Raw genomic sequence first — 115,343 nt, forward strand, 5'->3', positions numbered from 1 at the left:
AGCACGGCGTGCTTCGAAGAACTCGACGTTTTTCTTGGTAGCAGGAACAGCTTTGCCCTGTGGTACCAGGAAGTTACGGGCGTAGCCCGCTTTAACGTTAACTTGATCACCCAGGCTGCCCAGGTTTGCTACTTTATCAAGCAGAATAACTTGCATTACCTTATCCTCTCAAAGTCGTTAATGGACAGTGGCCGATTACTGATGACGATCAGTGTACGGCAACAAAGACAGGTAGCGCGCGCGCTTGATAGCACGGGCGAGCTGGCGCTGATATTTTGCACGAGTACCGGTGATACGGCTCGGGACAATTTTACCACTTTCAGTGATGTAGTTTTTCAGCGTAGCGATGTCTTTATAGTCAATCTCTTGAACGCCTTCCGCGGTGAAACGGCAGAACTTGCGACGACGGAAATAACGTGCCATTTGGCTAGTCTCCAGAATCTATCAATTCAATCTGCTCGGCATGCAGGACCAATTTGTTCAGGCCGTTGCGCCCTTGATGGCAGCTAACAAAACCTTGAACGGTAACCTGACTGCCGACCGTTAATCTTTGAGTCAGTGCTTGTGACTGTTGTCCGCTGACAACCACGGGCATGCGGCACCATGCTTGTCTGCTGAATCCGGCCTCTGTCTGCGTCGATCTGTGCTCAAGCACAAACTGGCAGTGGGGAATGCCGGAAGGACTTACCTTTCGCACCGGTTGCTTGCACAGCGTGCCAGACAAAACCAGACGATTAGTCGTCACGGCGGCAATTACTCTTCAGAATCCCCAGCATCTGCTTCTTCAGTGGTTTCGTTAGAGAACTCTTCGCGGCGCTCGCCACGACGTTCGTCTTTCGCTTTAACCATTGGAGATGCTTCAGTTACCGCGTGCTTAACGCGCATAACCATGCTGCGGATAACGGCGTCGTTGAAGCGGAAGTTAGTTTCCAGCTCATCGATCGCTTCCTGCGGCGCTTCAACGTTCAGCAGAACGTAGTGAGCTTTGTGCAGTTTGTTGATCGGGTAAGCCAGTTGACGGCGGCCCCAGTCTTCCAGACGGTGAATCTGACCTTGCGCGTTAGTGATGGTAGCACTGTAACGCTCGATCATGCCCGGAACCTGTTCGCTTTGGTCAGGATGGACCATAAAAACGATTTCGTAATGACGCATCGAATTGCTCCTTACGGATTATTCAGCCTCCTGTCAGGGTCAACCGCGGCCCATGGAAGCAAGGAACGTGTTTGTGTGCGGCTGAAAAATGACGCGTAATCATACTGGCGCAGGGGCGGAAACTCAAGAACAGAGTGGGATTTATTCGTCGCCGGGCGGCGGAACAGGCCAAAGCGCACGATTTGCCGCGGACGGTAACCGGGGCATACGGCAGGAATCTTTCAATAAAATCATCATCAACCGCGACGCTTTATTCATATTTTTTGAAAAACCCCATCAAATAGCTGCGCTTTTTTATCTGTGAGAACGGACTAGAATTAAACATATCCGCCGCAGACAGCGCGACGAAAAGATTCAAGGTTATTCAAGACAGACAAATAACTTTTTGCCCCACGATCATCGCTGCCGGACCGACCGGGTCAAAGAGTTAAGCGAGGCTTTATGAAACACGCCACTCTCGCCATGCTTGCAGCATTACTGTTTTCCAGCGGTACGATGGCCGCGGAAGAGATTGACGCCCATCAGGCGTCACAGCGCCAGAGCATGGGCTTTATTACCCTGAACCGCAACGTGGTGTCTCCCGACGACGCCGAGGCGCAGGTCAGACAAATCGCCGAACGGCGCGGCGCCGGCGCTTATCGCGTCATCGCCCTGCATGAGCCGGGCAGCAACGCGTCGATTCACGTCAGCGCCGAACTGTACCGCTAACCGAACGATCAACACCAGGGAACCAAGCCGCAGCCAAAAGCGGCAGTCTAAAATGGTAATCCAACCCAACGCCCCCTGCTTGCAGGGGGCTTTTTTATAACGCGACGCGGAAAAAACCCACGCAGGCGTCCAGCGCCGCCGGCGTAATGCGGTGCTTCACGCCCGCCTCAACCGCCACCGTCAGCCGCTCGGCCAGACCGCGCTCGCGCAACACCTGCGCCAGTCGCAGGCTTTCCGCCGCGGGCACCACATCATCGGCTTCGCCGTGCCACAGCAGCAGCGGGCGTTCGGCCAACTTATCCCACTGCCGCTCAAACTCATCATCCGCCAGCGGCGCCAGGTATGCGGCATGCTGTGCGTCAGCCAGCGGTTGCCCGTGCGCATCCAGCGGCGGAAACAGCGTGCGTGATAGCGAGGTAAACGAACCGGACCCCATCAGGCTGGCCGCCGCGGCGATCCACGGATAGCGCGTCAGCGCTCCCAGCGTGGTCATGCCGCCCATCGACGCCCCGGCAACGCCGACGCGCGCACCGTCAATCAGCCCGCGCTGTGCAAAATGCGTCCGCAGCGCCGGCAGTTCGTCGATATTGCTTTTCAGGATGTCCCAGAACTGCGCCAGCCGCCGCTGTTCATCGCCATGATAGCGTGCGCCATGCTGGTCGGCGTCCGGCAATATCACGCGGAATCCGGCCTTCGCCAGCGCATAGCCAAAATAGGCATACACTTCTTTCGATGAGCAGTAACCGTGATAAAAGAACACCGTCGGCAAGGGGTGCTCATATTTCCCGGCCGGCACCGCATGAATAACCGCGGTTTCCCCAACGCGTTCGTCAAATAGCTCAACCATTGATAAACCTCTTATTGCTCCGCAAGCCGCTCTATCATGGCAAAAAAACGCCGTGAGCATTAGCTCATTCTGTTCCAGCTTATGCTTAAGCATTACACTTGTGAGACTGCGATAAAAATAGCGAGGTCGCCGATGACTCTTACACGCACTGCCGCCCTGCTGACGCTGCTGGCCGCGTTATCCGGCTGCGGCCTGATGACCACCACGCCCAAACCGCCACCGCCGCCGATTGCCGGACAGGCGCAGGAGGTCACCCGGGCGCAGACCTTTGGCCTGGAAAAGATGACCACCGTCAGCGCGCTGGTGCACGGCAGCCCGATGAACGTGGAAGACGCCATCCAGAAAAAGGCTACCGCCAGCGGCGCCCGCTACTACCTGATTATTATGAACAGCGAAACCGTGGTGCCCGGGCAGTGGTACTCACAGGCCATTTTGTATCGCTAAGCGATAAAGTGCGGCACAAAGCGTGACGTGTCTTTGGTGATCGGCGAATTATCCTCCCGCAGGCCGATGCCCGCCGCTCGGTCGCCCACCAGCCAGCTGCCGATCAGCGTATAGTCATCGCCAAAACGCGGCAACGGCGCGCAGGCCTGCCAAATCTGCGCTTCCTGCGCATAGTCGCCGCCGGTCATCGCCTCACAGCGCAACCCGTCCCGATCGCTGAACATCGCCACATTGGCGCCTTCGCGGGAATACAGCGGCTTACGCACAAAACCACGCCACTGCGCCCCCATCTCTTGCGCCAGTCGCCAGCCCGGCCGCTGCACCTCCTCAGCAAAATAGGCCGGCAGCAGGTTCGGATGGCCGCGGTACCAGCGCCACAGCAAGGGCAGAATCCCCTTGTTGCTCACGATGCTTTTCCACAGCGGCTCCAGCCATTGCGTACGCCCGCCGCGCAGCGCGGGGCCGAAATCGTCGCGCATCATCCATTCCCACGGATAGAGCTTAAACGCCTGACGCAACGTCCGATCCTGCAGGTCGGTGAATACGCCGCCAACGCCGAGACCAATCTCCTCCATATGCAGAAAACGGGTATCCAGCCCGGCCTGACGCGCGCAGTCCTCCAGATAACGCACGGTACCGCGATCCTCCTGCGAATCGCGACAGCAGCAAAAGTAGAGCGGATCGGCGCTGCGCCACAGCGCAAAGCGCTGGATCAGCTGTTCCTGCAGGGAGTTAAACTGGTCTGCCCCTGCCGGAATGCGCCCGGCCGCCACCGAGTCCGCCAGCCAGAGCCACTGGAAAAATGCGCTTTCGTACAAAGAGGTCGGGGTATCGGCGTTATACTCCAGCAGCTTCACCGGCCCGCTGCCGCCCCAGGCAAAATCCATCCGGCCATACAGCGACGGCTCTTGCCGCCGCCAGCTGGCGGCGATGGCATCCCAGTACAGTTCAGGGATCGCCAGCTGCGTCAGCAGGGCATCGTCCGCCACCACCCGACCGACCAGATCCAGACACATGGCGTGCAGCTCTTCGGTCGGTGCTTCAATCCCCTGTTCTATCTGTTGCAGGGTAAAACGGTAGGCGCGCGACTCATCCCAATAAGGCTCGCCGTCGATGATATGAAAGTGGAAACCGTAACAGGCGGCGATGTCTGCCAGGTTGCGGCGCGGCGTCATCGGTAAACGTAGCACCGTTAACCACCCCAACTGCGCGATGAAGAGCCAAAACCGCCGCGTGAGACCGTCTGCGCCGACGCCGGCTGAACGTTGCCCGCGCTTTTCAGGCGCCAGCTTTCGCGGTCGCCCGGCGTTTGCAGCTCATTGAACCTGTCGCGCGAGCGGAAGAAGGGACGCGCGCGCGAACTTGCACCGCCGCCGTAATAGCTACCACCGGACGAGGAGGAAGACGCGCCACTTTCATCATCCTGAGCATTCGTCGCCAGCGTAAAGCCCGCCATCCTCGGAATAAAGTGTTGCGTCGGTAAATCATAGGTGCAGTTATACGCGCCATAGTGGGACTCGCAGCTGTCTATCCGGGTAAACCCCAGGCTGTCGAGCCGCAGCGCTTCCTGCGCCTGCTGATAGCTGTTCTGGCACACTGCCCGACTATTGCCGGCATCCACGCAGGCGGACACCGAATGATAAATCACCGCCTGCTCGGGCGCGGGATCATCCAGGCTATACCACACCGCTCCGGCTGCGCCGCCCATCAACACCAGCGTCAACAGCTGCGGCGACTTGCGTGTGGTAGACGGTGATGAATAACGCTTGAACGCGGGCGTACTCTGCGTGTTGCGCGCCGTCTGCGCGCGCCGTTTGCCGGCCATGGCCTGTACCTTCCGTTTTCGATAATTGATTAATATGTCATGCACGCCGCATTCAATACGCCGCCGCTGATGGAGACGCCGCCGAGGAAAATCCCCGCCGCCAGATGGTTGGCCTCAATTTTATCGCTGATGCGCGGCATATAGACTTTCACTGCGGCAAACAGCAGCAGTTGCACCACCAGCGCGACCGCGCCCCAGATCACGTAATCCAGCAGGCTGACCGAGTTGATCGCCGCACTGGCCAGGGGAATCACATACCCCAGACAGGCGCCGACGAAACCGAATGCGGCAGACTGATTATTCTGTTTAATCAATGCCCATTCGTCATGCGCCGTGATGCGGGTGTAAATAAACAAAAAGACCAGCACCATGGCAAAACCGCTGAAAAAGTAGGCGGCAAACGCCGCCAGTGCGCTAATGATATCCATATAATCCTTCCTGAACGAGAGTCGTTATCCCTTTACGGGCCGATGCCGTGTGACAAAATGTTTCACGCCGGCGCTACTTTATGCCTAGCCGCCCATCGCTCTGTCAAGCAGCGATGCGCACAGCGTCTCCGGCAGTACGCGATCGCCGCGCGCATCCAACGCCATCTGACACCAGGCCTCCGCCAGCGACGGCGCTGCGCTGCGCAACAGCTGCGCCGCCGCAAGCAGATTAAACAGCTGCGCCGTCATGCTCCGCCCCTGCGCCTCCTGTCCCTTACGCAGCTGCTGCATCAGCTGTCGCCACTGGCGATCGAAGTGGCGGTTCTGCCCTTTGACCTCGCTGAACTCCTGCTGTACCGCCTCCTGTACCGCGCTGCTTTTCGTCCAGGCGCGCAGCACGTCCAGGCTCATAATATTGCCCGAACCTTCCCAGATGCTGTTGACCGGCATCTCGCGATACAGACGCGGCAGTTCGCTCTCTTCGCAATAGCCGATGCCGCCCAGCGCCTCCATCGCCTCGGCGACAAAAGGGCTCCCCTGACGGCAGACTTCAAACTTCGCCGCCGACGTCATAATGCGGCTCAGCCCCTGCGCCAACGGGCTGCCAACGTCGCCATAGGCGCGCGCCAACCGCATCAGCGCCGCGACCTGCGCCTCTAGCCGTAGCGCCATACGCGCCAGCTGCTGGCGCATCAGCGGCAGCTGGATCAGCGTTTTGCCGAAGGCCTGGCGCTGATGGGCGTGATACAGCGCCACCGACAGCGCACGACGCATCAGCCCGTGGCTGCCGAGCGCACAGTCAAAGCGGGTCAGCGCGCCCATTTTGAGGATTTGCCGCACGCCATCGCCCTCGTCGCCCAGCAGCCAGGCGCTGGCGTCAAGAAACTCCGCCTCGCTGCTGGCATTTGAACGGTTGCCGAGCTTGTCCTTCAGCCGCTCCAACCGCACCGCATTACGCGTGCCGTCGGGCAGGATACGCGGCAGGAAAAAGCAGGACAGCCCGCCGCCGGCCTGCGCCAACACCAGATGCGCATCGCTCTGCGGCACCGAGAAAAACCATTTATGCCCCACCAGGCGGTAAAGCTCGCCGTTGCCACGTCCGGCCAGCGGCGTCGCCGTGGTAGTGTTACTCAGCACGTCGGAACCGCCCTGCTTTTCCGTCATACCCATGCCGATCAACAGACCGCGCTTCTGCGCCCCCGGCAGCAGATGGGCATCATAACGGTCGGACAGCAGCGGCGGCAGCCAGTCGCTGAACACCGCCGGCAGGGTGCGCTGCAACAGCGGCGTGGCGCCGTAAGTCATGGTGATGGGACACAGCGTGCCGGCCTCCACCTGCGCATGCAGCATAAAACGCGCCGCACGGGCGACCACCGAACCGACGCGCGCTTCCTCCTCCCACGGCAGGTTGTGTACCCGGTTAGCCACCAGCCCCTGCATCAGAATGTGCCAGGCGGGATGGAAGCGAACGTCGTCAAGCCGTTGGCCGCAGGCGTCGTAACGCAATAACTCCGGCGGGTTGGCGTTGGCCAGCCGCCCCAGCTCTAACGATTCCTGGGTGCCCAGCTGTTGTCCCAGCGAGGCCAACACCTCGCTGTCCCAGCCGGCCTGCTCGCGCTGCACCGCCTCGCGCAGCGGCGTATCGGAAAGAAAAAGGTTGCTGTTGCCCAGCGGTTTGGGCTGATTAAAGACATCGTGCGTATGCCAGACCATAGACCTGCTCCCTGTTCAAGACCTCAGCAAACAGTATGGCCGACGTGACGATTTCTGCCGCGGGGCGGCGCACAGGATGGGATATAGGCGGGGAAAACAGCGGGCCAGACGATGCCTGGCCCGCAGGGATCAGCTGCGCTGGCGCACCGCTTCGAACAGGCAAACGCCGGTGGCGACCGACACGTTCAGCGAGGAGACGCTGCCCGCCATCGGAATGCTGATCAGCTCATCGCAGTGCTCGCGCGTCAGACGGCGCATGCCTTCGCCTTCTGCGCCCATCACCAGCGCCATCGGCCCGGTCAGCTTGCTCTGATACAGAGTATGATCGGCTTCGCCGGCGGTACCGACAATCCACACGTTCATCTCCTGCAGCAAACGCATGGTGCGCGCCAGGTTGGTGACACGGATCAGCGGCACGCTTTCCGCCGCGCCGCAGGCCACTTTCTTCGCCGTCGCGTTCAGCTGCGCGGAACGATCGCGCGGTACGATCACCGCATGTACGCCGGCAGCGTCGGCGCTGCGCAGGCAGGCGCCAAGGTTGTGCGGGTCGGTCACGCCGTCCAGAATCAGCAGAAAAGGCGTATCGACGCTTTCCAGCAGCCCCGGCAGGTCATTTTCCTGATACTGACGACCTTCGCGCACGCGGGCGACGATCCCCTGGTGCACCGCGCCTTCCACCTTGTCATCCAGCCACTGCCGGTTCGCCACCTGAATCACAATGCCGGTGGCCTCCAGCTCGGCGATCAGCGGCTGCAGACGACGGTCGTCGCGGCCTTTCAGGATAAACACTTCCAGGAAGCGTTGCGGGTCACGTTCCAACAGGGCTTTAACGGCGTGGATACCGTAAATAATTTCGCTCATGATGCTCTTTTAACCGTGCGGCCGACGTCGGTCGGCCGGTGATAATTACCGTGCGGCAGGTCAGCCCTGCTCCGCACCTTTCGTCTTGCCGGCACGCTTGGCCTTGGTGGCCGCGGCAATCTTTTTGGTTTTGGCCGATGCTTTCTTCGCTTTGGCCTTCTTGTCTTTCTTCACTTTGCCCGCCGGCTTGGCGTCATCCTTACGGAAGGCGCTGTCCGGCTCAAAGTTGGCCGGCGCTTTGCCGCCGCGACGCTTACGGCCATTGCCGTTGCCGTCGCGCAGCGTACGCTGCCCGCCTTTCTTCGCCCGCTCGCGTTCGGTTTTACCTTCGCCGCGCGGCTTGCGGGTGCTGGAGATCAGCACGAAATCAATCTTGCGCTCATCCATATGCACCGCCTCAACGCGGATTTCCACCGTATCACCCAGACGATAAACCGTTCCGGAAGATTCGCCGATCAGCCGCTGACCGATATTATCGTAGCGGTAGTAATCGTTATCCAGCGTCGAGACGTGCACCAGACCATCGATAAACAGATCGTTCAAGCGGACGAAGAAGCCAAAGCCGGTTACGCTGGCGATAATGCCGGTAAACTGTTCGCCGACGTGGTCTTGCATAAAGTCGCACTTCAGCCAGTCGGCCACATCGCGCGTGGCTTCATCGGCACGGCGCTCGGTCATCGAGCAGTGCAGGCCCAGCTGCAGCATCTCGTCGAGATCGCTGTGCCAGCCGCCGGTCGGCGTCCAGCGATGCTGAGGCTCGCCGTGCTCTTTCGCCAGTTGGTATTTAATCGCCCGGTGCAGTGCCAGATCGGGATAACGACGGATCGGCGAGGTAAAGTGACCGTACGACGACAGCGCCAAACCAAAGTGGCCGCGGTTTTCCGGATCGTAAATCGCCTGCTTCATCGAACGCAGCAGCATAGTCTGCAGCATTTCATGATCCGGGCGATCGGCCACTTCATCCATCAGCGTAGCGTAATCCTTCGGCTGCGGTTTATTGCCGCCGCCCAGCGTCAGTCCCAGCTCGCCCAGTACGCTGCGCAGTGCGGAGATATGATCGTCGCTCGGACGATCGTGCACGCGGAACAGCGCCGGCTCGTTACGCTTCTCAACAAAGCGCGCTGCGGCGATATTCGCCAGGATCATGCACTCTTCGATCAGTTTGTGCGCGTCGTTACGCACCGTCGGCTCCACGCGTTCAATGCGGCGCTCGGCATTGAAAATAAACTTGGCCTCTTCGGTCTCAAACGCGATGCCGCCGCGCTCGGCGCGCGCCTGATCCAGCACCTTGTACATGTTGTGCAATTCCTGCAGGTGCTTGACCAGCGGATGGTACTGCTCACGCAGCTCCTGGTCGCCCTGCAGAATGTGCCACACCTTGGTATAAGTCAGACGCGCATGGGAGCTCATCACCGCCTCATAGAACTTGGCGGTGGAGAGGCGCCCCTGCGCGGAGATGGTCATTTCACACACCATGCACAGGCGATCGACCTGCGGGTTCAGCGAGCACAGCCCGTTGGACAATACTTCCGGCAGCATCGGCACCACCTGCGACGGGAAGTATACCGAGTTGCCGCGACCGCGCGCTTCGTCATCCAGCGCGGTGCCCGGACGCACGTAGTAGCTGACGTCAGCAATGGCTACCCACAGCCGCCAGCCGCCGCCGCGTTTTTTCTCGCAGTAAACGGCGTCATCGAAATCACGGGCGTCTTCGCCGTCGATGGTAACCAGCGGCAGCTTACGCAGATCCACGCGCCCCTGTTTGGCCTCTTCCGGCACCTGCTCGCTGAGATCGGCCACCTGTTTCTCCACCAGCGGCGGCCAGGCATGAGGAATTTCATGGGTGCGCAGCGCGATATCCACCGCCATGCTGGTGCCCATTTTATCGCCGAGGATCTCGACGATTTTCCCTACTGCCTTGGTGCGGCGCGTCGGACGCTGGGTCAGCTCAACCACCACCATATAGCCCATGCGCGCACCGGCTACCGCATCGTTCGGGATCAGGATGTCAAAGCTCAGGCGGCTGTCGTCAGGCACTACAAAACCGGTGCCGGCATCCATAAAGAAACGGCCGACAATCTGGCTGGTCTTCGGCACCAGTACCCGCACAATACGCGCCTCACGCCGCCCTTTGCGGTCCGCACCCAGCGGCTGCGCCAGCACCACGTCGCCGTGGATCGCCATCTTCATCTGCTCAGCGGAGAGATACAGGTCGTCTTTACGTCCTTCAACGCGTAAAAAACCATAGCCGTCGCGATGGCCAATCACCGTGCCGCGCAGCAGATCCAGCCGCTCCGGCAGCGCGTAGCACTGGCGGCGGGTAAACACCAGCTGGCCATCGCGCTCCATGGCGCGCAGGCGGCGACGCAGCGCCTCCAGATGTTCATCACTGGTCAGGTTCAGTTCTTTCGCCAGCTCTTCGCGGCTGGCCGGCGTCTCACGCTTGGCCAAATGGGCAAGGATGAATTCGCGGCTCGGGATTGGGGATTCGTATTTTTCTGCTTCTCGTTCCAAGAATGGATCTTGTGACATTGCGGTTCCTCCGTTGTCATCAGCAGGATGTCGCTGAGCCTTGTCTTCTCAACGACGTTTTATTCGACAAGCAATAGCTTGTAGAGCGGCGGATTATCTTCAACCATATCGGCCAAAGTGTAGTTATCCAACTCTTCAAGGAAATTCTGTACCCCTTGTTGCAGTACCTGCTTCAGTCGGCAGGCCGGGGTGATGTGGCAAAAATCGCTGCTGCAGTTAACCAGGGCGAGCGGTTCCAGCGCCCGCACCACGTCGCCAAGACGGATGGTTTCAGCCGGTTTGCCCAACCGGATGCCGCCATTTTTACCGCGTACGGCCGTGACCAGGCCAATACGGCTCAACTGGTTGATTATTTTCACCATATGGTTGCGGGATACGCCATACACCTCGGTCACTTCCGAAATGCTGGTCATTTTATCCTTCGGGAGCGATGCCAGATAAATCAGCGCCCGCAGGCCATAATCAGTAAAACTTGTTAACTGCACGTTTACCTCTGGGCGCGATAGGGCCCGTTTGCGTTTGATGTGCCGCTTTTCGGCATTTTTCAAAAGATTGCTATTGGATAATAAACCAGCCGGCGAGTTTGCCGCTAATTATTTAGCGCATGAAAGACTTTATGACAGAACGGTGGCAGTGTTTTTGACGGGAAACTGCAGAAAGTGGGAATAACCGCTATCCTCAACGTTATGTGCGCTGCGCTGACACCGCTCAGTGATGCGGGGACAGCCAACCAGAGCGCAAGCCGGAAAAAAAAACAAACCGGGACTCAGCCCGGTTTGTTTAATGCAGAAAAACCGATTATGCGTCGAACGGGTCGCGCAGAACCATGGTTTCGCTACGGTCCGGGCCGGTAGAGATAATGTCTACCGGTACGCCGGTCAGCTCTTCAAGACGCTTGATGTAGTTCAGCGCCGCCTGCGGCAGTTTGCTGTACTCTTTCACACCAAAGGTGGTTTCGCTCCAGCCCGGCATGCTTTCGTAGATCGGTTCAATACCTTCCCAACCTTCAGCCGCCAGCGGCGTGGTGGTCATTTCGCGGCCGTCCGGCATGCGGTAGCCCACGCAAATTTTCACTTCTTTCAGGCCGTCCAGCACGTCCAGTTTGGTCAGGCAGAAGCCGGACAGGGAGTTGATCTGCACCGCACGACGCACGGCAACCGCATCCAGCCAGCCGGTACGACGACGACGACCGGTGGTGGCGCCGAATTCGTTGCCCTGCTTGCACAGGTACTCGCCGGTTTCGTCAAACAGTTCGGTCGGGAACGGACCTGCGCCAACGCGGGTCGAGTAGGCTTTCACGATGCCCAGCACGTAGTCGACATAACGCGGGCCAATGCCGGAACCGGTGGCAACGCCGCCAGCGGTGGTGTTGGACGAGGTGACGTACGGATAGGTACCGTGGTCGATATCCAGCAGCGTACCCTGCGCGCCTTCGAACATGATCAGATCGCCACGCTTGCGCGCGCCGTCCAGCAGTTCGGACACGTCAACCACCATCGCGGTCAGGATGTCGGCGATGGACATCACGTAGTCCAGCGTAGACTGGAAGTCGACCGGTTCGGCTTTGTAGTAGTTAACCAACTGGAAGTTGTGGTATTCGATGATCTCTTTCAGCTTAACCGCGAAAGACTCTTTATCGAACAGATCGCCAACGCGCAGACCGCGACGGGCGACTTTATCTTCATAAGCCGGGCCAATGCCGCGACCGGTGGTGCCGATGGCTTTCGCGCCGCGCGCTTTTTCACGGGCCACATCCAGCGCAACGTGGTAAGGCAGGATCAGCGGACAGGCTTCGGACAACAACAGACGCTCGCGTACCGGGACGCCGCGCGCTTCAAGTTCGCCCATTTCTTTCATCAGCGCGTCAGGCGCCAGTACAACACCGTTGCCGATGATGCTGGTGACGTTTTCACGCAGGATGCCAGAGGGAATCAAATGAAGAACGGTTTTTTCACCGTTGATAACCAGAGTGTGGCCAGCGTTATGGCCACCTTGGTAGCGCACAACATATTTAGCCCGTTCAGTCAGCAGGTCTACGACCTTGCCCTTACCTTCGTCACCCCATTGGGTGCCCAGTACGACGACGTTCTTACCCATTTTCGAAATCACCGATTGCTTAAAAATGGATTCTAGCACCGTAATTTCAGAGTTTCAGCACTTTTCGCATACGATTGCGTATTTTTTCGGCTACACTTCAGCCACCAAGGCGCGTGCTCAACATATAGTAGATCACGATGCCGGCAACCACTATTCCACCACCGAAACGACGCAGCGTGGCGTCCGGCAATTGCGAGATCGTCAGGATCATTTTACGCCAGGCGCGCGGAAACAGCATCGGTCCCAGACCTTCCAACACCAGCACCAAACCTAACGCTAGCCAAATTGTTACATTCATGCCCTACCCCAAAAAAGAAGGGGCCCGTGCTAACACGGACCCCCCGGTCACTGTTTTAACGCCTTATTTACGCGACGAATCCGGCGATTTCATATAGCGGAAGAAATCGCTGTCCGGGCTAAGCACCATCACGTCCTGGTTCTCTTTGAAGCTGGCTTCATAAGCACGCAGGCTACGGATAAAGGCATAGAAGTTAGGATCCTGGCTGAACGCATTGGCGAACAGTTTGGCCGCTTCGGCATCCCCTTCACCGCGGGTGATACGCGCCTGACGCTCGGCTTCCGCCAACGTACGCGTTACCTCGTAGTCCGCGCTGGCACGCAGCTTCTCGGCTTCTTCCTGGCCCTGCGAACGCAGACGACGTGCTACCGCTTCACGCTCCGCGCGCATACGCTGGTAAATGGCATCGGACACTTCCGCCGGCAGGTTGATCTGCTTGATACGCACGTCAACCACTTCAATACCCAGCGCCGCCATGCTGTTCGGATTCACCTGCGGCTGTTTGCCGGTGGTTTCACGCTCAACACGCGCCGCCGCAGAGGCGATAGCGTCATCGGCTTCGGTCTTCGGCAACTCTTCGCCGTTGTTCAGCGTACCGGTGTTCAACGCATCACGCACGTCGGACATCAGCTTGCCGCGTGAGTCGGTCACGATGTCTTTCACATCCAGACGACCGATTTCAGAACGCAGACGGTCACTGAACTTACGCTTCAGCAGCACCTCGGCCTGGGAGACGTCGCCGCCGCCGGTCGCCAGATAGTAACGGCTGAAGTCGCTGATGCGCCACTTCAGGTAGGAGTCAACGATCAGGTCTTTCTTCTCGCTGGTCACGAAGCGATCGGCCTGGTTCTCCATGGTCTGAATACGCGCATCCAGATTTTTCACCGATTCAATAAACGGGATCTTGAAGTGCAGGCCCGGCTCATAAATCAGCGGTTTGTTTTCGTCATCACGCAGTACCTTGCCGAAGCGCAGAACGATGCCGCGCTGGCCTTCCTGCACCACAAACAGTGAAGCATAAAGCGCTACCAGCACCACGAGGAGGATAACTACAAAAGACTTACGCATTGATTATTGTCTCCCTACGCGAGTGGTATCGTCACGCTGCGCATTCGCCCGGCGTTGGTCCATAACCGAACCGCTGTTCTGCGGTTTGCTGCCGGCGTTGTTGCCGGAAGTCGACGGCGCAGGGTTGAGACGAATCAGGCTGGTATCTTTGTTGCCGCTGTCGCTGGATGCGCCGGCCTGGCCGCGCAGCATCTGCTCCAGTGGCAGCACCATCAGGTTGTTGCCTTTGTCATTCACCAGCACCTTGCGGGTATGGCTCAGGACTTTTTCCATGGTTTCGATATACAAGCGCTCACGGGTAATTTCCGGCGCGGACTTGTATTCCGGCAACAGTTTGGCAAAGCGCGCCACCTCACCCTGAGCTTCCAGGACGGTACGGTCTTTATACGCCTTGGCGTCTTCCAACAGACGCTGCGCCTGACCGTTCGCACGCGGCTGAACTTCGTTGGCGTAGGCTTCCGCTTCACGGATGTACTGCTGCTCGTTCTCACGTGCGGCGATGGCATCATCGAACGACGCCTTCACCTCTTCCGGCGGACGCGCCGCCTGGAAGTTGACGTCCAGCAGCGTGATGCCCATTTTGTACGGACGCACGGTCTCTTCCAGCATGCGTTGGGTATCGTTACGCACCACGGTACGTCCTTCAGTCAGGATGCGGTCCATGGAATACTTGCCGATCACGCCGCGCAGGGCACTGTCGGTCGCCTGGCTCAGGCTGTCGTCAGCGTTCACCACGCTGAACAGGTAGGCTTCCGGATCGGTCACGCGATACTGCACGTTCATCTCGACCCGCACCACGTTCTCATCGGAGGTCAGCATCACGCCGGATGCCGCCAGTTCGCGCACCGATTCCACGTTCACCGGACGCACTTCATCAATAAAGGTCGGCTTCCAGTTCAGACCCGGCTGCACCAGATGGCTGAACTTGCCGAAGCGCGTGACCACGCCGCGTTCAGCTTCTTTAATGGTATAGAAGCCGCTGGCCGCCCAAATCACCACCACAGCAACCGCCGCGATGCCGATGATACGGCCGCTGAAGCCCGCGCCGCTGCCGCCGCTATTGCCGTTAGAGCCTTTGCCTCCGCCCAGGCCGCTCAATTTCTTGCTCAGCTTGCGGAAGATATCGTCTAAATCAGGTGGCCCTTGATCACGACCGCCTTTGTTACCGCCAGAGTTGCCGCCATTATTATTGCTGCTCCCCCACGGGTCGCGGTCCTGTCCGTTATTACCGGGCTGATTCCACGCCATGTTTTAGCTCCATTATTCTGTGATTGGGTACTTCAGGTTCACGCGCGGGCCACAGCAAAAATTTGCCGCCCCTATAACGCCCGCAGACCGAGTGCACAAATGTAACAGGATATGATCATACTATAAAGTTAATCAGATCGTGTTCCTGTTTACACAGGCGACGCCACTCCACTATCGGCATACGCACCACCATGCCAATGCTGCCGTCTTCTTCGTTCCACTCTTTTTCGATTGCCTGAAGCTGGTAAAAACGGCTACGAAGACGGCCTGCCCGTGGCGGTAAGCGCAGCTCATGATGCGCGATTTCCCCCGATAAGCGCTCCGTCAACGCCTGATACAACAACGGAATACCTTCCCCGCTGACGGCGGACAGCCACACGCGGATCGGTAAATTTTCATCGTTGCGGTCGATACGCGGAACAAAATCATCCAGCATATCTATTTTGTTCATCACCAACAGTGTAGGTATCTCGTCCGACTCGATCTCTGTCAGCACGCTGTTTACGGCTTCCATGTTCTCGTCAACGCGGCTATCTGCGGCGTCGATCACATGCAGCAGCAACGATGCCTGCCGCGTTTCCTGCAGCGTCGCCTTAAAGGCGGCGACCAGGTCGTGCGGAAGATGTCGAATAAACCCTACGGTATCCGCCAACACCGTATCGCCGACGTCTGCGACGTCGATGCGTCGCAAGGTGGGATCCAGCGTGGCAAACAGCTGATCCGCCGCGTAAACCTCGGCGGATGTCATACGGTTGAACAGGGTGGACTTGCCGGCGTTGGTATAGCCGACCAGTGAGACGGTCGGCACGTCGGCGCGGGTACGCGCCCGTCGGCCTTGTTCACGCTGCTTCTCTACCCGCTCCAGGCGGCGCAGAATCAAGCTGATACGATCGCGCAACAAACGACGGTCGGTCTCTAATTGGGTTTCCCCCGGCCCGCGCAGGCCGATCCCCCCTTTCTGGCGCTCCAGGTGCGTCCAACCGCGCACCAAACGCGTGGCGATATGGCGCAACTGCGCCAGCTCTACCTGCAGCTTGCCTTCATGAGTACGGGCGCGCTGGGCAAAGATGTCTAGAATCAACCCGGTGCGGTCGATAACCCGGCATTCACACAGACGCTCAAGGTTTCTTTCCTGCGCCGGGGAAAGGGCATGATCAAACAGGACAACAGACGCGCCGCTGGCTTTCACCGCATCTGCAATTTCTTCGGCCTTTCCTTCACCGACAAAGTACTTCGGGTGCGGGGCTTTGCGGCTGCCAGTCACCACTTGCAAAGCCTGAACACCGGCTGAAGAGACCAGCGACTCGAATTCGCTGAGATCTTCCGTATCTTTGTCCTGCGAGAAATAGATATGAACCAGTACGGCCTGCTCACCGGCTTCATAACGGTCAAACAAGCGTGCAACCTCTCAAACGGATATCAACCGCGAGTGTGGGGGACATAAACAGCGCAAGGCTGCTTACGTTCCCCGTCATGGTTGTCTTGCAATGCGCCTTATTCAGCGTCATCGCTTTCCTGCTGCGGCTGTTGCTGCGCAGACGGATTATTACCATGGTGATAGTTATTGCTGCCGCCGCTCGGATTGTTGCTGTGATGCGAAACCGGGCGCGATGGGACAACGGTAGAAATAGCGTGCTTATACACCATCTGGCTTACTGTGTTTTTCAACAGAATGACAAACTGGTCAAAAGACTCAATCTGGCCTTGCAGCTTAATACCATTCACCAAATAAATAGAAACCGGAACACGTTCACGACGCAATGCGTTCAGGAACGGATCTTGCAAAGATTGCCCCTTAGCCATTCTATCTTTTCCTTATTTGCTTGTTGTTTGTAACTAAGAACCTGTCGGCTCTAAAATGTACGACCTAAAAAAATTTGCGCGCTGAATACTCATCAATTGTACACAATCAATCAGCCTATGCACTAACAACCTGTGTCACCGACGCCAAAGCCTCTCCCGGCTTTTCGCTGTCCAGCCAGCGGACTGACTCCCAGCCCCGTAACCAGGTCATTTGACGTTTGGCCAACTGACGCGTTGCGCAAATACCACGATAAACCATTTCATCGTAACTAATTTCGCCAGACAAATATGACCACATCTGGCGGTAACCGACACAGCGAATGGAAGGCAAATCCGTATGCAAATCACCCCGCGCGAAAAGTGCGCGCGCTTCCGTCTCAAAACCTGCCGCCAACATTTGATGGAACCGCAGCTCAATGCGTTGATGCAACAACTCACGGCTGTTCGGCGCTATCGCAAATTGGTGAACATGATACGGCAACGATTCACCCGAAATTTTAGTCAGTTCCGTTAAAGTTTTACCCGAAATAAAAAAAACTTCCAGTGCTCTGGTCAGTCTCTGCGGATCATTCGGATGAATTCTTAACGCCGCTACCGGATCTATCTGCTGTAACTGCTGGTGCAGCGCCTCCCAACCTTGCTCCGCCGCCTGCTGTTCAATACGTTCGCGCACCACCGCATCAGCGGACGGCAGCGGGGAAAGCCCCTCCAGCAACGCCTTGAAATACAGCATGGTGCCACCCACCAGCAGCGGAATGCGCCCGGCGGCGGTAATCTCGGCCATCTCTTTCAGCGCGTCGGCGCGAAAGTCCGCGGCGGAATATGCCTCGGAGGGATCGCGGATATCTATCAGCCGATGCGGCGCCTGCGCCAGTTCTTCGGCGCTCGGCTTGGCGGTGCCGATATCCATCCCGCGATAAATCAGCGCCGAATCGACGCTAATCAGCTCTACCGGCAGTTGCTCACGCAGCGCCATCGCCAACGCGGTCTTGCCCGACGCTGTCGGCCCCATGATAAAAATCGCCGGAGGCCGCGGCGTTATTGCTGTTTCAGTCATGTGTAAGGGCTGCCAGTGCAGCCTGTAAATCAACAGGTTGTAAGAGACCGCTCGGTGGCGCTTTGACCAGCAGCGGGCAAAGTCGTTCAACGTCGGTCAGTAATTGTATCGCTTGCGAGGCGTTCCACTGTTCATGTTCACTGCCAAGATGGCGGGCAAACCAGGTGGCCAGCACCTCAGGCGACATCGCTTTATGGTCGGCCAGATAGCCTAACAGTTCCGGAATCAACTTTTGTAAATTTTGTTGGCGTAACGGTAAAGGCACTGCGCGCAACGTCACACGCCCGTGATCGACCTGCAGCTCCATCCCCATTTTCACCAGCAGCGCCTGATGCGCCGTGCAGGCGGCAACCTCCGCTTTTTCCAGCGTCAGTTTTACCGGGATCAGCAGCGGCTGCGGGCGCAGCCCCTCTTCCGGCGGCGTCAGCTGCGCCTGGCGCAGCCAGCGCTCGGCCACCGGCAGGTTCAGCAACGACAGATGCTGTTGCTGCTCCATCAGCGCGTAGCACGGCGGGTACACCATCAATACCCGGCCGAAACCATGCTGGCTGCCGGCCAACGCCGGCTCCTGCGGTGCCTGTGTCGTTTTCGCCGACGGGAACAGCGGCGGTTTCTCTTTGGCAGCGGCCGGCGCCGGTTCAGGCGTCGCCTGCATCAGGCGCCCATACAGCTCGCCTTCGCGCTTCTGGTAGCCGGAGCCGCCGTGATAGCCCTGCGACCCCCGCTCGCTCGCCGGTGCGGAAGGCGCCGTTTCACGCCGTGCCGTGCTCTCCGGCGCCGGCTGAGAAAAATGATTGCCGCCGGCAGCGACGCGGTTTTCCGGCTGCCAGGCCGGCGCGGGCTCCTGCTGTTCCGCTTCTTCCGCCAGCGGCAACGGCGCCTGCCCCACCTGCTGCAGCACCGTAGTCACCGCCTGGTAGATAAAGTCATGCACCAGACGTGCCTGATGAAAACGCACCTCATGCTTGGCGGGGTGCACGTTGACGTCCACCTGATGCGGATCGACGTCCAGATACAGCACGTATGCCGGCTGCTGCTCATCCTGCAGCTGGTCCTGATACGCCTGGCGGATCGCGTGGTTGATCAGCCGGTCGCGCATCATCCGGCTGTTGACATAGCAGTACTGCATATCGCCAAGCGATCGCGCGCCTGCAGGGTCCGCCACCCAGCCGCGGATGGTTAAATCGCCGTGCTGCCAGGAAACCGCCAGCGCATGCTGTAAAAACGCCGGGCCGCAGATGCTGGCAAGACGGCGTTCATGCTGGCTCTCTTCTTTCGCCGCACGATACTGACGCATCAGCTTGCCATTGTGGCTGAGCGTGATTGCCACATCGAAACGCGCCAGCGCAATGCGTCGCACCACTTCGTCGATATGGCCGAATTCGGTTTTTTCGGTGCGCATGAATTTACGCCGCGCCGGCGTATTGTAAAACAGATCCAACACCTCCAGCGTGCTGCCTACCGGATGCGCCGCCGGCTTGACCGTCACCGCCTGCTCGCGCCCTTCGGCATAAGCCTGCCAGGCTTCCTGCTGCTGGGCAGTGCGCGAAGTCAGCGTCAGGCGCGATACCGAGCTGATACTGGCCAGCGCTTCGCCGCGAAAGCCCAGGCTAACGATCGCTTCCAGATCGTCGAGGGTGGTGATTTTACTGGTGGCGTGCCGCGCCAGCGCCAGCGCCAGCTCTTCCTTACCAATACCGCAGCCGTTATCGCGAATACGGATCAGCTTGGCGCCGCCGCGTTCAATCTCAATATCAATGCGCGTGGCCCCGGCATCCAGACTGTTCTCCACCAGCTCCTTCACGACCGACGCAGGCCGCTCAACCACTTCTCCGGCGGCGATCTGGTTGGCAAGCTGTGGCGGTAACACCTGGATTGACATGCGGGCTCCCCTTGATGGTTCAGGTATGCGGAATGGTCAGCGTCCGATCCAGCGGCGCGACGTCCGACTTCAGGCGATTGGCGCTTTTCAGGGCACTGACGCTAACGCCATAGTGTACGGCAATGGAAGACAGCGTATCACCGCGCACCACTTTATGCCGCGACGGTTTGCTCACGCCGCCGCGCGTTTTGGCGATGTGCTGACTGCCGGCAGCGGCGCCCGCCGCCGGCACTTTCAGGCGTTGTCCTACCCATACGCCGTCTTTCTTCAATTTGTTGAGGTTATGCAACGCCGTCATGCTGGTGCCGTAACGGCGGGCAATCGCAGAGAGCGTTTCCCCTCTGCGCACAACGTGAATCTGCGTTTTACCCCGGTAACTGCTGCTAACGTCTGGTGAAGCCGTGTTAACCGCCGCTGCGACGTCCAGCGGTCGGTTTTCCACCTTTGGGTCGGCTTGTAGCGGATGCGACAGGAAGTAGCTGCGCAGGCCGCGATGAATCGCCTTGGCTAGCTTTTCCTGATAGTCGCTACTGCCCAGCAGTCGCTCCTCCGAAGGGTTGCTGATAAAGCCGGTTTCCACCAGCAGGGAAGGAATATCCGGCGAGCGCAGCACGCCAAGACTGGCCGGCTGCGGACGGCTCTTGTGCAGCACGCCGATAGTCTGCATTTCACTCAGCACCTTCACCGCCACATCATAGCCCACGCGCTGCGAATGGCCGAACTGCAGGTCCAGCACCGCCTGGCTGAGATACGGATCGGCCTGATTGCTGGCCAGCAGATCGCCCGCGCCGCCCAGCAGCTCGGACTGTTTCTCATGCTGTTCCAGCCAGTTGGCCATTTCACTGTTGGCACGGCGGTTATTCAACACCCACACTGACGCTCCGGTCGCTCTGCGGTTTGGCGCCGAGTCCGCGTGGATCGACACCAGCACGTTGGCCCCTTGCTTACGCGCCACTTCCGAACGCCCCATTACCGACACAAAATAGTCGCCGGTACGCGTCAGCACCGGTTTGAACATCGGATCTTTCTCCAGCAACGTCTCCAGACGGCGGGCAACGGCAATGGTTACGTTCTTTTCACGCAACCCGTTTTGCCCCAGCGCGCCGGGATCCTGGCCGCCGTGGCCGGCGTCGATCGCCACCACCACGCGGTTGCCCGAACCGGCGGACACGCGGCTGCTGCGCGGCGTTTCCGCCGTTGCTGTGCCGGCCACCACGGTCGGTTTTTCCTTAAACGGATTGCTGCCGGATGAGCGGGTAGACGCCACACGGCGCACCGGCTCTTCTGTTTTCGTCACTACCGGCTTGCTGACCAGCGGCTTACTGGCCGCCGGCGCGGGCGCCTGGCGCACGACGTTATTGCTGCCCGTCGCGGCAATGGTAAACACCACGGTATACACGTTGCCGTTCTGCCGCGTGACCGCGCGGGTTTTCGCGCGCTGCGTCAGCTCAAACACCAGGCGCACGCTCTGCGCGTCTTTCGGCGCGCTGGAGCGGATGCGTTTCACCAGATTCTGGCCGCTGAAGTTAAGCGGCAGGCCGCTGACTTTGCCGCTCTGATTGACGTCCAGCACTACGCGCTCCGGCCCGTGCAGCGGGAAGAACGCATAGGCCGGCGGGCCGTTAAAGCTGACCGCGACGGTCGCCTCGCGCTGGGCGTTGGTGACTTTGATATCCGCCAGCGACGATGACGCCGCCTGCGCCAGCGACGGGCCAAACAGCCCCATCGCGACGATCAGCGCCATGCCGAGGATTTTCTTTAGTCCATACATCATGTTGGCGTCATCCCTGTTACCCGTGGATTCGGTCGATGAGTTGGCTGCCATAGTCGGACAGCGCGTCCAGACGCGCTTCCCGGCCTTGATCCTGGTAGCTAAGATGCAGCGCCAGGTCCGGCGCCGGCAAGACGCCCGCGCCCTGCTGCGGCCATTCCACCAGGCAAATGGCATTCTGCGCGAAGTAGTCGCGAATGCCCATAAATTCGAGTTCTTCAGGGTCGGCCAGCCGATACAGATCAAAATGATAAACCGACAGCGGCTCCAGAGCATAAGGCTCCACCAGCGTATAGGTCGGGCTTTTCACATTGCCCTGATGGCCCAGCGCCTGCAGGAAACCGCGGCTGAAGGTCGTTTTACCGGCGCCCAAATCCCCATACAGGTAAATGACGCTGGCCCGATCGCACGCCTGCGCCAACGCGGCTCCCAATTCAACCGTCGCTGCCTCATCCGGCAGAGGTAACACGAGTTCTTTCATTCGATAATATCTATTTTGCCAACTGAGGATTAACGTAATAGGGGATCGCCGGCAGTAAATCGGTCGCCAGCAACCCTCTGGTGCCCTGTTTTTCCGCCACGCTATCTGCGGCAACGCCGTGGACCACACAACCGGCGCAGGCGGCATCATACAGCGAGAGCTTTTGCGCCAGCAATCCGCCGATAATACCCGCCAGCACGTCGCCCATACCGCCGGACGCCATACCTGGGTTGCCGACATCGGCAATCGCCATCGCGCCGTGCTCATCGGCGATCAGCGTCCCCGCGCCTTTCAGCACCGCAACGCCGCCATACTCCGCCGCCAAACGTCGCACGGCAAGTAAGCGATCACTTTCAATGTCAGCGGTGCTACAGCCCAACAGCCGCGCCGCTTCGCCGGGATGCGGCGTAATAACACGATTCTGACGCTTCTCGGGATTTAATGCCAGCAGGTTAAGCGCATCAGCATCCCATAATGTTGGTTTATCGCTGGATTGGAGAACTTTCAGCGCATTCTGACCCCACGCCTCCAGCCCAAGACCCGGGCCAATTACCGTGACATCAGCCCACGCCTGCGCCCGCTGCAGGGCCTCGTCATCCAGCGCTTGCACCATCAGCTCGGGACGCGCCGTCAGCAGCGGCGCCACATGCTCATAGTGAGTAAGTACTCGCACAAGACCTGCACCGCTGCGCAGCGCCGCTTCAGCGGCCATACGTATCGCACCACCAAAGCCGCGATCGCCACCGACCAACAGCAGGCGCCCGTGTTCGCCTTTATGAGAACACGGACGGCGCGGTGGCAGCCATCCCGCCAGATCGGGCGCACTAACGCGCTGAATCTGCACCGGTTGCTGCGCCAACCAGTCAGATAATCCTAGCGTACTCTGATGAAGTTGCCCGACCCAATCGCGCGCCTGGCCGGTCAGCAGGCCCGGCTTCAATCCGATAAAGGTGATGGTGTGCGCGGCGCGGATCGCCGCACCGGGAACGGCGCCGCTGGCCGCCAGCAGTCCGGAGGGAATATCCAGCGCCACAATCGGCAGCCCGCTGTGATTGGCCGCCTCGATTAATGCCGCCACCGGTGCACGCGGCGCGCTCGTCAGCCCGCTGCCCAACAGGCCATCGATGATCAGGTCGATATCCACCGGCCAGCGGCTGTCGCTCGCCAGTTCCAGACCGCCGGCATCCAGCCAGGCCTGGCGCGCCGCCGCCGCTTCCGGCGGTAAGGGGCGCGCACCTGTGCCGGCGATCAGCGTCACCCGCACGCCGGCTTCGGCGGCCAGACGCGCGACCACATAGCCATCACCGCCGTTATTGCCATGCCCGCACAGCACCAGCCAATGACGCGCAGCCGGATAGCGATCGCAAGCCAGTTGGTAAGCCGCCCGGCCTGCGCGCAGCATCAGTTCGTACAGCGAAATCCCGGCCGCCGCCGCCGCTAACGGCTCCGCCTGTCGGATCCAGTCCGCAGGCCAGACAGAGTGTGGTAAACTGACAGCGTATTGTTTCTCACTATGGCCCGTCATGACTCACCCTCTCGATCTCAATCAACTCGCCCAACATATCAAGCAATGGGGGCAATCGCTAGGATTCCAGCAGGTTGGTATCTGCGATACCGATCTGAGCGCAGAAGAGCCCAAATTGCAGGCGTGGCTTGATAAGCAGTACCACGGTGAAATGGAGTGGATGGCACGCCACGGCATGCTGCGCGCCCGGCCTCATGAACTGCTGCCCGGCACTCTGCGGGTGATCAGCGTGCGCATGAACTACCTGCCGGCCAAAGCGGCGTTCGCCAGCACGCTGAACAATCCGCAGCTCGGCTATGTCAGCCGCTATGCGCTGGGGCGTGATTACCACAAACTGCTGCGTCAGCGCCTGAAAAAGCTCGGCGAACAGATCCAGCAGTACTGTGGCGAACTGAATTTTCGTCCGTTTGTCGATTCGGCACCAATTATGGAACGCCCGTTAGCCGCTAAAGCCGGGATTGGCTGGGTTGGTAAACACTCACTGATTCTCAATCGGGAAGCCGGTTCATGGTTTTTCCTCGGCGAATTGCTGATTGATTTGCCCCTGCCGGTCGACCGCCCGCAAGAGGAGCAGTGCGGACGCTGCGTAGCCTGCATCACCACCTGCCCGACCGGCGCCATCGTCGAGCCATATACCGTTGACGCCCGGCGCTGTATCTCTTATCTGACCATTGAGTTGGAAGGCGCCATTCCGGAAGAGTTTCGTCCGCTCATGGGCAACCGCATTTACGGCTGTGACGACTGCCAGCTGATTTGCCCGTGGAACCGTTTCTCACAGCTGACTGACGAAGCAGACTTCAGCCCGCGCGCGGCGCTGCACGCTCCGCAGCTGATCGATCTGTTTGCCTGGAGTGAAGAGAAATTTCTGCGCATCACCGAGGGCTCGGCGATTCGCCGCATTGGCCATCTGCGTTGGCTGCGTAACATCGCCGTCGCACTTGGCAACGCGCCGTACCAGGAAGAGGTCATCACCGCCCTGCGCACGCGGCAGGGGCAAAACGAACTGCTGGATGAACATATCGAGTGGGCGTTACAGCAACAACTTGCCCGCCGCGCCGAACACCGCGTTGAGGTACAAAGCCCGCAGAAAAAACGATTAATACGCGCTGTGGAAAAAGGATTACCGAGGGATGCCTGAGGCCAATGGCAGACCTATCATCCACCCCTCCCCGTTGCCTGTGGACTTGTGCATAAAAATAAAAACCCGTTGTCTTTCAAACGTCACAAAAAGAGCAAGTGATCGGGGTAACGTTTTCAAATAAATAAATATGATTAAAAATCAAAAAGATAAATATTTCATTCTGAAGGCGTTGTTTTTTTATCCAAGAGGTATTACTCGTTCGGCCTGTGGATAACTCTGTTTACAAGATTTTTCGCAAGGATAGGAGAGAAGACGTGTTACCGCACCTTTTCAGGCGGTATGGATACATTCAGGGGGGAGAAAATTGGAGCGGGAAACGAGGCTCGAACTCGCGACCTCAACCTTGGCAAGGTTGCGCTCTACCAACTGAGCTATTCCCGCACACAAGAGATGCTTTACAGCATCCGGCCAAAAATGAAGATGGCCTTTGAAATTTTGGAGCGGGAAACGAGGCTCGAACTCGCGACCTCAACCTTGGCAAGGTTGCGCTCTACCAACTGAGCTATTCCCGCGTCGCATGGTTACTGCTGGTACTGCTTGTTACTCATCATGCCGCATAGTGCGACATTGCTGAATTTGGAGCGGGAAACGAGGCTCGAACTCGCGACCTCAACCTTGGCAAGGTTGCGCTCTACCAACTGAGCTATTCCCGCGTCGTATCGATAGCTGAACTTTTCGAAATTCTTCATCGGTACGGGGTGCGCATTATACGAGAATTCCTTTTTGCCGCAAGCCCCTAAACGCAAAAAATCGCTTTTTTTGTTTGATTGCTGCTTAATGCGCCAATATGGCGAATTAAGCGGCGAAAAGCGGCATTTTCTGAACGTCTAACGGCTATCTGCAGCTTACAGCTGAATAAAATGCTCGCGGTAATAGGCCAGCTCCGCCACCGATTCACGGATATCGTCCAGCGCCTGATGGGTGCCCTGCTTTTTAAAGCCGGTCAGAATTTCCGGCTTCCAGCGGCGCGCCAACTCCTTCAGCGTGCTGACATCCAGATAGCGGTAGTGGAAGTAGGCTTCCAGCAACGGCATATAACGGAACAGAAAACGCCGGTCCTGGCCCACGCTGTTGCCGCAAATCGGCGATTTGCCCGCCGGCACCCACTGCTCAAGAAACGCAATGGTCGCCAGTTCCGCTGCCCGGTCGTCAACGGTGCTGGCCTTCACCCGTTCCACCAGCCCGCTGCCGGTGTGGGTGCGCACGTTCCAGTCATCCATGAGCGCCAGCTGTTCGTCTGACTGATGCACGGCGATCACCGGCCCTTCCGCCAGAATGTTCAGATTGGCGTCCGTCACCAGCGTTGCGATCTCGATAATACGATCGCGCTCGGGATCCAGACCGGTCATCTCCAAATCGATCCAAATCAGGTTATTTTCGTTTGCGGTCATGATAGTTCCTGCCTGTAAGCCTCAAGACAGCCCTGCGCCGGCCGGCGGCGGCAAATATTCCGCAACGGCGCACGGCAGCCAACAACGGTTATTTAATATAAAATAGCGTGTATCATAGTCTTTTTAGTCGCAACGAGCGATAGAGCGATATAAAGCCGAAGAGTGAGGCGCAGTGAGCAAAAACAAACTGTCTAAAGGTCAACAACGCCGTGTGCAGGCGAACCATCAGCGTCGCCTGAAGCGCACTGATAACAAACCGGAACTGGACGATAGCCAATTGGGTGAACCGCAAGAGGGGATCGTCATCAGCCGCTTTGGCATGCACGCCGACGTTGAAGCAGCAGACGGTAGCCAGCATCGCTGCAATATTCGTCGTACCCTGCGTTCGCTGGTGACCGGCGACCGCGTGGTCTGGCGTCCCGGCCTTGGCAACCATGAAGGAGTAAAAGGCATCGTCGAAGCTGTGCATGAACGCAGCTCGGTGCTGACGCGCCCGGATTTTTACGACGGCGTCAAACCGATCGCCGCCAATATCGATCAGATCGTGATCGTGTCAGCGATCCTGCCGGAGCTGTCGCTGAACATTATCGATCGTTATCTGGTCGCCTGTGAAACGCTGGATGTCGAGCCGCTGATCGTGCTGAACAAAATCGACCTGCTGGATGATGAAGCGCGCCAGCTGGTTGACGGCATGATGGATATTTACCGCCGCATCGGCTACCGGGTGCTGGAGGTTTCCAGCCGTACCCGCGAAGGCATGGCGGAATTCGAGCAGGCGCTGGCAGGGCGCATCAGTATTTTCGCCGGGCAGTCCGGTGTAGGGAAATCCAGCCTGCTGAACGCCCTGCTGCCGCCGTCCGACGAACAGATTCTGGTGAATAACGTTTCCGATGTCTCCGGCCTCGGCCAGCACACCACCACCGCGGCGCGGCTGTACCATTTCCAGCACGGCGGCGATGTTATCGACTCTCCAGGGGTGCGCGAGTTTGGCCTGTGGCACCTGGAGCCGGAACAGATTACCCAGGGCTTTGTCGAATTTCGCGATTACCTGGGCGGCTGTAAATTCCGCGACTGCAAACACGACAACGATCCCGGCTGCGCCCTCCGCGCGGCGGTGGAGCGCGGCGATATCGCCGAAGAGCGCTTCGACAATTATCACCGTATTTTGGAAAGTATGGCGCAGGTCAAGGTTCGCAAGAACCTGCTGGACGCCAACGGTTAACGCAATCGGGCGAACGTTGACAGCGATCTGCGGGTCGTTACAATGCGCGCCTTTTACCCCCTTTTTAAGAGGTTAACGTGCTGGATAGCATCAAAATCAAATTACAATACTGGCTGCCGAAGTTGGCGCTGACCCGTCTGGCCGGCTGGGGTGCAGACAAAGAGGCCGGCTGGCTGACGCAGCAGGTGGTAAAACTGTTCGCCCGCTATTACCGCGTGGATATGCAGGAAGCGCAGAACCCGGATTTGACCTCATACGCCACCTTCAACGAATTCTTCGTTCGTCCACTGCGCGACGGCGCGCGTCCCGTCGTCAGCGAAGCCAACGTGCTGGCGCTGCCGGCTGACGGCGCCATCAGCCAGCTTGGCCTGATCCGCGACGATCAAATCTTCCAGGCCAAGGGGCATCACTACAGCCTGGAGGCGCTGCTGGCCGGTAACTATCAGTTGGCGGACACCTTCCGCAACGGCCTGTTCGCCACCACTTACCTGGCGCCGCGTGACTATCACCGCGTGCATATGCCGTGCGACGGCGTGCTGCGCGAGATGATCTACGTGCCGGGTGACCTGTTCTCGGTCAACCCGCTGACCGCCGCCAACGTGCCTAACCTGTTCGCCCGTAATGAACGCGTGATCTGCGTCTTCGACACGGCGTTCGGGCCTATGGTGCAAATACTGGTCGGCGCCACCATCGTCGGCAGCATTGAAACCGTGTGGGCCGGCACCGTTACGCCGCCGCGCGAAGGTATCATCAAACGCTGGGCCTACCCGGCGGCCGGTGAAGACGACGCCATTACGCTGGCAAAAGGCGCTGAAATGGGCCGCTTTAAGCTGGGTTCGACGGTGATCAACCTGTTTACCGCCAACAGCGTGCATTTCGAACCGCGCCTGAACAACGGCACCGTGACCCGTATGGGCGAAGCCTTTGCCGAAGCGGCTACCGCGCGTGATGCGGCAGAAGCGCCGCAAACCTAAAGGAATGATGCCGTGCGCCTGATTATCACCACATTATTGCTCGGTTGTTTACTGGCTCAGCCGGCGCTGGCGGCGGCGCTGCCCAGCGAGTCACAGCTCAAACAGGAGCTGAAACAGGCAGAAAGCAATAAGAACGCACCCAATCAGGCGGAAACGGTTGAGGCGCTGCAAAGCGCCCTCAACCGGCTGGCCGAACGCGCAGAATCCCTGACGCGTACGGAACAGTACCAGAAAGTGATCGACGACTTTCCCAAGATGGCGCAGCAGCTGCGCCGTCAGTTAACGGTCGAAAACGCCAAAATCCTGCCGAACGGCGACAATCTGCCCACCAGCGAGCTGGAACAGCAAATTCTGCAGACCAGCAGCCAACTGTTGGAACAGGCGCGCCTGATGCAGCAGGAGCAGGATCGTTCGCGCGAGATCAGCGACTCACTCGGCCAGTTGCCACAGCAACAAACTGAAGCCCGGCGCACACTGACGGAAACCCAGCGCCGCCTGCAGGCACTGCCGCCAAACCCAACCAAGCCGCCGGCGCTGGCGCAGCTGTATCTGCTGCAGACCGAAGCCGCCGCGCGCAAGGCCAAGGTCAATGAACTGGATCTTGCACAGCTGTCGGCCAATAACCGGCAGGAGCTGGCGCGCATGCGCGCCGAAGTGTTTAAAAAGCGCCATGAAAAGCTGGATATTCAACTGCAGGCGCTGCGCAATAACCTGAATAACCAGCGTCAGCGCGAAGCCGAGCTGGCGCTGAAAAAAACTGAACAACTGGCCGAACAGAGCGGCGAGCTGCCGAAAAGCATCAGCGAACAGCTGCAAATCAACCGTGAATTGTCCACCGCTCTGAACAACCAGGCGCAGCGCATGGACCTGATCTCTTCGCAGCAGCGCCAGGCCGCCTCGCAAACCCTACAGGTGCGTCAGGCAATGAGCACCATCATCGAGCAGGCACAGTGGCTGGGTTCGTCGCCGGTGCTGGGCGAAACGCTGCGCGCACAGGTGTCAACGCTGCCGGAAATGCCTAAACCTCAGCAGTCGGACAGCGATATGGCGCAGCTGCGCGTACAGCGCCTGCAGTTTGAAAACCAGCTGGAAAAGCTGCCGCAGCGTGCGCAAAGCCTTAAACAGGACGACGGCTCCGACCTGACGCCGGGGCAGCAACAGATTATCGACGCACAGCTGCGCACCCAGCGCGAACTGCTCAACTCCCTGCTGTCCGGTTGCGACACGCAAATCCTCGAGCTGACCAAGCTGAAGGTGGCCAATACCCAGCTGGTCGACGCACTCAATGAGATTAAGGACGCCACCCACCGCTATCTGTTCTGGGTGCCGGACGTCAGCCCGCTGACGCTTTCCTATCCCATCAACGTGGCGCACGACCTGACGCGTCTGCTGTCGTTGGACACCCTGGCGCAACTGAGCGGTGCCTTTGTGATGATGGTGACCAGCCGCAGTACGCTGGTGCCCATTTTCGGCGCTTTGTTGCTGGTGATATTCAGCATCAGCACCCGCAAGCACTATCACGCATTTCTGGAACGCTCGAGCAGTAAGGTCGGCAAGGTCACTCAGGATCAGTTCTATCTGACCCTGCGCAACGTCTTCTGGTCGATTCTGGTGGCGCTGCCGCTGCCGGTGCTGTGGGCGGCGCTGGGCTTCGGCCTGCAAAATGCCTGGCCTTACCCGGTCGCCGTGGCGATCGGCGACGGCGTGACCGCCACCCTGCCGATCCTGTGGGTCTGTATGATCAGCGCGGCCTTTGCTCACCCGCGCGGGTTGTTTATCGTGCATTTCGGCTGGCCGGTGAAGCAAGTTTCACGTGCCATGCGCTATTATAAAATGTCGATCTGGCTGATCGTGCCGTTGATCATGGCGTTGATCACCTTCGATAACCTCAACGATCGCGAGTTTTCCAACACGCTGGGACGTTTGTGCTTTATCCTGCTGTGCATCGCCCTGCTGCTGGTGACCAGCAGCCTGAAGCGCGCCGGCATCCCGCTCTACCTGGATAAAAAAGGCTCCGGCGAAAACATGGTGAATAGCGCACTGTGGGGGGTGCTGATGTCTGCGCCGCTGCTGGCAGCGCTGGCGGCCGCTATCGGCTATTTCACCACCGCACAGGCTCTACTGGCGCGCCTGGAAACCTCGGTCGCCATCTGGTTCTTCCTGTTGGTGATCTACCACATCATCCGCCGCTGGATGCTGATTCAGCGCCGGCGCATCGCCTTCGACCGCGCCAAACAGCGACGCGCCGAAATTCTCGCCCAGCGTGCGCGCGGGGAGGAGGAAAGCGCCTCAACGCCCATCACCAGCAGTAATGAGGGCAGCATGGAAGTCGATGAGACGGAGATCGATCTGGATGCGATCAGCGCCCAGTCGCTGCGGTTGGTGCGTTCAATCCTGACGATGATCGCGCTGGTGTCGGTGATCTTTCTGTGGTCGGAAATCCATTCCGCCTTTGCCTTCCTGGAAAACATCTCGCTGTGGAACGTCACCTCGTCCAGCAACGGCGTTGACAGCGTCCAGTCAATTACTCTCGGCGCAGTGCTGATCGCCGTGCTGGTGCTAATGGTGACCATGCAGCTGGTACGCAACCTGCCCGCATTACTGGAGCTGGCGGTGCTGCAGCACCTGGATCTAGCACCCGGCACCGGCTATGCCATTACCACCATCACCAAATATCTGCTGTTGCTGTTCGGCGCCATCCTCAGCTTTTCCTGGATCGGCATCGAATGGTCGAAACTGCAATGGGTGGTTACCGCGCTCAGCGTCGGCTTAGGCTTTGGCATGCAGGAGATCTTCTCCAACTTCATCTCCGGCCTGATCATTTTGTTTGAAAAGCCGATCCGCATCGGCGATACCGTCACGATCCGCAACCTGACAGGCAGCATCACCAAGATCAACACCCGCGCCACCACGATTTCCGACTGGGACCGCAAAGAGATCATCGTGCCGAACAAGGCGTTTATCACCGAACAGTTCGTCAACTGGTCACTGTCCGATGCCATCACCCGTGTGGTGCTGACCGTACCGGCGCCGGCGGAAGCCAACAGCGAGGAAGTGACCAAAATCCTCACCGACGCCTCCCACCGCTGTTCGCTGGTGCTGGACAACCCGCCGCCGGAGGTCTATCTGGTCGATCTGCAGCAGGGTATTCAGATCTTTGAACTGCGTATTTACGCCGCCGAGATGGGCCACCGTATGCCGCTACGTCACGAGATGCACCAGCTGATCCTGGCCGGTTACCGCGAACACGGCATTACCCTGCCTTATCCGCCGTTCCAGGTGCGCACCGACACCCTGTCGCGCATTACCAACCACGACGGCCGTGCGGTGTCTTCTACGCCGGCCCCGAGCACCAAGCGCGACTCCGGCAGCCTGTAAGCATAAAAAAGGCCGACATCATCATGTCGGCCTGTTTATTTCATTGCGGACAACGCTGCCAATCAGGCGCGCGTCACCGGGAACGCAATCACTTCACTCAGGCTTTCCACCCCCAGCGCCAGCATCACCAGACGATCGACCCCCAGCGCCACGCCGGCGCACTCGGGCATACCGTGACTTAACGCATCCAGCAGGTGATAGTCAATCGGCTGCTGCGGCAGGCCGCGCGCCGCGCGTTTGCGGTTATCCTGCTCAAAACGCTGACGCTGCTCATTGCTGTCGGTCAGCTCGCGAAAGCCGTTCGCCAGTTCGATGCCTTTAAAGTACACCTCAAAACGCTCCGCCACGCGGTGATCTTCCGTACTGATCTCCGCCAGCGCCGCCTGTGACGCCGGGAAATGGTAGACGAACGCCGGCTTCTCACGGCCGATGTGCGGCTCTACGCCGAAGGTAAACAGCAGCTGCAGCAGCGTATCGCGATCCTCTTCCGTATCGGCGATATTGCTAAGATCCAGCTTAGCGGCGGCTTCGCGCAGCTGCGCCTTATCCGCCGACAGCGGGTCAATCTCCAGATGGCGCTGGAACGCCTGTTGGTAGGACAGCGTTTCCGCACTGTCGCAGTCCAGCACCTGCTGCAATAAGTCATCCACTTCATTCATCAGCCGGTACATATCGTAATGTGGACGGTACCACTCCAGCATGGTGAATTCAGGATTGTGGTGGCGTCCGGCCTCCTCATTGCGGAAAGCGCGCCCCAACTGATAAATCGGGCCGCTGCCGGCTGCCAGCAAACGCTTCATGTGATATTCCGGGCTGGTCATCATGTACAGCGTCATGCCATCCGCCGCGCTCGGGCCGACAAACTGCGTCTGAAACGGGACCAGATGGACATCGGTGACGGTCGCCTGGCTCATCGCCGGCGTTTCCACCTCTAATACGCCGCGATCGGCGAAAAAGCGCCGGATCTCAGCGAGGATCGCTGCGCGTTTCAACAAATTGGCGATGGGTGCACTCGGCTGCCAGCTTGCCGCTTCGCTCATGGTAATTACTCCGAAATCAAACAGGGCATGCAGTCTACTCGCATCCCGCCGGGCAAACAAATGCTTGCAGCGGCCGACCGCCATCAGCCAATTAAAAACATAAAAACAGTAACGGCTATATAAACCGCTGTGAATAAGGCAAATAGAAGTGAAATGAGAGCAAGACGCCGTTTTTTACAGTAAGGCCTCCGGCAAGCGCATTAAACGACAAAATAATCGATCACATCAAATTTCACCTACTCAACTTTGGGTATATTAATCCCCAATATTTGCCGGGGGTTATCTGTGCATGGGGGCCAATTCCATCAATTACCGGCGTTTTAATTAGCATCCGAATGATTCCTGAATCTTAAGCATTGAAAGTTAATCAGCCGTTCTGACAAGAATACTGGAGGAGTGCAGTGCAAACCTTTAACGCCGATCTCGCCATTATTGGCGCCGGGGGCGCGGGTTTACGTGCGGCGATTGCCGCCGCGGAAGCCAACCCCACTTTAAAAATTGCCCTGGTGTCAAAAGTCTATCCCATGCGCAGCCACACGGTGGCCGCCGAGGGCGGTTCCGCCGCCGTGACCCAGGAGCACGACGCCTACGATTATCACTTTAACGACACCGTCGCCGGCGGCGACTGGCTGTGCGAACAAGACGTGGTGGATCACTTCGTGCATCACTGCCCGCGTGAAATGGCCCAGTTGGAGCAGTGGGGCTGCCCGTGGAGCCGTAAACCGGACGGTTCGGTCAACGTGCGCCGCTTTGGCGGCATGAAAATCGAACGCACCTGGTTCGCCGCCGATAAAACCGGCTTCCATATGCTGCACACCCTGTTCCAGACTTCGTTGAAATACCCGCAGATTCAGCGTTTTGATGAACATTTCGTTCTCGATATTCTGGTCGATGACGGCCAGGCGCGCGGCCTGGTTGCCATTAATATGATGGAAGGCAACCGGGTACAGATCCGCGCCAACGCGGTGGTGATGGCCACCGGCGGCGCCGGCCGCGTTTACCGCTACAACACCAACGGCGGTATCGTCACCGGCGACGGTATGGGCATCGCCTTCCGTCACGGCGTACCGCTGCGTGACATGGAGTTTGTGCAGTATCACCCTACCGGCCTGCCCGGCTCCGGCATCCTGATGACCGAAGGCTGCCGCGGCGAAGGCGGCATTCTGGTGAACAAAGACGGCTACCGCTATTTGCAGGATTACGGCATGGGGCCGGAGACGCCGCTCGGGGAGCCGAAAAACAAATATATGGAGCTGGGGCCGCGCGATAAAGTCTCTCAGGCTTTCTGGCATGAATGGCGCGCCGGCCGCACCATTGCCACGCCGCGCGGCGACGTGGTCTATCTGGACCTGCGCCACCTCGGTGAGAAGAAGCTGCTCGAACGCCTGCCGTTTATCTGTGAGCTGGCCAAGGCCTATGTCGGCGTCGATCCGGTGAAAGAACCAATCCCGGTGCGCCCGACCGCGCACTACACCATGGGCGGTATTGAAACCGATCAGAATTGCGAAACCCGCATCAAAGGCCTGTATGCAGTGGGTGAATGCTCCTCCGTCGGCCTGCACGGCGCCAACCGTCTCGGCTCCAACTCGCTGGCGGAACTGGTGGTGTTCGGCCGAGTGGCGGGCGAACATGCCGCGCAGCGCGCACTGGAGAGTACGCCGGCCAACGGCGGCGCGCTGGAGGCGCAAAGCCGCGATGTCGAGCAGCGCCTCCATGCCCTGATGGCGCAGGAGGGCGACGAAAGCTGGTCGGCAATCCGCGACGAAATGGGCCTGTCGATGGAGGAAGGCTGCGGCATCTACCGTACGCCGGAACTGATGCAGAAAACCATCGACAAGCTGGCGGAGCTGAAGGAACGCTTTAAACGCGTCAGGATTGCCGATCGTTCCAGCGTCTTCAATACCGACCTGCTGTACACCATCGAACTGGGCCACGGCCTGAACGTGGCGGAATGCATGGCGCACTCCGCCTTTAACCGCAAAGAGTCGCGCGGCGCCCACCAGCGGCTGGATAACGGCTGCACCGAGCGTGATGACGTCAATTTCCTCAAACATACGCTGGCGTTTCACCACGCCGACGGCGCGCCGCGCCTGGAATACAGCGATGTGAAAATTACCAAACTGCCGCCGGCCAAGCGCGTATATGGCGCAGAGGCCGATGCGCAGGAAAAAAAGGAGAAGGAGCAGGCGAATGGCTGAGATGAAAACGCTGAAAATCGAGGTCATGCGTTATAACCCGGAAAGCGATGACGCACCACATTTCGCGACCTATAGCGTGCCTTATGACGAGCAGACCTCGCTGCTGGATGCGCTGGGCTATATCAAGGACCACCTGGCGCCGGATCTGTCCTACCGCTGGTCCTGCCGCATGGCGATCTGCGGCTCCTGCGGCATGATGGTCAACCGCGTGCCGAAGCTGGCGTGCAAAACCTTCCTGCGCGACTACACGGGCGGCATGAAGGTCGAGGCGCTGGGCAACTTCCCGATCGAGCGCGACCTGGTGGTCGATATGACCCACTTTATCGAAAGCCTCGAAGCGATTAAGCCGTATATCATCGGCAACGATCGCAAGCCGGAAGACGGTCCCAACGTGCAAACGCCGGCGCAGATGGCGAAGTACCACCAGTTCTCCGGCTGCATCAACTGCGGTTTATGCTACGCCGCCTGCCCGCAGTTCGGCCTGAACCCTGAGTTTATCGGCCCGGCCGCCATTACGCTGGCGCACCGCTATAACCTCGATAATCGCGACCACGGCAAAAAACAGCGTATGCCGCAGCTCAACGGTCAGAACGGCGTCTGGAGCTGCACCTTTGTCGGTTACTGCTCTGAAGTCTGCCCGAAACACGTCGACCCGGCCGCCGCAATTCAACAGGGTAAAGTTGAAAGCGCTACCGACTTTATGATCGCCATGCTGAAGCCGCAATAAGGGAGAGGAGAGTGCAATGACAACACAACGTAAGCCTTATGTGCGCGCCATGGCGCCCAACTGGTGGCAAAAACTGGGGTTCTACCGCTTCTATATGCTGCGTGAAGGCACCTCCGTGCCGGCGGTGTGGTTCAGCATCCTGATGATTTACGGCGTCTTTGCCCTGAAGGGCGGCGCGGAGAGCTGGGCGGGGTTTGTCGGTTTCCTGCAAAACCCGCTGGTGCTGCTGATTAATATCATCGCCCTGCTGGCGGCGCTGCTGCACACCAAAACCTGGTTCGATCTGGCGCCTAAAGCGGCCAATATCGTGGTCAACGGCGAGAAAATGGGCCCCGGCCCGATCGTCAAAGCCCTGTGGGCGGTGACCATTCTGGTCACGCTGGTCGTTCTCGCCGTCGCGCTACTGTAATTGGGAGGAAATATGATTAATCACGCACCTAAACGCTCCGACGAGCCGATTTTCTGGGGACTATTCGGCGCCGGCGGCATGTGGGGCGCCATCGTGGCCCCGGTGATCGTGCTGCTGCTGGGTATTTTGCTGCCGCTGGGGCTGTTTCCGGGCGATGCGCTGAGCTATGAACGCGTACTGACGTTCTGCCAGAGCCTGATCGGCCGCCTGTTCCTGCTGCTGACGATCATTCTGCCGCTGTGGTGCGGCCTGCACCGTATCCACCACGCGATGCACGACCTGAAAATCCACGTGCCGGCCGGTAAGTGGGTGTTCTACGGCCTGGCGGCCATCCTGAGCGTCGTCGCGCTGATCGGCGTCGTGACGCTATAGCCACCAGGGGCGGCCGAGCTATCCGGTCGCCCCTGGTATTTACCGCATCAGTGACTGCTGAATTTCAGCCCCAGAATACCGGCAATAATCAGGCACAGGCTGAGAATGCGCATCATGTTGGTCGATTCGCCCAGCAATATCATGCCCATCACCGCCGCGCCTACCGCGCCGATGCCGGTCCATACCGCATAGGCCGTGCCGGCCGGCAGCGTTTTCATCGCATTCGCCAACAGCAGCATACTCACCACCATCGCAGCGATGGTAATAATGCTTGGCGTCAAACGGGTAAAACCGTGGGTATATTTCAGGCCTATCGCCCAGACAACTTCCAGTAAACCGGCAAAAACAAGAATGATCCACGCCATGAAACGGCTCCAGGATTAGGTGGGGTCGTCCCCGGACAGCAGGAAGCGCAGGGAGGTCGTCCAACCTGGCTGAGTGAAGTTATGGATTATATCGCCAAAATGGCGTCTGCGGAACATACCGTTGCCGCACAGAAGCTATGCATACAGGGTATTCCACCGCCAGGGAACAGAGAACAACGCCCGTGATTGCTAATGGAATACCACAGACATTAGAGCGTGACGCTATTGCGCGCTGCGTTGAATCGCTTCGCCGCCGGCCTGTACATCCTTACCGATGCCTTCGGTGGTATTGCACGCGGTCAGCGAAAACAGGAACAGCACGGAGCACATAGCAAGGATACTTTTCTTCAGCATAAGACTTCCTTATTTATCAGTGATGAAAAGATACGGCTCTCTAAGCGTAGTCAATATTGGCGGGCGTTGCGCAAGAAATGATGTGTGCTATGGACGGCAGCTTAGCTCGCGCCACGGGAGATCGCGCCGCCAAGATGCTGAACGTCCTGGCCAAAGCCACGGAAGGTGTTGCAACCGCTCAACGACAGCAGCAGCGTCAAGGAAATAACGGCCAACAGAGTTTTCTTCATCATGCAAATTCTGCCAACTATCAAGGGAATAAAATAAAACGGGGGAATCCGATGACTCCCCCGCTTTGATGCTTACTTAACGCGTGACACGTATTCGCCAGAGCGGGTGTCAACTTTGATCACTTCGCCAATCTGTACGAACAACGGCACTTTAACCACGGCGCCGGTAGACAGCGTAGCAGGTTTACCGCCGGTACCTGCGGTATCGCCTTTCAGGCCTGGATCGGTATCAGTGATTTCCGCTTCGATGAAGTTCGGCGGCTGAACGGCGATAGCACGGCCATCCCACAGGGTGATGATACATTCCGCATTGTCCTGCAGCCATTTTGCCGCGTCGGATACGGTTTTGCCGTCAACCTGATACTGTTCGAAGGTTTCAGGGTGCATGAAGTAATAGAACTCGCCGTCGGTGTACGAGTAGTTCATGTTGGTATCTACTACGTCTGCGCCTTCGCAAGAATCGGTAGATTTAAAGGTTTTTTCCACGCGGGTGCCGGTCAGCAGACGGCGCATTTTTACGCGGGCGAACGCCTGACCTTTACCTGGTTTCACGAACTCGCTGGATTCCACAGCATAAGGTTCGCCTTCAAACATGATTTTAAGACCCGAACGGAAATCGTTGCTAGAATAAGTCGCCATAATGGCCCTCTGAATTTTAAATTGGTAGCTTAGCCAAAAAAATGGCACATATTGTAACCCAAAACATCGCAGATAGAGAAGATTGGTTGCATCAACTCGCCGATGTTATTACCGACCCCGATGAATTGCTGCGGCTTCTGTCACTGAACACGCATCCGCAACTGCCTCAGGGACGCGATGCGCGCCGCCTGTTCCCGCTGCGCGTGCCGCGCGCGTTTGTCGCCCGCATGCGCGCCGGCGACGCCGGCGACCCGCTGTTACGTCAGGTGCTGACCGCCAGTGAGGAGTTTGTGACCGCCGCCGGCTTTACCACCGATCCGTTGGATGAACAGCGCAGCGTGGTGCCCGGCCTGTTGCACAAGTATCGTAACCGCGCCCTGCTGCTGGTAAAGGGCGGCTGCGCCGTCAATTGCCGCTACTGCTTCCGTCGTCACTTTCCTTATCAGGATAACCAGGGCAATAAGGCCAACTGGCGCCAGGCGCTGGACTATATCCGCCAACACCCTGAGCTGGACGAGATCATCTTCTCCGGCGGCGACCCGCTGATGGCGAAAGATCATGAGCTCGACTGGCTGATCGGCGAGCTGGAAACCATTCCGCATGTAAAGCGCCTGCGCATCCATACCCGTTTACCGGTGGTGATCCCGGCGCGCATCACCCATGAACTCTGCCAGCGGTTGTCCCAATCACGCCTGCAGGTGCTGATGGTGACCCATATTAACCATGCCAATGAAATTGATGCGGCGCTGACGGCCAGCATGGTGCAGCTGCGCCGTTCCGGCGTCACCCTGCTCAATCAGAGCGTACTGCTGCGCGGCGTCAACGACCATGCCGATACGCTGGCGGCGCTGAGCAACGCCCTGTTTGATGCCGGTATTCTACCCTATTATATTCACGTGCTGGATAAAGTGCAGGGCGCCGCCCACTTTATGGTCAGCGACGATGACGCGCGCCATATCATGCAGCAGTTGCTGAGCAAGGTGTCCGGCTATCTGGTGCCGCGCCTGACGCGGGAAATCGGCGGTGAAGCCAGCAAAACGCCGTTGGATCTGCGGCTGGCGCAGGACGGGCCACAGCCATAAGCGAAAAAAAGAGGAATGCGCAGGCATTCCTCTTTTTTATCTCTGACCCGTCCTAAATAGCGTTGACACATTTTACTCACGAACAGAGGAAAGTGTGATGAACCAGTATGTTAAACGCACGCAACGCGATTACCCTCTATCCTTTAAATTGGCCGTCGTCCAACAGGTCGAAAAAGGCGAGATGACTTACCGTCAGGCACAAGACCGCTACGGTATCCAGGGCAGTCATACCGTCATGAACTGGCTGCGTAAATATGGCCAACTCGACTGGCGTTCGTCCTCTTCAACCAGACTGTGCGGAGATGATATGCCCAAGTTACCCCTGACTCCTGAACAGCGCATCAAAGAACTCGAACAGCAACTGGCTGAATCTGAAGTCAAAGCGCAGTTCTTTGAAGCCGTCGTAAAAGTGATGAATACCGAGTTCGGAGCTACCCTGACAAAAAAGCAGTTGGCTGCCTTATCGCGCAAACACAAGCGCCACGACTCACGGTAGCACGCGCCTGCCGGTGGATGGGTATCAGCCGGCAGGCATGGTATCAGTCCTTGCAACGTGAACGTGGAAGAGAAGAGCAAGCCCACCATATAGTGGAGCAGGTGACCGCTATCCGCTTACACCAGCCCCGACTGGGTACACGCAAGCTGCACCACTTACTGCGACAGCAGCCGGAAGCCCCCGTGCATGTGGGGCGAGACCGCCTGTTCCGGATACTGCGCTGCGCCCGTTTACTGGTGATGCCTAAACGGGCGTATCATAAGACAACGCACAGCCATCATCGTTTTTACCGTCATCCCAACTTGCTGAAAGCGGGAGAACATCAGGTTATAGCCAGCCGCCCGGAACAGGTGTGGGTAGCGGATATCACCTATCTGCCGCTGAAAACAGGAACGGCGTATATCAGTCTGATAACGGATGCGTGGTCGAGAAAAATCGTGGGGTATCATGTGCATGACAGCCTGCATACCCGGCATGTCGCCTGTGCGTTCAAAATGGCGCTGGCCAGCAGGCGCACCGCAGCTCCGTTGGTACATCACTCGGACCGGGGGATCCAGTACTGCTCGCAGGAATATCAGACGTTACACAAGCGACATGGCGTCACCTGTTCGATGACAGACGGGTATGACTGTTACCAGAATGCGCTGGCGGAGAGGATAAACGGGATACTGAAAACGGAATACCTGCTTGGCAAACCGAAAGACATCGTGCAGGCAAGAAAGATGGTCAGGCAGTCTGTGGAAATCTACAACGCACGGCGACCGCATCTGTCGCTACAATACAAAACGCCCGATGAGGTTCATCGGGCGTTATAAGGCTGAAAAGTGTCAACCTATATCAGGACTAGTCACTCACGGGTTAACGGCGCGGAGCCGTTATGGGCATTTATAAACCTGACCCATCATTTTGCTGTCCAGAGGCGCAAAGCTGGAAAGCAGATTCTGGCTTGGGCTGGTCGCACCGTAAATCACGTTGCCGCCCATTTCAGCCGCCTTGTTACGCAGATCATTGGCCGCGCCGCGCAGGCCGCCGCTTTCTGCATTACTGCCGGACAGCCAGTTGCTCTGAGTGCCGGTGACTTCCCCCACCAGCTGACATTCCGCCGCCGGTTTGGTATCGGTAAATTTAACCTGCTGACCTGCGCTGGTCAGTTGATGAGTGGTGCTGCATCCTGCCAGCAGCAACGCCGCCGAAAGTCCCAGTAAGGCTTTAGTCCGCATCTTGTTCCCCATATAATGTTGAGAATTACGCAAAAGCTTATCAGAAAGCAATGCTACCTCTTAAGCTTCCGTTGCCACGTATACTTGGTCAACGCATAGAGCGACAGTTGATGAGGTAACAGTTTACACGCTAAATCCGTCTGGCCGGTAAAAATATCGCCAAACACGGTGCGCCAATGCACGAAAAAACGCCCCCATAAAAAAACCCCGGCGCCAGGCCGGGGTTTTCACTCACGCAAGCGTGAAGGGGGATGATTACATCATACCGCCCATACCGCCCATGCCGCCCATGCCGCCCATGCCTGCAGCGCCCATGTCGGCTTTATCTTCTTTCGGCAGGTCGGTAACCATGCACTCGGTGGTGATCATCAGGCCAGCCACGGATGCCGCGAACTGCAGTGCAGAACGGGTTACTTTGGTTGGATCCAGGATGCCCATGCCGATCATGTCGCCGTACTCTTCAGAGTAAGCGTTGTAGCCGTAGCTGCCTTCGCCCGCTTTCACGCTGTTGGCGATAACGGAAGCTTCTTCACCGGCGTTGACCACGATCTGGCGCAGTGGCGCTTCCATCGCGCGCAGCGCAACTTTGATACCCACGTTCTGGTCTTCGTTGTCGCCTTTCAGCTCGGCAATTTTGCTAGCCACGCGGATCAGCGCAACGCCGCCGCCGGCAACCACGCCTTCTTCAACCGCAGCACGGGTCGCGTGCAGGGCATCTTCAACGCGGGCTTTCTTCTCTTTCATTTCAACTTCGGTAGCTGCGCCAACTTTGATAACGGCAACGCCGCCTGCCAGTTTAGCAACACGCTCCTGCAGTTTTTCACGATCGTAGTCAGACGTCGCTTCTTCGATCTGCTGGCGAATCTGCGCAACGCGGCCCTGAATGGTCGCTTCGTCGCCGATGCCATCGATGATGATGGTGGTGTCTTTGTTGATCACAACGCGTTTGGCCTGGCCCAGATCTTCCAGGGTCGCTTTTTCCAGCTCCATGCCGATCTCTTCAGAGATCACGGTGCCGGCAGTCAGGGTAGCGATATCCTGCAGCATGGCTTTACGACGGTCGCCGAAGCCTGGCGCTTTAACCGCAGCCACTTTCACGATGCCGCGCATGGTGTTCACCACCAGCGTAGCCAGCGCTTCGCCTTCAACGTCTTCAGCCACGATCAGCAGCGGTTTGCCGGCTTTAGCTACGGCTTCCAGTACTGGCAGCAGTTCACGGATGTTGGAAACTTTTTTGTCAGCCAGCAGGATGAACGGGCTTTCCAGCTCGACAGAACCGGTTTCCGGCTTGTTGATGAAGTATGGGGACAGGTAGCCGCGGTCGAACTGCATACCTTCAACCACGTCCAGCTCGTCCTGCAGGCCGGTGCCTTCTTCAACGGTGATAACGCCTTCTTTACCGACTTTTTCCATCGCTTCTGCAATCAGTTTACCCACGGTTTCGTCGGAGTTTGCAGAAATGGTGCCGACCTGTGCGATCGCTTTGGAATCAGAGCAAGGCACGGACAGTTTTTTCAGTTCTTCTACCGCTGCAATAACCGCTTTGTCGATGCCGCGCTTCAGATCCATCGGGTTCATGCCCGCAGCAACGGCTTTCAGACCTTCGTTCACGATAGCCTGCGCCAGAACGGTGGCGGTGGTGGTGCCGTCGCCAGCAGCGTCGTTCGCTTTGGAGGCAACTTCTTTCACCATCTGCGCGCCCATGTTTTCGAACTTGTCTTCCAGCTCGATTTCACGCGCTACGGATACGCCGTCTTTAGTGATGGTTGGCGCGCCGAAAGATTTGTCCAGCACTACGTTACGGCCTTTCGGGCCCAGGGTGACTTTTACCGCGTCTGCCAGAATGTTCACGCCGTTAAGCATTTTTACGCGTGCGTCATTGCCGAATTTTACGTCTTTAGCTGCCATTGGTATTTCCCTTCAATTCTTTTCAGTTCAGAAGATAAAGCGTAATTACGCTTCAACAATTGCCAGGATGTCGCTTTCGGACATGATCAACACTTCTTCATTGTCGATCTTCTCGGCTTTCACGCCGTAACCGTCGTTGAAAATCACGATATCGCCGATTTTCACATCCAGCGGTTGAATATTTCCGTTTTCCAGAACGCGCCCTTTGCCAACGGCCACTACTTCGCCACGAGTGGATTTACCCGCCGCAGAGCCAGTCAGTACGATGCCGCCAGCAGATTTTGATTCAACTTCTTTGCGCTTGACGATAACGCGGTCATGCAATGGACGAATACTCATTGAACGCTCTCCTGTAAGAAGGTCTGTCTCAGATTTAGGGTTGTACACCGGATTATCATGTTTACCGGCCTCGTGGGTTTTGAGATGGGGGCATTCCAACCCCCTTCAAGGGGGTGGGGGAAAAAATTTTTTAACCAATGGAGTAATTGCGATCGCCCACACAAAAACGCGGCCAGAAGGCCGCGTGGTGATTCACTGTGAAATATGACAGACGTCCGTTAACGATCGTCACGTTTGTCATGCTCGTCCGGGCGATGCTCCAGCGTATGACGATCGTTGTCCTTACGCTGGAATTCCCCGTCAAAGGTGTTGCCGTTGGCTGCATCACCGCCTGGCCCCCGGCCGCCGGGACGATAAACCGACAGATGCGGCATCAGCTTCAGGGTCAGCGTTTTCTGCACCGGCGGCAACAACAGCAGCAGGCCGAGGAAATCGGTAAAGAAGCCCGGCACCAGCAGCAGGAAGCCCGCCATCACCAGCGAAACGCTTTTCACCATTTCGGCCGCCGGGCTTTCGCCGGCCGCCAGCTTCTGCTGCATCTGTACAAAAGTTTTCATCCCCTGGTTACGCACCAGCGATATCCCGACACAGGAGGTGAAAATCACCAGCAGCAGGGTGACGGCGACGCCCAACACGGCGGAGACTTTGATAAATAACGATATTTCAATGTATACCAGCAGAAATATCAGCAAAAACGGTAACCAGCGCACCGTGTTCTCCTATCAGATAGCTTCGCGTACCCGCCCCCGGGCGCATACGAGAATAATAAAGTGGCCTGATAAAACAGGTCGAGTTAATTACAATGAGGGTAGCCGAGCGGCTTTTCAACCGGTCTGTCTCTTTTAAATGGCTACACTGATAAACGTGAATCAGATCACGGAATGCAAAAGCTGTGGTTTTTGAACATTCAGATAGTGATCTGTGTTCATTCATTTATTGCGAAGCAGCATATGATCGGCGCAGCTCCGATCGTTTAGGTTGATACTGCGGCGGTTGGCGCTCACGGCGACATAAATTAACTAACAAAATAAATAATTCGGTAGCTACATAGAGAAGGTTCTCATGTCAAACAATATTCGTATCGAAGAAGATTTGCTCGGAACACGTGAAGTACCCGCAGATGCCTACTACGGTGTTCACACTCTGCGTGCGATTGAAAACTTTTATATCAGCAACAGCAAAATCAGCGATGTTCCTGAGTTTGTCCGCGGCATGGTGATGGTGAAAAAAGCGGCCGCGCTGGCGAATAAAGAGCTACAAACTATCCCGCGTAAGATCGCCGACACCATTATCCTGGCCTGTGATGAGGTGCTGGATAAAGGCAAATGCATGGATCAGTTCCCGGTGGACGTCTTCCAAGGCGGCGCGGGCACCTCGCTGAACATGAACACCAACGAAGTGCTGGCAAATATCGGCCTGGAGCTGATGGGGCATCAGAAAGGGGAATACCAGTATCTGAACCCGAACGATCACCTGAATAAGAGCCAGTCCACCAACGACGCTTACCCGACCGGCTTTCGCATTGCGGTTTACGCTTCGGTGATGAAGCTGATCGACGCCATCAACCAGCTGGGCGAAGGCTTCGAACGTAAAGCCAAAGAATTTGAAAATATCCTGAAGATGGGCCGCACCCAGCTGCAGGACGCCGTGCCAATGACGCTCGGCCAGGAGTTCCACGCCTTCAGCGTGCTGCTGAATGAAGAGACCCGCAACCTGCGCCGCACCGCGGAGCTGCTGCTGGAAGTCAACCTCGGCGCTACCGCCATCGGCACCGCGCTGAATACGCCGGACGGCTACCAGCAGCTGGCAGTGCAAAAGCTGGCGGAAGTCAGCAACCTGCCGGTTGTGCCGGCCGAAGATCTGATTGAGGCCACCTCGGACTGCGGCGCTTACGTCATGGTGCACAGCGCGCTGAAGCGTCTGGCCGTGAAAATGTCCAAAATCTGCAACGACCTGCGCCTGCTCTCCTCCGGCCCGCGCGCCGGCCTGAATGAAATCAACCTGCCGGAACTGCAGGCTGGCTCCTCCATTATGCCGGCCAAGGTCAACCCGGTGGTGCCTGAAGTGGTCAATCAGGTGTGCTTTAAAGTGATCGGCAACGATACTTGCGTTACCATGGCGTCCGAAGCAGGTCAGCTGCAGCTGAACGTGATGGAGCCGGTGATCGGCCAGGCGATGTTCGAGTCTATCCACATCCTCACCAACGCCAGTTATAACCTGCTGGAGAAATGCATCAACGGCATTACCGCCAATAAGGAAGTGTGCGAACACTACGTCTTCAACTCTATCGGCATCGTGACCTACCTGAATCCGTTTATCGGCCACCATAACGGTGACATCGTCGGTAAGATTTGTGCGGAAACCGGTAAAAGCGTGCGGGAAGTGGTATTGGAGCGCGGCCTGTTGACGGAAGCCGAACTGGATGACATCTTCTCCGTCGAGAACTTAAAACATCCGGCCTATAAAGCAAAACGCTATACAGATGAAAACGAACAATAACAGATACATCCGGTAGCCTGAAAGGCACGCTAAATCCTCTGGATAGCGTGCCTTTTTACTTTCTAGCGCCCACAAATTTTTAACGTTTCATTTTCATATAACCAAAGTTATTCGGGTTGTCGCCCCCCGTCACGGCGCAGCGAACACGCCGATGGAACGGCGGATACGTACGGCCGGGCAAACGACAGCCTGAAAGATGGCGAATATAAAAACTTTATTGCGAGGAGCAACACTATGTTAGCGGTGGAATTGATCATCGTTCTGCTGGCCATTTTTCTCGGGGCCAGACTGGGCGGTATCGGCATTGGCTTTGCAGGGGGCCTTGGGGTTTTAGTTCTGGCGATGATCGGCGTAAAGCCGGGCAATATCCCCTTTGACGTAATCTCCATCATTATGGCGGTGATCGCCGCCATCTCCGCGATGCAGGTCGCGGGCGGTATGGACTACCTGGTCCAGCAAACCGAGAAGTTACTGCGTAAAAATCCAAAACACATCACCATCCTGGCGCCGGTGGTCACCTACTTCCTGACCATCTTTGCCGGCACCGGCAATATTTCCCTCTCCGCGCTGCCGGTGATTGCCGAAGTGGCGAAAGAGCAAGGCATCAAACCCTGCCGACCGCTCTCTACCGCCGTCGTCTCCGCCCAGATCGCCATTACCGCATCGCCGATTTCCGCCGCCGTGGTTTATATGTCCTCGGTGATGGAAGGCCACGGCGTCAGCTATCTGCATCTGCTGATGGTGGTCATTCCGTCGACCTTCCTGGCGGTGCTGCTGATGTCGCTGCTGGTCACCTGGCTGTTCGACTCCAAACTGTCTAACGACCCGGTCTACCTGAAACGACTGGAAGAAGGCCTGGTTACCCTGCGAGGCAACAAGGTCATGGAGATCAAACCGCGCGCCAAGTCATCAGTGTTGCTGTTCCTGCTGGGCGTACTGTGCGTGGTGGCCTACGCCATCATCAACAGCCCGGGGCTGGGGCTGGTCGCCAAGCCGCTGATGAACACCACCAACGCTATTCTGATCATCATGCTGAGTGTCGCCACCCTGACCACGTTGCTGTGCCGCGTCGATACCGACGCCGTGTTGAACTCCAGCACCTTCAAGGCCGGCATGAGCGCCTGTATCTGTATCCTGGGCGTGGCCTGGCTGGGCGACACCTTCGTACAGGCCAACCTGGACTGGATCAAAGAGACCGCCGGCAGTGTGATTCAGGCGCACCCATGGCTGCTGGCGGTGATCTTCTTCTTCTGCTCGGCGCTGCTCTACTCCCAGGCCGCCACCGCCAAGGCGCTGATGCCGATGGCATTGGCCCTGAACGTCAGCCCGCTGACGGCCGTCGCCTCTTTCGCGGCGGTATCCGGCCTGTTTATTCTGCCGACCTATCCGACGCTGGTCGCCGCAGTGCAGATGGACGATACCGGCACCACCCGTATCGGCCGTTTCGTGTTTAACCACCCGTTCTTTATTCCCGGCACCATCGGCGTCATCCTCTCCGTAGTGCTCGGCTTCCTGCTGGGCGGCATCATGCTGTAACTCTCCACGGGGCCGTCAGGCCCCGTTTTTCCTGCGATAACTGCGCTGTTGATAAACTCGCCTTCTAGCCGCCAGGCCTTCAGGGTATAGTGCTCTGCAGAGAATCGGGTTGAGAGGGAGTCAAGATGTCTGATTGCGAAGCCGTCGTCATACTTTGTACCGCACCGGATGAGGCCAGCGCTCAGGAGCTGGCGGCCCGCGTGCTGGGTGAAAAGCTGGCCGCCTGCGCCACGCTGCTGCCCGGCGCGTCATCGCTGTACTACTGGGAAGGGAAACTGGAACAGGAGTACGAAGTCCAGATGCTGTTCAAAAGCAATCGCCAGCATCAACACGCCCTGCTCAGCTATCTGAAACAACATCACCCGTACCAGACGCCCGAGCTGCTGGTACTGCCGGTGATGGCCGGAGATAAAGACTATTTGTTATGGATCAACGCATCATTAAACTGATTTTCCTGCTGTGCAGCCTGTTCTTCCTGCCGCAGACGGTGCAGGCCTCGCTGTTCAGCAACGGCGGCGGCAGCCAGTTTGTGCCGGTCGATCGGGCGTTTGCCTTCGACTTCCAGCAAAAGGGCCAGCAACTGACGCTGAACTGGCAGATCCGCCCCGGCTATTATCTGTATCGCCAGCAAATAAAACTGGTGCCGCAGCAGGCGCAGTTGGCCGACATCAGCCTGCCGAAAGGGATAAGCCATAAAGACGAATTCTTCGGCGAGACCGAGATTTATCAACAGCAGTTGCAGCTACCGCTGACGCTGCAGCAGGCCTCGGCGAACGCCAGCCTGAGCGTCACCTATCAGGGCTGCGCCGCCGCCGGTTTCTGCTACCCGCCGGAAACCCGTGTGATTCCGCTGGACGCCGTGGCGGCGTCATCCCCGCCAACGCCGGCCAGCGCGACGCCGGCAACGCCCGTTCCCGCCAGCCTGCCGTTTTCACCGCTGTGGGCGCTGCTGATCGGTATCGGCATCGCGTTTACCCCCTGCGTCCTGCCGATGTACCCGCTGATTTCCGGCATTATCCTCGGCCGGGAGCGACCGCACAGCAGCGGGCGCATCCTGCTGCTGGCGCTGGTGTATGTGCAGGGTATGGCGCTGACCTACACGCTGCTGGGCCTGGTGGTGGCCGCCGCCGGCCTGCAGTTCCAGGCGGCGCTGCAGCATCCGTACGTGCTGATTGGCCTCTCCGCCCTGTTTATCGCCCTCGCACTGTCGATGTTCGGCTGCTATTCGCTGCAGCTGCCTTCCTCACTGCAGACGCGGCTGGCCAACTGGAGCAACACCCAGCGCGGCGGCTCGCTGTTCGGCGTCTTTGTGATGGGCGCGCTGGCCGGGCTGATCTGTTCGCCTTGCACCACCGCGCCGCTCAGCGCCATCCTGCTGTATATCGCGCAAAGCGGCAATATGTGGGCCGGCGGCGGCACGCTGTACCTGTACGCGCTGGGGATGGGTATTCCGCTGATTATCGTCACGCTGTTCGGCAACCGACTGCTGCCGCGCAGCGGGCCGTGGATGCAGTACGTGAAAGAGGCCTTCGGCTTTGTCATCCTGGCCCTGCCGGTATTCCTGCTGGAGCGGGTGATCGGCGATCTGTGGGGGCTACGCCTGTGGAGCCTGCTCGGCCTGACGTTCTTCGGCTGGGCCTTCGCGCTGAGTCTGAAGAGCTCACGCGGTTGGGCCCGCGCGCTGCAACTGCTGTTGCTGGCCGCCGCGGTGATTGCCGCCCGCCCGCTGCAGGACTGGGCGTTCGGCCCCGGCGCCGCACAGCAGGCCGCCCAGCCGCATCTGGCGTTCACCCGCATCAGCAATGTAGAACAGTTGAATCAGGCGCTGCGGCAGGCGCAGGGTAAGCCGGTGATGCTGGATCTGTACGCCGACTGGTGCGTGGCCTGCAAGGAGTTTGAGAAATACACCTTCAGCGACGCCAACGTTCAGGCCAGCCTGGCCGACACGGTGCTGCTGCAGGCTGACGTCACCGCTAACAGCGCCGAACAGGCGGCGCTGCTGAAACATCTACAGGTCTTGGGATTGCCCACCATTTTGTTCTTTGACCGTAACGGCCATGAGCAAACGGCCAATCGCGTTACCGGTTTTATGAATGCCCAGACGTTTAACGCACATTTGCAGAAAACTGTGCAGTAAACGACACTGAGGTGCAGAAGCAGAATTTGGAGGGGAACACAGGTGCAACGCGAACATGTTCTTGATACCGCGCTGGGGTTGCTGGAACAGCAAGGTCTGGCGAACACCACGCTGGAAATGCTGGCAGAGAAGCTCGGCGTACAACCTGCTGATTTCAAGCCCTACTGGCCGGATGCGGAAGCCTTGTTGTATGACTGCCTGCGCCATCACGGGCAGCAGATCGACGCCTGGCGCCGGCAATTGCAGCTGGATGAGTCGCTGACGCCACAGCAAAAACTGCTGGCGCGCTATGACGTGCTGGCGGAATACGTACAGAACGGTCGCTACCCCGGCTGCCTGTTTATTGCCGCCTGCAGCTTCTTCCCGGAGGATGACCATCCGATCCACCAGCTCGCAGAACAGCAGAAGATGAGTTCGCTGACGCTGACCCGCGATCTGCTGCGGGACATGGACGCCGACGACGCCGATATGGTGGCTCAGCAAATTGAGCTGATTCAGGAAGGATGCCTGAGCAAATTGCTGATCAAACGACAGCTTCAGGATGTTTCTGTCGCCAAACGCCTGGCGGAAGACATTCTGCAGGTGGCCCAGTGCCGCAAACACGGCGCCTTGAGCTAGGTGATTTACAGCGCCACCCGGCCATATAACACGCTGATTATCCTGCTTAAGGATAAACTTCGCGCAACCTGAATGAAATGCCAGCAGGCGACGCTGTTTTTTCATGTTTATGTCATAAAGCGATTGACGCCAACCGGGCTTTACGGTTTAATGCAGCCCGTTGCCCGGATAGCTCAGTCGGTAGAGCAGGGGATTGAAAATCCCCGTGTCCTTGGTTCGATTCCGAGTCCGGGCACCATATTCAGAAAAACCCGCCTATGGCGGGTTTTTCGCTTTCTGGACTCTCCGTCGAATATCGCTCACATCAGTCCAGCGTTTTACGGTAGGTGCGCAGTCCGATAAAAATCACCGCCACCGCCAGCCCCAACAGCGGCAGAAAATCCGGCAGCAGCTCCGCCAGCGTATACCCTTTCAGCATCACCCCCTTGAGTAGACGTATAAAGTAGGTCAGCGGCAGGCATGAGCCAATCACCTGCGCCCATACCGGCATGCTGATAAACGGGCTGATAAAGCCGGACAGCAGCACCGAGGGAATAAAGTAGAACGACGACATCTGCAACGCCTGCAGCTGGCTTTGCGCAATGCTGGAAATGGTGATGCCGACCGACAGGCAAAGAAAAATATAGACCGTCAGCACCGTCAGGAGTAAAAACACGTTCCCCAGCAGCGGAATGTTAAACAGATATACCGCGCACAGCAGGATCATTACCGACTGGAACATGCCGATCAGCACATAAGGCGTGATCTTGCCGACGATCACCTCCAGCCCGGTCACCGGCGACACCAACAGGTTTTCGATCGCGCCGCTCTCACGCTCGCGGGTGATCGCCAGCGCGGTCATCAGGATCATGGTAGTGCTCAGGATCGAGCCGATAATTCCGGGAATGGTATTGTACTGTGTGATCCCTTCCGGGTTGAACATACGGTGCACCACCAGCTCGAAGTTCTCCGTCCCTTCCCTGCCCCGCAGCGACTCCGGCAGATCGTACTGAAACATATTTTTTGACGCCTGCGCGATGGCACTCAGCGCGTTGCCGCCGGCGATCGGATCAATCGCATCGCTCTGGATCAGCAACTGCGGCTTTTCACCACGCAAAATCTTCTGGCTGAAGTCCGCGGGGATGGTCACGATGAAGATCACATCCCCCCGCACAAAAGCCTTTTCCGCCTCCTGCTCCGAGGCTGCCGGCTGCAGGGAGAAATATTGAGTATTCTGTGCTGCACTGATAAACACCTGGCTCAGATGCCCCGAGTCATAGTTCAACAACGCCGCCGGCACATGGCGCGGATCCATATTCACCGCATAGCCCAGAATGATCAGTTGGAACAGCGGCGTCAGGAACACCATGCTGAAACTCACCCGATCCCGGCGCAGTTCATGGATCTCCTTGATCACCACCCCCAGCCAGCGCGTGAGCGAAAAGTTAATTATGGTTTTTTTCATCGCTACTCTTCATCAGGTAGGTAAACGCATCCTCAAGCTGAGTCGGCACCTGACACAGTTCATACCCCACCGGCAACCGTGCCGTCAGTAAACCGTGCAGCCGTTCGCCGTTGCAGGCGGTAACATACAGCGCATTGCCGAAGATGACCGTCTGCTCGATCTCTGGCAGGGCTTGCAGCCGGCTTTCCAACTCCGTCAATCCCTTGCCGCGCACCTGGATCGTGGTGAGATTTTGCGCCTGGATAATATCTGCGATGGCGCCGCTGGCCAGCAGGGTGCCATAAGAAAGGTAAGCCACTTTATGGCAGCGCTCCGCTTCATCCATATAGTGCGTGCTGACCAGAATGGAGATGCCGGCGTCAGAGAGGTGATGCAGCGTTTGCCAGAACTCGCGCCGCGCCTTGGGATCGACGCCCGCCGTCGGTTCATCCAGAAACAGCAGCTCAGGTTCGTGCAGCATACAGGCGGCCAGCGCCATCCGCTGCTTCCAGCCGCCGGACAACACCTTCGCCAGCTGATGCTGGCGGGACGCCAGCCCCATCTCCTCCAGTACGCGCTCAATACGCTGCCTGCGCCGGTCAAGGTTATGCAGACGCGCAATGAACAATAAATTTTCCCGGATGGTTAAATTGCCCCACATCGAAAAGTGCTGAGTCATATAACCGATGCGCCGCTTAATCGCTTCACGCTGGGTAAATATGTCCATCCCCAGGCAAGAGCCGTTGCCGGAATCTGGCGTGATCAAACCGCACATCATACGTATCGAAGTGGTTTTACCGCTGCCGTTCGGCCCCAGAAAACCGTAAATCTCGCCTTTGCCAATGCATAAAGAAAAATCCCTCACCGCATGATTGGCGCCAAAGTGTTTATTCAACTTGTGAACATCAATGCACCAGTCATTCATCGTGAACCAGCCTCACCTGCACCGGCTGGCCAATCTTCATCCGCTGCGCCTGCACAAGTTCCGGTCGCGCCTCAGCCATGAACACCAGTTTTTCACGGCGTTTGGTGCTGTAAATCACCGGTGGAGAGTATTCCGCCTGCGGACTGAGATAGTGAACCGTCCCCGCGATCGGCTCTGCGCAGCCGTCGCACAAGATCTCGATGCGTGAACCCACGCACAGCGCTCCCAGATCCTTTTCCGGTACAAAGAAGCGAACCTTGATATTTTCCGGCGGCAGCAGACTGATGATGGGTTTACCGGCGGCGGGACGCTCGCCGGGCCGATAGATAACGTCATAAACCAATGCCGACTGCGGCGCGACAATCTGGCTTTGCTGCAAATCCCAACGCGCTTTGTCCAGTTGCAGCTTGGCGGATGCCACCCGCGCCGACTGGTTGTTAATACGCTCTTGCCGCGCCGGTAGCGCCTTGGCGCTCAGTTGATGCGACAGCTCATTAACCTGCGCAATCTTCTGTGCATAATCCGCCTCCATTCCCTCCCACTCCGTGGCGGAGATAACATGCTTGGTATAAAGAGGCTGATTTCTTTCCAGTTGGCGTTTTGCCAGTTTGGCTGCGGCACGCGCCCGCGTTAACTGCGCACGCACCACATCCAGCTCCTTATCACGATCGCCAGAACGCAAATCCTGCAGCAGGGCGCGTTCAGCCATATAATTTTTCTCTGCAATACGCAGCGCATTATCGGCGTTAAAAGACTCCATAGCGGCCAAGGGTTGTCCCTTCTCGACCCAAGTGCCCTTATTAACCAGGACCTTCTCAATCTTTTCACTGGTGTGATAGGAGAGATAGATAAATTCACCGTTAGCATAGCCGGAAAACGTATCGGACGACGTATCCCTGCAACCCGAGCACAGCAAAGAAAAAATAACAATCAGCACAGCCTTACCAGTAAGGTTCATTAAAGATATTCCTATATACCCAGAAGCACCGGCGTATTTCCCTCGATAAATCATTACGCCGCTTTAATATAGTGTGATTGATAACTTTTCTTCAGCGCCGCCAGTTTGCAAATACTCAATCCGGCAATAGAATTAAAACCCTGGTCGTCCTTGAACCCAAGCAGCCTTGCACCACCAAGGTAAAACCAGCGCGCCATCTGCTTAAATGGCCATGGCAGTTGATAACCCGCTTCATCCAATAGCGTATTCAGCCGCTTCCAGTCGGCGCGAAAGTCATCGCCGGAAAACAGCGTGCCGGATGTGCTGTCCGGCCAGAGCGCCTCTCCCGTCATTAAGCCGTCCTGATGCGGCGCGGAGAAATAGCATTGGTAGAAATCAATAATCAATCGCTGTGCAGAAATAGAATAGTTTTTTGGAATCGTTAATACCCCCAGCAGATTTTTATAATCAGGATAACGCTGAGAAAAACAGAAAATACCTTTCCACAATGCATCCAGCGCATTGGTTTTTTGATATTTCTGCTGAATAAACCCACGCCCGACCTCAAAACTTTCGGCGACGTCATCCGTTAAGGAGCGGGTATACTGGAAGAGGGAATAGCTGTACAGGCCTTCTACGCCACGCCTGGCGATCTGCTCACCTGCCGGCACAATACGGTAGGCGCCGGCAATTTCCAATGCCTGCGGATCCCAGAGTATCACATGGTAATAGTCCGGATCGTAAGCGTCATTATCGCGCTTTTCCCCGGTTCCCATCGCCAGGGCGCGGAATGAGGCTTCACGCAGCCGGCCCAGCTCCTGCAAAATTGGCGAATACGCCTCGTCCTGATAACGATACAGGTATATCCGTTTACCATCACCAAGCGTTTTCAACACTTCACACCGAGCCAGTGCGTTAGCCAGCAGGCTTCTCGGTTCCGGAGCGGCAAGCGCCGGCAGCGTAGGCACCACTCCCGGTTTCCCCTTACCGACGCTCAAAAGATGGGCGCGGCAATCGGCAGCCAACGTCTCCAGCGTTTCATCCGTCTTTAGGGCTGAAACACTGATGGGCCGACAAATTCTCATACGCAGCGTACTGCCCTGATGTCGGGCTATTTCGCGGAAAATCATTAAATTAGACAGGGGACGCCAGGCAAGCGCTGCCATGTAATACCAAACGCTGTTGATGCCGCGAATATGCACAGGCAACAGCGTCGCCCGGGTACGACGCGCCAGGTGAATAAACCCCGGATGCCATGGCGACTCCCGCAACCCGTCCAGCGACAGACCAGCCAATCGCCCGGCCGGGCAAATCAGCAGAACGCCCCCCTGTTCCAGATGGTCGCTCATCTCCTTGAATTGCCGATGGCTCATCTTGCCGTGCATATTCTTAATGCCGATGGAGATATTTTTTATTTGCGGAAATAGAAAGGTTAATACATGGTTAGCAATAATCTTCACATCTTTACGAACTCGTGAAATAGTGCTCATTAACGCCAGGCCATCGATAACCGTAGGATGGTTGGCAATCACAATCAATGGCCCCTGGCTGGGAATATTATCGTAGTCACCACTGTGAATCTCGAAACGCAACTGCAAATTATCGATGACAGAATCAACCCAATCAAGCCCTTGCTTACCCATAGCACTCTGTAATACGGGCGCAATCTTTTCTTCGCCAAAAACCCATTTAATTAACTTACGCTGACGAAGAGAAATATTTCGCCCAGGAAAAAACTCCTCGACAACCCTGCCTATTGTGTCCATACAAGCACCTTCGATTATCCAATCCGCTTTACGATACCACGATTAAAATCAGCGAAATAATTTCGCCGAATAAAAACACAGAAAATAAATACCAAGGCAAACATAACCACAACTTATAATTAGCGGGGCGCAAACGCTAACCACCAGCCAATGCCATAATTATAATAAATATAACCGGGCGAATGTTTCAAAGTCCAGAAGTAAATAACCCACTTACACTCGCCATCACGCAAGGATATTTCTAATTATAAACCAGGAATCATCATAAAATACTCCGCACACCGTGTTTTATGTTGATTTTAATTCCCTCTTGAATGAAAGTAGTCGACGAAATATCTTGCGCAGCCAAATTGAAGCTTGAATGCCATGTATTTCTTTATGTTAAAAATACAAACCTGTCATATAAAAAGGATGATGAAAATGAGAGAATTAAATCAAATCGAAATGCAGGAAATTTCTGGTGCAGGTCCTATCACTGATGCAGCAACCGCTCTGGGTGCTGGTATCGGTTCAATCATCGAAAGCGTTGGTGTTAAAGGTGCTAAAGATGCAGCTGCTAGCCTGGGTGCTGGCATCGGTCAGGTCATTGAAGCTGGCGTAAACATTCTGAACTCTATTTTCGGCGGCATCTTCGGTCGCAGAAAATAAGTCATTGCTGACTAACGAGTAGCTCTCCAACCATAGGCTCCGGTATTCCCGTAGCCTATGGTTTTTTGTCGCTAATACCCGGTTTACGCGTGTTTCACGGCAGTGTTAATTATACTGGCCAACGATTCAACGTAATACCGCGCGTTGCCGCACTAGCACCAAAATCTTCCAGCATGGCACGCACGTCAGGATCGATATATTCCGCATTATCGCACTCTGCAATGACCACACAGTTATCTGGAATCTGCGCCAACAGGCTCTGCAGTCGCGGATTATGCAGGAAGGTCAGATTCTGGTGAAAACGCACCACATAGTGATCGTCATACTGCGCCAGCTGCAGCGCATTGTGATGGCTTTTATACGTGCTACACAGAACCTGCGCCATCAGACCAATTGCGATTCCCGCCAGCATGCCGAAGACAATAATCCCGCCAACGGTGACGATAAACGGCACGAAGTGCGCCAGTCCCATACGCCACTGCACGGCAAACAACGCCGGAGAAGCCAGTTTATAGCCGGTATACAACAGTACCGCCGCCAGGCTTGCTAACGGAATGACGTTCAGCAAATCGCTGAAGAACACACCGCACAACAGCAACAGCACCCCGTGCAGTAAAATAGAAACTTTACTGCGTGCTCCCGCATTTACGTTGACCGAACTCCGCACGATAACGGCGGTGATGGGCAAACCGCCCAAAAATCCGCTCAGCATGTTACCGACACCCTGCGCACGCATTTCTTTATCCGGCGATGGCGCTGGTGTCTGCGATTTAAGCTTTTTCAACGCTTCCTGACTGAGCAAGGTTTCCAGGCTGGCCACCAGCGCTAACGTCACCGCGATCACATAAACGGCGGGGTTACTCCATGCCCCCTGCCAGTCCGGCCGGCTGAACTGTGCGCCTAATTCGTCAACGCTGTCGAATTGGGGTAGGGCAATGCGCGAGATATTGCCCATAAACTCCGGCATCAGGCGTTCGCCGAATACCACGGCCAAACCGCCCCACAGTACCGCCACCAACGGTCCGGGGATATACGTCATCATTTTGATGCGCTTCACCGGCGCCGTCGTCCAGGCCCAAAGAATAAACAGCGCGCCCAACGCTACCACAACCGAAGCCGGCGACAGCATCTGGGCACCGGCGCTAAACAGCCCTGACAGGCCCTCTCCGCCCTGATAACCCAGCGCGACTGGTATCTGTTGCATAATCAGCAGCAGACCAATCGCCGCCAACATGCCCTGGATCACCGTCCCGGGAACCAATGAAATAAAGCGTCCGGCGCGCAACAAACCGAAAATAAGCTGTAGTACCCCCGCCATGATCAGCGCGACCAGCAGCAAAGAAAATGATCCGAGCGTTTCCATCGCGCCGACGACGATGGTTACCAATCCGGCGGCCGGCCCGCTAACCGCATAACGCGACGGGCTAAGTAATGTGACCACCAGACCGCCAATCACACCGGTCAGCAGTCCGACAAACGGCGGCACGCCACTCGCCTGAGCAATGCCCAGACTAAGCGGTAAAGCCACCAAAAACACGACGATCCCTGCGGGAATATCATTACGCAGAGTGCTTAAGCTCATTATGCACCTCCGCACTGTCCTGATGAATCAGCTCCTTCAAATGCCCGTCATGCAAATCGTAAACGCAGCCGAATACATCCAGAATGCGGCCCTGCTGCCAGACCTGTTGCACCGGCTGGCAGTCGACAAGATGAGCAAACTGGGTCACCACGTGCGCGTCGATCACGCGATTCAAGCGCTGCGTCTCATCCTCTTCACTCTGCTGGTACTGCGGCAGTTCGCTCGCCAGCGACTGACGCAAATTTTTCAGACGCCTTGCCAGCGCACTGTTCTCCTGCGACAGCGGCAGATCGGGCAGATTAACCGCGGCCTGCACGCCGCCACAGCCATAGTGGCCGCACAGCACGATAGCGGAGACATGCAGATAGTCCAACGCGTACTGCAATACGCTCATCAGGCTATCGTCATCCTGTAAAACCATATTGGCGATATTGCGGTGTACAAACAATTCACCCGGGTGTGCGCCGGTCAGCACCTCTGCCGGAACCCGGCTATCGGAACAACCTATCCACAGCGCATGTGGCTGCTGACCGGCGATATGCTTACGGAAATAATGAGGATTGCGCTGGCGCTGTTGCAACGCCCAGCTGCGATTCCTGGCTATTAGGGGTTTGAGTATTGTCACAGCATGCTTCTCTCTGTTGGGGACAAACAGGCTTTCGCCTACCCGCCCAGGGCCAATAACATAAAAAAAACTTATGATGTCAATAACGGCTTGAAGCTAATACATGACATTTTCATGTCATGCAGGATCGTGCCTAAAGAAGGAAAATCCTTTATTAAAAATAGAGGCAGCGAGGATTAAGGCAAGTAAAAAAAGGTGGGAACTTTTAACAAACGTTACTAATCACAATGATTTTTAACAATAAAAAAATGATACCGTAGTATTAAAAAACTAAAGTAAGTGCTTACTGAAGAAACTTTACACTCAAAGGGCAATCGCTGGCATCACATCACAAAAAAAGCCCGCCAATGGCGGGCTTTTTTAATAATTAGCGAAAGGCAATATTAAGATTGTCTTGCTGTTTTTACTTTGCCTGCAAGGAATTCCTTCTCATAGGCCAGCGCTTTACTGCTGTCGAACTGCCGCTCCCACTTGGAGACGACCAGCACAGCCAACGCATTGCCGACAACGTTCAACGCCGTACGCGCCATATCCAGGATGCGGTCGACGCCGGCGATAAAGGCCAGCCCTTCCAGCGGAATCCCCACGCTGCCCAGCGTTGCCAGCAGCACCACGAAGGAAACGCCCGGTACGCCGGCAATACCTTTTGACGTCACCATCAATGTCAGCACCAGCACGATTTCCTGACCGATTGACAGTTCAATACCGTAGAGCTGGGCAATAAAGATAGCGGCAATGCTCTGGTACAGCGTGGAGCCATCCAGGTTAAACGAGTACCCGGTCGGCACCACAAAGCTGGTGATCGATTTCGGCGCACCGTAGGCTTCCATTTTTTCAATAATGCGCGGCAACACCGTTTCCGAACTGGCAGTGGAATAGGCCAGAATAAGCTCGTCCTTCAGAATGCGGATCAGCGTCCAAATGCGCAGTTTGCACATACGCGCCACTGTTCCGAGCACCACCAGGGCGAAGAAGGCGATGGCCACATACACCAACAGCACCAGCTTGGCGAGCGGCAGTAACGAGGCAAAACCAAAGTTTGCGACGGTTACCGCAATCAGGCCAAAGACCCCGACCGGCGCATAACGCATAATCATATGCGTAACTTTGAACATGGTCTCAGAAACCGCCTTAAAGACGTTCAGCAGCGGCTCTTTCGTTTCCTTCGGCAGGGAAGAGAGGCCTAAACCAAACAGTACCGAGAAGAAGATAATCGGCAGCATGTCGCCTTTCGCCATCGACGCGAAGATGTTGGACGGGATCAGCGATAAAATGGTACTCACCAGGCTGTGAGAGCCACTTTGTACCTGTTCAGTGGTTTTTTCATACTGGGAGATATCGACGGTGGTCAACGTCGACATATCGATGCCGTGACCAGGTTGGAACACATTCGCCAGCGTCAGCCCTACCACAATCGCGATGGTGGTAATCACCTCAAAATAGAGAATGGTTTTCAACCCGATGCGGCCCAGCTTCTTCGCATCACCGACGCCGGCAATGCCGACGACTAATGTAGAAATAACGATTGGCACAACAATCATTTTAATCAGGCTGATAAAAATATTCCCGGCGGGGCTAAGAATATTATTAACGAGCCATTCGCGAGATTCCGTTTGGTTATGCAGGATCGCTCCGACAGCAATCCCCAGAAACAACGCAATCAAGATTTGCCAAGCAAGGCTGATTTTCACACTTCTCATACCCAAAAAATTCCTCAAAGCATCCCTCCGGAGTATTTTTCACCAACGGCTCCAGATGGAATACTTAATCAATTCAATACAGGTTTATGTTAATTTAATGTAACGTTCACTTGCCCTGTCAGTGTTGCGGGTTAAATCTGTACCATCTGAAGCCCATGCTCTGCAAGCCTTGTTTCACCTGCAAAAAGCGCGCCGCTGCAGGAAGTGTGAGCTTCTCAATAATTTCCATTAACATAATTCGTTGTTATTAAATACATATTTCACTATACGGTAAGCCAGAAAACAAACAGATCGTTCGATTTATCGGCAATAAGGAAATGCGTGACCCATCACGTAATATGCATATTTAAGCGCGCGGTTGGAACTTCCATGAGCTTACATAAACTTACAAATTTTAATACTAAAACAATAAATTGCATTTGCCAGCATGGCGAATGAGTGATTGTCAAAAGAAGGGAATCCTTACAGAGACTGGACGTATTTATTGCATAATTCACGGTGTTTTTTTATTGCGTTATGTTTAACGTTTAAGAAAAAACAATCCATAGATATCATGCCTAATTAATACCGAATAGGAATATTAATAGCCATGTTATTACAAAACAGTTTTAGCCGTGCTAAAAGCAATATCTCATGTCGTTTTTAACACCTCTTGCTTTATGTTTTTTTGTTCTTTAAGAACGAGTTTGTTGTCAAAAACTGTGAACTCCCCCGTAAAGACACATTAACCTCGCAGATCTCCCCGTCAATCCGCCAGTAACTATTACAAATCAATATCTTCGTTGCGTGATCTATCGCGCAAAAAAGGAACAAAGAATCATAGCAAACTATACTTAACCATCAGTTGACATATCATTAACAACTTATAACAAGGAGTAAAAGCTATGAGCCAACTGCACAAACATGCGATTCCTGCCGCAATTGCGGAACATGCCCTGATTAGCCCGGCACAATACCAGCAATACTATCTGCAATCGGTGCAAGACCCGGCGGCCTTCTGGGGAGAACACGGCAAGATTGTTGACTGGATCAAGCCTTATACTCAGGTAAAAAACACCTCTTTCGCGCCGGGGAATATCAGCATCCGTTGGTTTGAAGACGGCACCCTTAACCTGGCGGCCAACTGCCTGGATCGCCATCTGGCCACCCGCGGCGACCAAACCGCCATTATCTGGGAAGGTGACGATCCGAACCAATCCAAGCATGTGACCTATAAGCAACTGCATCACGATGTCTGCCAATTTGCCAACGTGCTCAAAAGTCTGGGGGTGAAGAAAGGCGACGTCGTGGCGATTTATATGCCCATGGTGCCAGAGGCGGCGGTAGCGATGCTGGCCTGCGCCCGTATCGGGGCGGTGCACTCCGTGATCTTTGGCGGCTTCTCACCGGAAGCGGTGGCCGGACGCATCATCGACTCTAACGCCCGCCTGGTGATCACCGCCGATGAAGGCCTGCGCGCCGGCCGTTCCGTTCCCTTGAAAAAGAATGTGGATGACGCGCTGAAAAATCCAGGGGTGACCAGCGTCGACAATGTGGTGGTTTTCCAACGTACCGGTAAACCCGGCTACTGGCAGGAAGGCCGCGACCTCTGGTGGCACGAGCTGACCGTCGGAGTCTCTGCTGAGTGTCCGCCGGAAGAAATGAATGCCGAAGATCCGCTGTTTATCCTCTATACCTCCGGTTCGACCGGTAAACCGAAGGGCGTACTGCATACTACCGGCGGCTATCTGGTCTATGCGGCGATGACCTTCAAATACGTCTTCGACTACCATGATGGCGACATTTACTGGTGCACCGCCGACGTCGGTTGGGTTACCGGCCACAGCTATTTACTGTATGGCCCGCTGGCCTGCGGCGCCATTACCCTGATGTTTGAAGGCGTGCCGAATTATCCCGGAGTTAATCGTCTGTCGCAGGTCATCGACAAGCATCAGGTTAATATTCTGTATACCGCACCGACAGCGATCCGTGCGCTGATGGCGGAGGGCGACAAAGCGATTGAAGATACCAAACGCGACTCGCTGCGCATTATGGGCTCGGTGGGCGAACCGATTAACCCGGAAGCCTGGGAGTGGTACTACGAAAAGATCGGCAACGGCCAATGCCCGATCATGGACACCTGGTGGCAGACCGAAACCGGCGGTTTTATGATCACCCCGCTGCCCGGCGCTACCGAGCTGAAAGCCGGTTCCGCCACGAAGCCGTTCTTCGGCGTACAGCCGGCGCTGGTCGATAATGCCGGTACGCCGCAGGAAGGCGCCTGCGAAGGCAATCTGGTGATGGTCGACTCCTGGCCTGGCCAGGCGCGGACGCTGTTTGGCGATCACGCGCGCTTTGAACAGACCTATTTCTCGACCTTTAAAGGGATGTACTTCAGCGGCGATGGCGCACGACGCGACGAAGACGGCTATTACTGGATTACCGGCCGCGTCGATGACGTACTGAACGTTTCCGGCCACCGTCTGGGAACGGCAGAAATCGAATCTGCGCTGGTTGCCCACCCGAAAATCGCCGAAGCTGCGGTGGTGGGTATACCGCATAACATTAAAGGCCAGGCCATTTATGCCTACATCACGCTGAATCACGGCGAAGAACCAACGCCGGAGCTCTATACCGAAGTACGTAACTGGGTGCGTAAAGAGATAGGGCCAATCGCCACACCGGATATCCTGCACTGGACCGACTCTCTACCGAAAACCCGCTCCGGCAAAATCATGCGGCGTATTCTGCGCAAAATTGCCGCCGGCGATACCAGCAATCTGGGTGATACCTCGACGCTGGCAGATCCGGCGGTTGTCGACAAGCTGTTGGAAGAAAAACAATCAATGAAAGTACCGTCGTAATTTTTTGCCGTTCCCGGCCGCCCGGTGCATGTCCGGCCGGCGGCCGCTATCTCCGAAAGTGTTCAGGTTGCAGTCTGCGTCTGAATGAATTACCCGGTATCTGCCTGAAACAAATGCCGGAACAGATGTAGGTATCCTGAAAGGCTGCGGATATAGCGCGGCGTTCGCAATCAATGCCTTTTGGAGACATACAATGAATGACACCATTTACCAGGGAATTGAGCAAAACCCGCGCTTTAAGGAGCTGGTGCGCAAACGTGGCCGTTTCGCCTGGCTACTGTCGTTAATCACGCTGGCGCTATACGTCGGCTTTATCCTACTGATCGCCTTCGCGCCGCAGTGGCTGGGTACCCCCATCGCCGCCGGCTCCACCATCACCCGCGGTATTCCCGTCGGCGTCGGATTGATAGTCATCTCTTTTGTCTTGACCGGTATCTACGTGTTCCGTGCCAACGGCGAGTTTGATCGCCTGACGGCAGAGATTCTGCGTGAGGTGAAACAATGAGATACTTACTTGCCATTGCCGCCCTGCTGCTGCCAACACTGGCCAATGCCGATGCCATCAGCGGTGCGGTGCAGCGCCAGCCGTTAAATATTCAAGCCATCGTGATGTTTGTCCTGTTCGTCGGTGCGACGTTGTATATCACTTACTGGGCCTCCAAGCGCACCCGCTCCCGCCAGGATTACTATACCGCCGGCGGTCGTATCACCGGTTTTCAAAACGGGCTGGCGATCGCCGGTGACTTTATGTCCGCCGCCTCGTTTCTCGGCATTTCCGCATTGGTTTATACCTCCGGCTACGACGGACTGATCTATTCCATTGGTTTTCTGATTGGCTGGCCGATTATCCTATTCCTGATCGCCGAACGGCTGCGTAACCTGGGGCGCTATACCTTTGCCGACGTCGCATCGTATCGACTGCAGCAAAAACCGATTCGTCTGTTGTCAGCATGCGGTTCTCTGGTGGTGGTTGCGCTCTATCTGATTGCCCAGATGGTCGGCGCCGGCAAACTGATCGAGCTGCTGTTCGGGCTGAACTACCACGTAGCGGTTATTTTGGTCGGTATTTTGATGGTGATGTACGTTCTGTTTGGCGGGATGTTGGCCACTACCTGGGTACAGATTATCAAAGCCGTTCTGCTGCTGGCCGGCGCCAGTTTTATGGCACTGATGGTGATGAAGTCGGTCAATTTTGATTTCAATACGCTGTTTGCCGAAGCCGTGAAGGTGCACCCGAAGGGAGGCGATATCATGAGCCCCGGAGGACTGGTCTCTGACCCCATATCAGCGCTATCGCTGGGCCTGGCACTCATGTTCGGCACCGCCGGCTTGCCGCATATCCTGATGCGTTTCTTCACCGTCAGCGATGCCAAAGAAGCGCGAAAAAGCGTATTCTACGCAACCGGTTTTATTGGCTATTTCTATATTCTGACCTTCATTATCGGCTTTGGCGCCATCCTGCTGGTCAGTGCCAATCCGGCCTTTAAAGATGCCACCGGCGCACTGCTTGGCGGCACCAATATGGCCGCCGTTCACTTAGCCAATGCGGTTGGCGGTAATTTCTTCCTTGGTTTTATCTCTGCCGTCGCGTTCGCCACCATCCTGGCGGTTGTTGCCGGTCTGACATTAGCCGGGGCTTCTGCGGTATCGCACGATCTCTACGCCAGCGTGGTCAAAAACGGCAAGGCGACCGAGAAAGAAGAGCTGCGGGTGTCGAAAATTACCGTGGTACTGCTGGGGATCGTCGCCATTGGCTTGGGGATCCTATTCGAAAAACAAAATATCGCCTTTATGGTCGGGCTGGCCTTCTCCATCGCCGCCAGCTGTAACTTCCCGATCATTATTCTTTCTATGTACTGGTCGCGTCTGACAACCCGCGGCGCCATGATCGGCGGCTGGCTCGGTCTGCTGACCGCGGTGCTTCTGATGATTCTGGGGCCAACGATCTGGGTAGAGATTCTGGGCCATGAGAAGCCTATCTATCCGTACGAATACCCGGCGCTGTTCTCCATGATCGTAGCCTTTATCGGTACCTGGCTGTTCTCTGTCACCGACAGTTCATTGACGGGTCAGCAGGAGCGTGAGCGCTTCCGCTCCCAGTTTGTTCGTTCGCAAACCGGGCTCGGGATTTCCCAGGGAAGTTCTCATTAGTCGGTAAACACCTGTGACTCAAAGGCCCTACGGGGCCTTTTTAATGGTCGATAGAGTTAGATACAGATAAATAACGCAGAAACGCAAAAAGCCTCATGCTTTCGCATGAGGCTTCTTACTTTGTTTGATGCCTGGCAGTGTCCTACTCTCGCATGGGGAGACCCCACACTACCATCGGCGCTACGGCGTTTCACTTCTGAGTTCGGCATGGGGTCAGGTGGGACCACCGCGCTATTGCCGCCAGGCAAATTCTGTTTCAATCAACCCGCAGCGCATTCACGCCGCCAGTCAATCCAATCTCGGAACTTCGCTGAAAATTATTCGTATCATCCTGATACTCCCCCCTTCGGGGCCAACGCTCCGCGTTGTTCAAAATCGTTCCCGACGATTTTGTCATCCGTCTCTAAAACACCTTCGGTGTTGTAAGGTTAAGCCTCACGGTTCATTAGTACTGGTTAGCTCAATGCATCGCTGCACTTACACACCCAGCCTATCAACGTCTTAGTCTTAAACGTTCCTTCAGGGGCCTTAAAGGCCCAGGGAAGACTCATCTTGAGGCAAGTTTCGCGCTTAGATGCTTTCAGCGCTTATCTTTTCCGCACTTAGCTACCGGGCAATGCCATTGGCATGACAACCCGAACACCAGTGGTGCGTTCACTCCGGTCCTCTCGTACTAGGAGCAACCCCTCTCAATCTTCCAACGCCCACGGCAGATAGGGACCGAACTGTCTCACGACGTTCTAAACCCAGCTCGCGTACCACTTTAAATGGCGAACAGCCATACCCTTGGGACCTACTTCAGCCCCAGGATGTGATGAGCCGACATCGAGGTGCCAAACACCGCCGTCGATATGAACTCTTGGGCGGTATCAGCCTGTTATCCCCGGAGTACCTTTTATCCGTTGAGCGATGGCCCTTCCATTCAGAACCACCGGATCACTAAGACCTGCTTTCGCACCTGCTCGAGCCGTCACTCTCGCAGTCAAGCTAGCTTATGCCTTTGCACTAACCTCACGATGTCCGACCGTGATTAGCTAACCTTCGTGCTCCTCCGTTACTCTTTGGGAGGAGACCGCCCCAGTCAAACTACCCACCAGACACTGTCCTCACCCCCGATTAGGGGGCCGAGTTAGAACATCAAACATTAAAGGGTGGTATTTCAAGGTTGGCTCCATGCAGACTGGCGTCCACACTTCAAAGCCTCCCACCTATCCTACACATCAAGGCTCAATGTTCAGTGTCAAGCTATAGTAAAGGTTCACGGGGTCTTTCCGTCTTGCCGCGGGTACACTGCATCTTCACAGCGAGTTCAATTTCACTGAGTCTCGGGTGGAGACAGCCTGGCCATCATTACGCCATTCGTGCAGGTCGGAACTTACCCGACAAGGAATTTCGCTACCTTAGGACCGTTATAGTTACGGCCGCCGTTTACCGGGGCTTCGATCAAGAGCTTCTGGTTACCCATAACCCCATCAATTAACCTTCCGGCACCGGGCAGGCGTCACACCGTATACGTCCACTTTCGTGTTTGCACAGTGCTGTGTTTTTATTAAACAGTTGCAGCCAGCTGGTATCTGCGACTGGCTTCAGCTCCATCCGCAAGGGACTTCACCTACGCGCCAGCGTGCCTTCTCCCGAAGTTACGGCACCATTTTGCCTAGTTCCTTCACCCGAGTTCTCTCAAGCGCCTTGGTATTCTCTACCTGACCACCTGTGTCGGTTTGGGGTACGATTTCGTGTTACCTGGAGCTTAGAGGCTTTTCCTGGAAGCTTGGCATCAACTACTTCTGCACCGTAGTGCATCGTCATCACGCCTCAGGGTTAGCAAGCAACCGGATTTACCAGGTCACTCCCCCTACACGCTTAAACCGAGACAACCGTCGCTCGGCTAGCCTAGCCTTCTCCGTCCCCCCTTCGCAGTAACACCAAGTACAGGAATATTAACCTGTTTCCCATCGACTACGCTTTTCAGCCTCGCCTTAGGGGTCGACTCACCCTGCCCCGATTAACGTTGGACAGGAACCCTTGGTCTTCCGGCGTGCGGGTTTTTCACCCGCATTATCGTTACTTATGTCAGCATTCGCACTTCTGATACCTCCAGCATGCCTCGCAGCACACCTTCAACGGCTTACAGAACGCTCCCCTACCCAACAACGCATAAGCGTCGCTGCCGCAGCTTCGGTGCATGGTTTAGCCCCGTTACATCTTCCGCGCAGGCCGACTCGACCAGTGAGCTATTACGCTTTCTTTAAATGATGGCTGCTTCTAAGCCAACATCCTGGCTGTCTGTGCCTTCCCACATCGTTTCCCACTTAACCATGACTTTGGGACCTTAGCTGGCGGTCTGGGTTGTTTCCCTCTTCACGACGGACGTTAGCACCCGCCGTGTGTCTCCCGTGATAACATTCTTCGGTATTCGGAGTTTGCATCGGTTTGGTAAGCCGGGATGGCCCCCTAGCCGAAACAGTGCTCTACCCCCGAAGATGAGTTCACGAGGCGCTACCTAAATAGCTTTCGGGGAGAACCAGCTATCTCCCGGTTTGATTGGCCTTTCACCCCCAGCCACAAGTCATCCGCTAATTTTTCAACATTAGTCGGTTCGGTCCTCCAGTTAGTGTTACCCAACCTTCAACCTGCCCATGGCTAGATCACCGGGTTTCGGGTCTATACCTTGCAACTAGACGCCCAGTTAAGACTCGGTTTCCCTACGGCTCCCCTATTCGGTTAACCTTGCTACAAAATATAAGTCGCTGACCCATTATACAAAAGGTACGCAGTCACACCACGAAGGTGCTCCCACTGCTTGTACGTACACGGTTTCAGGTTCTATTTCACTCCCCTCGCCGGGGTTCTTTTCGCCTTTCCCTCACGGTACTGGTTCACTATCGGTCAGTCAGGAGTATTTAGCCTTGGAGGATGGTCCCCCCATATTCAGACAGGATAACACGTGTCCCGCCCTACTCATCGAACTCACGACCTGTGCATCTTCGTGTACGGGACTATCACCCTTTACTGTGCGACTTTCCAGACGCTTCCACTGACACACAAGCCGATTCAGGTTCTGGGCTCTTCCCCGTTCGCTCGCCGCTACTGGGGGAATCTCGGTTGATTTCTTTTCCTCGGGGTACTTAGATGTTTCAGTTCCCCCGGTTCGCCTCGTTAAGCTATGTATTCACTTAACGATAGTGTGTCGAAACACACTGGGTTTCCCCATTCGGGTATCGTCGGTTATAACGGTTCATATCACCTTACCGACGCTTTTCGCAGATTAGCACGCCCTTCATCGCCTCTGACTGCCTAGGCATCCACCGTGTACGCTTAGTCACTTAACCTCACAACCCGAAGGTGTCTTTCGACATCGTCGCATTGCTACATTTGAGAGACTCTATGACAGGTTACTCCTCATCCCGAACTTCTACGGGGGACAAGTTTCAGCTGCCATGTTTCAATTTTCAGCTTGTTCCAGATTGTTAAAGAGCAAATATCTCAAACATGACTCGCAAGTCAGTTTTGAGATATCGTTTGATACCGTCTTTCACCCGATATCAGCAAATGGCGTCCCCTAGGGGATTCGAACCCCTGTTACCGCCGTGAAAGGGCGGTGTCCTAGGCCTCTAGACGAAGGGGACACGGTATATGTCGGCTTCGCAGACGCTTTGCTCGTTCTTTTCATCAGACAATCTGTGTGGACACTGCACAGTCAGGATATCTTTAGGTAAGGAGGTGATCCAACCGCAGGTTCCCCTACGGTTACCTTGTTACGACTTCACCCCAGTCATGAATCACAAAGTGGTAAGCGCCCTCCCGAAGGTTAAGCTACCTACTTCTTTTGCAACCCACTCCCATGGTGTGACGGGCGGTGTGTACAAGGCCCGGGAACGTATTCACCGTAGCATTCTGATCTACGATTACTAGCGATTCCGACTTCATGGAGTCGAGTTGCAGACTCCAATCCGGACTACGACGTACTTTATGAGGTCCGCTTGCCTTCGCAGGTTCGCTTCTCTTTGTATACGCCATTGTAGCACGTGTGTAGCCCTACTCGTAAGGGCCATGATGACTTGACGTCATCCCCACCTTCCTCCAGTTTATCACTGGCAGTCTCCTTTGAGTTCCCGGCCGAACCGCTGGCAACAAAGGATAAGGGTTGCGCTCGTTGCGGGACTTAACCCAACATTTCACAACACGAGCTGACGACAGCCATGCAGCACCTGTCTCAGAGTTCCCGAAGGCACCAAAGCATCTCTGCTAAGTTCTCTGGATGTCAAGAGTAGGTAAGGTTCTTCGCGTTGCATCGAATTAAACCACATGCTCCACCGCTTGTGCGGGCCCCCGTCAATTCATTTGAGTTTTAACCTTGCGGCCGTACTCCCCAGGCGGTCGATTTAACGCGTTAGCTCCGGAAGCCACGCCTCAAGGGCACAGCCTCCAAATCGACATCGTTTACGGCGTGGACTACCAGGGTATCTAATCCTGTTTGCTCCCCACGCTTTCGCACCTGAGCGTCAGTCTTCGTCCAGGGGGCCGCCTTCGCCACCGGTATTCCTCCAGATCTCTACGCATTTCACCGCTACACCTGGAATTCTACCCCCCTCTACGAGACTCTAGTCTGCCAGTTTCAAATGCAGTTCCCAAGTTAAGCTCGGGGATTTCACATCTGACTTAACAAACCGCCTGCGTGCGCTTTACGCCCAGTAATTCCGATTAACGCTTGCACCCTCCGTATTACCGCGGCTGCTGGCACGGAGTTAGCCGGTGCTTCTTCTGCGAGTAACGTCAATGTAGTGCCGTATTAAGACACTACCCTTCCTCCTCGCTGAAAGTGCTTTACAACCCGAAGGCCTTCTTCACACACGCGGCATGGCTGCATCAGGCTTGCGCCCATTGTGCAATATTCCCCACTGCTGCCTCCCGTAGGAGTCTGGACCGTGTCTCAGTTCCAGTGTGGCTGGTCATCCTCTCAGACCAGCTAGGGATCGTCGCCTAGGTGAGCCATTACCCCACCTACTAGCTAATCCCATCTGGGCACATCCGATGGTGTGAGGCCCGAAGGTCCCCCACTTTGGTCCGAAGACGTTATGCGGTATTAGCCACCGTTTCCAGTGGTTATCCCCCTCCATCGGGCAGTTTCCCAGACATTACTCACCCGTCCGCCGCTCGCCGGCAAAGTAGCAAGCTACTTTCCGCTGCCGCTCGACTTGCATGTGTTAGGCCTGCCGCCAGCGTTCAATCTGAGCCATGATCAAACTCTTCAATTAAAAGCTTGATTCGCTAAGTTAATAGCTGTTGCTCAAAGATTTACTGCATGAATTTTACTTCAGTTAGTCACTCTTCAAGACTTGATATTTTTTTGCATCCGAAGATGCTGGATATCGTCTTGTGAGTGCCCACACAGATTGTCTGATAAATTGTTAAAGAGCAGTGAGTTACGCGCTTTCGCTTGCTAACTCGAGGTGGCGTATATTACGCTTTCCTCTTTCAGAGTCAATTCATTTTTTCAGAATTTTTTCTCTGTCGACCCCGGATACTCTGTGATGTTGTTCACATGTTCCGTGTCGATGGAGGCGCATTATAGGGAGTTCCGCGCAGGCCGCAACAGGTATTTTCAACAAAAACGTTCGTTTGCTGCATTCCACAGCAAAAGCCGCCCTTATACCCACTTTTGCACAAACTTATCCACAGAAGGTATTTGAGCGGAAAATTTACGAGCACCACGCAAACGTTTTCGCTACAATTCCCGGCGATGAAACGATCCCCCTTTATGGGGGCGTTACCTGAATCTGTTCCTGTTTCTCTTTATATAGAGAGTCAAAAGGTAGAGATTCACGTAACGCTCTTTATATTGCGACTCAAAAGCCAAGGGATAAAACCATGCAACAACCTCGTCCAATCCGCCGGGCCCTGCTCAGCGTTTCTGACAAAGCCGGTATCGTTGAATTTGCGCAGGCGCTGTCACAGCGCGGCGTTGAACTTCTGTCTACCGGCGGCACCGCCCGCCTGCTGGCTGATGCCGGCCTGCCTGTCACCGAAGTGTCCGACTATACCGGTTTCCCGGAGATGATGGACGGACGAGTCAAAACCCTGCATCCCAAAGTACACGGCGGCATTCTCGGCCGGCGCGGCCAGGATGATGCCATCATGAACCAGCATGCGATCCAGCCGATCGATATGGTGGTCGTCAACCTGTACCCTTTCGCACAGACCGTTGCACGCCCGGACTGCTCGCTGGAAGACGCGGTGGAAAACATCGATATCGGCGGGCCGACCATGGTGCGCTCTGCCGCCAAGAACCATAAAGACGTTGCCATCGTGGTGAAGAGCTGCGACTACGCAGCAATTATTGGCGAGATGGATAACAACGACGGCTCCCTGCTGTTCAACACTCGCTTCAATCTGGCGATCAAAGCCTTTGAACATACCGCCGCCTATGACAGCATGATTGCCAACTACTTCGGCACGCTGGTGCCGGCTTACCACGGCGATACCGAACAGCCTGCCGGCCGCTTCCCGCGCACCCTGAATCTGAACTACGTGAAGAAGCAGGATATGCGCTACGGGGAAAACAGCCACCAGCAGGCCGCCTTCTATATAGAAGAGAATCTGCAGGAGGCGTCCGTCGCCACGGCGCAGCAGCTGCAGGGTAAAGCGCTCTCTTACAACAATATCGCGGATACCGACGCCGCGCTGGAGTGCGTAAAAGAGTTCGCCGAGCCGGCCTGCGTAATCGTCAAACATGCCAACCCGTGCGGCGTGGCAATTGGCGATGACATTCTGGCGGCCTACGAGCGCGCTTACAAAACCGACCCGACCTCCGCGTTCGGCGGCATCATCGCCTTTAACCGTGAGCTGGACGCCGCCACCGCGCAGGCCATTATCAGTCGCCAGTTCGTTGAAGTGATCATCGCGCCAAACGTCAGCGAAGAAGCACGCAGCCTGCTGGCCGCCAAACAGAACGTGCGCGTACTGGCCTGCGGACAATGGCAGCAGCGCGTTGCCGGCCTGGACTTCAAACGCGTCAACGGCGGCCTGCTGGTGCAGGATCGCGATTTGGGCATGGTGACCGCAGATGACCTGCGCGTCGTCACCGAGCGCCAGCCAAGCGAGCAAGAGCTGCGTGATGCGCTGTTCTGCTGGAAAGTGGCCAAGTTCGTGAAGTCCAATGCTATCGTCTATGCACGCGACAATATGACCATCGGCATTGGTGCCGGCCAAATGAGCCGCGTTTACTCCGCCAAAATCGCCGGCATCAAGGCAGGCGATGAAGGGCTGGAAGTGAAAGGCTCCGCAATGGCCTCCGACGCCTTCTTCCCGTTCCGCGACGGCATTGATGCCGCAGCCGCGGTGGGCATCACCTGCGTGATCCAGCCGGGCGGCTCCATTCGCGACGACGAAGTGATCGCCGCCGCCAACGAGCACGGCATCGCCATGATCTTCACCGACATGCGCCACTTCCGCCATTAATCCCCTGTTATTGCGTGCGCCGCGTGGCGCACGCCGTTTTTTTGTGGAGCACCTGATGAATATTTTAGTTATCGGTAACGGCGGGCGTGAACACGCGCTGGCCTGGAAAGCCGCCCAGTCGCCGCTGGCTGATAAAGTCTACGTCGCCCCCGGTAATGCCGGCAGCGCGCTGGAAAGCAATCTGGAAAACGTAGCCATTTCCGCCACCGACATCCCGGCGCTGCTCGCCTTTGCCCAGAGCCACGACATCGGCCTGACCATTGTCGGGCCGGAAGCACCGCTGGTAATCGGCGTGGTCGACGCCTTCCAGGCCGCCGGCCTGAAAATCTTCGGTCCGTCGCAGGCCGCCGCCCAGTTGGAAGGCTCCAAAGCATTTACCAAAGATTTCCTTGCCCGCCATCAGATCCCGACGGCGGAGTACCAAAACTTTACCGACGTAGACACGGCGCTGGACTACGTGCGCAGCAAAGGCGCGCCGATCGTGATTAAGGCCGACGGGCTGGCGGCAGGCAAAGGGGTCATCGTCGCCCTGACGCTGCAGCAGGCAGAAGACGCCGTGCGCGATATGCTGGCGGGCAACGCCTTTGGCGACGCCGGCCACCGGATTGTGGTTGAAGAGTTCCTGGATGGCGAAGAAGCCAGCTTTATCGTCATGGTGGATGGCGAACACGTGGTGCCGATGGCCACCAGCCAAGACCACAAACGCGTCGGCGACGGCGATACCGGCCCGAACACCGGCGGCATGGGCGCTTACTCGCCGGCGCCGGTGGTTACCGACGAAATCCACCAGCGGGTGATGGATCAGGTGATCTGGCCAACGGTGCGCGGCATGGCGGCAGAAGGCAACACCTACGTCGGTTTCCTGTACGCCGGCCTGATGATTTCCGCCGAGGGTCAGCCAAAAGTGATCGAATTCAACTGCCGCTTCGGTGACCCGGAAACCCAGCCGATCATGATGCGCCTGCGCTCCGATCTGGTGGCACTGTGCCTGGCAGGCGCTGAAGGCACGCTGGATCAGCAGACTTCCCAGTGGGATGAGCGCCCCGCTCTTGGCGTGGTGTTGGCTGCCGGCGGCTATCCTGGCGACTACCGCACCGGCGATGCGATTCACGGCCTGCCGCAGCAGGAGAGCGCCGACGGTAAAGTCTTCCATGCCGGCACGCAGTTGAAAGATGGCGAAGTCGTTACCAGCGGCGGACGCGTACTGTGTGTGACGGCGCTGGGCGAGACGGTGGCGCAGGCGCAGCAACGCGCTTATCAACTGGCGGCGGGTATTGAGTGGCAGGACAGCTTCTGCCGGAAAGATATCGGTTATCGCGCGATTGCGCGCGGCAAGTAAATCACGCTGCATGGCAGGGCGCGTTCGCCGCGTCCTGTCCCCTTCTGTTACAGCGCGTCTTCCTGCGGTTCCCAGGTACAGAAATCTTCGTTCGCCACCAGCAACAGCTGACGCCCTTCCGGCGCCTCCAGCCAGGCCACGCTGACCGGCCCTGCGCTGTTTTGCGCCCGGCGCTCAATCCACGCCGTCGCTCTGTCGCCCAACTCCGGCTCACGCCACTGCCCGGCGCAGGTTTTCACTCCGTCCTGCTGCCAGCGCCCCTGATATAAGGTCACTCTGCCGGCCCGCAGCGCATCGCTGAGTGCCAGTACGCGGCGCGCCTGATATTGATAACGAGCGATATCGTCCGCAGACAGCGGCTCGCGCCGCGTCGCCAGCTGGCGCTGCATAAAGCTGACCGTACCGTCATCGGTAAAACGCAGTTGAATAGAGTCGCGATCGCCGTCGGCGTCGGTACGCTTGATTTGCCTCAGCGCGCCGTGTTGATAGTCATAGCGGGTTGTCACAGTGCCAACGCCGCGGTAGGGGCTGTATACGGTTACCAGCACTGCCGGACGCTGTTGTTCGTCGTCTTTACGCCACAGGCGGATTACGCCCTGATCGGCCACGTAGCCGCTGGCGGTAAAGGCGGGGGGAGTATGATGCCAACTACACGCGCTCAGGACGCTGGCAATGCCAATGGCTGCCAGCGCCCTGCGCACAAACAAAAGGGGCTTCAAAGCCCCCCTGTTTAATCTTTTCACCAACACGCAGTCTTATTTAACTGCGTCTTTCAGTGCTTTGCCAGAAACGAACGCGGGTACGTTAGCCGCTGCAATTTTGATTTCTTTGCCAGTCTGTGGGTTGCGACCAGTGCGCTCTGCACGATGGTTTACTTTGAAAGTACCGAAACCAACCAATTGTACCGCATCACCTTCTTTCAGAGACTCAGTAATAGCAGCCAGGGTAGATTCCAGAGCCAGTTTAGCTTGTGCTTTGGAAAGGTCAGCCTTGTCCGCGATTACATCAATCAGTTGAGTCTTGTTCATAAGTTATCCTTACAGTGTGTTTATCGTTTGCAAAGCATCGAGTGCGACGGATATGCCGATTGACAGCACTCTCCTGCATACACGCACCGATAGCCACTTTTTTTACGCCCCCCAAATGTAGACCAGACAGGGTGCGGATGTGAAGCCTTAAGGCATGACAAATCAGGCGTTAAATCACGTTTTCTTGCCTTATTGCGCTAAATTTATCCCAATATTGCTCACGCCAGCCTCACGAAGGTCTGCGCGTAGCCCTTTAATCAGGTCTAAATCGCGCTCTTCGCAGGCTGCCAGCAGGCGGAAAATTTCCCACTGGATGTCCCATTCTTCCTCAACCGCCGGCAGAACCTTCAGTTCTTCATCGGTCATTTCTTTCCCGGCCTGGGTCATTTCCAACATCGCCACGGTACGAATTGATGTTTCGCTGATGGCGATGGCGTGCTCCAGCGTCTCCCCGCTGAGGCGCGAATGGATCAGTTCCCCTAATGCGATACAGGCATCAATCGCCGGGTAAACGCCGTAAAGATCGTAATCTTCCGCCGCCGGAATCGCTTCCTCCAACTTCTCGAGCTGGCTGTCGAAGTTGACCTTGGCGTCTTTCACTACCAGCGTCTCCCAAATCAAATCCAGGATTCGGCGGTACACCTGCGGGTCGCCAAACTCGGTTTGCAGGCAGAACATCTGGTAATTCGGATACATACGCTCGCACAGACTAGCCATAAAGGTCAAATGTTGCCAGCTTTCAAGCTTTTCTAAGCGTAAATGAATTGGATTACGGAGCATTATTTTGTCTCACTCGCTGAGTCTGCGGCGCAGTGTAACCTAAAATACGCATGGCGACACCTCCGGATGCGCAGCCAGCCAGCGCTGAAAGGCCGGCCGGCGCGAGGCAATGGCGTCCGCCCAGCGCGTCGGTTCAGGTAAACGGTAGCCTGCCATGCAGCGTTGCACCCAGGCCAGCGCACCGTCGGCGCTGACGCGGTGCCCGGTGGCGATAAACAGCGGGTTGCAGCGCGCCTTGCTGCGCCATACCCAACCCAGCTGTTCTCCCTTATCCATCAGCGCGCTTTTGGCGCCGACTTCTGCGCCCAAAGGCTCAAACTTGCCGCACAGCCGTTTTTTCGCCACGCCGATGGTCGGCACATCGACCAACAGCCCGAAGTGGCTGGCCACGCCGAGGCGACGCGGATGCGAAATGCCGTGGCCGTCGACAAAAATCAGATCGGGCTTCTGCCGTAGCCGTTCCCAAGCCGCCAGCAGCGCCGGGTATTCACGAAACGAGAGAAAGCCGGGAATATACGGCATGGTGGTGGCAATACGCGCAATCTGGTATTCCACCAGCTCCAGCGACGGATAACGCAGAATCGCGATAGCGGCGCGCGTTACTGCGCCTTCCTGTTCGAACCCCACGTCGCAGCCGGCGATAAAGGCCGGCGGGTCGACCGCCAGCTGGTCCTGGCGAATCACGTCTGCGGCGCGCTGTAACTGCTCGGCGCGCAGCGTCTGGGTATCAATCATGGCAACTCTCCTTGTAGCGCTATCGCTGAAGCACGGGATCAACGATGATATTTGGCCGACAGCGCGTGCACCGCCTCGACAAACACGCCGGCGTTTTCCGGCGGCACGTCCTGATGAATACCGTGGCCCAGGTTGAACACATGCCCTTCGCCGTGGCCGAAGCCGGACAGGATGGTTTCCACCTCCTGTTCAATACGCTGCGGCGCGGCGTAAAGCATCGACGGATCCATATTGCCCTGCAGCGCCACCCGATCGCCGACCCGACGACGCGCATCGGCAATATCGGTGGTCCAGTCCAGGCCCAGCGCATCGCAGCCGGTCGCCGCCATCGCTTCCAGCCACTGGCCGCCGCCTTTGGTGAACAACGTCACCGGCACCCGGCGACCGTCATGCTCGCGCAGCAGGCCATCGACGATTTTATGCATATAGTTCAGCGAGAATTCGCGGTAATCACGGCCGGTCAGCACGCCGCCCCAGGTGTCGAACACCATGACCGACTGCGCGCCCGCGCGGATTTGCGCATTCAGATACAAAATCACGCTGTCCGCCAGCTTGTCCAACAGCAGGTGCAGAGTTTGCGGCTCGGCGTACATCATCTTTTTCAGTTTGGTAAACGCCTTGCTGCTACCGCCTTCAACCATATAGGTCGCCAGCGTCCACGGACTGCCGGAGAAGCCGATCAGCGGCACCTGGCCTTTCAGCTCGCGGCGGATGGTGCGCACCGCGTTCATCACATAGCCCAGCTCCACCTCCGGATCGAACAGCGGCAGCTTTTCTACATCGGCGCGGCAGGTAATCGGCGATGAGAAACGCGGCCCTTCGCCGGTTTCAAAGTAGAGCCCCAGCCCCATGGCGTCGGGAATGGTCAGAATGTCGGAAAACAGGATGGCAGCATCCAGCGCATAGCGACGCAGCGGCTGCAGCGTCACCTCACAGGCCAGTTCGGCGTTCTTGCACAGCGACATAAAGTCGCCGGCCTGCGCCCGCGTGGCTTTATACTCCGGCAAATAACGACCGGCCTGGCGCATCATCCATACGGGGGTAACATCCACCGGCTGGCGCAACAGCGCACGCAGGTAACGATCGTTCTTCAACTCAGTCATTATTGGCTCCCTTAATTCAGCTGGCGCTATTGTATACCCAAAAGAATGGGCGTTGTACCAAAGCGCCAGCGCATCATGCGTCCCGGCACAGCACCACGGTGTCCTCAATCAAACGCCGCGCCACGGTGCCCGGCGGCGGCAGCAAGGGCAGCCGATCGTAACGATACCAGCCGGCATGCAGCAGTTCCTTAGGGTCGTGGCGCAATTCACCGCGATGATAATCCGCCATAAAGGCCATCATCAGCGACTGCGGGAACGGCCAGGGCTGGGAGGAGACGTAACGCAGGTTTTTAATTTCAATATTACTCTCCTCCATCACCTCGCGCGCCGCCGCCTGCTCCAGCGTCTCCCCGACCTCGACAAAACCGGCCAGCACCGTATGGATGCCGCCGCGGTGCCGCACGTGCTGCGCCAGCAGGATTTCATCATCGCGGCGAATGGCGACGATCACACAGGGGGCGATTTGCGGGTAATAGCGTTCACGGCAGTGGTCGCACAGGCAGGCGTTTTCGGTTCGGCTCAGGTGCATTTTATGGCCGCAATAGCCGCAAAATTGATGGGAACGATAAAATTCGGCCAGCTGCACCCCGCGCCCGGCTAACTGGAACAGGGCGCGGTCGAGATCCAGCAGCTGCCGCACCGAGCCCATCTCCTGCGCCATGGCGCGGCGCACCAGCCAGACCGGCGCCCCTTGCCACTCACCAATTTGCCGCGCCGCTTCGCCGCGCAGGCCCCATTTATCGGCAGCACCAAACGGCAATTCACCGTTTGGTAACCAAAGTTTGTTTTCATGGCTGACGATCCACCAGCCCTTTTCGTTACCTGTTAATGCAAGTTCCATATCGTTGTTGCACAACCTCAGCTTCACTGGCACTCTAGAAATCGGCACTGTTACATTTTTATAACTTACCGTTACTTTTTCTTACTTACGGAGTCAACAATGCTCAACCACTTGGAAAGCCTGACTCAGCGCGTTGGTGGTAGTAATGAATTAGTTGATCAATGGCTTGAGGCACGTAAGCAGTTGCTGGTTGCTTACTGCACGCTCGTCGGCATTAAGCCGAATAAAGAAAAGCATACGCCGCTTAATGCAAAAGCGCTGGAGAACTTTTGCCACAATCTGGTGGATTATCTCTCCGCAGGGCATTTTCATATCTATGACAGAGTCATCAAGCAGGTGGAAGGCGCCGGTAGTCCTAAAATGTCTTTCGCCACCCAAATTTATCCCAAGTTGTGGATCAATACCGAACAGGTGATGGCGTTCCACGATCGCTATGCCGACACCGAGATCGATCAGGATCTCTGTCTGGCGTTCCATCAGGCGCTGTCGGACATCGGCGAAACGCTGGCCGCCCGCTTCGCACTGGAAGATCGCCTGATTCAGCTGCTCACAGAAACCTGGCAGCCCGGCCAACAGGAAGCGGAAAAAGGCAACCTGGTCCAATAGCTTTCCCTTGCAGCAAACAATAATGCCCTTCTATACTGGGGGCTCTTGTCGGAGTGCCTAGCGCCAGGCTTGTTATCAAGTCGGCCAGGCTGAGACCGTTAATTCGGGATCCGCGGAACCTGATCGGGTTAATACCCGCGAAGGGAACAAGAGTAATCTATCGCCAGCGGCAGACCTTCCACCAGCGTCTGCCGATCGGCCAACATCGTTACTCCCTCCGAGCTCCAGACAAGCAATTTTCCCAACTCACCCGACTTGTAGGAATTTGCTATGTCTAATAACAACCAGCGTCCCCGTAAAGTACAGCGTGAAGCCGCGCAGCAGTTTATCGACAACCTTCAGGGCGTCGCTTTCCCCAACTCCCGCCGCATCTATCTGCAAGGATCGCGCCCCGATCTGCAGGTGCCGATGCGCGAGATCCAGCTCAGCCCGACCTTAATCGGCGGCAGTAAAGACGAACCGCAATACGAGCCGAATGAGGCGGTACCGGTCTATGATACCGCCGGCCCTTACGGCGACCCGGCGTCCCAACTGGACGTACACCGCGGCCTGGACAAGCTGCGCGCCAGCTGGATCGCAGAGCGCGACGATACCGAGACGCTGGCCCACGTCAGCTCCGGCTTTACCCAGCAGCGTCTGGCGGATGAGGGGTTAGACCACCTGCGTTTCGAACATCTGCCGCAGCCACGCAAAGCGCAGTCGGGCAAATGCGTCACCCAGCTGCACTATGCGCGCGCCGGCGTCGTCACGCCGGAGATGGAATTTATCGCCATCCGCGAAAATATGGGCCGTGAGCGCATCCGCAGCGAGGTGCTGCGCCAGCAGCATCCGGGCCAGAGCTGGGGCGCCAACCTGCCGGAAAACATTACGCCGGAGTTTGTCCGTCAGGAGGTGGCCGCCGGCCGCGCCATTATCCCGGCCAACATTAACCACCCGGAATCCGAACCGATGATTATCGGTCGCAACTTCCTGGTGAAGGTAAACGCCAATATCGGCAATTCTGCGGTGACCTCCTCCATCGAGGAAGAGGTGGAAAAACTGGTGTGGTCCACCCGCTGGGGCGCGGATACCGTGATGGACCTCTCCACCGGTCGTTATATCCACGAAACCCGCGAATGGATCCTGCGCAACAGCCCGGTGCCGATCGGCACCGTCCCCATCTATCAGGCGCTGGAAAAAGTGAACGGCGTAGCAGAAAACCTGACCTGGGAAATGTTCCGCGACACGCTGCTGGAGCAGGCGGAGCAAGGGGTCGATTATTTCACCATCCACGCCGGCGTGCTGCTGCGCTATGTGCCGATGACCGCCAAACGCCTGACCGGCATCGTCTCGCGCGGCGGCTCGATCATGGCCAAATGGTGCCTGTCGCATCATCAGGAAAACTTCCTGTATGAACACTTCCGCGAAATCTGCGAGATCTGCGCCGCCTACGACGTTTCACTGTCGCTGGGCGATGGCCTGCGCCCTGGCTCGGTACAGGACGCCAACGATGAAGCGCAGTTCTCCGAGCTGCATACGCTGGGCGAACTGACCAAAATCGCCTGGGAATACGACGTACAGGTGATGATCGAAGGCCCGGGCCACGTGCCGATGCATATGATCCGCCGCAATATGACCGAAGAGCTGGAGCACTGCCATGAAGCGCCGTTCTATACGCTGGGGCCATTGACCACCGATATCGCGCCGGGCTATGACCACTTCACCTCCGGCATCGGCGCCGCGATGATCGGCTGGTTCGGCTGCGCCATGCTGTGCTACGTGACGCCGAAAGAGCACCTGGGGCTGCCGAACAAAGAGGACGTCAAGCAGGGGCTGATTACCTATAAAATCGCCGCGCACGCCGCGGATTTGGCAAAAGGCCACCCCGGCGCGCAGATCCGCGATAACGCCATGTCCAAGGCGCGCTTTGAGTTCCGCTGGGAAGACCAGTTCAACCTGGCGCTGGATCCCGCCACCGCCCGCGCCTATCACGATGAGACGCTGCCGCAGGAATCCGGCAAAATCGCCCATTTCTGCTCAATGTGCGGGCCGAAATTCTGTTCGATGAAGATTTCACAGGAAGTGCGCGACTATGCCGCCGCGCAGGAAGCCGCCAAACCGATCGAAGTGCTGTCCGGCATGGAAAAAATGTCCGCCGAATTCCGCTCACGCGGCAGCGAGCTGTACCACAGCGCCGCAGCGCTGCAGGAGGACAACAATGGCTGAGTTATCAAGCCCGTTTCCCGCCACGCCGCACCGCCTCGGGCTGTACCCGGTGGTGGACAGCGTCATGTGGATCGAACGCTTGCTGGACGCAGGCGTCACCACCATCCAGCTGCGGATTAAAGATCAGCCGGACGAGCAGGTCGATGGCGACATTATCGCCGCCATCGCCCTCGGCAAACGCTACAACGCCCGTCTGTTTATCAATGACTACTGGCGGCTGGCGGTCAAGCACGGCGCCTACGGCGTCCATCTGGGGCAGGAGGATCTGGACAGCACCGATCTGGCAGCCATCCATCGCGCCGGGCTGCGTCTTGGCGTATCAACCCATGACGACGCCGAACTGGCGCGCGCCAAAGCGGTGCAGCCCTCGTATATTGCGCTCGGCCACATCTTTCCTACCCAGACCAAGGATATGCCTTCCGCCCCCCAGGGGCTGGCGGAGCTGAAGCGCCACGTGGCGACGCTGGCGGCGTATCCCACGGTGGCGATCGGCGGCATCAGCCTCGATCGCGTCCCGGCGGTATTGGCCTGCGGCGTCGGCAGCGTGGCGGTGGTGAGCGCCATCACCCAGGCGCCGGACTGGCGTGCCGCTACGGCGGAACTGCTGCGCCTGATTGAAGGCAAGGAGTAACGGTATGCTCAGCGATCACGAATTCTTACGTTACAGCCGGCAGCTATTGCTGGAAGACATCGGCCCCGACGGGCAGGAAAAACTCAAAGGCGCCAGCGTGCTGATCGTCGGCCTGGGCGGGTTGGGATCGCCGGCGGCGCTGTATCTGGCCGCCGCCGGCGTCGGAACGCTGCTGCTGGCGGACGATGACCAGCTGCATCTCACCAACCTGCAGCGGCAGATCCTTTACCGCAGCGCCGACGTGCCGCACGGGAAGGCCCAACTGGCCCAACGCCACCTGCAGGCGCTTAATCCACAGGTCGAGTCGATCGCACTGGCGCAGCGCCTGCAGGGCGCAGAACTGCAACAGGCGGTGGCGCGCGCCGATCTGGTGCTGGACTGCAGCGACAATATGGCGACCCGCCACGCAATCAATGCCGCCTGCGTGGCCGCCGGCAAGCCGCTTATCAGCGGCAGCGCGGTTGGCTTCAGCGGGCAGTTGCTGGTCATCACCCCGCCGTTCCAGCAGGGATGTTACGCCTGCCTGTACCCTGACCAGACGGAGCCACAGCGCAACTGCCGCACCGCCGGCGTTCTCGGCCCGGTGGTCGGCGTCATCGGTACGCTGCAGGCGCTGGAAGCCATCAAGATGCTGGCGGGCATGCCCTCCGCGCTCAGCGGCAAGCTGCGCCTGTTCGATGGCAAACAGCAAAGCTGGCATACGCTGCAGCTGAGCAAAGCCCAGTCGTGCCCCATCTGCGGAGGCGAGCTATGCAAATCCGCCTGAATGACCAAACGCTGGAACTGGCGCCGCCGCTCAGCGTCAGCGCCCTGCTGTCGCAGCTGACGCACGACCAGCCGGGTACCGCGCTCGCCATCAATCACGTTATCATCCCGCGCGCCGACTGGGCCAATCATCTGGTGCAGGACGGCGATGACATCCTGCTTTTCCAAGCGATTGCCGGAGGCTGATATGCTGCAAATCGCCGATACCACCTTTACCTCACGCTTATTCACCGGCACCGGCAAGTTCGCCACCCCGGCGCTGATGCTTGACGCGCTGCAGGCGTCCGGCTCACAGCTGGTAACCATGGCCATGAAGCGCGTCGACCTGCAAGGCGGCAACGATGCCATTCTCGCGCCGCTGCGGCAGTTGGGCGTTCGTCTGCTGCCCAATACTTCCGGCGCCAAAACCGCCGCGGAAGCGGTATTCGCCGCCAGGCTGGCGCGCGAAGCCCTCGGCACCCATTGGGTGAAGCTGGAAATCCACCCGGACGTGAAGTACCTGCTGCCCGACCCGATCGAAACGCTGAAAGCTGCAGAAACGCTGGTCAAAGAGGGGTTTGTGGTGCTGCCTTACTGCGGCGCCGACCCGGTGCTGTGCAAACGGCTGGAGGAAGCGGGCTGCGCTGCGGTGATGCCGCTGGGCGCGCCGATCGGCTCCAACCGCGGGCTGCGCACCCGCGATTTTCTGGAGATCATTATCGAGCAGGCCAACGTGCCGGTGGTGGTCGACGCCGGCATCGGCGCACCGAGCCACGCGCTGGAAGCGATGGAGCTGGGCGCCGACGCGGTGCTGGTGAATACCGCTATCGCCGTCGCCCGCAACCCGGTACATATGGCGCAGGCTTTCCGCCTGGCGCTGGAGGCCGGCGAGCTGGCGCGCCAGGCAGGTCTCGGCCACAGCCAGCGCAGCGCGGCCGCCTCCAGCCCGCTGACCGCATTTCTCAGCCAATCGGCGGAGGTGGACTGATGGCGGACGATTTCTCGCAACGCTGGCAAACCTTTGACTGGGATGACATCACCCTGCGCATCAACAGCAAAACGGCGCGCGATGTGGAGCGGGCGCTGAACGCAGAGAAGCTGACGCGGGACGATTTTATGGCGCTGATTTCACCGGCAGCGGCTCCCTACCTCGAACCGCTGGCGCAACGCGCCCAACAGCTGACCCGCCAGCGTTTCGGCAACGTGGTCAGCTTCTACGTCCCGCTCTACCTATCCAACCTGTGCGCCAATGACTGCACTTACTGCGGTTTTTCCATGAGCAACCGTATCAAGCGCAAAACGCTGGACGCCGACGAGATCGCCCTAGAGTGCCGCGCCATCAAGGCGCTGGGTTTCGAACACCTGCTGCTGGTCACCGGCGAACACCAGACCAAGGTCGGCATGGATTATTTTCGCCGCCATCTGCCACAGATCCGCTCTCAGTTCAGTTCACTGATGATGGAAGTGCAGCCGATGTCGCAGGAGGAGTATGCGGAGCTGAAAACCCTGGGGCTGGACGGCGTGCTGGTGTATCAGGAGACCTATCATCCTGCCACCTATCAGCAACACCATCTGCGCGGGCAGAAGCAGGATTTCCACTGGCGGCTGGCGACGCCGGATCGCCTGGCGCGCGCCGGGATCGACAAGATCGGGCTGGGGGCGCTGATCGGCCTGTCCAACAGCTGGCGCACCGATTGCTATCTGCTGGCGGAGCATCTGGCCTATCTGCAGCAAACCTACTGGCAGAGCCGCTATTCGATTTCTTTCCCGCGTCTGCGGCCGTGCGCCGGCGGTATCGAACCGGCGTCACTGATGGATGAAGCGCAGCTGGTGCAGCTGATTTGCGCCTTCCGACTGTTTGCGCCTGACGTCGAACTGTCCCTGTCCACGCGCGAATCGCCGCATTTTCGCGATCACGTGATCCCGCTAGCCATTAACAGCGTCAGCGCCGGCTCCAAAACGCAGCCGGGCGGTTACGCTGACGATGTGCCGCCGGAACTGGAACAGTTTGAGCCGCACGACGGCCGCTCCCCGCAGCAGGTCGCCCAGGCGATCGACAAGGCCGGGCTGCAGCCGGTATGGAAAGACTGGGATAGCTATCTGGGACGTGCACCGCAATAAACGGCAACGTTTTCAATGGACAGAGAAAAGTGCTGGAAACGGCGCGCAGTGTCGGCAAACGCCGCTGGCCGCCGCCGACCATTGACGTAAAGTGGCGGCGTTGGTTATCAATCCCGAAGCCAACCAAGGTTATCTATCCCTCTTGATAACCTTGCCTTACCAACCCCGGAGCGTATGGCCAGAACGCCATGCGTCTCCGGTTCCGTTTCTCCCACCCGGCACCCGTCCGCAGGCAAAAAAAAAAACCGCCCCCGAAGGGACGGTTTATCAATACTGGCCCGGCGTACCGGGCCGCGGCGCGATTACTCGTCGCCGTTACCGTTCAGGCCTGCATTCAGCAATTCGGCCAGGTTGGCAGTCGCTTCTTCCGCGCTCACCTGCGGAACAACCGGTGCTTCGCCCTGTGCACGACGGCGCATGCGGTCCTGATGATAAGCGTAACCGGTACCGGCTGGGATCAGACGGCCCACGATGACGTTCTCTTTCAGGCCACGCAGTTCATCACGCTTACCGGCAACCGCCGCTTCGGTGAGAACGCGCGTCGTTTCCTGGAACGATGCAGCAGAGATGAAGGACTCGGTCGCCAAGGATGCCTTGGTGATACCCAGCAGGTCGCGCGCGAAGGTTGCACCCAACTTGCCATCTGCTTCCAGCTGGCGGTTGGCAATCTTGACGCGAGACACTTCAGCCTGCTCGCCTTCCAGGAACTCAGAGCCACCAGCGCTAACGATGGTGCCTTTACGCAGCATCTGACGAACGATAACTTCGATGTGTTTATCGTTAATCTTAACGCCTTGCAGACGGTAAACTTCCTGCACTTCGTTGGTGATGTAGCGGGTAACCGCATGCACACCACGCAGACGCAGAATGTCGTGCGGCGACTCTGGACCATCGGAAACCACATCACCACGTTCGACGCGTTCGCCTTCAAACACGTTGAGCTGACGCCATTTTGGAATCATCTCTTCGTAGGCATCGCTGCCGTCCAGCGGAGTGATAACCAGACGGCGTTTGCCTTTGGTCTCTTTACCGAACGAGATAATCCCGCTGATTTCAGCCAGGATTGCCGGCTCTTTCGGACGACGTGCTTCGAACAGATCCGCAACGCGCGGCAGACCACCGGTAATATCCTTGGTACCGCCGGATTCCTGCGGAATACGCGCCAGGGTATCACCCGAACCGATCTGTACGCCGTCTTCCAGCTGGACAATCGCTTTGCCCGGCAGGAAGTACTGAGCAGGCATGTCGGTGCCTGGGATCAGGACGTCGTCGCCGTTGGCGTTAACAATTTTCAGCGCAGGACGCAGATCTTTACCGCCCGCGGTACGTTCTGCAGAATCCAGAACCACCAGCGATGACAGACCGGTCAGTTCGTCGGTCTGACGAGTGATCGTCTGGCCGTCGACCATATCGGCGAAGCGAATGAAACCGCTCACTTCACTGACAACCGGCATGGTGTGCGGATCCCAGTTCGCAACGGTCTCGCCGCCGGTGACTTCCGCGTTATCGCCTTTCGCCATCACGGCGCCGTAAGGCACCTTGTAGCTTTCTTTGGTACGGCCGAATTCGTCGATCAGCTTCAGCTCGGTGTTACGCGAGGTGATCACCAGCTTATCGCTGCTGTTCACAACGAACTTGGCGTTGCTCAGCTTGATGCTACCGCTGTTTTTCACCTGGATGCTGGATTCAGCAGCCGCACGCGATGCCGCACCACCGATGTGGAAGGTACGCATCGTCAGCTGGGTACCCGGCTCACCGATGGACTGTGCCGCGATAACGCCGATGGCCTCACCTTTGTTGATGATGTGGCCACGCGCCAGATCACGACCATAGCAGTTTGCACACACGCCGAAGTCGGTTTCACAGCTAACGACGGAGCGAACCTTCACGCTGTCAACGGAGTTTTCTTCTAACAGATCACACCATTTTTCGTTCAGCAGGGTGTTACGCGGAACCAGAATATCCGCCGTACCCGGCTTCAACACTTCTTCAGCGGTCACACGACCCAGTACGCGCTCACGCAGCGGCTCTTTCACGTCGCCACCTTCGATGACCGGGGTCATCAGGATGCCGTCGTGGGTGCCACAGTCGTCTTCGGTCACCACCAGATCCTGCGCAACGTCAACCAGACGACGCGTCAGATAACCGGAGTTCGCGGTTTTCAGTGCGGTATCCGCCAGACCTTTACGCGCACCGTGCGTGGAGATGAAGTACTGGAGTACGTTCAGACCTTCACGGAAGTTCGCGGTGATTGGCGTTTCGATGATGGAGCCGTCCGGCTTCGCCATCAGGCCACGCATACCGGCCAGCTGACGAATCTGAGCGGCGGAACCACGCGCACCGGAGTCGGCCATCATAAAGATGCTGTTGAAGGAAACCTGCTGTTCCACTTCGCCGTCACGGTTAACCACGTCTTCTACCGACAGGTTTTCCATCATCGCTTTAGCAACGCGTTCGTTGGCCGCAGCCCAGATATCGATAACTTTGTTGTAGCGTTCGCCGGCGGTAACCAGACCAGACTGGAACTGCTCCTGGATCTCGGCAACTTCGGTTTCCGCTTCTTCGATGATCTCGGCTTTCTTCGCCGGGATAACCATGTCGTCGATGCCTACGGAAGCGCCTGAACGGGCTGCGTAAGCAAAACCGGTGTACATGATCTGGTCAGCAAAGATAACGGTCGGCTTCAGCCCCATGATGCGGTAACAGGTGTTCAGCATCTTGGAGATCGCTTTTTTGCCCAACGGCTGGTTAACGATAGAGTACGGCAGGCCCTTCGGCACGATCATCCACAGGATGGCGCGGCCGATGGTGGTGTCCACCAGGCTGGTCTGCGTCGTCCACTCGCCTTCCGCATCTTTCACTTCTTCAGTGATACGCACTTTAACGCGCGCGTGCAGAGAGGCCAGGCCAGCGCGGTAAATACGCTCGGCTTCTTTAGGACCACTCAGCACCATGCCTTCGCCTTTGGCGTTAACACAGTCACGGGTCATGTAGTACAGACCCAATACAACGTCCTGAGACGGAACGATGATTGGCTCGCCGTTCGCCGGAGACAGGATGTTGTTGGTCGACATCATCAGCGCACGCGCTTCCAGCTGGGCTTCCAGCGTCAGCGGTACGTGAACAGCCATCTGGTCACCATCGAAGTCGGCGTTATACGCCGCACAAACCAGCGGGTGCAGCTGGATGGCTTTACCTTCGATCAGTACCGGTTCAAAAGCCTGGATACCCAAACGGTGCAGGGTTGGTGCACGGTTCAGCAGTACCGGGTGTTCGCGGATCACTTCATCCAGGATATCCCAGACAACGGCTTCTTCGCGCTCAACCATTTTCTTGGCGGCTTTGATGGTGGTGGCCAGGCCACGCAGCTCCAGCTTGCCGTAGATGAACGGTTTGAACAGCTCCAGCGCCATTTTCTTCGGCAGGCCACACTGGTGCAGACGCAGGTATGGACCCACGGTGATAACGGAACGGCCGGAGTAGTCAACACGCTTACCGAGCAGGTTCTGACGGAAACGACCCTGCTTACCTTTGATCATGTCGGCCAAAGATTTCAGAGGACGTTTGTTGGAACCGGTGATCGCACGACCGCGACGGCCGTTATCCAGCAACGCATCTACCGCTTCTTGCAGCATACGCTTTTCGTTGCGCACGATGATGTCCGGCGCGGCCAGATCCAGCAGGCGCTTCAAACGGTTGTTACGGTTGATGACGCGACGATACAGATCGTTCAGATCGCTGGTCGCGAAACGACCGCCATCCAGCGGAACCAGCGGACGCAGATCCGGCGGCAGTACCGGCAGCACGGTCAGGATCATCCACTCCGGCTTGTTACCGGACTGTACGAACGCTTCCAGCAGCTTGATACGCTTGGTCAGCTTCTTACGCTTGGTTTCGGAATTGGTTTCGTTCAGCTCTTCGCGCAGAGTTTCACACTCTTGCTCCAGATCCATGTTTTTCAACAGGGCCTGGATCGCTTCTGCACCCATCTTGGCGTCGAATTCGTCACCGAACTCTTCCAGCGCGTCCAGATACTGCTCTTCGGTCAGGATCTGACGGCGCTCGAGGTTGGTCATACCGCCTTCAACCACCACGTAGGATTCGAAGTACAGTACGCGTTCGATATCACGCAGCGGCATATCCAGCAGCAAACCGATGCGGGACGGCAGCGATTTCAGGAACCAGATGTGCGCGGTTGGGGAAGCCAGTTCGATGTGGCCCATGCGCTCACGACGCACTTTGGTCTGGGTCACTTCAACGCCGCACTTCTCACAGATGACGCCGCGGTGCTTCAAGCGCTTGTACTTACCGCACAGGCACTCGTAATCTTTTACCGGCCCGAAAATACGGGCGCAGAACAAACCGTCACGCTCTGGTTTGAACGTACGGTAGTTAATGGTTTCCGGCTTCTTAACTTCACCGAACGACCACGAACGGATCATGTCTGGCGATGCCAGAGCAATCTTGATCGCATCAAACTCTTCGGTCTTAGTTTGCGCTTTCAGAAACTTCAATAAGTCTTTCACGGATTGGCTCCTGTCGGAGTTAAACCTGTTGGGAAGAGGCAAACATCGCCTCTTCCCGTGTGACCTGAACAACCACGCTCAGGCTCCTAGGCGAGGAGCCTGAGGCTGAAAGCCGATTACTCGTCTTCCAGTTCGATGTTGATACCCAGCGAGCGGATCTCTTTCAACAATACGTTGAAGGATTCCGGCATGCCCGGTTCCATACGGTGGTCGCCATCCACGATGTTTTTGTACATCTTGGTACGGCCGTTAACGTCATCCGACTTAACGGTAAGCATTTCCTGCAGGGTATAAGCTGCGCCGTATGCTTCCAGCGCCCACACTTCCATCTCACCGAAGCGTTGGCCACCGAACTGCGCTTTACCACCCAGAGGCTGCTGCGTAACCAGACTGTAAGAACCGGTTGAACGAGCGTGCATTTTATCATCAACCAGGTGGTTCAGTTTCAGCATGTACATATAGCCTACGGTTACCTGGCGCTCAAATTGCTCGCCAGTACGGCCATCGAACAGCGTAATCTGACCGGAGGTCGGGATACCGCCCATTTCCAGCAGTTGCTTGATTTCAGTCTCTTTCGCACCATCGAACACCGGCGTTGCGATTGGCATACCTTTTTTCAGGTTCTCAGCCAGACGCAGCACTTCGTCATCGCTGAAGGTGTTCAGGTCGACTTTCTGGCAAACGTCGTCACCCAGATCGTAGGCTTTCTGGATGAATTCACGCAGTTTGGCCACTTCCTGCTGCTGCTTAAGCATCTGGTTGATCTTCTCACCAATGCCTTTCGCCGCCATACCCAGGTGGGTTTCCAGGATCTGACCGATGTTCATACGTGATGGTACGCCCAGCGGGTTCAGTACGATGTCTACCGGCGTGCCGTTTTCATCGTAAGGCATATCTTCGATCGGGTTGATCTTGGAGATAACACCCTTGTTACCGTGGCGACCTGCCATTTTGTCACCCGGCTGGATCTGACGTTTAACCGCCAGATACACCTTGACGATTTTCAGCACGCCAGGTGCCAGATCGTCGCCTTGGGTGATCTTACGACGCTTGGCTTCCAGTTTCTTCTCGAAGTCGGCTTTCAGTTCGTCGTACTGCTCGGCCAGCTGCTCCAGCTGGTTTTGCTTCTCTTCGTCGGTCAGGCCCAGTTCCAGCCAGCGATCGCGCGGCAGTTGGCTCAGCTTGTCAGCTTCAACGCCGCCGGCAACCAGCACCGCGTGGATACGCGCAAACAGACCGGCTTCCAGGATCTGCAGTTCTTCAGTCAGGTCTTTCTTCGCCTGCTTCAGCTGCATCTCTTCGATTTCGAGCGCACGCTTGTCTTTTTCCACGCCATCGCGGGTAAAGACCTGTACGTCGATAACGGTACCGGAAACGCCATTCGGCACACGCAGAGAAGAGTCTTTCACATCGGACGCTTTCTCACCGAAGATCGCGCGCAGCAGTTTCTCTTCTGGCGTCAGCTGGGTCTCGCCTTTCGGCGTTACCTTACCAACCAGAATGTCGCCGCCGGTCACTTCCGCACCGATGTATACGATACCGGATTCATCCAGTTTAGAGAGCGCAGCTTCACCCACGTTCGGGATATCGGCGGTGATCTCTTCAGGCCCCAGTTTGGTGTCGCGCGACACGCAAGCCAGTTCCTGGATGTGGATGGTGGTGAAGCGGTCTTCCTGGACTACGCGTTCGGACACCAAGATGGAGTCTTCGAAGTTGTAGCCGTTCCAAGGCATGAACGCCACACGCATGTTCTGACCCAGCGCCAGTTCACCCAGATCGGTAGACGGGCCGTCTGCCAGCACGTCGCCGCGCTCGATAGGCTCGCCCAGATTGACACATGGCATCTGGTTGATGCAGGTGTTCTGGTTGGAACGGGTGTACTTGGTCAGGTTATAAATGTCGATGCCTGCTTCGCCCGGGTACATCTCGTCTTCGTTAACTTTGATAACGATACGGGAAGCATCCACGTACTGGATCACACCGCCGCGTTTGGCAACGGCGGTTACGCCGGAGTCAACCGCTACTGCGCGTTCCATACCGGTACCGACCAGCGGCTTGTCAGCACGCAGAGTTGGCACCGCCTGACGTTGCATGTTCGCACCCATCAATGCACGGTTGGCGTCATCGTGTTCCAGGAATGGAATCAGAGACGCACCAACGGATACAACCTGCTGGGTGGAAACGTCCATATAGTCAACCTGATCGCGGCTGAACAGGCTGGATTCGCCCTTGCTGCGGCAGGTGACCAAGTCTTCCACGAAGCGGCCGTCATCATCCAGGTTGGAGTTAGCCTGGGCGATAACAAAGTTGCCTTCTTCAATGGCGGACAGGTAATTGATTTCATCGGTAACCACGCCGTCACGCACGCGGCGGTACGGGGTTTCCAGGAAGCCATACTCGTTAGTCTGTGCGTACACGGACAGGGAGTTGATCAGACCGATGTTCGGACCTTCCGGGGTTTCGATTGGACATACACGACCGTAGTGGGTTGGGTGTACGTCACGTACTTCGAAGCCGGCGCGCTCACGGGTCAGACCGCCCGGGCCCAATGCGGAGATACGACGCTTGTGCGTGATCTCGGACAGCGGGTTGTTCTGGTCCATAAACTGGGACAGCTGGCTTGAGCCGAAGAACTCTTTCACCGCCGCCGAAATCGGCTTGGCGTTGATCATGTCCTGAGGCATCAGGGTGTCCAGGTCGCCCAGAGACAGACGCTCTTTCACCGCACGCTCAACGCGCACCAGACCTACGCGGAACTGGTTCTCAGCCATTTCGCCCACGGAGCGGATGCGACGGTTGCCGAGGTGATCGATATCGTCCACTTCGCCTTTACCGTTACGGATGTCGATGAGCTTCTTCATCACATCGATGATGTCTTCCTGGCTCAGGATACCTGAACCTTCGATCTCGTCGCGCAGCAGAGAACGGTTGAACTTCATACGGCCGACCGCGGACAGATCGTAGCGGTCTTCGGAGAAGAACAGGTTCTCGAACAGGCTTTCTGCTGCTTCACGCGTCGGTGGCTCGCCAGGACGCATCATGCGGTAGATCTCAACCAGCGCGCTCAGGCGGTCATTGGTCGGGTCGACACGCAGCGTCTCGGAGATGTAGGCGCCGTGATCGAGATCGTTGGTGAACAGCGTTTCGATACGCTTGTGACCAGACTGGCTCAGCTTCGCCAGCAGATCCAGCGACAGCTCCATGTTGGCGGAGCAGATCAGTTCACCGGTATTGGTATCGATGTAGTCTTTGGCGACCACTTTGCCCGCGATGTACTCAACCGGCACTTCGATACTCTTGATATCGTCTTTTTCAAGCTGACGGATATGGCGAGCGGTGATGCGACGACCTTTCTCAACGTAGATTTTGCCGTTGGCTTCGATATCAAACGAAGCGGTCTCACCACGCAGACGCTCAGGAACCAGCTCCATCTGCAGCTTGTTGTCGCGAATTTCGAAAACAACTTTCTCGAAGAACAGGTCAAGGATCTGTTCTGAGGTGTAGTTCAGCGCGCGCAGAATGATCGAGGCCGGCAGTTTACGACGGCGGTCGATACGCACGAACAGGTTGTCTTTCGGGTCAAACTCGAAGTCCAACCAGGAACCGCGGTAAGGGATGATGCGTGCGTTATACAGCACTTTACCCGAAGAGTGGGTTTTACCCTTATCGCTGTCGAAGAATACGCCAGGACTACGGTGCAGCTGGGATACGATAACCCTCTCAGTACCGTTAATAACAAAGGTACCGTTTTCGGTCATGAGCGGAATTTCGCCCATGTAGACTTCTTGTTCCTTGATGTCTTTGACCGTACCTTCTGGTGCTTCTCGCTCATAGATGACCAGGCGCAGTTTAACGCGCAGCGGTGCAGAGAACGTCACACCACGAATCTGGCACTCTTTGACGTCGAACACCGGCTCACCAAGACGGTAGCTAACGTATTGCAGCTCCGAATTGCCACTGTAGCTCTGGATTGGGAATACAGAACGGAAGGCGGCTTCAAGGCCGTACTGCCCTTCTGGATCTTGCTCGATAAACTTCTGGAACGAGTCAAGCTGGATAGAAAGGAGATATGGCACATCCAACACTTGTGGACGCTTACCAAAATCCTTACGAATACGTTTTTTCTCGGTATAGGAGTAAACCATAGGGTTCCTCAGCTCGCTGAAAAGTAGAACCTCTCTGTCCGTCCGATTAGGACAGTTCATGCAACACTATTTTGTCGACCGGAAAGCGAGGACACTTTCCGCAATACCTCTTGCTATCACTCTTAAACCATTTCATTGCACCTGCCCCCAGAACTCCTGGAGCGCACAGCTGCAGTATATTAAGTCGTCGATAGAAACAAATATTGGGAGGCAATCCAGCAGCCAAACAGTGTGAAACGCTACTGGCGCCCTACAGCGCAAAAAGGCTGGTGACTAAAAAGTCACCAGCCATCAGCCTAATCGCTTAGGCTGCAACCGGAAGGGTTGGCTTATTTAACTTCAACTTCAGCGCCAGCTTCTTCCAGGGATTTTTTCAGAGCTTCAGCGTCATCTTTGCTCACGCCTTCTTTCAGAGCGGCTGGAGCAGATTCAACCAGGTCTTTAGCTTCTTTCAGACCCAGGCCGGTAGCGCCACGTACTGCTTTGATAACAGCAACTTTGTTAGCGCCTGCAGCTTTCAGGATAACGTCGAATTCAGTTTTCTCTTCAGCAGCTTCAGCAGCACCGCCAGCAGCAACAGCTACAGCAGCAGCAGCAGAAACACCGAATTTTTCTTCCATAGCGGAAACCAGCTCAACAACATCCATTACGGACATAGCAGCTACTGCTTCCAGGATTTGGTCTTTAGTGATAGACATAACAATTGTTCCTAAGATTCAGAAATAGTTTAAATACGTTAGCAAAGGCTAAGAAAGAGCGGCTTATGCAGCTTCTTTCTGATCGCGCACAGCAGCCAGAGTACGAACCAGTTTGCCGGCAGCGGCTTCTTTCATGGTCGACATCAGGCGTGCGATTGCTTCTTCGTAAGTTGGCAGCGTTGCCAGGCGGTCGATTTGCGCCGCAGGGATCAGCTCACCTTCAAAGGCCGCAGCTTTAACCTCGAACTCTGCATTCGCTTTCGCGAACTCTTTGAACAGACGAGCAGCAGCGCCCGGGTGTTCAGTAGAGAATGCAATCAAGGTTGGACCGACAAACGTGTCTTTCAGGCATTCGAATGGAGTGCCTTCAACAACGCGACGCATCAGGGTGTTGCGAACAACACGCATGTAAACGCCAGCTTCACGACCTGCTTTACGCAGTTCAGTCATTTTACCTACGGTAACGCCGCGGGAATCCGCAACAACCGCAGACAGCGCGCCTTTGGCTACTTCGTTGACTTCAGCAACAATCGCTTGTTTGTCTTGAAGATTTAATGCCATTAGCTTTTTGCTCCTGGATTAGCCGGGGAACATCCCCGGAACTCACTTCACTTAATCGCTGCCGAAACAGCAGATCAAGCGGCTTAACACGGTGAGCAGAATCCAGCAAAGACATTCTTTTATAAAAAATTTCTTTAGGCTCTGTCACCGTCTACGCAGGAAAATTAAGTATCTTGCGATACACCTGCGGTCTTGGACGGAGGCCTGGATTAGGCCAGGCTCCAACCGAAAATTCTTGTGTCCCGCCGATAAAAACGGCAGAACCTTGGGGCATAAGATTCTAGGCGAAAATATGCCCCAAGTCAAAGCGATTAATCGTCTAAACGATTAGCTCGCTACAGCAGTCAGGCCGCTCTGATCGATAGCAACGCCAGCACCCATGGTGGTGGAGAGGCTAACTTTCTTGATGTAAACGCCTTTAGCCTGAGATGGTTTCGCTTTTTTCAGCGCAACCAGCAGGGCTTCCAGGTTTTCTTTCAGCTGAGCTGCTTCGAAATCAACCTTACCGATAGTGGTATGGATGATGCCGTTTTTGTCGTTACGGTAACGAATCTGACCTGCTTTAGCGTTTTTCACTGCTTCAGCAACGTTCGGCGTAACGGTACCCACTTTCGGGTTTGGCATCAGGCCACGTGGACCCAGAACCTGGCCCAGTTGGCCAACAACGCGCATTGCATCTGGAGATGCGATAACAACGTCAAAGTTCATTTCGCCTTTCTTGATCTGATCGGCCAGATCTTCCATGCCTACCAGCTCTGCGCCAGCTGCTTTTGCAGCTTCAGCGTTAGGGCCTTGAGCGAAGACGGCAACGCGTACGCTGCGACCGGTGCCGTGTGGCAGAACGGTAGCGCCGCGAACGTTTTGATCAGATTTACGCGCGTCGATGCCCAGGTTAACGGCAACGTCTACGCTTTCTACGAATTTAGCGGTGGCCAGCTCTTTCAGCAGAGCAACAGCTTCGGTGATGTCATACTGTTTAGTAGCATCAACTTTGTCACGGATCACGCGCATGCGCTTGGTCAGCTTAGCCATCTATTAATCCTCCACTACCAGGCCCATGGAACGAGCAGTACCTTCGATGGAGCGAATCATCGCTTCAACGTCGGAACCAGTCATGTCCGCAGCTTTGGTTTCTGCGATTTCACGTACCTGAGCACTGGTCACTTTACCGACTTTGTCTTTGTTCGGCTTGCCAGAACCAGACTTGATACCAGCCGCTTTTTTCAGCAGAACTGCTGCTGGCGGAGTTTTGGTAACGAAGGTGAAGGAGCGATCAGAATAAACGGTAATAACAACCGGGATCGGCAGGCCTTTTTCAATGCTGTCAGTCTTAGCATTGAACGCCTTACAGAATTCCATGATGTTAACACCTTGCTGACCCAGAGCTGGACCGACTGGCGGGCTCGGGTTAGCCATACCAGCTGCAACCTGCAGCTTAACGTAGGCTTGTACTTTCTTGGCCATTGAAATTTCCTCGTATGGGTAGTATCGCCTCGCAAGAGGCTCCCCGTGTTTCACCTCGCTCAAACCAATGAGCAAGGCCTCTAAAAACAAAAGGCGCGAAATTATAGTTTAATTTCGCGCCTCATACAAGACGTAAAGCCCGGATAGCTGATGATTAAACGATCAGCCTTTCTCCACCTGGCTGAAGTCCAGTTCTACCGGCGTTGCACGACCGAAGATGGAAACGGAAACCTTCAGGCGGCTCTTTTCGTAATCCACTTCTTCCACCACGCCGTTAAAGTCAGCAAACGGACCGTCGTTAACGCGCACCAGTTCACCCGGTTCGAACAGCGTTTTCGGACGTGGCTTATCGCCAACCTGCTGCAGGCGGTTCATGATGGCGTCAACTTCTTTGTCGCTGATTGGCGCTGGGCGATCCGACGTACCGCCGATAAAGCCCATCACGCGCGGAACGCTGCGCACCAAGTGCCAGCTGGCATCGTTCATCACCATTTGAACCAGCACGTAACCCGGGAAGAATTTGCGTTCGCTCTTACGACGCTGGCCACCACGGATTTCAACCACTTCTTCCGTAGGCACCATGACTTCGCCGAACAGCTCTTCCATATCGTGCAGTTTGATGTGTTCACGCAGCGATTGCGCTACGCGACCTTCAAAACCAGAAAACGCCTGAACGACGTACCAACGTTTTTTTGGAGCTTCAGACATTTTAGAACCTCAGGCCAGTAATAAACGATACCAGACGGACCAGAACGCCATCCAGCCCCCACAGAATCAAAGACATCACGGCAGTTACCGCGGCAACGATCAATGTGGTGTGCAGCGTTTCCTGGCGCGTTGGCCAAATCACTTTACGTACTTCGGTACGCGCTTCACGCGCAAACGCTACGGTGGCTTTACCTTTGGTCGTCATCAGGGCGATGGCGCCCGCAATAGCAATCACCACAACCACAGCCAGCGCACGCAATGGCAGGCTGAAATCGCGGTAGTAATAGTTACCGACAATAGCCACAACCAACAGAACGGCGACGATTAGCCACTTCATCACTTCCAGGCCGCGCCCGCTCCCTTGAGCCTCGGTATTCGCACTCATAAACCAACCTGTCACTTATGATTCAGAACAAACAACTTTGCCTCGCATTGCGAGGCAAACCAAACCGATTAGATGCTCTTCAAACAGCATTCGGTGTTTTACGCGATGACGTACCCTGTCAATACGCTTTTAAGAGCCCATCTCACCAATGATTATGAACGTAAAATCGCTGATGAGATAGGTTCTAGTTCACAGCGTAGAAAAAGGGCATCAAATGATGCCCTTTTACCGCGTGTCGCGTCAAATGTTATCAGCGATTAAGCGATAACTTTAGCAACAACACCCGCGCCTACGGTACGGCCGCCTTCACGGATTGCGAAACGCAGACCGTCGTCCATTGCGATTGGGTGAATCAGGGTAACTACCATGTTCACGTTGTCGCCTGGCATTACCATCTCTACGCCTTCTGGCAGTTCGATGGTACCGGTCACGTCAGTGGTACGGAAGTAGAACTGTGGACGGTAGCCTTTGAAGAACGGAGTATGACGGCCGCCTTCGTCTTTGGACAGAATGTACACTTCAGATTCGAACTGGGTGTGCGGCTTGATTGAACCTGGCTTCGCCAGTACCTGACCACGTTCGATTTCTTCACGCTTGATACCACGCAGCAGAACACCTACGTTCTCACCAGCACGGCCTTCGTCCAGCAGTTTGCGGAACATTTCTACGCCAGTACAGGTAGACTTAACGGTGTCTTTGATACCAACGATTTCGACTTCTTCACCTACTTTGATGATACCGCGCTCTACACGACCGGTAACAACGGTACCACGACCGGAGATGGAGAAGACGTCTTCGATTGGCAGCAGGAACGGCTTGTCTACAGCACGCTCTGGCTCTGGGATGTAGCTGTCCAGCGCTTCTGCCAGCTCAACAATCTTCGCTTCCCACTCGGCTTCGCCTTCCAGCGCTTTCAGCGCGGAACCGCGGATTACCGGCAGGTCGTCGCCTGGGAAGTCGTAAGCAGACAGCAGTTCGCGAACTTCCATCTCTACCAGTTCCAGCAGCTCTTCATCATCTACCATGTCGCATTTGTTCATGAATACGATGATGTAAGGTACGCCTACCTGGCGGCCCAGCAGGATGTGCTCACGGGTCTGAGGCATTGGGCCGTCAGTCGCTGCTACTACCAGGATTGCGCCGTCCATCTGCGCTGCACCGGTGATCATGTTTTTCACGTAGTCGGCGTGCCCTGGGCAGTCAACGTGCGCGTAGTGACGAGTCGGGGTGTCATACTCAACGTGAGAAGTGTTGATGGTGATACCACGAGCTTTTTCTTCTGGCGCGTTATCGATCTGGTCGAAAGCGCGAGCAGCACCGCCGTAGGTTTTAGACAGTACGGTAGTGATTGCAGCGGTCAGCGTTGTTTTACCATGGTCAACGTGGCCGATAGTACCGACGTTAACGTGCGGTTTTGTACGTTCAAACTTTTCTTTAGACATCGATTGTCCCTCTAAGACACGGATAAATCGGTGGTATCACCACATCAACCAAGCTTAATGCTTGCTGAATTCAGAACAGAAAGAGAATCAGGGGGCGAGAAAATAAGAAGTGGTGCTGATAGGCAGATTCGAACTGCCGACCTCACCCTTACCAAGGGTGCGCTCTACCAACTGAGCTATATCAGCACATCTTGGAGCGGGCAGTGGGAATCGAACCCACATCATCAGCTTGGAAGGCTGAGGTAATAGCCATTATACGATGCCCGCATCCTGGAACTCGGCTACCTGATTTTTCTGCAGATATTGGGATGGGGAAAGGACGGTTGGTCGCTGAATTCCTCACCCTTCGCTTTGTACAGCCTTAAACACGCTGTGCAAATCGGTTTACCTTCCCCGCCCGGCATTCATCATACTGGCTGCCGTGCGGTTTAACCTTGTTACCAAGGTTAAAAATGGTGGTGGGGGAAGGATTCGAACCTTCGAAGTCTGTGACGGCAGATTTACAGTCTGCTCCCTTTGGCCGCTCGGGAACCCCACCAGATTTTAACTACAGGTACTTGATGGTGCCGGCTACCGGAATCGAACTGGTGACCTACTGATTACAAGTCAGTTGCTCTACCTACTGAGCTAAGCCGGCATCAAGTGCAGCGCATTCTAGGTAGAGAGCGCGGGCTATGCAACAAAAAAATTGTGTTCTGCGCACTTTCGCTCACAAAACAGCCGATTTTTGCATTTTGCAGCGGATTCAGCTCGCTCCGCGCGCAAATAACCATCAAATGCGGTGACCATTCTCTATAATTTCATCCGCTTTTTGCAAGCCTTAAGCCGATGTTTCTGCATGTCGGGCGGCTCAGTGCGATCAACTGACGGTGCCCCCCTTTCTTCAATGCCTGCATCATCAGCGATCATGGCGCCCCATAATGGTGCAGACGCGCAAAAGTACGCCCTCCCGTTGACCTATCAGCAGTGGCTTCGGACGGTTGGCGTGCTTATTGCTTAGATTTCTTACCCGCATTAACCAAGGAGTTGTTGATGAAAATTGTACCGATAAATGCCAGTACGCTACCGGTCTACCGCAGCGAGTTGGCGGCACTACTGCTTGATGCCGTAAAGGGTGGCGCATCCATCGGCTATACCGAGAATATTACAGCAGAAGAAGCGGCGAACTACTTCCACGGCCTGCGCCCGGCGCTGGCAAAAGGCGAACTGCTATTATGGATTGCCAGAGACGAAAGCGGCGTTACCGGGTGTGTGCAGCTGGAACTGTGCCAGAAAGCCAATGGCCGCAACCGTGCAGAGGTCCAAAAGCTCCTGGTGCACAGCCAGGCGCGTCGTAAAGGCATCGGCCGTACGCTGATGAAAACCGTGGAAAATACGGCGCTACAGCATCAGCGCGGTCTGCTTTATCTCGATACGCAAGCTGGCAGCATCGCCGAATCGCTGTATCGCGCGATGGGGTATCACTGCCTCGGAGAACTGCCGGACTACGCCGCCACGCCCGACGGTTATTACCATCCTACCGTGATTTATTATAAGCGCCTGTTCGCGGTCAACCCGGCTTCCCGCTCGCTGGCCAGCTGAGCCACACGCGGTATCATGGCCTGATGATGCCGCCTTACAACGCACGCATTCACAAGTGCGCGCCCGTTCGCACAATTACCATTCTCTCACCACGATCGACAACAAAGTTGAAAAAAGTCTACGCCAAAAACGAAGCTGTCTATAATATGCAGCTTGTTTATTATCTGGAGTTGGCGTCCGGCGCCTTTCCCAACCTGCGTTAACAGGCAGAATTTGGCTTATGATAAAAAGAGATCAATCTTTAGCAACGCCGTACCTACAGTTCGATCGTACCCAATGGGCTGCGTTGCGAGATTCGGTGCCGCTGACGTTATCAGAAGAAGAAATTGTTAAACTGAAAGGGATTAACGAAGATCTCTCTTTAGAAGAAGTCGCGCAGATCTACCTCCCCTTGTCGCGACTTTTGAACTTTTACATCAGTTCCAATCTACGCCGTCAGGCCGTTCTGGAGCAATTTCTTGGCACCGACGGGCAGAAAATCCCCTATGTGATCGGCATCGCCGGCAGCGTTGCCGTAGGTAAAAGCACCACCGCACGTCTGCTGCAGGCGCTGCTTAGCAGCTGGCCGGAACATCGCAGCGTTGAACTGGTCACCACCGATGGCTTCCTGCACCCCAACAGAGTACTGAACGAACGCGGTCTGATGAAAAAGAAAGGCTTCCCGCAGTCTTACGACATGCATAGCCTGGTGAAATTTGTCTCAGAAGTGAAATCAGGCGCTAAACGCGTCACCGCGCCGGTTTATTCACACCTGATTTATGACGTCGTACCCGACGGTAACAAAGTCATCGAACAACCGGATATTCTGATTCTGGAAGGTCTGAACGTGCTGCAGAGCGGTATGGACTACCCACACGATCCACACCACGTCTTTGTCTCGGATTTTGTTGATTTCTCTATCTATGTCGACGCACCTGCCGAGCTGCTGCAAACCTGGTATATCAACCGCTTCCTGAAGTTCCGCCAGGGCGCGTTCTCCAATCCAAACTCCTATTTCCATAATTATGCCAAACTCTCTGAGAGTGAAGCGGTGAAAATTGCCACTCAGCTATGGAATGAGATTAATGGATTGAATTTACAGCAAAATATATTGCCAACGCGCGAGCGTGCCAGTCTGATCATGACGAAAAGTGCCAATCACGCCGTCGAGCATGTGCGCCTTAGAAAGTAGCGTTTTGCAGGGGACAGCCGTGTCCCCTGCTGGCTACACGATCACTCGGCGCTGCGTAATGAGATCTCACCGCCGATAAAGGGTTTGATCACGCCATCTTGCTCAAGCAGCAATGCGCCTTGCTGATCGATGCCACGTGCAATCCCCAGGATCTGCTGCTCGCCGATCAAGAGTTTGACCGGACGATCGATAAAGTTATCCAGCTCACGCCAGCGTGCAATGAAAGGCGACAGTCCTTCACTTTCAAACTGCCGCAATGACTGACGCATCTCATTGAGTAATGTAGCGGCAAGCTCATTGCGGTCGATAGCGATCCCGGCCTCCTGCAGGTTAATCCAACCCTGATTAATACTGTCGCTCTGCGTATCCCGCATTGCCAGGTTGATACCGGCACCAATCACAATCTGTGCAGCATCGCCGGTTTTACCTGTCAATTCAACGAGAATACCCGCCAGTTTTCGGTCATTCAGGTAAAGATCATTCGGCCACTTCACCCGGACTTTTTCTGCCCCCAAACGCTGCAGCACCTCGGTCATCACGATACCGATCACCAGGCTCAGACCAATCGCTGCCGCCGGCCCCTGCTCCAAACGCCAAAACATCGACAAATAGAGGTTGGCGCCAAAAGGAGACACCCACTGGCGCCCACGACGGCCTCGCCCCGCCTGCTGGTATTCGGCCACACAAGCATCGCCGGATTGCAGAGTGCCGATGCGATCGAGCAAATACTGATTGGTTGAGTCGACCACCGGCAGTACGGTCACCTGCTTCTCATCCAGTAACGCAGTAATACGCTGCGCTTCCAGCAGTTGAATCGGCGCCGGCAGGCTGTAGCCTTTCCCCGGGACGGTAAACACGTCTACGCCCCACTCTCTGACGGTTTGAATATGCTTGTTAACCGCGGCACGGCTCATGCCCAAATATTCACCCAGCTGCTCACCCGAATGGAAATCTCCATCGGCCAGCATGGCGATGAGCTTTAATGGTACCGTCGTATCTCTCATGAAATAGCCTCTACGGCGTCCACTTCCCCCGTGGCGGCAATAAAGCGCACCTCAGGTTCAAGCCAGACGCTAAACTTCTCAGCAACCGTGTTGCGCACATGGCGCGCCAACGCTACGATATCCTGACTGACGGCGTTATCCTGGTTAATTAATACCAGCGCCTGCTTACTATGCACCGCAGCCCCGCCAATACGATAGCCTTTTAACGCGCATTGGTCGATCAACCACCCTGCAGCTAATTTCACCCGACCATCCGCCTGCGGGAAATGCGGCATGGTAGGATACGCGGCTAATAACTCTGCGGCATGTTCCTTTTCCACCACCGGATTCTTGAAAAAGCTGCCGGCGTTGCCGGTTTCTCGTGGATCGGGCAGTTTACTGCGACGCATCGCGCAAACTGCGTCAAATACCTGATGCGGCGTTACCGTCTCTTTATCCAGCTTAGTCAGATCGCCATAGCTCAATAGCGGCTGCCACTGTTTATTCAGCCGTATACCGACGGCAACGATAAGATAGCCGACTTTAAACTGATGTTTGAAAACACTTTCCCGGTAGCCAAAGTTGCAGCGTTCCGGCACCATCCGGTCAATCTCTCCGGTCGTCAGATTGAGCAGGTCGACGTATTCACAAACATCCTTCCATTCAACGCCATACGCGCCGATATTCTGGATAGGCGCCGACCCCACGCAACCAGGGATCAGAGCCAGATTTTCCAAACCGGGCATACCACCGTCGAGCGTTCTTTTTACCAGCTCATGCCAGCTCTCACCGGCGCTGACATGAAGATGCCAACTATCCTGCTCTTCTCTGACCTTAATACCGTGCAGGCGGTTAATCATGACCGTGCCAGCAAAATCTTCTAAAAACAGGACATTACTGCCCTCTCCAAGAACCAGCAGCGGCTCTTGACGTTTTTTCGTCTTCTGCCAGACCTTAATCATTAACTCGATGTTTTCTGCAATGACCAATTGCGCTGCATTGACCGGGAGCGCAAAGGTATTGTGATTTTTTAAAGACGCGCTTTCAGTAGACATGATATTGAATACCCATTCCGGAATAATTGCACTTAGTCTACTCGAATAAATTTTTGTGGCTATTATTTGTTTTTTGATAATGCGCCGTGGCAGGCAAAATCATGAAACGGGGCAAGGCGAATCACAACCTATCCTGATGAAATATCGCAATAAATCCAGAATTTTGGCAATAGAAAATCATTCTGCATGCTATCGGACTAATAACGTGACCGCAGGGGAAACGTATAAATACATTGTTTATTGGCATAGCAATTTATTTCAGCTTTATATGCTTTCCCAATGAGTAAACATAGACTGAATAAACAATCACCCAACTATATGTATTATTACTGAGTCGCCTGGCATGGTATTGCCGATTATTGATTGAGTTCAAATAACGCAAAAAGCCTCATGCTTTCGCATGAGGCTTCTTACTTTATTTGATGCCTGGCAGTGTCCTACTCTCGCATGGGGAGACCCCACACTACCATCGGCGCTACGGCGTTTCACTTCTGAGTTCGGCATGGGGTCAGGTGGGACCACCGCGCTATTGCCGCCAGGCAAATTCTGTTTCAATCAACCCGCAACGCATCCACGCCGCCAGTCAATCCAATCTCGGAACTTCGCTGAAAATTATTCGTATCATCCTGATACTCACCCCTTCGGGGCCAACGCTCCGCGTTGTTCAAAATCGTTCCCGACGATTTTGTCATCCGTCTCTAAAACACCTTCGGTGTTGTAAGGTTAAGCCTCACGGTTCATTAGTACTGGTTAGCTCAATGCATCGCTGCACTTACACACCCAGCCTATCAACGTCTTAGTCTTAAACGTTCCTTCAGGGGCCTTAAAGGCCCAGGGAAGACTCATCTTGAGGCAAGTTTCGCGCTTAGATGCTTTCAGCGCTTATCTTTTCCGCACTTAGCTACCGGGCAATGCCATTGGCATGACAACCCGAACACCAGTGGTGCGTTCACTCCGGTCCTCTCGTACTAGGAGCAACCCCTCTCAATCTTCCAACGCCCACGGCAGATAGGGACCGAACTGTCTCACGACGTTCTAAACCCAGCTCGCGTACCACTTTAAATGGCGAACAGCCATACCCTTGGGACCTACTTCAGCCCCAGGATGTGATGAGCCGACATCGAGGTGCCAAACACCGCCGTCGATATGAACTCTTGGGCGGTATCAGCCTGTTATCCCCGGAGTACCTTTTATCCGTTGAGCGATGGCCCTTCCATTCAGAACCACCGGATCACTAAGACCTGCTTTCGCACCTGCTCGAGCCGTCACTCTCGCAGTCAAGCTAGCTTATGCCTTTGCACTAACCTCACGATGTCCGACCGTGATTAGCTAACCTTCGTGCTCCTCCGTTACTCTTTGGGAGGAGACCGCCCCAGTCAAACTACCCACCAGACACTGTCCTCACCCCCGATTAGGGGGCCGAGTTAGAACATCAAACATTAAAGGGTGGTATTTCAAGGTTGGCTCCATGCAGACTGGCGTCCACACTTCAAAGCCTCCCACCTATCCTACACATCAAGGCTCAATGTTCAGTGTCAAGCTATAGTAAAGGTTCACGGGGTCTTTCCGTCTTGCCGCGGGTACACTGCATCTTCACAGCGAGTTCAATTTCACTGAGTCTCGGGTGGAGACAGCCTGGCCATCATTACGCCATTCGTGCAGGTCGGAACTTACCCGACAAGGAATTTCGCTACCTTAGGACCGTTATAGTTACGGCCGCCGTTTACCGGGGCTTCGATCAAGAGCTTCTGGTTACCCATAACCCCATCAATTAACCTTCCGGCACCGGGCAGGCGTCACACCGTATACGTCCACTTTCGTGTTTGCACAGTGCTGTGTTTTTATTAAACAGTTGCAGCCAGCTGGTATCTGCGACTGGCTTCAGCTCCATCCGCAAGGGACTTCACCTACGCGCCAGCGTGCCTTCTCCCGAAGTTACGGCACCATTTTGCCTAGTTCCTTCACCCGAGTTCTCTCAAGCGCCTTGGTATTCTCTACCTGACCACCTGTGTCGGTTTGGGGTACGATTTCGTGTTACCTGGAGCTTAGAGGCTTTTCCTGGAAGCTTGGCATCAACTACTTCTGCACCGTAGTGCATCGTCATCACGCCTCAGGGTTAGCAAGCAACCGGATTTACCAGGTCACTCCCCTACACGCTTAAACCGAGACAACCGTCGCTCGGCTAGCCTAGCCTTCTCCGTCCCCCCTTCGCAGTAACACCAAGTACAGGAATATTAACCTGTTTCCCATCGACTACGCTTTTCAGCCTCGCCTTAGGGGTCGACTCACCCTGCCCCGATTAACGTTGGACAGGAACCCTTGGTCTTCCGGCGTGCGGGTTTTTCACCCGCATTATCGTTACTTATGTCAGCATTCGCACTTCTGATACCTCCAGCATGCCTCGCAGCACACCTTCAACGGCTTACAGAACGCTCCCCTACCCAACAACGCATAAGCGTCGCTGCCGCAGCTTCGGTGCATGGTTTAGCCCCGTTACATCTTCCGCGCAGGCCGACTCGACCAGTGAGCTATTACGCTTTCTTTAAATGATGGCTGCTTCTAAGCCAACATCCTGGCTGTCTGTGCCTTCCCACATCGTTTCCCACTTAACCATGACTTTGGGACCTTAGCTGGCGGTCTGGGTTGTTTCCCTCTTCACGACGGACGTTAGCACCCGCCGTGTGTCTCCCGTGATAACATTCTTCGGTATTCGGAGTTTGCATCGGTTTGGTAAGCCGGGATGGCCCCCTAGCCGAAACAGTGCTCTACCCCCGAAGATGAGTTCACGAGGCGCTACCTAAATAGCTTTCGGGGAGAACCAGCTATCTCCCGGTTTGATTGGCCTTTCACCCCCAGCCACAAGTCATCCGCTAATTTTTCAACATTAGTCGGTTCGGTCCTCCAGTTAGTGTTACCCAACCTTCAACCTGCCCATGGCTAGATCACCGGGTTTCGGGTCTATACCTTGCAACTAGACGCCCAGTTAAGACTCGGTTTCCCTACGGCTCCCCTATTCGGTTAACCTTGCTACAAAATATAAGTCGCTGACCCATTATACAAAAGGTACGCAGTCACACCACGAAGGTGCTCCCACTGCTTGTACGTACACGGTTTCAGGTTCTATTTCACTCCCCTCGCCGGGGTTCTTTTCGCCTTTCCCTCACGGTACTGGTTCACTATCGGTCAGTCAGGAGTATTTAGCCTTGGAGGATGGTCCCCCCATATTCAGACAGGATAACACGTGTCCCGCCCTACTCATCGAACTCACGACCTGTGCATCTTCGTGTACGGGACTATCACCCTTTACTGTGCGACTTTCCAGACGCTTCCACTGACACACAAGCCGATTCAGGTTCTGGGCTCTTCCCCGTTCGCTCGCCGCTACTGGGGGAATCTCGGTTGATTTCTTTTCCTCGGGGTACTTAGATGTTTCAGTTCCCCCGGTTCGCCTCGTTAAGCTATGTATTCACTTAACGATAGTGTGTCGAAACACACTGGGTTTCCCCATTCGGGTATCGTCGGTTGTAACGGTTCATATCACCTTACCGACGCTTTTCGCAGATTAGCACGCCCTTCATCGCCTCTGACTGCCTAGGCATCCACCGTGTACGCTTAGTCACTTAACCTCACAACCCGAAGGTGTCTTTCGACATCGTCGCATTGCTACATTTGAGAGACTCTATGACAGGTTACTCCTCATCCCGAACTTCTACGGGGGACAAGTTTCAGCTGCCATGTTTCAATTTTCAGCTTGTTCCAGATTGTTAAAGAGCAAAATACTTCGCAGCATACTGTTGCCAATATACTCTGAAGTAGTGTTTTTCGGACTTATATGGTGGAGCTAAGCGGGATCGAACCGCTGACCTCCTGCGTGCAAGGCAGGCGCTCTCCCAGCTGAGCTATAGCCCCATATAATCGCGTGCAATACCTTTGTCATTACCAACTCGTAAAGAGTTAATTCTTTCTTAGGCAAGGCATGCGACCGGGAAGTTTACTTTGGTAAACGACCGAGAGCATAACGCAGCATAAGGAAGAATTTGGTAGGCCTGAGTGGACTTGAACCACCGACCTCACCCTTATCAGGGGTGCGCTCTAACCACCTGAGCTACAAGCCTATAAAGGTATTTCTGCTCGTTACTTTTTCATCAGACAATCTGTGTGGACACTGCACAGTCAGGATATCTTTAGGTAAGGAGGTGATCCAACCGCAGGTTCCCCTACGGTTACCTTGTTACGACTTCACCCCAGTCATGAATCACAAAGTGGTAAGCGCCCTCCCGAAGGTTAAGCTACCTACTTCTTTTGCAACCCACTCCCATGGTGTGACGGGCGGTGTGTACAAGGCCCGGGAACGTATTCACCGTAGCATTCTGATCTACGATTACTAGCGATTCCGACTTCATGGAGTCGAGTTGCAGACTCCAATCCGGACTACGACGTACTTTATGAGGTCCGCTTGCCTTCGCAGGTTCGCTTCTCTTTGTATACGCCATTGTAGCACGTGTGTAGCCCTACTCGTAAGGGCCATGATGACTTGACGTCATCCCCACCTTCCTCCAGTTTATCACTGGCAGTCTCCTTTGAGTTCCCGGCCGAACCGCTGGCAACAAAGGATAAGGGTTGCGCTCGTTGCGGGACTTAACCCAACATTTCACAACACGAGCTGACGACAGCCATGCAGCACCTGTCTCAGAGTTCCCGAAGGCACCAAAGCATCTCTGCTAAGTTCTCTGGATGTCAAGAGTAGGTAAGGTTCTTCGCGTTGCATCGAATTAAACCACATGCTCCACCGCTTGTGCGGGCCCCCGTCAATTCATTTGAGTTTTAACCTTGCGGCCGTACTCCCCAGGCGGTCGATTTAACGCGTTAGCTCCGGAAGCCACGCCTCAAGGGCACAGCCTCCAAATCGACATCGTTTACGGCGTGGACTACCAGGGTATCTAATCCTGTTTGCTCCCCACGCTTTCGCACCTGAGCGTCAGTCTTCGTCCAGGGGGCCGCCTTCGCCACCGGTATTCCTCCAGATCTCTACGCATTTCACCGCTACACCTGGAATTCTACCCCCCTCTACGAGACTCTAGTCTGCCAGTTTCAAATGCAGTTCCCAAGTTAAGCTCGGGGATTTCACATCTGACTTAACAAACCGCCTGCGTGCGCTTTACGCCCAGTAATTCCGATTAACGCTTGCACCCTCCGTATTACCGCGGCTGCTGGCACGGAGTTAGCCGGTGCTTCTTCTGCGAGTAACGTCAATGTAATGCCGTATTAAGACACTACCCTTCCTCCTCGCTGAAAGTGCTTTACAACCCGAAGGCCTTCTTCACACACGCGGCATGGCTGCATCAGGCTTGCGCCCATTGTGCAATATTCCCCACTGCTGCCTCCCGTAGGAGTCTGGACCGTGTCTCAGTTCCAGTGTGGCTGGTCATCCTCTCAGACCAGCTAGGGATCGTCGCCTAGGTGAGCCATTACCCCACCTACTAGCTAATCCCATCTGGGCACATCCGATGGTGTGAGGCCCGAAGGTCCCCCACTTTGGTCCGAAGACGTTATGCGGTATTAGCCACCGTTTCCAGTGGTTATCCCCCTCCATCGGGCAGTTTCCCAGACATTACTCACCCGTCCGCCGCTCGCCGGCAAAGTAGCAAGCTACTTTCCGCTGCCGCTCGACTTGCATGTGTTAGGCCTGCCGCCAGCGTTCAATCTGAGCCATGATCAAACTCTTCAATTAAAAGCTTGATTCGCTAAGTTAATAGCTGTTGCTCAAAGATTTACTGCATGAATTTTACTTCAGTTAGTCACTCTTCAAGACTTGATATTTTTTTGCATCCGAAGATGCTGGATATCGTCTTGTGAGTGCCCACACAGATTGTCTGATAAATTGTTAAAGAGCATCGCCGGAGATAATTCTCATCGGCGCGGGCTGCGTATACTACGCTTTTCGCCCGGAGAGTCAAGCGTTTATTTCGCTTTCTTCTCGCTGACCCGGCGGCTTGTCAGTCGTTGTTCCCGGTCAGTGGAGGCGCATTATAGGGAGTTCTCAGAACGCCGCAACCCCTAATTTCAAAAAACCTTTCAACTGCCTTCTTTTTCAACAAAACGCTGCTCAAGCCAGCGTTTTTGTCACTTTTCATACTAAAGCTGGCGAAATTCCTGGGCAAAGCGCTCGACCTCACGCCAATCCGTGTACTCCACTTCTTTACTGCTATCCGTTTCTCCCCCCGTCATACGCATAATAAACTGAATCATAATACGGTCGAACCAGCGATAACGCGGATAACGCAGCGCGCCGGCAAAGACCGCGCACTGTGTTGGTTGCCATGGCGAGGAAAGCAGGAACTTACGCGTATAAGGATTGGTTTGGGGTGAACGCTTGTCTGACTTGCGCGCCGTCAGATTGACAGAGAAGAAAGCGCTCGGCATTTGGTTTAAGCGTTCAGCATGACGTTTTACAAACTTATCCAACGCAGGATGGAAATGTCCGTAACGAATCGAGGCGCCGATCATGATGCGTTGATACTGCCCGAGATCGACGTTTTCCGCCTGAAGCAGATCGACCACATCACAGCACATTGCCTCTTGCAGCTTGTTCGCAATATAAGAAGCAATTGCATGAGTCTGCCCATCGCGACTTGAATAGAGAATCAGTGCCTTCATGGCGTTACTCCTTATCTAGGCTCATTCACGCCAGAAGGTCGGCGTAAACAGAACCAGCAGTGTGAAAACTTCAAGACGCCCAAACAACATCGTCAACACCAGTATCCACTTCGCCGGCGGCGGCATGGTCGTAAAGTTATCGGCGACAACCCCCAGGCCCGGCCCCAGGTTGTTCAGCGTAGCGGTCACGGCAGCAAAGGCGGAGAAGTCATCCACGCCGGTGGCGATAATCGCCAGCATGCTGACAATGAACACCAGCGCGTAAGCGGAGAAGAAACCCCATACTGCTTCTAATATACGTTCGGGTAACGCGCGGTTACCCAGTTTAATGGTATACACGGCATTGGGATGCACCAGTCTTTTCAGTTCACGCGACCCCTGCAGATACAACAGTAAAATGCGGATTACCTTCAGGCCACCGCCGGTAGAACCGGCGCAGCCGCCGATAAAGGCGGAACACAGCAGCAGCATCGGCAAGAACAGCGGCCATTTGGCGATGCTGTCGGTCGTAAAACCTGCCGTCGTCGCCATGGACACCACCTGGAAAAACGCCTGGTTGATCGTTTCCATACCAGACTGATAGACGCCATGCCCCCACAGGATCACCGAACACACCACCACCAGCGTCAATTGCACGAAAATAAACATGCGGAATTCAGGGTCGCGCCAATACACTTTAAGGCTGCGGCCGCTCAATAGCGCAAAGTGCAGACCATAGTTACAGCCGGAAATCAGCAGGAACACGGCGATGATGGTGTTAATTGTCGGACTGGCGTAATAGCCGATGCTCGCGTCGTGGGTGGAGAAACCGCCAATGGCGATGGTTGAAAAACTGTGGCCAATGGCATCGAACGCCGACATCCCGGCGCCCCACAGCGCCAATGCGCAGGCCAGAGTCAACAGCACATAGATAAGCCACAGTGTTTTCGCCGTTTCCGCAATCCTCGGACGCATTTTATTGTCTTTCAACGGCCCCGGCATTTCTGCCCGATACAACTGCATCCCGCCGACGCCGAGAATAGGCAAAATAGCGACCGCCAGTACGATGATCCCCATCCCACCCATCCACTGCAGCATCTGCCGGTAGAACAAAATGGCTTTTGGCAGCGAGTCCAACCCGACCAGCGTCGTTGCGCCGGTGGTGGTCAAGCCGGAAAAGGATTCGAAAAATGCATCGGTAAGCGAGAGATTAGGCCGCTCAGAGAACAGGAAGGGCAAAGCCCCCACGCTGCCCAGCACCGTCCAGAACAACACGACGATCAGAAATCCTTCGCGCGGTTTCAGCTCATGCTTTTGCTTGCGGTTCGGCCACCACAGCAGCAGGCCGATAGTCACGGCGACAAAGAAGGTCTGCGTAAATGCCCGTCCCGCGCCATCGCGGTAAATCAACGCCACCAGCCCAGGGAGGAACATTGTCCCGGAGAATAAGATGACCAATACACCTACGATACGGGTTATGGCGCGAAAATGCATTTCACACGATCCTTAGCAATTTAATTGGAGGGAATTATTGCGAAATGGGGGTTAATTGCAAATTACCGCGACTCAGATCACGTAATTTATTCCCAAAGGTCTCGGTTTCCGTTGCCGGCAAGGCCAGATGCAACACAACATCCGCACCATATTCGCCGTGCAGAATCCGCCCTTCCATTTGCTGTAGCAGGTTCTCAACCAACGCCAGCTGCGCATAGTCGCATTGCAAAGTATATTCCAACTGCGGCACTTTGCTGACCAACGGCAGCAGCTTTAACGCCTGCTGCACCCCGCTGCCATAGGCCTTGACCAGGCCACCGGTGCCTAATTTAATCCCACCGTAGTAGCGTACCACCACTGCGGTTATCTCCCCCACGCCGCTGCCCATCAGCTGGGCCAGGATCGGTTTCCCTGCTGTGCCGGAAGGCTCGCCGTCGTCGGAAAACCCCAACTGCTGCGAATCCCCCGGCGCGCCGGCGACAAAAGCCCAGCAGTGGTGCCGGGCCGTTGGATGCTCTTCTCTGACCCGCTGAATAAAAGCTTTAGCCGCTTCCACACCGCAAGTCGGTGCCAACAGCGTAATAAAGCGGCTTTTCTTTATCTCCTCACTGACGCTGATAGCGTCGGCAGGAACCGGGTATGCTTCCATCACGCCAAATTAAGATCGCGCGTCATGTTTTCCACCCGCTTTTCATGAATCACGACGTTGTCTTCAATGCGGATGCCGCCGTAAGCCTTCATCATATCAATGCGCTCCCAGGCAAAGTGTTTAGCGAACTCGCCGCTGCGCCACGGCGCCAACAGAGACTCAATAAAATACAGCCCCGGCTCAATGGTCAACACCATGCCCGGCTGCAGCACCCGCGTACAGCGCAGGAACGGATATTTGGCCGGCGCCGCCAGATGGGTGCCGTTTTCATCCTGCATAAAGCCGGCGGCGTCATGCACCTGTAACCCCAGCGGGTGGCCCAGACCATGCGGCAGGAACGGGCAGGTCAATCCTTGTTCAACCATCGCCTCTTCGCTGATGTCATTCACCAGGCGGTGTTTCTTCAGCAGGCTGGCCAAACGCTGGTGCATCTGCACGTGGTAATCGGTATAACGCACGCCGGGCTTCAGCGTGCCGATCAGCGCCAGCTGTTCAGCATTGAGGTCTTTAATCAGGGCGGCGAAATCGCTATCGCCGTCCGCCGCATAGGTGCGCGTCAAGTCCGCTGCATAACCGTTATATTCCGCACCGGCATCAATCAGGAAGCTGCGCATGTCGGACGGCGGCTGATGCTCGAGCGTGGTGTAGTGCAGCACGGCGGCATGTTCATTCAGCGCCACGATATTGCCGTAAGGCACGTCAGTGTCGCGGTGACCGGTCGCAGTCAGATAAGCCTGGTTGATATCAAACTCGCTCATGCCGGACAGGAAGGCTTCACGCGCCGCCTTATGGCCCGTCACCGCCGTTTTCTGCGCGGCGCGCATGCAGGTCTGTTCGTAACCGGTTTTGATCGAACGATGGAAATCAAGGTAGTTCAGCACCGCCTGCGGATTGATATTATCCTCCGCAATGCCCAGCTCCCGCGCCCGCTGTTGGGCATAGCCGATATAGCCGACGCGCTCACGCTGTGCCGGCAGGAGCTGGCCGATATCACCGGCATTGGTCAGCGGCATCAGATCGACAGATTGCGTCCAGAAGCTGTTCGGCAGAGGCTCGACGCTGTGCCAATAATCCACCGGCGAATAGAACCACAGCTTCGGTTTGTTAACGCCATCAATCCATAACCAGCAGTTCGGCACCGACGTCACCGGCACCCACGCTTTAAAATGCGCGTTGACCTTGAACGGATAGTGGTGGTCATCCTGAAAGACCCGCAACAACTCGCCGGAATGAATCAGCAGCGCGTCCAGTTTATTGCGCGCCAACACATCGCGTGCGCGGTTTTGCAGTTCATTCAGATGTTCGTTATACAAAGAAGCCAGCGTTTCCATCACAGTACCTTTATGCCCTTAGAACGGAATGCGTCATCTTAACACACTGATTACGCACTCCAACCCCGCCCCATCAGGCATGCGAAACACCTCGCAAACTGTTAACGGCGCAGCCCTCATCAAGGCAACCATTGCCACAATGCTCCACGCTGGGTTGATGTCGATCTGTAGCGAACGGCCAAACCACACAAAATATAATCATAATAAATATCAATAACATAAAATTAAATGCTGTGATCGGCGCAGCAAAAAATCAATTTCTGATTTGCATATTTTTAACATTAAAACCACACTCATCGTCATCTGGTCATACCAGATCATACGCGCTGATTCAGGAGATAGACATGCTCTACCAAGGCGAAACATTACAACTACACTGGCTCGAGAACGGTATCGCCGAGCTGGTGTTTGATGCCCCAGGCTCCGTCAACAAGCTGGATACCCGCACCGTTGCCGCGCTGGGCGAAGCGCTCGACGTACTGGAAAAACAGACCGAGCTGAAAGGGCTGCTGCTGCGTTCCAACAAAAACGCATTTATCGTCGGTGCCGATATCACCGAATTCCTGTCGCTGTTCGCCGCCCCGGCGGAAAAACTGCAGCATTGGCTGGCTTTCGCCAATTCCATTTTCAACCGTCTGGAAGATTTACCGGTGCCGACCATTGCCGCCATCAACGGCTATGCACTGGGCGGCGGCTGCGAATGCGTGCTGGCGACGGACTTTCGCGTCGCAACACCGGATGCGCGCATCGGCCTGCCGGAAACCAAACTCGGCATTATGCCGGGCTTCGGCGGTTCGGTACGTCTGCCGCGTCTGCTCGGTAATGACAGCGCGCTGGAGATCATCGCCGCAGGTAAAGACATCGGCGCCAAAGAGGCGCTGAAAGTCGGCCTGGTCGATGCGGTCGTCGCGCCGGAAAAACTGGCGGATGCCGCGCGTCAGATGCTGCAACAGGCCATTGACGGGCGGTTGGACTGGCGCGCCAGCCGCCAGCCGAAGCTGGAACCGCTGAAGCTCAGCCCGATTGAAGCAGCCATGAGCTTCACCACCGCCAAAGGTATGGTGCTGCAAACCGCCGGCAAACACTATCCGGCGCCCATGACCGCGGTGAAGACGATTGAGGCCGCCGCCGGATTGGGACGCGATGAAGCACTGAAGCTGGAGACCGCCAGCTTTGTACCGTTGGCGCGTTCCAATGAAGCCCGGGCGTTGGTCGGTATTTTCCTCAACGATCAGTTTGTGAAAAGTCAGGCGAAAAAACTGGCGAAAGATCGCACCGCGCCGAAGCAGGCCGCAGTGCTGGGCGCCGGCATTATGGGCGGTGGCATCGCCTACCAGTCCGCATTAAAAGGCGTGCCGGTACTGATGAAAGATATCAGTGAAAAATCGCTGACGCTCGGCATGGGCGAAGCCGCCAAGCTGCTGAACAAACAGCTGGAGCGCGGTAAGCTCGACGGCATGAAGATGGCCGGCGTGCTGGCAACCATTCAGCCCACGCTGGACTACGCCGGCATTGAACGCGCTCAGGTGATTGTGGAAGCGGTGGTGGAGAATCCGAAGGTCAAAGCCGCAGTGCTAGCCGAAGTTGAAGGGCTCATCGGCAAAGACACGGTTCTGGCGTCTAATACCTCGACTATTCCGATTAATGAACTGGCAAAATCGCTGCAACGGCCGCAGAACTTCTGCGGTATGCACTTCTTTAACCCGGTGCACCGCATGCCGCTGGTAGAAATCATCCGCGGTGAACGCACCAGCGACGAAACCATCGCCGCCGTGGTGGCCTACGCGTCACGCATGGGGAAAACGCCGATCGTGGTCAACGACTGCCCGGGCTTCTTCGTCAACCGCGTGCTGTTCCCTTACTTTGCCGGCTTCAGCCTGCTGTTGCGGGACGGCGCTGATTTCCGTCAGGTCGATAAAGTGATGGAAAAACAGTTCGGCTGGCCAATGGGCCCGGCCTATCTGCTGGACGTAGTCGGTATTGATACTGCCCATCACGCCCAGGCCGTGATGGCCGCCGGCTTCCCTGAACGTATGGGCAAGGATTACCGCGATGCGGTCGACGTGATGTTCGACAACCAGCGCTTCGGCCAGAAAAACCAGGTGGGCTTCTACCGCTATAGCCAGGATAACAAAGGCAGACCGCGTAAAGAGAACGACGAACAGACCGATGCGCTGTTGGCGGCAGTCAGCCAGCCGCGGCAAAACATCAGCGCCGAGGAAACTATCGCGCGCATGATGATCCCGATGATTAACGAAGTGGTGCGCTGTCTGGAAGAAGGCATCATCGCCAGCCCGGCGGAAGC

General features: G+C 56.2%; 94 protein-coding genes, 11 tRNA genes, 6 rRNA genes, 1 pseudogene and 1 riboswitch (2 of these 113 only partly in view). Of the genes and pseudogenes, 35 read left to right on the forward strand and 77 right to left on the reverse strand.

Annotated features, from left to right (window positions below; all coding sequences use genetic code 11):
• The 4 genes in view from rplI to rpsF are tightly spaced (at most 39 nt apart) and all read right to left on the reverse strand, a layout consistent with a single transcriptional unit that may run on beyond the window.
• Window positions 1–156, reverse strand: partial view of a 50S ribosomal protein L9 gene (rplI, locus tag FO014_RS08090; protein WP_015670575.1) — the start only. Its footprint begins 297 nt before the window's first position; 156 of the gene's 453 nt are visible here — the first part of the coding sequence; the start codon lies at window positions 154–156; its stop codon lies off the left edge, out of view.
• A 39-nt stretch (window positions 157–195) separates the two neighbouring features.
• Window positions 196–423, reverse strand: coding sequence for a 30S ribosomal protein S18 (gene rpsR, locus FO014_RS08095; RefSeq protein ID WP_000135199.1), 228 nt, complete (start codon window positions 421–423; stop codon window positions 196–198).
• A gap of 4 nt (window positions 424–427) precedes the next feature.
• Complete coding sequence (priB, locus tag FO014_RS08100) at window positions 428–745, reverse strand: primosomal replication protein N (RefSeq protein ID WP_015344308.1); 318 nt, start codon at window positions 743–745, stop codon at window positions 428–430.
• Window positions 746–753: 8 nt separating this feature from the next.
• The gene (gene rpsF, locus FO014_RS08105) at window positions 754–1,152 is read right to left on the reverse strand and encodes a 30S ribosomal protein S6 (protein ID WP_105229494.1); all 399 of its coding nucleotides are present in this window, start codon (window positions 1,150–1,152) and stop codon (window positions 754–756) included.
• A gap of 88 nt (window positions 1,153–1,240) precedes the next feature.
• Between rpsF and FO014_RS23765 the strand changes: the two genes are divergently transcribed.
• Entirely contained in the window at window positions 1,241–1,456 is a 216-nt protein-coding gene (locus tag FO014_RS23765) for a hypothetical protein (RefSeq protein ID WP_201282923.1), read from the forward strand.
• A gap of 137 nt (window positions 1,457–1,593) precedes the next feature.
• Window positions 1,594–1,860 carry a YdgH/BhsA/McbA family protein gene (locus tag FO014_RS08115; RefSeq protein ID WP_160028890.1) on the forward strand — a complete coding sequence of 89 codons (267 nt, stop codon included), beginning with the start codon at window positions 1,594–1,596 and terminating at the stop codon, window positions 1,858–1,860.
• Window positions 1,861–1,954: 94 nt separating this feature from the next.
• Here the strand turns inward: FO014_RS08115 and yjfP are convergent, their stop codons facing one another.
• Window positions 1,955–2,707 (reverse strand): esterase, encoded by a 753-nt coding sequence (gene yjfP, locus FO014_RS08120; protein ID WP_160028892.1) that lies wholly within the window; start codon window positions 2,705–2,707, stop codon window positions 1,955–1,957.
• Window positions 2,708–2,839: 132 nt separating this feature from the next.
• Here yjfP and bsmA point away from each other — a divergent pair, with 132 nt between their 5' ends.
• Entirely contained in the window at window positions 2,840–3,151 is a 312-nt protein-coding gene (gene bsmA / locus FO014_RS08125; RefSeq protein WP_160028894.1) for a biofilm peroxide resistance protein BsmA, read from the forward strand.
• On the opposite strand, the gene FO014_RS08130 is transcribed toward bsmA, so the two are convergent.
• The 18 genes from FO014_RS08130 to nnr all read right to left on the reverse strand — a co-directional run bounded on the left by FO014_RS08130 (window position 3,148) and on the right by nnr (window position 23,740).
• Window positions 3,148–4,341 (reverse strand): glutathionylspermidine synthase family protein, encoded by a 1,194-nt coding sequence (locus FO014_RS08130; protein ID WP_160028896.1) that lies wholly within the window; start codon window positions 4,339–4,341, stop codon window positions 3,148–3,150. The genes bsmA and FO014_RS08130 overlap by 4 nt on opposite strands.
• Window positions 4,342–4,343: 2 nt before the next feature.
• Complete coding sequence (locus FO014_RS08135) at window positions 4,344–4,976, reverse strand: DUF1190 domain-containing protein (protein WP_160028898.1); 633 nt, start codon at window positions 4,974–4,976, stop codon at window positions 4,344–4,346.
• Between the two features lie 29 nt (window positions 4,977–5,005).
• A complete protein-coding gene (locus tag FO014_RS08140) occupies window positions 5,006–5,404 on the reverse strand; it encodes a DUF350 domain-containing protein (RefSeq protein WP_105229488.1) in 399 nt (132 codons plus the stop codon).
• A gap of 84 nt (window positions 5,405–5,488) precedes the next feature.
• Window positions 5,489–7,117, reverse strand: a complete 1,629-nt coding sequence (locus FO014_RS08145) for an isovaleryl-CoA dehydrogenase (RefSeq protein WP_160028900.1) — start codon at window positions 7,115–7,117, stop codon at window positions 5,489–5,491.
• A gap of 129 nt (window positions 7,118–7,246) precedes the next feature.
• A complete protein-coding gene (gene rlmB / locus FO014_RS08150) occupies window positions 7,247–7,978 on the reverse strand; it encodes a 23S rRNA (guanosine(2251)-2'-O)-methyltransferase RlmB (protein WP_015344301.1) in 732 nt (243 codons plus the stop codon).
• A 60-nt stretch (window positions 7,979–8,038) separates the two neighbouring features.
• The gene (gene rnr, locus FO014_RS08155) at window positions 8,039–10,510 is read right to left on the reverse strand and encodes a ribonuclease R (protein WP_160028902.1); all 2,472 of its coding nucleotides are present in this window, start codon (window positions 10,508–10,510) and stop codon (window positions 8,039–8,041) included.
• A gap of 59 nt (window positions 10,511–10,569) precedes the next feature.
• Window positions 10,570–10,995 (reverse strand): nitric oxide-sensing transcriptional repressor NsrR, encoded by a 426-nt coding sequence (gene nsrR, locus FO014_RS08160; RefSeq protein ID WP_105229485.1) that lies wholly within the window; start codon window positions 10,993–10,995, stop codon window positions 10,570–10,572.
• Window positions 10,996–11,308: 313 nt separating this feature from the next.
• On the reverse strand, window positions 11,309–12,607 hold the full coding sequence (locus FO014_RS08165; RefSeq protein ID WP_160028904.1) for an adenylosuccinate synthase: 1,299 nt from the start codon (window positions 12,605–12,607) through the stop codon (window positions 11,309–11,311).
• A gap of 97 nt (window positions 12,608–12,704) precedes the next feature.
• Window positions 12,705–12,905: a DUF2065 domain-containing protein gene (locus FO014_RS08170; RefSeq protein WP_160028906.1), complete on the reverse strand. Its 201-nt coding sequence runs from the start codon at window positions 12,903–12,905 to the stop codon at window positions 12,705–12,707.
• 63 nt (window positions 12,906–12,968) lie between these two features.
• Complete coding sequence (hflC, locus tag FO014_RS08175) at window positions 12,969–13,973, reverse strand: protease modulator HflC (RefSeq protein WP_160028908.1); 1,005 nt, start codon at window positions 13,971–13,973, stop codon at window positions 12,969–12,971.
• A gap of 3 nt (window positions 13,974–13,976) precedes the next feature.
• The gene (gene hflK / locus FO014_RS08180) at window positions 13,977–15,221 is read right to left on the reverse strand and encodes an FtsH protease activity modulator HflK (RefSeq protein ID WP_160028910.1); all 1,245 of its coding nucleotides are present in this window, start codon (window positions 15,219–15,221) and stop codon (window positions 13,977–13,979) included.
• Window positions 15,222–15,336: 115 nt separating this feature from the next.
• Window positions 15,337–16,617 (reverse strand): ribosome rescue GTPase HflX, encoded by a 1,281-nt coding sequence (gene hflX / locus FO014_RS08185; RefSeq protein WP_160028912.1) that lies wholly within the window; start codon window positions 16,615–16,617, stop codon window positions 15,337–15,339.
• Between the two features lie 98 nt (window positions 16,618–16,715).
• A complete protein-coding gene (gene hfq / locus FO014_RS08190; RefSeq protein ID WP_015344293.1) occupies window positions 16,716–17,024 on the reverse strand; it encodes an RNA chaperone Hfq in 309 nt (102 codons plus the stop codon).
• A 115-nt stretch (window positions 17,025–17,139) separates the two neighbouring features.
• Entirely contained in the window at window positions 17,140–18,081 is a 942-nt protein-coding gene (miaA, locus tag FO014_RS08195; protein WP_160028914.1) for a tRNA (adenosine(37)-N6)-dimethylallyltransferase MiaA, read from the reverse strand.
• Window positions 18,074–19,963 (reverse strand): DNA mismatch repair endonuclease MutL, encoded by a 1,890-nt coding sequence (mutL, locus tag FO014_RS08200; protein WP_160028916.1) that lies wholly within the window; start codon window positions 19,961–19,963, stop codon window positions 18,074–18,076. Before mutL ends, miaA begins: the two co-directional genes overlap by 8 nt.
• 19 nt (window positions 19,964–19,982) lie before the next feature.
• Window positions 19,983–21,737 (reverse strand): N-acetylmuramoyl-L-alanine amidase AmiB, encoded by a 1,755-nt coding sequence (amiB, locus tag FO014_RS08205; protein WP_160028918.1) that lies wholly within the window; start codon window positions 21,735–21,737, stop codon window positions 19,983–19,985.
• A gap of 16 nt (window positions 21,738–21,753) precedes the next feature.
• On the reverse strand, window positions 21,754–22,215 hold the full coding sequence (gene tsaE / locus FO014_RS08210) for a tRNA (adenosine(37)-N6)-threonylcarbamoyltransferase complex ATPase subunit type 1 TsaE (protein ID WP_054306982.1): 462 nt from the start codon (window positions 22,213–22,215) through the stop codon (window positions 21,754–21,756).
• 10 nt (window positions 22,216–22,225) lie between these two features.
• A complete protein-coding gene (nnr, locus tag FO014_RS08215) occupies window positions 22,226–23,740 on the reverse strand; it encodes a bifunctional ADP-dependent NAD(P)H-hydrate dehydratase/NAD(P)H-hydrate epimerase (protein WP_160028920.1) in 1,515 nt (504 codons plus the stop codon).
• Between nnr and queG the strand changes: the two genes are divergently transcribed.
• A complete protein-coding gene (queG, locus tag FO014_RS08220; RefSeq protein ID WP_160028922.1) occupies window positions 23,739–24,878 on the forward strand; it encodes a tRNA epoxyqueuosine(34) reductase QueG in 1,140 nt (379 codons plus the stop codon). The two genes, nnr and queG, sit on opposite strands and share 2 nt — an antisense overlap.
• A gap of 308 nt (window positions 24,879–25,186) precedes the next feature.
• Here queG and FO014_RS08225 read toward each other — a convergent pair.
• The 4 genes from FO014_RS08225 to orn form a co-directional block, all read right to left on the reverse strand.
• A tRNA-Gly gene (locus FO014_RS08225) sits at window positions 25,187–25,262 on the reverse strand.
• A 55-nt stretch (window positions 25,263–25,317) separates the two neighbouring features.
• Window positions 25,318–25,393 (reverse strand) — tRNA-Gly (locus tag FO014_RS08230).
• 65 nt (window positions 25,394–25,458) lie between these two features.
• Window positions 25,459–25,534: transfer RNA gene (locus FO014_RS08235), tRNA-Gly, on the reverse strand.
• Between the two features lie 192 nt (window positions 25,535–25,726).
• Complete coding sequence (orn, locus tag FO014_RS08240; protein WP_160028924.1) at window positions 25,727–26,272, reverse strand: oligoribonuclease; 546 nt, start codon at window positions 26,270–26,272, stop codon at window positions 25,727–25,729.
• Between the two features lie 172 nt (window positions 26,273–26,444).
• Between orn and rsgA the strand changes: the two genes are divergently transcribed.
• The 3 genes from rsgA to mscM all read left to right on the forward strand — a co-directional run bounded on the left by rsgA (window position 26,445) and on the right by mscM (window position 31,846).
• Window positions 26,445–27,494 (forward strand): small ribosomal subunit biogenesis GTPase RsgA, encoded by a 1,050-nt coding sequence (rsgA, locus tag FO014_RS08245; RefSeq protein WP_105229473.1) that lies wholly within the window; start codon window positions 26,445–26,447, stop codon window positions 27,492–27,494.
• Window positions 27,495–27,571: 77 nt separating this feature from the next.
• Window positions 27,572–28,468, forward strand: coding sequence for an archaetidylserine decarboxylase (gene asd / locus FO014_RS08250; protein WP_160028926.1), 897 nt, complete (start codon window positions 27,572–27,574; stop codon window positions 28,466–28,468).
• 12 nt (window positions 28,469–28,480) lie between these two features.
• The gene (mscM, locus tag FO014_RS08255; protein WP_160028928.1) at window positions 28,481–31,846 is read left to right on the forward strand and encodes a miniconductance mechanosensitive channel MscM; all 3,366 of its coding nucleotides are present in this window, start codon (window positions 28,481–28,483) and stop codon (window positions 31,844–31,846) included.
• A gap of 62 nt (window positions 31,847–31,908) precedes the next feature.
• Here the strand turns inward: mscM and epmA are convergent, their stop codons facing one another.
• Window positions 31,909–32,886: an elongation factor P--(R)-beta-lysine ligase gene (epmA, locus tag FO014_RS08260; protein WP_160028930.1), complete on the reverse strand. Its 978-nt coding sequence runs from the start codon at window positions 32,884–32,886 to the stop codon at window positions 31,909–31,911.
• A gap of 401 nt (window positions 32,887–33,287) precedes the next feature.
• On the opposite strand from epmA, the gene frdA reads away from it, so the two are divergent.
• From frdA to frdD, 4 genes are read left to right on the forward strand one after another with little or no spacing between them, the layout of a single operon-like run.
• Window positions 33,288–35,084 (forward strand): fumarate reductase (quinol) flavoprotein subunit, encoded by a 1,797-nt coding sequence (frdA, locus tag FO014_RS08265; RefSeq protein WP_160028932.1) that lies wholly within the window; start codon window positions 33,288–33,290, stop codon window positions 35,082–35,084.
• On the forward strand, window positions 35,077–35,811 hold the full coding sequence (locus tag FO014_RS08270) for a succinate dehydrogenase/fumarate reductase iron-sulfur subunit (RefSeq protein ID WP_105229468.1): 735 nt from the start codon (window positions 35,077–35,079) through the stop codon (window positions 35,809–35,811). The genes frdA and FO014_RS08270 overlap by 8 nt, the downstream gene beginning before the upstream one ends.
• A 16-nt stretch (window positions 35,812–35,827) precedes the next feature.
• Window positions 35,828–36,220 carry a fumarate reductase subunit FrdC gene (gene frdC, locus FO014_RS08275; protein ID WP_160028934.1) on the forward strand — a complete coding sequence of 131 codons (393 nt, stop codon included), beginning with the start codon at window positions 35,828–35,830 and terminating at the stop codon, window positions 36,218–36,220.
• Between the two features lie 12 nt (window positions 36,221–36,232).
• Entirely contained in the window at window positions 36,233–36,592 is a 360-nt protein-coding gene (gene frdD / locus FO014_RS08280; protein ID WP_160028936.1) for a fumarate reductase subunit FrdD, read from the forward strand.
• Between the two features lie 47 nt (window positions 36,593–36,639).
• On the opposite strand, the gene sugE is transcribed toward frdD, so the two are convergent.
• From sugE to efp, 4 genes are all read right to left on the reverse strand, one after another.
• A complete protein-coding gene (sugE, locus tag FO014_RS08285; RefSeq protein ID WP_105229465.1) occupies window positions 36,640–36,957 on the reverse strand; it encodes a quaternary ammonium compound efflux SMR transporter SugE in 318 nt (105 codons plus the stop codon).
• 222 nt (window positions 36,958–37,179) lie between these two features.
• Entirely contained in the window at window positions 37,180–37,311 is a 132-nt protein-coding gene (locus FO014_RS08290) for an entericidin A/B family lipoprotein (protein ID WP_054306510.1), read from the reverse strand.
• Between the two features lie 101 nt (window positions 37,312–37,412).
• Complete coding sequence (locus tag FO014_RS08295; RefSeq protein ID WP_041411700.1) at window positions 37,413–37,544, reverse strand: entericidin A/B family lipoprotein; 132 nt, start codon at window positions 37,542–37,544, stop codon at window positions 37,413–37,415.
• Window positions 37,545–37,613: 69 nt separating this feature from the next.
• Window positions 37,614–38,180, reverse strand: coding sequence for an elongation factor P (gene efp / locus FO014_RS08300; RefSeq protein ID WP_105229464.1), 567 nt, complete (start codon window positions 38,178–38,180; stop codon window positions 37,614–37,616).
• A gap of 41 nt (window positions 38,181–38,221) precedes the next feature.
• Here efp and epmB point away from each other — a divergent pair, with 41 nt between their 5' ends.
• Window positions 38,222–39,262: an EF-P beta-lysylation protein EpmB gene (gene epmB, locus FO014_RS08305; RefSeq protein ID WP_160028938.1), complete on the forward strand. Its 1,041-nt coding sequence runs from the start codon at window positions 38,222–38,224 to the stop codon at window positions 39,260–39,262.
• A 97-nt stretch (window positions 39,263–39,359) separates the two neighbouring features.
• Window positions 39,360–40,605, forward strand: a pseudogene (locus tag FO014_RS08310) (IS3 family transposase).
• Between the two features lie 28 nt (window positions 40,606–40,633).
• On the opposite strand, the gene FO014_RS08315 reads toward FO014_RS08310, so the two are convergent.
• From FO014_RS08315 to FO014_RS08330, 4 genes are all read right to left on the reverse strand, one after another.
• Window positions 40,634–40,978 carry a DUF4156 domain-containing protein gene (locus FO014_RS08315; protein WP_105229462.1) on the reverse strand — a complete coding sequence of 115 codons (345 nt, stop codon included), beginning with the start codon at window positions 40,976–40,978 and terminating at the stop codon, window positions 40,634–40,636.
• A gap of 255 nt (window positions 40,979–41,233) precedes the next feature.
• A complete protein-coding gene (groL, locus tag FO014_RS08320) occupies window positions 41,234–42,886 on the reverse strand; it encodes a chaperonin GroEL (protein ID WP_160028940.1) in 1,653 nt (550 codons plus the stop codon).
• Window positions 42,887–42,931: 45 nt separating this feature from the next.
• A complete protein-coding gene (locus tag FO014_RS08325) occupies window positions 42,932–43,225 on the reverse strand; it encodes a co-chaperone GroES (protein WP_105229460.1) in 294 nt (97 codons plus the stop codon).
• 218 nt (window positions 43,226–43,443) lie between these two features.
• Complete coding sequence (locus FO014_RS08330; protein ID WP_160028942.1) at window positions 43,444–43,935, reverse strand: FxsA family protein; 492 nt, start codon at window positions 43,933–43,935, stop codon at window positions 43,444–43,446.
• Between the two features lie 352 nt (window positions 43,936–44,287).
• Here FO014_RS08330 and aspA point away from each other — a divergent pair, with 352 nt between their 5' ends.
• From aspA to FO014_RS08360, 6 genes are all read left to right on the forward strand, one after another.
• Window positions 44,288–45,724, forward strand: coding sequence for an aspartate ammonia-lyase (gene aspA, locus FO014_RS08335; RefSeq protein ID WP_105229458.1), 1,437 nt, complete (start codon window positions 44,288–44,290; stop codon window positions 45,722–45,724).
• A gap of 234 nt (window positions 45,725–45,958) precedes the next feature.
• A complete protein-coding gene (locus FO014_RS08340) occupies window positions 45,959–47,260 on the forward strand; it encodes an anaerobic C4-dicarboxylate transporter (protein WP_160028944.1) in 1,302 nt (433 codons plus the stop codon).
• A gap of 125 nt (window positions 47,261–47,385) precedes the next feature.
• Window positions 47,386–47,709, forward strand: a complete 324-nt coding sequence (gene cutA, locus FO014_RS08345; protein ID WP_105229456.1) for a divalent cation tolerance protein CutA — start codon at window positions 47,386–47,388, stop codon at window positions 47,707–47,709.
• Window positions 47,685–49,397 carry a protein-disulfide reductase DsbD gene (locus FO014_RS08350; protein ID WP_160028946.1) on the forward strand — a complete coding sequence of 571 codons (1,713 nt, stop codon included), beginning with the start codon at window positions 47,685–47,687 and terminating at the stop codon, window positions 49,395–49,397. The genes cutA and FO014_RS08350 overlap by 25 nt, the downstream gene beginning before the upstream one ends.
• Window positions 49,398–49,439: 42 nt before the next feature.
• Window positions 49,440–50,015 (forward strand): division control transcriptional repressor DicD, encoded by a 576-nt coding sequence (gene dicD / locus FO014_RS08355; RefSeq protein ID WP_160028948.1) that lies wholly within the window; start codon window positions 49,440–49,442, stop codon window positions 50,013–50,015.
• 162 nt (window positions 50,016–50,177) lie between these two features.
• Window positions 50,178–50,253: transfer RNA gene (locus tag FO014_RS08360), tRNA-Phe, on the forward strand.
• 66 nt (window positions 50,254–50,319) lie between these two features.
• Here the strand turns inward: FO014_RS08360 and FO014_RS08365 are convergent.
• The 4 genes from FO014_RS08365 to FO014_RS08380 form a co-directional block, all read right to left on the reverse strand.
• Complete coding sequence (locus FO014_RS08365; RefSeq protein WP_160028950.1) at window positions 50,320–51,459, reverse strand: ABC transporter permease; 1,140 nt, start codon at window positions 51,457–51,459, stop codon at window positions 50,320–50,322.
• Entirely contained in the window at window positions 51,440–52,363 is a 924-nt protein-coding gene (locus FO014_RS08370) for an ABC transporter ATP-binding protein (protein ID WP_160028952.1), read from the reverse strand. The genes FO014_RS08365 and FO014_RS08370 overlap by 20 nt, the downstream gene beginning before the upstream one ends.
• Window positions 52,356–53,072, reverse strand: a complete 717-nt coding sequence (locus FO014_RS08375) for an HlyD family secretion protein (protein ID WP_246168096.1) — start codon at window positions 53,070–53,072, stop codon at window positions 52,356–52,358. The genes FO014_RS08370 and FO014_RS08375 overlap by 8 nt, the downstream gene beginning before the upstream one ends.
• A gap of 302 nt (window positions 53,073–53,374) precedes the next feature.
• Window positions 53,375–55,066: a bifunctional lysophospholipid acyltransferase family protein/GNAT family N-acetyltransferase gene (locus FO014_RS08380; protein ID WP_160028956.1), complete on the reverse strand. Its 1,692-nt coding sequence runs from the start codon at window positions 55,064–55,066 to the stop codon at window positions 53,375–53,377.
• Between the two features lie 378 nt (window positions 55,067–55,444).
• Between FO014_RS08380 and FO014_RS08385 the strand changes: the two genes are divergently transcribed.
• A complete protein-coding gene (locus tag FO014_RS08385) occupies window positions 55,445–55,714 on the forward strand; it encodes a hypothetical protein (protein ID WP_246168098.1) in 270 nt (89 codons plus the stop codon).
• 109 nt (window positions 55,715–55,823) lie between these two features.
• Here FO014_RS08385 and FO014_RS08390 read toward each other — a convergent pair whose 3' ends face one another.
• From FO014_RS08390 to gltP, 3 genes are all read right to left on the reverse strand, one after another.
• Window positions 55,824–57,296, reverse strand: a complete 1,473-nt coding sequence (locus FO014_RS08390; RefSeq protein ID WP_160028960.1) for a SulP family inorganic anion transporter — start codon at window positions 57,294–57,296, stop codon at window positions 55,824–55,826.
• On the reverse strand, window positions 57,274–57,921 hold the full coding sequence (locus FO014_RS08395) for a carbonic anhydrase (protein WP_160028962.1): 648 nt from the start codon (window positions 57,919–57,921) through the stop codon (window positions 57,274–57,276). The genes FO014_RS08390 and FO014_RS08395 overlap by 23 nt, the downstream gene beginning before the upstream one ends.
• A gap of 383 nt (window positions 57,922–58,304) precedes the next feature.
• A complete protein-coding gene (gene gltP, locus FO014_RS08400; RefSeq protein ID WP_160028964.1) occupies window positions 58,305–59,621 on the reverse strand; it encodes a glutamate/aspartate:proton symporter GltP in 1,317 nt (438 codons plus the stop codon).
• Between the two features lie 884 nt (window positions 59,622–60,505).
• Between gltP and acs the strand changes: the two genes are divergently transcribed.
• From acs to actP, 3 genes are all read left to right on the forward strand, one after another.
• Window positions 60,506–62,464, forward strand: a complete 1,959-nt coding sequence (acs, locus tag FO014_RS08405) for an acetate--CoA ligase (protein ID WP_160028966.1) — start codon at window positions 60,506–60,508, stop codon at window positions 62,462–62,464.
• A 193-nt stretch (window positions 62,465–62,657) separates the two neighbouring features.
• Window positions 62,658–62,969, forward strand: coding sequence for a DUF485 domain-containing protein (locus FO014_RS08410; protein WP_015344244.1), 312 nt, complete (start codon window positions 62,658–62,660; stop codon window positions 62,967–62,969).
• Entirely contained in the window at window positions 62,966–64,615 is a 1,650-nt protein-coding gene (gene actP / locus FO014_RS08415) for a cation/acetate symporter ActP (RefSeq protein ID WP_160028968.1), read from the forward strand. The genes FO014_RS08410 and actP overlap by 4 nt, the downstream gene beginning before the upstream one ends.
• Before the next feature lie 129 nt (window positions 64,616–64,744).
• Here actP and rrf (FO014_RS08420) read toward each other — a convergent pair.
• From rrf (FO014_RS08420) to FO014_RS08435, 4 genes are all read right to left on the reverse strand, one after another.
• Window positions 64,745–64,860: ribosomal RNA gene (gene rrf, locus FO014_RS08420) — 5S ribosomal RNA — on the reverse strand.
• 179 nt (window positions 64,861–65,039) lie between these two features.
• Window positions 65,040–67,947, reverse strand: a 23S ribosomal RNA gene (locus tag FO014_RS08425).
• A gap of 221 nt (window positions 67,948–68,168) precedes the next feature.
• Window positions 68,169–68,244: transfer RNA gene (locus FO014_RS08430), tRNA-Glu, on the reverse strand.
• An 87-nt stretch (window positions 68,245–68,331) separates the two neighbouring features.
• Window positions 68,332–69,873: ribosomal RNA gene (locus tag FO014_RS08435) — 16S ribosomal RNA — on the reverse strand.
• The 16S, 23S and 5S rRNA genes sit together here with 1 tRNA gene alongside, the layout of an rRNA operon.
• A gap of 613 nt (window positions 69,874–70,486) precedes the next feature.
• Between FO014_RS08435 and purH the strand changes: the two genes are divergently transcribed.
• Both purH and purD read left to right on the forward strand, forming a co-directional pair.
• Window positions 70,487–72,076, forward strand: a complete 1,590-nt coding sequence (purH, locus tag FO014_RS08440) for a bifunctional phosphoribosylaminoimidazolecarboxamide formyltransferase/IMP cyclohydrolase (RefSeq protein WP_160028970.1) — start codon at window positions 70,487–70,489, stop codon at window positions 72,074–72,076.
• 55 nt (window positions 72,077–72,131) lie between these two features.
• Window positions 72,132–73,415: a phosphoribosylamine--glycine ligase gene (gene purD / locus FO014_RS08445; RefSeq protein WP_160028972.1), complete on the forward strand. Its 1,284-nt coding sequence runs from the start codon at window positions 72,132–72,134 to the stop codon at window positions 73,413–73,415.
• A 47-nt stretch (window positions 73,416–73,462) separates the two neighbouring features.
• On the opposite strand, the gene FO014_RS08450 is transcribed toward purD, so the two are convergent.
• The 6 genes from FO014_RS08450 to nudC form a co-directional block, all read right to left on the reverse strand.
• On the reverse strand, window positions 73,463–74,134 hold the full coding sequence (locus FO014_RS08450; RefSeq protein WP_246168099.1) for a DUF1481 domain-containing protein: 672 nt from the start codon (window positions 74,132–74,134) through the stop codon (window positions 73,463–73,465).
• 36 nt (window positions 74,135–74,170) lie between these two features.
• On the reverse strand, window positions 74,171–74,443 hold the full coding sequence (gene hupA, locus FO014_RS08455) for a nucleoid-associated protein HU-alpha (protein WP_004957785.1): 273 nt from the start codon (window positions 74,441–74,443) through the stop codon (window positions 74,171–74,173).
• A 189-nt stretch (window positions 74,444–74,632) separates the two neighbouring features.
• Window positions 74,633–75,223 carry a YjaG family protein gene (locus FO014_RS08460; protein WP_105229440.1) on the reverse strand — a complete coding sequence of 197 codons (591 nt, stop codon included), beginning with the start codon at window positions 75,221–75,223 and terminating at the stop codon, window positions 74,633–74,635.
• 39 nt (window positions 75,224–75,262) lie between these two features.
• On the reverse strand, window positions 75,263–75,955 hold the full coding sequence (nfi, locus tag FO014_RS08465; RefSeq protein WP_160031380.1) for a deoxyribonuclease V: 693 nt from the start codon (window positions 75,953–75,955) through the stop codon (window positions 75,263–75,265).
• 41 nt (window positions 75,956–75,996) lie between these two features.
• Window positions 75,997–77,061: a uroporphyrinogen decarboxylase gene (hemE, locus tag FO014_RS08470; protein WP_105229439.1), complete on the reverse strand. Its 1,065-nt coding sequence runs from the start codon at window positions 77,059–77,061 to the stop codon at window positions 75,997–75,999.
• 73 nt (window positions 77,062–77,134) lie between these two features.
• Complete coding sequence (gene nudC / locus FO014_RS08475) at window positions 77,135–77,902, reverse strand: NAD(+) diphosphatase (protein ID WP_160028974.1); 768 nt, start codon at window positions 77,900–77,902, stop codon at window positions 77,135–77,137.
• A gap of 99 nt (window positions 77,903–78,001) precedes the next feature.
• On the opposite strand from nudC, the gene rsd reads away from it, so the two are divergent.
• The 7 genes from rsd to thiH all read left to right on the forward strand — a co-directional run bounded on the left by rsd (window position 78,002) and on the right by thiH (window position 84,209).
• Window positions 78,002–78,508: a sigma D regulator gene (gene rsd, locus FO014_RS08480; RefSeq protein ID WP_105229437.1), complete on the forward strand. Its 507-nt coding sequence runs from the start codon at window positions 78,002–78,004 to the stop codon at window positions 78,506–78,508.
• A gap of 39 nt (window positions 78,509–78,547) precedes the next feature.
• Window positions 78,548–78,671: riboswitch (TPP riboswitch) on the forward strand.
• A 107-nt stretch (window positions 78,672–78,778) separates the two neighbouring features.
• The gene (gene thiC / locus FO014_RS08485) at window positions 78,779–80,713 is read left to right on the forward strand and encodes a phosphomethylpyrimidine synthase ThiC (RefSeq protein WP_160028976.1); all 1,935 of its coding nucleotides are present in this window, start codon (window positions 78,779–78,781) and stop codon (window positions 80,711–80,713) included.
• A complete protein-coding gene (thiE, locus tag FO014_RS08490; protein ID WP_160028978.1) occupies window positions 80,706–81,344 on the forward strand; it encodes a thiamine phosphate synthase in 639 nt (212 codons plus the stop codon). Before thiC ends, thiE begins: the two co-directional genes overlap by 8 nt.
• 4 nt (window positions 81,345–81,348) lie before the next feature.
• Window positions 81,349–82,110, forward strand: a complete 762-nt coding sequence (locus FO014_RS08495; RefSeq protein ID WP_160028980.1) for a HesA/MoeB/ThiF family protein — start codon at window positions 81,349–81,351, stop codon at window positions 82,108–82,110.
• Window positions 82,095–82,295 (forward strand): sulfur carrier protein ThiS, encoded by a 201-nt coding sequence (gene thiS, locus FO014_RS08500; protein ID WP_160028982.1) that lies wholly within the window; start codon window positions 82,095–82,097, stop codon window positions 82,293–82,295. The genes FO014_RS08495 and thiS overlap by 16 nt, the downstream gene beginning before the upstream one ends.
• 1 nt (window position 82,296) lies before the next feature.
• Window positions 82,297–83,076: a thiazole synthase gene (locus FO014_RS08505; protein ID WP_105229432.1), complete on the forward strand. Its 780-nt coding sequence runs from the start codon at window positions 82,297–82,299 to the stop codon at window positions 83,074–83,076.
• Entirely contained in the window at window positions 83,076–84,209 is a 1,134-nt protein-coding gene (gene thiH / locus FO014_RS08510) for a 2-iminoacetate synthase ThiH (RefSeq protein WP_105229431.1), read from the forward strand. Before FO014_RS08505 ends, thiH begins: the two co-directional genes overlap by 1 nt.
• A gap of 302 nt (window positions 84,210–84,511) precedes the next feature.
• Here the strand turns inward: thiH and rpoC are convergent, their stop codons facing one another.
• The 13 genes from rpoC to FO014_RS08575 form a co-directional block, all read right to left on the reverse strand.
• A complete protein-coding gene (gene rpoC, locus FO014_RS08515) occupies window positions 84,512–88,735 on the reverse strand; it encodes a DNA-directed RNA polymerase subunit beta' (RefSeq protein WP_160028984.1) in 4,224 nt (1,407 codons plus the stop codon).
• Between the two features lie 116 nt (window positions 88,736–88,851).
• Window positions 88,852–92,880, reverse strand: a complete 4,029-nt coding sequence (gene rpoB, locus FO014_RS08520) for a DNA-directed RNA polymerase subunit beta (RefSeq protein ID WP_160028986.1) — start codon at window positions 92,878–92,880, stop codon at window positions 88,852–88,854.
• 329 nt (window positions 92,881–93,209) lie between these two features.
• Entirely contained in the window at window positions 93,210–93,578 is a 369-nt protein-coding gene (rplL, locus tag FO014_RS08525) for a 50S ribosomal protein L7/L12 (protein WP_015344225.1), read from the reverse strand.
• Between the two features lie 63 nt (window positions 93,579–93,641).
• Window positions 93,642–94,139, reverse strand: a complete 498-nt coding sequence (gene rplJ, locus FO014_RS08530; protein ID WP_015344224.1) for a 50S ribosomal protein L10 — start codon at window positions 94,137–94,139, stop codon at window positions 93,642–93,644.
• Between the two features lie 327 nt (window positions 94,140–94,466).
• Window positions 94,467–95,171 (reverse strand): 50S ribosomal protein L1, encoded by a 705-nt coding sequence (gene rplA / locus FO014_RS08535; protein ID WP_105229428.1) that lies wholly within the window; start codon window positions 95,169–95,171, stop codon window positions 94,467–94,469.
• 3 nt (window positions 95,172–95,174) lie between these two features.
• On the reverse strand, window positions 95,175–95,603 hold the full coding sequence (rplK, locus tag FO014_RS08540; protein WP_004089458.1) for a 50S ribosomal protein L11: 429 nt from the start codon (window positions 95,601–95,603) through the stop codon (window positions 95,175–95,177).
• Between the two features lie 162 nt (window positions 95,604–95,765).
• On the reverse strand, window positions 95,766–96,311 hold the full coding sequence (gene nusG, locus FO014_RS08545) for a transcription termination/antitermination protein NusG (protein ID WP_004929914.1): 546 nt from the start codon (window positions 96,309–96,311) through the stop codon (window positions 95,766–95,768).
• 1 nt (window position 96,312) lies between these two features.
• Window positions 96,313–96,696, reverse strand: a complete 384-nt coding sequence (gene secE, locus FO014_RS08550; RefSeq protein ID WP_105229427.1) for a preprotein translocase subunit SecE — start codon at window positions 96,694–96,696, stop codon at window positions 96,313–96,315.
• 257 nt (window positions 96,697–96,953) lie between these two features.
• On the reverse strand, window positions 96,954–98,138 hold the full coding sequence (tuf, locus tag FO014_RS08555; RefSeq protein WP_105229426.1) for an elongation factor Tu: 1,185 nt from the start codon (window positions 98,136–98,138) through the stop codon (window positions 96,954–96,956).
• Window positions 98,139–98,248: 110 nt separating this feature from the next.
• A tRNA-Thr gene (locus FO014_RS08560) sits at window positions 98,249–98,324 on the reverse strand.
• A gap of 6 nt (window positions 98,325–98,330) precedes the next feature.
• Window positions 98,331–98,405, reverse strand: a tRNA-Gly gene (locus tag FO014_RS08565).
• 186 nt (window positions 98,406–98,591) lie between these two features.
• A tRNA-Tyr gene (locus FO014_RS08570) sits at window positions 98,592–98,676 on the reverse strand.
• Window positions 98,677–98,699: 23 nt separating this feature from the next.
• Window positions 98,700–98,775, reverse strand: a tRNA-Thr gene (locus FO014_RS08575).
• Between the two features lie 395 nt (window positions 98,776–99,170).
• Here FO014_RS08575 and FO014_RS08580 point away from each other — a divergent pair.
• Entirely contained in the window at window positions 99,171–99,719 is a 549-nt protein-coding gene (locus tag FO014_RS08580) for a GNAT family N-acetyltransferase (RefSeq protein WP_160028988.1), read from the forward strand.
• A 220-nt stretch (window positions 99,720–99,939) separates the two neighbouring features.
• Window positions 99,940–100,890, forward strand: a complete 951-nt coding sequence (coaA, locus tag FO014_RS08585) for a type I pantothenate kinase (protein WP_160028990.1) — start codon at window positions 99,940–99,942, stop codon at window positions 100,888–100,890.
• 41 nt (window positions 100,891–100,931) lie between these two features.
• Here the strand turns inward: coaA and birA are convergent, their stop codons facing one another.
• From birA to pepQ, 11 genes are all read right to left on the reverse strand, one after another.
• On the reverse strand, window positions 100,932–101,894 hold the full coding sequence (birA, locus tag FO014_RS08590) for a bifunctional biotin--[acetyl-CoA-carboxylase] ligase/biotin operon repressor BirA (RefSeq protein ID WP_160028992.1): 963 nt from the start codon (window positions 101,892–101,894) through the stop codon (window positions 100,932–100,934).
• Entirely contained in the window at window positions 101,891–102,928 is a 1,038-nt protein-coding gene (gene murB, locus FO014_RS08595; RefSeq protein WP_160028994.1) for a UDP-N-acetylmuramate dehydrogenase, read from the reverse strand. Before murB ends, birA begins: the two co-directional genes overlap by 4 nt.
• A gap of 424 nt (window positions 102,929–103,352) precedes the next feature.
• Window positions 103,353–103,468, reverse strand: a 5S ribosomal RNA gene (gene rrf / locus FO014_RS08600).
• Window positions 103,469–103,647: 179 nt separating this feature from the next.
• A 23S ribosomal RNA gene (locus tag FO014_RS08605) occupies window positions 103,648–106,554 on the reverse strand.
• Window positions 106,555–106,761: 207 nt separating this feature from the next.
• Window positions 106,762–106,837: transfer RNA gene (locus tag FO014_RS08610), tRNA-Ala, on the reverse strand.
• 129 nt (window positions 106,838–106,966) lie between these two features.
• Window positions 106,967–107,043 (reverse strand) — tRNA-Ile (locus FO014_RS08615).
• Between the two features lie 74 nt (window positions 107,044–107,117).
• Window positions 107,118–108,659, reverse strand: a 16S ribosomal RNA gene (locus FO014_RS08620).
• Between the two features lie 404 nt (window positions 108,660–109,063).
• The gene (hemG, locus tag FO014_RS08625; protein ID WP_160028996.1) at window positions 109,064–109,585 is read right to left on the reverse strand and encodes a menaquinone-dependent protoporphyrinogen IX dehydrogenase; all 522 of its coding nucleotides are present in this window, start codon (window positions 109,583–109,585) and stop codon (window positions 109,064–109,066) included.
• A 21-nt stretch (window positions 109,586–109,606) separates the two neighbouring features.
• The gene (gene trkH, locus FO014_RS08630; protein WP_105229420.1) at window positions 109,607–111,058 is read right to left on the reverse strand and encodes a Trk system potassium transporter TrkH; all 1,452 of its coding nucleotides are present in this window, start codon (window positions 111,056–111,058) and stop codon (window positions 109,607–109,609) included.
• 34 nt (window positions 111,059–111,092) lie between these two features.
• Complete coding sequence (locus FO014_RS08635; RefSeq protein WP_160028998.1) at window positions 111,093–111,707, reverse strand: IMPACT family protein; 615 nt, start codon at window positions 111,705–111,707, stop codon at window positions 111,093–111,095.
• Window positions 111,707–113,038: a Xaa-Pro dipeptidase gene (gene pepQ, locus FO014_RS08640; protein ID WP_160029000.1), complete on the reverse strand. Its 1,332-nt coding sequence runs from the start codon at window positions 113,036–113,038 to the stop codon at window positions 111,707–111,709. The genes FO014_RS08635 and pepQ overlap by 1 nt, the downstream gene beginning before the upstream one ends.
• Before the next feature lie 344 nt (window positions 113,039–113,382).
• Between pepQ and fadB the strand changes: the two genes are divergently transcribed.
• Window positions 113,383–115,343, forward strand: the 5' portion of a protein-coding gene (gene fadB / locus FO014_RS08645; protein WP_160029002.1) for a fatty acid oxidation complex subunit alpha FadB. The gene runs 229 nt beyond the window's last position; 1,961 of the gene's 2,190 nt are visible here — the first part of the coding sequence; the start codon lies at window positions 113,383–113,385; its stop codon lies beyond the right edge, outside the window.

The organism is Serratia rhizosphaerae (assembly GCF_009817885.1).
GTDB lineage: Bacteria > Pseudomonadota > Gammaproteobacteria > Enterobacterales > Enterobacteriaceae > Serratia_B > Serratia_B rhizosphaerae.

Coding starts and splice junctions, on each gene's coding strand:
- orn (WP_160028924.1), bottom strand. CDS start 26,272: ATGACCGCAAACGAAAATAACCTGATTTGGATCGATTTGGAGATGACC.
- thiS (WP_160028982.1), top strand. CDS start 82,095: ATGCAAATCCGCCTGAATGACCAAACGCTGGAACTGGCGCCGCCGCTC.
- FO014_RS08290 (WP_054306510.1), bottom strand. CDS start 37,311: ATGCTGAAGAAAAGTATCCTTGCTATGTGCTCCGTGCTGTTCCTGTTT.
- FO014_RS08315 (WP_105229462.1), bottom strand. CDS start 40,978: ATGCGGACTAAAGCCTTACTGGGACTTTCGGCGGCGTTGCTGCTGGCA.
- birA (WP_160028992.1), bottom strand. CDS start 101,894: ATGAGAGATACGACGGTACCATTAAAGCTCATCGCCATGCTGGCCGAT.
- FO014_RS08370 (WP_160028952.1), bottom strand. CDS start 52,363: ATGAATGACTGGTGCATTGATGTTCACAAGTTGAATAAACACTTTGGC.
- FO014_RS08165 (WP_160028904.1), bottom strand. CDS start 12,607: ATGGGTAAGAACGTCGTCGTACTGGGCACCCAATGGGGTGACGAAGGT.
- hfq (WP_015344293.1), bottom strand. CDS start 17,024: ATGGCTAAGGGGCAATCTTTGCAAGATCCGTTCCTGAACGCATTGCGT.
- aspA (WP_105229458.1), top strand. CDS start 44,288: ATGTCAAACAATATTCGTATCGAAGAAGATTTGCTCGGAACACGTGAA.
- FO014_RS08340 (WP_160028944.1), top strand. CDS start 45,959: ATGTTAGCGGTGGAATTGATCATCGTTCTGCTGGCCATTTTTCTCGGG.
- efp (WP_105229464.1), bottom strand. CDS start 38,180: ATGGCGACTTATTCTAGCAACGATTTCCGTTCGGGTCTTAAAATCATG.
- hflK (WP_160028910.1), bottom strand. CDS start 15,221: ATGGCGTGGAATCAGCCCGGTAATAACGGACAGGACCGCGACCCGTGG.
- rpsR (WP_000135199.1), bottom strand. CDS start 423: ATGGCACGTTATTTCCGTCGTCGCAAGTTCTGCCGTTTCACCGCGGAA.
- rnr (WP_160028902.1), bottom strand. CDS start 10,510: ATGTCACAAGATCCATTCTTGGAACGAGAAGCAGAAAAATACGAATCC.
- thiC (WP_160028976.1), top strand. CDS start 78,779: ATGTCTAATAACAACCAGCGTCCCCGTAAAGTACAGCGTGAAGCCGCG.
- miaA (WP_160028914.1), bottom strand. CDS start 18,081: ATGACTGAAACAGCAATAACGCCGCGGCCTCCGGCGATTTTTATCATG.
- amiB (WP_160028918.1), bottom strand. CDS start 21,737: ATGATGTATGGACTAAAGAAAATCCTCGGCATGGCGCTGATCGTCGCG.
- FO014_RS23765 (WP_201282923.1), top strand. CDS start 1,241: ATGACGCGTAATCATACTGGCGCAGGGGCGGAAACTCAAGAACAGAGT.
- rplA (WP_105229428.1), bottom strand. CDS start 95,171: ATGGCTAAGCTGACCAAGCGCATGCGCGTGATCCGTGACAAAGTTGAT.
- rplJ (WP_015344224.1), bottom strand. CDS start 94,139: ATGGCATTAAATCTTCAAGACAAACAAGCGATTGTTGCTGAAGTCAAC.
- nnr (WP_160028920.1), bottom strand. CDS start 23,740: ATGACGGGCCATAGTGAGAAACAATACGCTGTCAGTTTACCACACTCT.
- FO014_RS08140 (WP_105229488.1), bottom strand. CDS start 5,404: ATGGATATCATTAGCGCACTGGCGGCGTTTGCCGCCTACTTTTTCAGC.
- FO014_RS08135 (WP_160028898.1), bottom strand. CDS start 4,976: ATGGCCGGCAAACGGCGCGCGCAGACGGCGCGCAACACGCAGAGTACG.
- gltP (WP_160028964.1), bottom strand. CDS start 59,621: ATGAGAAGTGTGAAAATCAGCCTTGCTTGGCAAATCTTGATTGCGTTG.
- FO014_RS08580 (WP_160028988.1), top strand. CDS start 99,171: ATGAAAATTGTACCGATAAATGCCAGTACGCTACCGGTCTACCGCAGC.
- sugE (WP_105229465.1), bottom strand. CDS start 36,957: ATGGCGTGGATCATTCTTGTTTTTGCCGGTTTACTGGAAGTTGTCTGG.
- yjfP (WP_160028892.1), bottom strand. CDS start 2,707: ATGGTTGAGCTATTTGACGAACGCGTTGGGGAAACCGCGGTTATTCAT.
- nudC (WP_160028974.1), bottom strand. CDS start 77,902: ATGGAACTTGCATTAACAGGTAACGAAAAGGGCTGGTGGATCGTCAGC.
- pepQ (WP_160029000.1), bottom strand. CDS start 113,038: ATGGAAACGCTGGCTTCTTTGTATAACGAACATCTGAATGAACTGCAA.
- FO014_RS08115 (WP_160028890.1), top strand. CDS start 1,594: ATGAAACACGCCACTCTCGCCATGCTTGCAGCATTACTGTTTTCCAGC.
- FO014_RS08390 (WP_160028960.1), bottom strand. CDS start 57,296: ATGAGCTTAAGCACTCTGCGTAATGATATTCCCGCAGGGATCGTCGTG.
- frdD (WP_160028936.1), top strand. CDS start 36,233: ATGATTAATCACGCACCTAAACGCTCCGACGAGCCGATTTTCTGGGGA.
- tsaE (WP_054306982.1), bottom strand. CDS start 22,215: ATGAAAGAACTCGTGTTACCTCTGCCGGATGAGGCAGCGACGGTTGAA.
- FO014_RS08325 (WP_105229460.1), bottom strand. CDS start 43,225: ATGAGTATTCGTCCATTGCATGACCGCGTTATCGTCAAGCGCAAAGAA.
- mutL (WP_160028916.1), bottom strand. CDS start 19,963: ATGTCAATCCAGGTGTTACCGCCACAGCTTGCCAACCAGATCGCCGCC.
- FO014_RS08460 (WP_105229440.1), bottom strand. CDS start 75,223: ATGCTCCGTAATCCAATTCATTTACGCTTAGAAAAGCTTGAAAGCTGG.
- hemG (WP_160028996.1), bottom strand. CDS start 109,585: ATGAAGGCACTGATTCTCTATTCAAGTCGCGATGGGCAGACTCATGCA.
- thiH (WP_105229431.1), top strand. CDS start 83,076: ATGGCGGACGATTTCTCGCAACGCTGGCAAACCTTTGACTGGGATGAC.
- frdC (WP_160028934.1), top strand. CDS start 35,828: ATGACAACACAACGTAAGCCTTATGTGCGCGCCATGGCGCCCAACTGG.
- FO014_RS08270 (WP_105229468.1), top strand. CDS start 35,077: ATGGCTGAGATGAAAACGCTGAAAATCGAGGTCATGCGTTATAACCCG.
- murB (WP_160028994.1), bottom strand. CDS start 102,928: ATGTCTACTGAAAGCGCGTCTTTAAAAAATCACAATACCTTTGCGCTC.
- hflC (WP_160028908.1), bottom strand. CDS start 13,973: ATGCGTAAGTCTTTTGTAGTTATCCTCCTCGTGGTGCTGGTAGCGCTT.
- rplK (WP_004089458.1), bottom strand. CDS start 95,603: ATGGCCAAGAAAGTACAAGCCTACGTTAAGCTGCAGGTTGCAGCTGGT.
- FO014_RS08350 (WP_160028946.1), top strand. CDS start 47,685: ATGGATCAACGCATCATTAAACTGATTTTCCTGCTGTGCAGCCTGTTC.
- actP (WP_160028968.1), top strand. CDS start 62,966: ATGAGATACTTACTTGCCATTGCCGCCCTGCTGCTGCCAACACTGGCC.
- groL (WP_160028940.1), bottom strand. CDS start 42,886: ATGGCAGCTAAAGACGTAAAATTCGGCAATGACGCACGCGTAAAAATG.
- FO014_RS08170 (WP_160028906.1), bottom strand. CDS start 12,905: ATGAATGTAACAATTTGGCTAGCGTTAGGTTTGGTGCTGGTGTTGGAA.
- epmB (WP_160028938.1), top strand. CDS start 38,222: ATGGCACATATTGTAACCCAAAACATCGCAGATAGAGAAGATTGGTTG.
- hemE (WP_105229439.1), bottom strand. CDS start 77,061: ATGACTGAGTTGAAGAACGATCGTTACCTGCGTGCGCTGTTGCGCCAG.
- FO014_RS08380 (WP_160028956.1), bottom strand. CDS start 55,066: ATGGACACAATAGGCAGGGTTGTCGAGGAGTTTTTTCCTGGGCGAAAT.
- coaA (WP_160028990.1), top strand. CDS start 99,940: ATGATAAAAAGAGATCAATCTTTAGCAACGCCGTACCTACAGTTCGAT.
- trkH (WP_105229420.1), bottom strand. CDS start 111,058: ATGCATTTTCGCGCCATAACCCGTATCGTAGGTGTATTGGTCATCTTA.
- FO014_RS08410 (WP_015344244.1), top strand. CDS start 62,658: ATGAATGACACCATTTACCAGGGAATTGAGCAAAACCCGCGCTTTAAG.
- FO014_RS08145 (WP_160028900.1), bottom strand. CDS start 7,117: ATGGTCTGGCATACGCACGATGTCTTTAATCAGCCCAAACCGCTGGGC.
- thiE (WP_160028978.1), top strand. CDS start 80,706: ATGGCTGAGTTATCAAGCCCGTTTCCCGCCACGCCGCACCGCCTCGGG.
- rpoB (WP_160028986.1), bottom strand. CDS start 92,880: ATGGTTTACTCCTATACCGAGAAAAAACGTATTCGTAAGGATTTTGGT.
- FO014_RS08365 (WP_160028950.1), bottom strand. CDS start 51,459: ATGAAAAAAACCATAATTAACTTTTCGCTCACGCGCTGGCTGGGGGTG.
- queG (WP_160028922.1), top strand. CDS start 23,739: ATGACTCACCCTCTCGATCTCAATCAACTCGCCCAACATATCAAGCAA.
- FO014_RS08385 (WP_246168098.1), top strand. CDS start 55,445: ATGTTAAAAATACAAACCTGTCATATAAAAAGGATGATGAAAATGAGA.
- hupA (WP_004957785.1), bottom strand. CDS start 74,443: ATGAACAAGACTCAACTGATTGATGTAATCGCGGACAAGGCTGACCTT.
- FO014_RS08635 (WP_160028998.1), bottom strand. CDS start 111,707: ATGGAAGCATACCCGGTTCCTGCCGACGCTATCAGCGTCAGTGAGGAG.
- rsd (WP_105229437.1), top strand. CDS start 78,002: ATGCTCAACCACTTGGAAAGCCTGACTCAGCGCGTTGGTGGTAGTAAT.
- rlmB (WP_015344301.1), bottom strand. CDS start 7,978: ATGAGCGAAATTATTTACGGTATCCACGCCGTTAAAGCCCTGTTGGAA.
- purD (WP_160028972.1), top strand. CDS start 72,132: ATGAATATTTTAGTTATCGGTAACGGCGGGCGTGAACACGCGCTGGCC.
- cutA (WP_105229456.1), top strand. CDS start 47,386: ATGTCTGATTGCGAAGCCGTCGTCATACTTTGTACCGCACCGGATGAG.
- acs (WP_160028966.1), top strand. CDS start 60,506: ATGAGCCAACTGCACAAACATGCGATTCCTGCCGCAATTGCGGAACAT.
- FO014_RS08505 (WP_105229432.1), top strand. CDS start 82,297: ATGCTGCAAATCGCCGATACCACCTTTACCTCACGCTTATTCACCGGC.
- nusG (WP_004929914.1), bottom strand. CDS start 96,311: ATGTCTGAAGCTCCAAAAAAACGTTGGTACGTCGTTCAGGCGTTTTCT.
- purH (WP_160028970.1), top strand. CDS start 70,487: ATGCAACAACCTCGTCCAATCCGCCGGGCCCTGCTCAGCGTTTCTGAC.
- tuf (WP_105229426.1), bottom strand. CDS start 98,138: ATGTCTAAAGAAAAGTTTGAACGTACAAAACCGCACGTTAACGTCGGT.
- rpsF (WP_105229494.1), bottom strand. CDS start 1,152: ATGCGTCATTACGAAATCGTTTTTATGGTCCATCCTGACCAAAGCGAA.
- epmA (WP_160028930.1), bottom strand. CDS start 32,886: ATGAGCGAAGCGGCAAGCTGGCAGCCGAGTGCACCCATCGCCAATTTG.
- secE (WP_105229427.1), bottom strand. CDS start 96,696: ATGAGTGCGAATACCGAGGCTCAAGGGAGCGGGCGCGGCCTGGAAGTG.
- FO014_RS08375 (WP_246168096.1), bottom strand. CDS start 53,072: ATGGCTGAACGCGCCCTGCTGCAGGATTTGCGTTCTGGCGATCGTGAT.
- rplL (WP_015344225.1), bottom strand. CDS start 93,578: ATGTCTATCACTAAAGACCAAATCCTGGAAGCAGTAGCTGCTATGTCC.
- FO014_RS08295 (WP_041411700.1), bottom strand. CDS start 37,544: ATGATGAAGAAAACTCTGTTGGCCGTTATTTCCTTGACGCTGCTGCTG.
- FO014_RS08495 (WP_160028980.1), top strand. CDS start 81,349: ATGCTCAGCGATCACGAATTCTTACGTTACAGCCGGCAGCTATTGCTG.
- bsmA (WP_160028894.1), top strand. CDS start 2,840: ATGACTCTTACACGCACTGCCGCCCTGCTGACGCTGCTGGCCGCGTTA.